Source organism: Microcoleus sp. B3-D2 (assembly GCF_036705345.1).
Lineage (GTDB): Bacteria > Cyanobacteriota > Cyanobacteriia > Cyanobacteriales > Microcoleaceae > Microcoleus.
On record NZ_JAUBUG010000014.1, the window covers coordinates 1 to 106694 of the forward strand.

Below are 106694 nucleotides of genomic sequence, written 5' to 3' on the forward strand. Positions count from 1 at the left end.
TATTGAAGGCGGTTGAAACCGCTGCCGACTTATCCCCGTGTCTAAAGCCAGGGGCTTGCGTCTCGTTCTTCGGTCAATAAACCCAAAGTACCTAAAGCAACATAACTAAGAAAAGAGCGACGGTTGAGAGGAGAAATATTTAGGTGAGTCATAACTGAGTATTTGTAGCTTGAATGTAGTTTTTAGGCGAAATCATCAATTCCGAACTCTAATTTATCAAGTTCGTTACTTCCCAATTTACTAGCAAACCTACCCTTAGCCGTAGTGGCCCACCCCAAAGCCTCTGCTTGCTCATAAATCAGATGAGCTTGTTTCTTTGGCGCCAATTTTCCTTGCGACAAAGCAAACTCACTCCATTAAATCACCGACACCCACCTTTGTCAACATGATACCCGCCGCAGCTATGACCATAACCGCTGAAGGTCATAGGCATCAAAAGCCACATCGCGACTAACCAAAACAAGGGAATGATTAATCGCCTGTGCCACCAGAATGCGATCGAAAGGATCTCGATGATGCAGGGGTAAATAACGGAATTGAACCGTATCGGCAAATGTAACAGGAAGAATCGTTATACCCGCAGCAATGAGTTGAGGTTCAATGTCTTCAAAATTGCCCTGTAAGGGGAGTTTTCCAATATTGAGCTTTATTGCCATCTCCCAAAGACTTGCAATGCTCAAGAAAACATCGTCGGCAGATTCAATCTTGTCTCTAGTTGACACTGGCAGATTTGGATCATTGGATACAAACCAGATCAAAGCATGAGTATCTAATAGTAATCTATTCATTCCATGTATTCCTTCATATCCTCAAGCGACTCATCAAAGTCATCAGGCAGCGGTAGAACAAACATTCCTTTCATTGTTCCGGCAACACGACGCTTCTGTGTCGGCTTTTCTTGGGTTGAGTTTTTAGCCTGCTTTTCAATCAAAAACTCAATGTAATGAAGCACTTCTGTCTGAAGAGACTCAGGGAGTTCTGCTAATTTTTCTAAAATGACTGGCTGTATCATGGTTTCTTCTCGCGATCGATACCCATCCACTCCATTAAAGCACCAACACCCAACGTCTGCAACAGAATACCCCCTTATCTAGTACGATCGCCCTCGCTCTACCCAAATCCCGATCGCACTCATACCATCATAATTGTGTAACTTGCCTAAAATCGCCCGATCGACTATTGTTCCTAGTAGATATGATCTTGATATAACAACTGACAAAAACATGACAGCAATATTACCGCCTTGGATTGTTTTAGACTCCCTATTGCACAACTGGCTACTAGAAGATATCGGTAGGGGCGATCGCACAACATCGGCCTTATTTCCCGCAAACAGCATCCAGGGTACAGCTAAATGGATTGTCAAAGAAGCTGGAGTCATTGCCGGATTGCCAATTGCCGATCGCACATTTAAACTTTTAGACAGCAGCCTCTGTTTCATCCCCCAAGTACCGGAAGGGAAACTGTGCGAAAAAGGAGAAGTAATTGCCGAGATTTCCGGCAATTTCGATGCGCTGCTAACGGGAGAAAGAGTAGCATTAAACTTGGCAATGCGTTTGAGCGGCATCGCTACTTTGACTCAGAAATATGTTGACAAAATTGCCGATTTGCCCGTGCAATTGGTAGATACCCGCAAGACAACGCCCGGATTGAGATTGTTGGAAAAATACGCAACTCAAGTCGGCGGTGCTTGCAATCACCGGATGGGATTAGATGACGCGGTGATGATTAAAGACAATCACATTGCGGCGGCTGGGGGAATTGCAGAGGCGATCGCCCTAATTCGCAATTCTATCCCCTATCCGCTGACGATCGAAGTCGAAACCGAAACTCTCGCCGAAGTAGAGACAGCTTTGCAGCACAAAGCCGATATTATCATGTTAGATAATATGTCCTTTGATTTGATGCGGCAGGCTGTGGCAATAATTCGCGAAAAGAGCGATCGGGTAAAAATTGAAGCTTCCGGCAATGTTACTTTAGAAACAATTAGAAGTGTAGCGGAAACCGGAGTTGACTATATTTCTACCAGTGCTCCGATTACGCGCTCGACTTGGCTCGATTTAAGCATGAAAATTCAGAATCATTAGTCATTAGTCAGCAGTCATTAGTGATAGAAAATATGGCCAATACCAAATCAATCTTTAATAGCCATTTTACTTTTTAGTCTCTCTCTGAGCCGACTTCGTTTGACTATTAAACGATTTGAATCGCCGAATAATTCCAGAGGCAACTTATCTCTTAGCTAATGACTAATGACTAATGACTCTTAACAATGATTAGAAATAAAATGAACCCAAAAATTCCCGTCAGGCATACAGAGGCTGCGGATTAAGCGGTAAGTATAGTGCAAGTAAGCACCGCTGACACTTGTATCGTAGCCACTTCGGAACCACTCGCCATACGGATCGTGAACGAAGAATCCCTCGCTGTCGTAGCCGGAGGCAACTATAATGTGACCGAAAGACGTGAAGTATCCGTGGATGACAGCGGGATTTCCACTGGCTAGCCAATCTTGAACGTCATCAATAGTTGCATTCTCGGTAAAGAAATCTTGAGCGCCGTAATCTCTAACAATCTTTGCTAAATCGTATGGGTCCCAGCGACTGTAACCTTTGGCGATCGCATATTCGTAAAGTTCGTCTTCATATTGCCCGCTTTGTTTGCGCCGTGGCACTTTCAAAAAGTCCATACACATCGCTAATGAAGTTACATTGCAAGAACCTGTAGGATTATTCAAGTTATCCAGTTGCGATTTATAAGGAATGCCGAGCCTGACAGTTGGGGGATTCGGTTTGGGAAAAAACAGAACGCTCTCTTGAGTAATTTGAGCGTGTGCTCCAAAAACATACCAAATTCCTGAACCTTTGAAAGACTCGTTGCGGAGAGCAACTCTGATGTGACCGCGAGCCGGAGCAAAAGCCAGAATCTCAAACTCTTTTCCGGCTGGTATTACTTGTTTTTCCGAGTCGTGAAGTTGAGAAGACGCCAGCGGTTTTGATTTTAAAATGGTGTCTCTGAGCGTTTTCAGGATCAGGGGATGTGTGGGAATCTCCTCTGGTTTGGTTTCAATCAGCTTTTTGGCTGTGACTGCTCCCAAAAAACCCGGTTCGCCGCACTTCATCAGAGTTTGAAATCGGTGGAGGGTGGCGGTAGAGAGAGGGCCAAAAATTCCGTCTACGGGAGGCTTCAGTAAACCCAGGTCAATGAGGCGGCTTTGAATTTGACCACTGAGTTCGTCGTCTGCAGCAATTGCTTTGGCATCGTACCTAATTTTTGAGTTGAGAAAGTTTTGTAATTTCATGCTTGCGTGCCCCTGTCAATCGATTTTAGATTCTAGATTTTAGATTTTAGATTTTAGAATTACGATGCCGATCAATCCGGTTTCCCTAGAGTGACATCCTCCTACGCCAACACAAGCTGTCACCATTGGGGTAGGCTTCTTTGCAGCCCGATGAAGGGTGTGCAAAATTTCCTTCGCGGTACTATCATCTATAGTTCCTACTACAGAAAGATTCCCGCCACGGCTTTTTATCCTGGGGAAAATGTCCAACCCCAGTTTCTTTAAATTAATCGCGGCGTTAACATCGCGATCGACCATTAAAGAATGTTGCTCGTCCCAATAGTTTCGCATACCGCAATTAGTGAAAACAATTTCATTCCGATAGCACAAAACCATTGACGTATAAGCAGGTTTTTGCGGAACGACGGCTGACCCAGCTTTTTCGGCTATGTATTCCAGCGTCTTGAAAAATTGACCAAACGCAGCATCCAACCAAGACTTGTTTAGTCCTGATTTAGCTGATTGACCGTTTGGGAGGTAAGTACCCTCATGAGCTTGCTTAACTTTATTCCGTTTCGTTAAGCCTTTTAAGTTTAAGTCCTCATGAAAAAAGAATTTAGCTCCACACCTTACAAGTCTGTGAGCTGTTTTGTAGTGGAAATATTGCCGAGAACGCGCTATTTTTTGGTGCTGTCTCGCTTCTTTTTGGGCTAATTTCCGTCGGGCTTTAGAACCGCGCTTCCGTTTGTTCCGCTTCCTTGAGATCTGGTCTAACTTAGCTTGGTTTTTGCGAAGCGGTTTTAACGAAGGTAACTTCTCGCCTGACGACGTTGCTAAATAGACATCTTCATGCAGCACCGCATCTAACCCAATTGAGTTGTCCCAGTTTGGGGTAACTTTGTCGAGCGTGAACTGGGGCACACAAGAGTCTTCAAGCATTACCTGGATAAACCAACCATCAGCCTTTCTAGTCACGCTAATTTGCTTAATGGTAAATCCATCGGGGATGGGGCGGTGCATCCGAACTTTTATGACGCCTAACTTCGGCAATCGGATATAAAACCAATTCTTGCGAACCAATTTAATCCAGTCGTTGTTAGCCGTAGAAAAAGTCATCGTTCGGTAATCCGCTTCAGTCTTGAATCGAGGTTTACCCGAGCGCCCGCCTTTGCTATCCCCTACAACAAATCGCTCAAAGGCTTTGTCTACTCGCTTAGAAACATCTTGTAGGATAGTTGAATCTACCTGTTTAAAGTCTAATAGCTCGCCACTGTGGAAGACTTTTACCAAGTCTTTTTTGAGGGCTGGCAATTGTTGTTTTTGCGAATAATAGTTGGGCTTTTCACGAGGCGCAGAGATACTAGCTATCAATGGACAAGCATTCACAGTAGTGCGGTTCCTCTCCCACCAATCAAATCGATCGCCTAGTTGTCTGTTGTACCAATAGCGACAAATTCTTAACCATTGGTTGAGGGTTGACTTTTGACTGGTGTCGGGATAGAACTGATACTGGTATGTTATTTTCATTGCGCTACGACCTTGACGCATTTGTTGAGAATAAAAATACCAGAAACTACTATACCATGTCAAGCAAATTAATAATTATACCGAACAACAATGTTGGTCTAGTAAATAAAAAACTTATTGTACTTTGATGTCGTCATCCACATCTTCATTGCTCGCCCGCTATGCTTGTGAGGGCATGAAAATGTGGAATCCTCGATTCACGCGACGAGTCATCCCACACTAATCGAAGCGATATAGTGTGGGGATTCTCGTCTGACTAGCTAAAAATCCCTGGTACCAGTGGGTTTTCTTTCTTCCGAATGCCTAACCAGCACTAGGGAATTGCTCTTGAAAGCGCGACCGGATGCAAGTTTATGCTTCGTCTGGGCGAATTACCACAACACCCATGGCGTCGGGAGAGAGATATTTAACGGCAGCTTCTCGGAGATCCTCAGCAGTCTGAGCTTGGATGCAGGCGGCATAGTTGAGGGCGGGAGCGATATCTCCTACCATCGACTGATAGTAACCGTACAAACTTGCTCGATCGCTCGGAGTTTCGTTACCAAAGATAAACCGATTTGCTACTTGAGTGCGGATGCGGGAAATTTCGGCATCTGTCACCAGTTCGGTTTGGAGAGTGCGGATGTGTTGGACGATCGCAGCTTCCACTGCTGCCAAGTTTTCTGTCGGTAGTTGAGCCGAAATTGAGAATACTCCGCCGAGTCGCTGAGTCATGTTGCTGACCGAAATTGATGAGACTAGCCCTTTTTCTTCCCGCAAATCCTGAACCAAGCGAGTTGTGCGGCCGTGACCCAAGATTGTCGCCAAAACGTCGAGGGCATAAGTTTCGGACATTTCCATGAAACCTGGCACTCGCCACATCACGATCAGTCGGGCTTGCTGAAGGGCAGAGTCTACAAATTCGCGGCGGACTGTTTCTGTAAACGGCGATTCTTGGCCGTAGTTGGGGATTTGGGATTCTGGGTGAAAGTTGCCGACAGCAGGCACATTTATTTTGTTGGTTTGTGCTGTACTTTTTGCTGCAAAACTGTCTGCGACAATTTCTATTAGTTGCTCGACTGGCAAATTGCCTACAGCTACGGCTGTCATCGCCCCTGGCTGATATCTGCTGCTGTGGAAATCCCGCATTTGTTGGGCTGTCAACTGTTCGATTACCGCAGTCGGGCCGAGTACCGGTCGCTTGTAGGGCAGGACTTCAAAGGCTAATTCCATCGATCGCTGATAGGTACGGCGGCGGGGATTGTCTTCCGATCGTCTAATTTCTTCTAAGACTACCAGCCGTTCTCGATCGAAGGCGTCGTCGGGAATGCTGGCGTTGAGCAACACATCGACTTGCAGGGGAGCTAGTTCGGCAAAATCTTTAGGAGCTGTGGTGATGTAGTAGTTAGTGTAGTCTTGGCTGGTGGCAGCATTGGTGACAGCGCCGCGTTGCTCGATCGCGCGCTCAAATTCGCCACTGGGAATGCTCGGAGTTCCCTTAAAAATCATGTGTTCTAAAAAGTGAGCCATGCCGTTAATGTCGTCTGGTTCGACGGCGGAGCCTAAATTGAGCCACACGCTGAGGTTAACAGCATCGACCGGCAAGTGTTCGGCTATAACGGTGAGGCCGTTGGGGAAATGGCGGATTGTTGGGGCGTTGAGGGGCGATCGGGCGGAGGTTTTGAGCAGAGTTGATGTCATTGTGCTTTTACATTTATCTTGTTCTCTATATCTTAAAGGGTCTTTAAGGAAGTCATCAGTCAGAAGCAGCCGATCGACTGGTGGCTGGTGGCTGCTGGAGAGGACAACTGGCGTGAGGGAAATACAAGATCGGTGAGGGCGATCGGAAATCATGGCGAATGCTCATAAATCACTTGAGTAAAAATATTTATAAAATTTCCGGTTTCGCACTATTTAGCGATGTTGATATTTATGTAGGTTGTCCATTTAATCCAGGGATGAAACCATGACCCAAAAATCTCCGAAAATCAATTACACTAAATGGGCCTTTGTTTTAGGTACTCCTATTGCTTTTATGGGATTGATTGCTACTGTTTTTACCGTGCCAGGATTTAGAGATATTATATACCCAAAATCCGCAACCTCCCCTGAAAAAACACAGGAAGTTGAACTCATTACACAAACAGAATTAGGAGAACCTTTAGATGGAGTAAGAATTCAATTCATCGCTGTAGGTGCGCCACCCGTCAAATATACTGACAGTAATGGTTATGCCAAAGTCACGATTTCCAGCAAAGGAGATGTTAGTGTTAATTTGACTAAAGCAGGTTATCCACCTCAAAATTTTACTATCAACCTAAACAACGAACAAAAAATAACACAAACTATTCGATTTAGCCCATCGGGCAAACCAATAATTGACGAATTATCTCCAGCTTTACCTACAGTAAAACCAACTCCTTCTCCTCCTTTTTCAGGGTCGGGGCCTTCAACACCTACTGCCACTGAAGTTAAATGCGAAGATGTGTCTAAAAATGGCAACCCTGACTATGACACCGACAACTTAATTAGTGTTGCTAAGCGCACTGAGCAACCGAGTAGCGCTTTTAGACTTTCGGCATCAGAATCCAAATCTTATGCCTGTAAAATTATTAACAATTCAGGTGAAATAAAATTAGCTTACGGTTTACCTGACAACTCTAGGTTGAGTCGTGTATCTATCAAGATTTATGTGGATGGTACTCTCAGAAAAGATTTGATTTTTGGTCGAGGCCAGGCTATACGTGAGTCATTAGATATTAAAGGTGCATCGGAGTATACTATCCATTTTGAAGTTGGTCCAAAAAATGCAGAGTTTTCACAAGATTCTGTGTATAATCTGTTGCCTAAGTCGTGAGTGAATCTAGCCTTTAATCTGTCTTAAATATTCCCCTTATTTCTTAGTCCGCGCAGGCGGACTTTGTTTGTATAGTAGCGGTTTCAACCGCCGAGTAATCAAGGAGGCAATGAACCCGAATCTGGTGCAAGTGCGTTTACGTTAGAATAAATTCAGCAAAAGCATTAGAGAGTTATCTATGACCGCTACTAAATTGATACACGACAAATCAGTGTCTAAAATTGCCGACAAATACCGACAACAAGGCTATACAGTATTGGTTGACCCTGAACCAGAAGACATCCCTTTCGATTTAGGTACATATCGCCCAAATTTGATTGCCAAAAAGAACGAAGCCGAAGGTTACATAATCGAATTCAAACGTTCTGCCAGACAAACATCCATAGACAGGTTGAAAGAAATTGCTGAAATAGTCTCTAAAAATACAGGCTGGCGTTTCTTGTTAATTACTGAAGATGCTTTACTGAAAGACGAAGACAATGAAGTAAATCTATTATCTTGGGAACAAGTTTTTAGTAGAAAAACACAGGGTGAACGTCTGATCTCATTAGGAGAAAATGAAGGCGCGTTTTTATCACTTTGGGGAACAATTGAAGCACTCCTGCGTAGACTAGCTGAGGAAGTTACTATTCCCATTGAAAGATTTCCAACTGTATCTCTGATTAAACATATGTATTCGCAAGGAGAACTTTCAATAGAAGAGTACGATCGAGCAATGCTACTTTTAAGCGTAAGAAACCGATTTATTCATGGATTTGAAGCGCCCGAAGTCAATGAGTCTGTATCTGAATTGCTCGCCCTTGTCAATCAATTAATCAGTTTATGGGCACCACAGGCATCTCAGTCCTAAAAGGTTTGGCAATAAGTCCTGAGTTTTTTTGGTGACAGCATTCGATGGAAAATCTAAAATTGCATAAAAACTTAATATTTCCACAGCCGGCTTTTCAACGATTTTGGCGATCGACTTCGGGGAAAATCGGCTTAATTTTGACTTTAGCGCTGATGCTCTCGGCACTGTTGGCCCCCCTACTTTCCCCTTACGATCCGGCGGTCGATCGAGATTATTTGTTGCGCTTAGTGGCTCCTAGCGCTAAACATTGGTTTGGCACCGACGGTTTGGGGCGAGATTTGTTGGTGCGGGTGTGGCACGGATTGGGGATATCTTTACTCGTTAGCCTGGTTTCTGTGGGTGCGGGTTTAATTGTGGGAGCGGTTTTGGGGCTGGTGGCCGGGTATTTTCGGGGGTTGCTGGAAATTGCGATCGGCACTTTGGCGGATATTTTGCTAGCTTTTCCTTCGATTTTACTGGCGATCGGCGTTGTCACCGTCACCGGGCCGAGCCTGCAAAGTGTAATTATCGCCGTCAGCCTCGTGCAAATTCCGATTTACATCCGTTTAACTCGCAGTATGGTGCTGTCTTTGCGGGAACAAGAATTTGTTTTGGCTGTCAAGGCCTTGGGCGCCAGCGACTTGCGGATTATTTTTCGCCACATTTTGCCGGGAAGTCTGGCGCCTCTAGTTGTACAAGCAACTCTTTCGACTGGTACGGCGACACTAGAAGCTGCCGGTTTGGGTTTTTTGGGTTTAGGCGCACAGCCGCCGGTTCCTGAGTTGGGGACGATGCTTTCTGATGCTTTTAAGGGCGGATATGCTCTTTCTTCTCCTTGGACGATCGTGTTTCCAGGTTTGCTGATTACCTTGACTGTTCTGGGTTTCAACCTTTTGGGCGACGGGTTGCGAGACGCTTTAGACCCCAGATCCAATGCTCCAGCAAGGAAATAGCAATATTCAGGACTTACGCAGCAAGCACAGTATTTGAGCCATAAGCTGTAGCGCATTTAAATTGTATATTGAGGGCGGGCGGGACGCCCACCCCACAAGACTTTAATTTTTTTTGACATACAATTTAAAGGCCCAACAGCTTACTGTGGCTTCTCTAAAAATTGTTCAGGTATGCTCAAACTTTTGGCGGGAGTTGAACCCATTTCAAAGTCGTAGCCTGGGCTGCCGACTGAGGTGATACCCGCTATGACTGGCTGCATTAAGATTGGCCCGGATAGGCGGCTGTCGCGCCCGATCGCGATCGTTAATTCTGCGACTGATTTATTGACTTTTTGCACCAGCCAACTCACAAAGGCTTGACCCAAAATTGTCGCCATTTCCGGGGTGGGGTTAACCTGTTCCTCTGGAACGCCTTCGAGGGCGATACCGCGAATGTCTGAACCATGTTGCAGCTTTTTTCAGTTATAGTTTGGCAAAATAATCAATAGTATTTTGGTAGTCCTGCATAGTAATGATAATCAAGCTTTTGGCTCTCTACATAAACTAGCGTTGGTAGTCATGCACAGTAAGGATATCGTTTTCTTATGCAAAAATTATAGTGAGATCCACAGTTAAAAATTGCCCCAATATGGTGAAAGCAGTTTTTTTGACAAAGACAAGGTTTTACGAAGCAAACGATAAATTAGCTGCCGTAAAGCATTATTAAGTCTTTCAATATGACTGGTTTTTTCCGATTCTTTACCTACAGGTCGATGTCTTTTAAAAGGTAGCACTTCTGAATAAGATTCCCAAAAATCAGTATAACAAACAGCACATTGTCTATAGACAGGAGGTAAAGATTGCCAGAGCATGGACGCAGATTTTATTGAGCGATATTCAATATAAAGTCCAACAATTTTACGGGTATTTCGATCGAAAGCTATCCAGAGCCATTGCTTTTTTCGCTTGTTTTTTACAATTGAGCGCATTTCATCTAGCTGTAAAATCAATGAACTTTCGGTTTTTTCATCACCAAAATTTTCCCAGAATTTTCGGCATACTTTTTATTTACATAATTCTTAAGCTATCGAATGGAGACCCCCGGAGCTCTAGCAATTCCGGCTCAATAATTTTTTTCTATAATCAGCAGATAAATTAAAGATTTAGTTGAGGAGTAAAAGCTGCTTATATTGAGAATTTTGAATCTTCCTGACGACTACAATTTTTACACTTAAATCGCTGCTTCCTGTAATAAATGTTTCCATTTTTAATAAAAACTCGCTTTGAAAATTAGGGCATTCTATACTTTTACTTCGGAAATTTAGGTTGATTTAATATTAAACCGTTACTGTGAATCACTACCAAAGCATTTATTTAACTACTTGCAAGATATATTAGTAGAGCAAGGATTCCTCGCCCTACTAACAGTCTTAAAGCAGAGTAATTGCAGTCGATGCCGGAGCGCCGATCGAACCTGAGCCAAAGCCCAAATTCACCACCCCACCAGTCAAACCAGGTAGATTGTTAATCGTCAGACTAACGCTAGTTTGACCGGGATTAAAGTTCACCGTGCCGGACGAAGGATTCACAGAAAATGGACTAATGTTGTAGTCTACGTTGTTCACAGGTTGACCACCACCAGGGGCAACAATCAAATAGTCCACCGAAGCCGAAACCGAAATATCGCCAGTCCGATTAATCGTAACAACTCCAGAACCACCATCAATAATAGGATCGGGAGAGGAACCGTAAGAGAAGAAAGTCGGAGACACAGCATTAGAAATCCCTTGATATTCAATGTGCCGCACTAGGTAATCGGAACCATCGCTTTTGAAGGAGGTGGCGGCGTAGGCAGCGGTGGGGCTATCGTAGGCTTTAGTGGAAAACCGCAGTTCGTCAAAAGTAGCGCCGCTCAGAGAGTCTCCTACTATCTGGAATTTGAAACTGCCATCGGTGCGATCGCCAATTACAGTCACTCCATCTGAAGACACAGTAATGGGTTTTGGAGCGCTCGGAGCGTTGAGGCGAGCGATCTTAAAATTGGTGGCTGGTACCCGAACCCCATTATTAAAGATTTGCAGGAAACCAACTTCATTGCCTTGATCGCCCAAACCAGGACTTGTTTTGGGAGTCAATCCACTCAGGTCGATCGTTGTGCTAGTGATGTCTTGGTTATCTGCCCATTTCACCTTCAGCGCCTGAGATTGATTGGTGTTGGGGTTATGGTTGATTTCCGCCCGATTTTTCTTGGCGTCGGTGAACCAACCATCATAAGAGGATGGGACACCAATACCACCGGTACTGCCGTAGCTCAACCAGCTTTTAGGGTTTTCGTTCGTTGCTAAGGTGAGGTTGCTGATGACATTCGGGTTAAGGTAGTCAGTTTCCACGCCATCAAAAGCTATCCCAGACAGTTGGATGCCTTGATTCTGTGCGGCATTCGGCCATTGTGCGATCAGGTCGCTGACGCTGCTGTAATTATTGGCTTGACCCAAAGAACCAGTAAGAGTCGGCGTAACTGTAGGGTTAAATTCGTAAGCGCCAATATCCACGATCGCACTTCCGTTATTATCACCATCTTGAGGGCGACTCGCACCGCGCTGATCCTCCGCCGGCGCGCCCGCACCAGTACCGGTATCAATTGCCGGACTTCCTGCTAGCAGCGGCAGCACAAAAGCGCCGTTAATATTTTGCAAAGAGCCGAGTAAGGGGTCTGCGATCGTAATACTTGCCGTAACATTACTATCATTAGGATCTCCCACCGTCAGTTTAGCGGGAAATTGAAGGTTGTTTCCCCCATCGATGAGCTCCCGTCCAGTGTGCTGCCTATTTTTAAAAGGATTACTTGCGGTATTCCTATCAAAAATCGAATTCTTGACAGTAATTGGCGATTTCACAGCATCGTTAAAAGTAGCAATACCTCCCGAATATTCCCCAGCGGTATTTTTAGCAAAAGTCGAATTGACGATATTAGTCGAAAAAAAATCTCTGTTGCCAGCAACCATCCCCCCGCCCAGCTTAGCAGCACTGTTGCCGGAAAAGGTACTGTTGACAATGCTGACATTTCCATTTTCTCCGAACCACAAACCGCCGCCGTTGTCTTCAGCTTTATTGTTAGCGAACGTACAGTTTGTCACGGTCAAATCGACATTGCCGTGGCGGACTCCGCCTCCAGAACCTCCAGTACCTGATGAATTCTTTACGGCTTGGTTATTAATAAAAGTGCTATTTTCCAAAACCACTTTATCTTGGAGATAACCAAACAAAAAGGCTGCGCCTCCTTCTCCTGTCCCGATATTGCCGTCGAAAACGCTGTTGCGGATAGCAATATTTCCGGCAACAGGGCCGGGGGTTGCATTGGGCCCGGAAGCATTAGCGCCATCGACGTAAACTGCCCCACCAACGCCTTTATCTGTGCGGTTGCCTGTAAATTTAGAGTTTTCGATCGTCATGCTGCCCAGCAGGTTATTAACAGCACCGCCGTAGCTGCCTTTGTTGTTGGTAAATTCGCTATCTTTGATAGTCAGAACGCCCCCGCTTTTGGTTGCGATCGCACCGCCACCGCGTTCGGTATTGTCTGCTAGCGAACCGTCATTGCCGCTAAACTTGCTGTTAATTACATTGGTCGTACTGCGAAAACCCGTGTGAATGCCGCCACCAAAACCGGCAACATTATTATTGACTTGGCAATTTTCTAAAGTTAAAGTGCTGCTACCTCCTGTTTGAATGCCACCACCGGCGCTAGTTGTCTCATTATTCGGATCGATTCCAGAAACTTTGCCGTTGGCAACAATCAGGTTTTTTAGAGTAACATTGGTCGAACCTCCTATGCGGATTACCCGCGAAGTATTGTTGCCGCTGATGGTTAAACCGGGTGCTGCGGCGCCGTCAATGGTAATGTTTTTGCCAGCGGGAATATCGAGTTGACCGCTGGTGAGGGTAATAGTTTGGGAGGCTAAACCTGGAGCGAAGGTAATGATATCGCCGGCAACAGCGGTGGCGATCGCAGCCCTTAATGAACCCGGCCCGCTATCGCTATTGTTGGCTACTACGATCGTAGCTAAATCACTTTGGTAACTTGCCATAGCCTCTGGGTGCAAGGCTGAGGGAGATTCAACTTGGCCAGAGGCAAATTCTAAATTCCAGTCGCCACCGCTGCCGGTTGTGTTGGTGGAAGCGGCAACGTCAGCCCCGGTTAATTGACTGAAGCGATCGACGAAATTAGCACCTGTATCGGCGGCTACATCGCAGCCGTACAGCATGATGTCTGCTTGTGGGGCTAGTGAAGTTTGCCACTTTTTCAACTGGCTTTTGTATTGCTCTATGTTATGTGAACCCAGAGCAGTATTGCCAAGTTGCAGGCTGCCGGAACTGCCGTGAGAAATAATGTGAACCGAGTCTATCGCCCCCTTAGTAGAGGCGTATTGTTCGATTTCAGAGCTGATTTGTTCGATGCCGTTTTTGGTGCGGTCGAGTATGACTACCTGCTGTCGGGGCAGCACTCCCGCTGCAATTGACTCGTAATCTTTCACGCCGGAGTCAATGAAGACTAAGGAGCGCCGCGGCCGTTCTTTAAAAGAAGATTGCGAGTTAACTCGAGCGAATGTAGAACTCATATTGGAGACTCCATTAAGGGCATTATTGGTAGATACGCCCCGGAGCTATCTCATCAAGCTTATTTGATAACTGTGCGATTTTGGCAGTTAACTTTTGTATGGGTCGAGGTAATCTGAACTGAGGATAACAGAGCCTAATTGAAGTTGGCCCGAGCTGCCGTCAGAAGTTGTGCGAACTTTGTCAACCTCTATAAGGATAGAGGCAGATTTTTGAAGTGCCGAGGTAATTTTCTCGATGCAGTCAGATTCCCCAGCCCAAATTCGGGAAACAAAATATCTACCTTCATTGATGCTGCAGTCCTTGAATACAAAGCTTTTGGATGGGGAATTTGCGTATTCCGAGGATCGAGCCGTTTCCCTTAAATAAGCCAACATATTGCGCCCTCCAAAAGCGAGTTTAGGGGTAGATACAGCCTTGGATTCAGAGCTTCTGAAACTGCTAGCGACCTTGTTTATTTCGCTCATTTTTATTTAACCTATCTATCAGTTTCCCCTATTTCTGCAGCGCTGCCATCCGCGATCGCACGGAATTTACAGCACTTTACCATGCTATGAGGTACAGTAGCAGCAATGAGCCAACCAATGTCTTAAACGGTTAGGATTCATCAAATTAAGGGCAACTGCTACGATCCAGGGGGTGACCAATATAGCTATAAACCTTGCGTGAGCAAAGTTCTAGTCCTGAGACCTTTTTGATAAAAGTGACGCTTATTACGAGTTAACTTCATTAACTCTTCCACAGGTTCAGCATATTTTTCAAGATAATTAACCCACTGTTGGCTATCATTGCCACTCCCGAATGTACTGCGTCTGCGATAAGTTTTTTGGGATTTGTTGATGCAAAAAAATACTTTTGTAAATGCTTCCTTTTGACTATAGTACCTTCAATAATGTCACGAATATAGGCAATCCTAATCAAGAGAATCCTTTTGATTAATCAGTCTTCTATTAACGCTGTAACCTCTAAATTATAGCCTCCTGTTTTACAATCACGGAACATTTCCTCAATTTCCATCCGTTGCTTATAAGGAGCTATAGCTTCCGGTAAACTATCTAAGTTAGTTAGAATAAACCACGCCTCGTTAACTGTCCATCCTTGATAATTCCTTTTCCATTTGCAGGCAACATCAAATCCTGCCAGTGGCTTAGTATTTCTAACTTTTACACCTTGAAAGTATAGAGATGTTCCGGGCGTGATCCCTAACTCATCTAACCGTAGCCTGCAGCATATTTTCGGTTTCGATACAATGATTTCGTTTGAGTCGTAAGCAAAAATACACATCTTGCTCTCTCAGCCAGTTGGCCAAATCTACTGAACAGAATTCAGGCATCGCCTAGTACCACGAGCTGATAATCTTTAAATAAGGGTAAAATAGTTGAGATGACGGCGATCTGCTCATTGATATTACTGCTACCTCGTTTTGGTAACAGGGACCAAGATAACGGGATTGCTCTTCGCGGACATATCAGACTAACCATAAACAGATTGATACATCCCCATTGGCTGCGATCGATCGCGATCCATAGTTTCTGTCCGGGTTGGCAATAATTTGTCAACCAATAGGTAATTAGCGGAAACCACAGACAGGTTAAGGTAAGCTGGGATAAATCTAAAAATCTTTGTAACTTGCAGCGACAACTTGAGCGTGGTAATGGGGTACGGAAATACGCGAGCAAGTCGTTCTAATCTCACCTGTTTTTCTGATGTTAAGAGATTGATCACTATTTCTAGAACTAAAAATTGAGAGGGGGTTAGTTCTCTTTGGAAGTGAGTCTGATAGAATCTAGGTAACATATTTTTGGCATAGGTCGAGTGTAACTTTAGCTTGACCTATCTTTTTTTAACACAGGTGGGTCAAATCTTTGCCCTGTCTGGCTTTTGGGCGGGGTTGTCACCCCGCCAGCAAAATTTAAAGGATTTAAAGTTAATGTCGCTTGTCAATGGAAAGGAAAATATCGCGGAGTCACAGTCAAAGAAGGATGGTTTATATTAACTAACTTGAAAACCTTAAAAGCTGCTATAAGCGCTTATAAACAAAGATTTGATATAGAAAAAATGTTTATAGATTATAAAAGCGGTAGCTATAACATTGAAGATGCCCCAGTATCATAACCCAGGTTATTGACCTTAATGTTGTTAGTAAGCATCGCTTAGACAGCGAGAATTATTGAAGGAGAATTAGTCAAAAAAAGGGGAGCGCCAAAATAGGTAACTCGTCCAAAACAAGCCAAACGTATTTATCGTTCGCACAGTACATTTCAAGTGGGTATGTGGGCGAAAATTTGGGTAATTTTTATGGATATTTGTCAAGAATAAGTTAGAGAATATAGTAGTTTACACCCCAATAAACGGTCAAATTATCAACGATGTAAAAGGGCGGGAAAGCTTATCAGAACTGTCTCGTAGCCATTTTGGTCACCCTTTCAGCTCTTCCCATTTCCCTCTTCCTTCGATATTTTGGGATTATTTCAAGGAACAAATCCGCACTCTGACGCTCGTGCCACTGCTCTTCAAAGCGCACAGAAATCAGCTTCTTTGTAAAACTCCACAGTTCATTTTTCAAACAGTAGTCTAGTTCTTTTGCCCACTTTCGTTTTAAGAAAGCCTTGGTTTGTTACCTTCCACTGAAAAATTAGACAGGGTTACGCCACGGTGAATCTCCGGTGTAAGCTAAAGCTACTCGTTTTGGATCGCGACTATTCCAGTCATCTTCTGCGATTTGAACTTTAGTTTTAGCAGTTTCCCGGGTAAAAGGTGGCAGTGGTGGTTTAGTTTCCATCGGGTTGAATGATTTTGCTCCTTTTCAAGGAGTCATCGAACTTAGCATAATAATGAACACAGCACAAGACCACTATAACCAGCAACTTGCTGCCGTTTACAGTTGGATGTCAGGAAATCCTGAAGCAGCGATCGAACGAAATCACGCTCTTTTTTGTCAATTGGCGCTCGACTCCGCACCGCGAGGATTAGCCATTGATTTAGGTGCAGGCTCAGGATTTCAATCTATTCCTTTAGCGAAATTAGGCTTTTCGGTAGTAGCTATAGATTTCTGTGATGCCCTACTTTCAGAGTTACGCGATCGCGCTAAAAATCTTTCCATCCGTACCATTCACGACGATATGCTTAATTTCTCGCAACATATTCAGGAACAGGCGCAGCTCATTGTTTGCATGGGCGACACACTTACACACCTAGAATCATTGAGTGCTGTCGATTCATTAATTTTGGACATTGAGCGCTGGCTGATTGAGAATGGGATGTTGATTTTAACTTTCCGCGATTATGTCTCAGCAGAGCTTCATGGAACTCAGCGTTTTATTCCTGTACAAAGTGATGAATTTACAATCCTCACTTGTTTCTTGGAGTATCAGGAAAACAGCGTAGCAGTCCATGACTTACTCTATCAAAAACAGGGCGAGCGGTGGTCATTCAGTGCCAGTTCTTACCAAAAACTGCGGCTCAATAAAAATTGGTTGTGCGATCGGCTATCTGAAATAGGTTTACAGGTACTTCAGAACGAGATGATTAATGGAATGGTTTGTATCACTGCCCAGAAAGTTTAACCTGAAGTTCCCTCCGGCTGGGAACTTCAGGTTATAAAAGTCAACAGACGATGCTTCACCACCACCAGAAGTTACTGAAGGCGCTTCTGATCGACTTCTGATGTTAGCGCGATCGCAACCCTTCTGTCTAAGACTTGATTTAAGCCGCATTTGCCTTTCGCTGTTGGGCGATCCCCACAATCATGGAGACAAATGTCAATCACCTTAGCTTTATGTAAGTTAAGTACCTCGGTTCCCACCGCACTTAACTTACATACCCACCCTCCGCGATCGCTCTTCCCTCCCGATCCCTCCCAAATAGCCCTTGCGAATATTCACCACTCATGTATGACTTGACTGCTGTCACGATCTACGCGAAACTTTACATACAACTGATGTATTGCTTCTACCTATTAATAAGTTCTGTTAAGTTGTGACTCAAAACCTATCAATTCGTCAAAATTGATATAGCGCTTTGTCAGTCAGCCAACTCTCAAGAAGCTACTTCAGGAGGCATCGTCCCTGGCTTGCTGGTGTCGGTGTCTGTTCTCAATATTCCTATTCAGTCAGCCCGCATTATGGAAACACTAGAGTTTGTGATCTATCCAGATGGCCGCGTACAGGAAACGGTCACCGGCATTGTCGGTGCTTCCTGTGCTGAGGTAACGGCTGCAATTGAAGCTCAGCTCGGCGTGGTGCTTCACCAAGAGTCAACATCTGAATATTTCACGCAAGCGCTGCATCAGTCAGCCGAAGCGACGGCCCAAGTGGCTTTTAGCGATTGGTAATTTTTTTGTTGAGTTCACTTAAGTTTTTTTGGAACCACCATGTCACATTTTAGCCAAATTAAGACCCAGATCCGCAATTTGAATTCTTTGGAAGCTGCTTTAACTGACTTGGGTATCGACTGGAAGTCGGGCCCGACAGAGGTGCGGGGCTATCACGGCCTAACCAGCACCGCTGAGGTCGTGATTGAGCAAAAAAACGGCTACGACGTAGGTTTTAGCTGGAACGGGACTGAGTATGAATTAGTGGCTGACTTGCAGTTTTGGCAGCAAGCTTGGTCTGTAGACCGTTTTCTGAATAAGGTGACTCAGCGCTACGCTTACCATACTGTGGTGAATGAAAGCGCTAAGCAGGGTTTCCAAATTTCTGAGCAAAAGCAAAATCAAGACGGTTCGATCCGCTTGGTGGTGCAACGCTGGTGCGCTTAATAATTTTTCGAGATTTTTGCAATCTTGTCTCATCAAAGTCCGCTTTCGCGGACTTATTTACTATTGTGGGGGTCTAAATGTCTGAGCTTTCTGGACTCGGAATAGATACAGCAAGCGATCGCTCTGGTTTAGAGCCGGAGTTGGGAGGATTTTTGCGGGATGCGCCCGATCGCTCTGGTTTGGAACCGGAATTGGGCGGCGTGTTGCGCCAAAAAGGTGTCTATGTTGATGAGATTACCTGCATTGGCTGCAAGCACTGCGCTCACGTTGCTCGCAATACTTTTTATATTGAACCGGATTACGGTCGATCGCGCGTAGTTCGACAAGACGGGGATTCTGAAGAGTTGATTGCTGAGGCGATCGACACTTGTCCGGTGAATTGCATTCACTGGGTTGATTACACCGAACTCAAGAATCTGGAAGAAGAACGCAAGGATCAGGTGATGCCTGTCGTTGGTTTTCCGGTGGATTTGGCGATGGTTCAGGCCGGTGTTCGTCAGCGACAAAAGAATAAGTTGCGCGATCGTAAGTTCAAAGGTAGCCATTGAAATCCCCAATTCCCATCCGCAGCTTGAAACCTGTGGCTCAAACAACAAAAACAGCCCGCGCGGGCTGTTTTTTGTATACATTGTATAGTCAAATTTATTTGAGAGGATGGTGCTCAGCGAGAATTTTCTCAACTCTAGCTTCGTCGATTCTGGCAGTTAATGTTGTTGCCTCGTTGTTATCGCGAATGGTTTTTGCTAAAGTAAAAGACGAGCCGATTGAAAAAGTTAAACCCATACCCATAAAAGCTTTCTGCCAGGGGTCTACCTGTAAATAAATGATACCTACAGTAGTTGCGGAAATGGCAAGAATAAAAGAAACCCAGCACTGAAGTATCCAAGCATTAGTATCTTTTTGGCGTATGATTTGTTTCTGCATAGTGCCTCTAAGTCACATATATCTTTTGGTTGATTAACTTCAAGAATAAAGAGCGTGAGTGAAGCGGTCAGGAGAGCAGGGGACAGTTTCGGTAAGTGAACAGTGCGATCGGGCTTTTTACTAAATATTTCAACGCTGTAGAGAGGGTTTGAGCCTCAAGCAAGACTCGCAGCGAGTGGACAGTTTGAAAACTCCACTAACGAAAGCTTGTTTTTTCTCAAAATAGCGTAAGGTGCGCCGAAGAGCACCTTACTTCTCCCAGTCGGCCTCCGCAGACTGCGTTTGACTCTATGCAGCGGTTTCAACCGCCGAGTCCGATCTACTTATTTTTCTGCTGAGTCTTCGCTTGTTCGATCGCAATTTCCCTCACTGCTTGCAAAGAACTCAAATTCGATGCTCCCTCAATCGCCTTCACCGCCAAATCTTGAACCTGTTTCAAAGCAGAATCTAGTTGTTTCGACAAGCTAGCAAGGCGCGCATCTTGATTTTGAATTGTCTGCAACATCCCTTGAATTTGCAGTTCATAATTTTGCTTTTGCCCTTCGATATCTTTAGCAGACAAATCCGCCTTAACTTTAGCTTGGTAATTGCCAATATTGCGGCCGTTATCTTTCCCGTTCTTGATATTAGCTTCCAGTTCTTTCGGGAAAGCTTCTACCTTCGCTTTCACCTCAGCATAAAGTTTTTCGCGTTCCGAAATAGATTTTTCGCGTTCCGCCCACTGTTTGTCCTGTTCTTGCTGAAACTCTTCGATTTCTTGATACAGCCTTTTCTGGCGCTGTTGGTATTCCTCGATGTCCAGATTTCGCTGAAGATTCAAATCATAATCATACAACTCTTCATCCCGCTCGCGAGCTTTTTGCTGATGCTCATTGCGTTCTTTAACTGCCAACTTTTGCAGTTCCTGCTCTTTTTCCCAAGCTTGCCGGCGTTCCAACAATTCCTGTTCAACAGTTTCGCGCTGTTCGCTGAGTTCCGCACTAAATGTTTTGGCGCTTTCTTCGTATTGTTGGATTAAATTGTCCAGCGTATCTTCGGCAACATCTTCTAAACTATGCAACTCTTGCAGTTGTTGGATTTCGTCGCCGACAGTTCGCTGCAATTCCCCCAGTTTAGACGCTTCTGTTGTCAGTTTTTCCGACAGTTCGCTGACAGCGGCACCGAAGCCAAATTGCAGTAAGATTAAATTGTCGATCGTCCCCTGCATTTTTTGTTTGCTTTCAGTTAAAGCCATTGCTTTTCTTGCTTCCGCTATTGCTAGTTCTTTGACTGCGGTTTCTGGTTGAGAAATATTAGCAGATTTATCGTTATTAAGCTGCTTCAGTTGCGAATCCAGTGCATTTTTTTCTTGTTCCAACTGTTTATAAGCTTCTAATATTTCAGCCTTCGTATTTTTGTCATTCATTCTCGCCATCGCTTTCATCTCCTAACTTTGTTAGTCCGCATCAGCGGACTTTGTTTGACAAGGAGCGGTTTCAACCGCCGATTATTATCAAAAATTGAGCTACAAAGCTTAAGCTTTGGTAGCAAAAGCTTTCAGTGCCAAGTCTTGCGCTTGCTTCATCGTGGCTTGCAATTGTGCAGAGATTTCGGCGATTTGTTCGGTTTGTCGCTCAATTGTCTGCTGTAGAGATTGCACTTTCAATTCATATCCCTGCTTGCTTCCTTCCCATTCTTTCTCGACTAAATCTGACTTGACTTTAGCTTCGCGGGAAACTTCTTGAATTGCTTCTTCTTTGGCTTTGACATACGCCTGTTTGAGTTCTTCTTCAAATCCGGCGACTTTTCTTTGATTCTCTTCAAACTCCGCTTGATTGTCGCTGAGGACTTTTTCCCGTTCCACCCAATTTTTTTCTTTTTCGCGGGTAGATTCTTGCAAGTCCCGTTCTAGTTTGCGCTTCGTTTCTTCGTATTCGTCAGTTTCGATTTTGCGGGTGCGTTCTAATTCGTATTGGTAATCCGCTGTTTCTTCCTGACGCTTTTTAGTTAGGAGTGCAGTTTCTTCTTGAACTGCTGCATCAAATTCTTGCTGTTCTTTTTCCCAAATTTTGCGTTTTTGGGTAGTGTCTTTTTCGAGAGTTTCGCGTTGGTTAGCAGCGTTTTGTTCCAGCAGGGTCAATTTTTCTCGGTGCTCTTGAGTTAAAATGTGGAGGGCGTCTGCTACAACTCTGATTTGCTGCAACTCTTGCAATTGTGCGGCTTCAATTTCGATGGCGCGTTTTAATTCGTCTAATTTTGAAGATTCCGCCTTCAGTTTTTCGGAAAGTCCGCTGGTGATGCTGCCGAAATCTAATTGTAAGTCTGCCAAGCCTTTGACGATGCTGTCAATTGTGTAGGTGGAGGCGACTTCGAGGAGTTGTTTGTTTTTGGCTTTTTCGGCTGACTGTTCTTTGGTTTCGACTTTAGATTCGAGCTTTTTTTTGTCTGCTAAAATCTGCTGAAAGTTTTGCAAAATTTGGGCTTTGCTATCCTTGGCAGTTGCTATTGTCATAATGTTTGCTTCTCCTGATTATAACTTTTCGACACTTGTGACTGAAACGTTTTCAGTTATTCTAAGTTGCGGAGTTGGCTGAGAAGGGAACGGTACTTTCTGGCTGCGTCGGGTTTTTCTGCTGGATTGGCAATACCTAGAGTTTTGAGAATTTTCCAGCAGCGATCGCACCGATTTCCTTCCCGGCAGCCGCACTCATCAATTATACTCAAAAGTGTGCCTTTTAGCAATTGATTTTCGGCTAACAAAGCTCGGTAATTCCGCTGGACAGATTCGGCAACTAAAGTCATGTGTTGGAAGTCTTCGGTGAGACTTTCGATGTCGTTAACTGCGTCGGCTCGAATTTGGTCGATTAGCTCAAGATTCTCTTTCAAACGGCTTTCTTGCAGGTTGGGTTGGGTTTTCAGATTCGTTAATTTCTTCATTTCACTCTGCGTTGTAACAGTTATGGTAAAGGCGCGATTTAATCGCGCCTTTACCACAGAATTAGAACAAGTCAGCAGTTGATTTGTCTTCCGCTGGCGGTAGCGACATAGCGCCGTTGGAATTCAAAGCAATAGCATCGCTTTCACCGCCAGCGTGAGCAGCCATCAAGGAGGCAACTTGCTGCGCGGGCAGGTTATCTAAACACACCATCGCCCTTGTTCCTTCTAAGTCAATCATCCGCGATTGATTGCTAGAATCTGACAAAACTGCTGCGGCTTGGTCGATAACCGCCCAATCTTTCCGCTCGTTCCAAGACCATTTCAAGCTGTAGTAGTTGATCGGTTTTACTACTCCGCTGTCGTCTGGTTTCTGACCGGAATGCTTGACAAATTCGGGAATAAAAATTCCGGTTGCAGGTTCTACGCCGCGAGATTGAACTGATGCTACCAAACGGTTAAAATCGTTCAAGCTCCGGTTTTTTATGTATGTCACCATGACAACTCCTTGCGGCAATTCGCCACTTTCTGCGACAAACCACAGTTGGCCCCACAGTGTGTGGGAAGTTTGACCGAGGGAACCGAAGAATTTGGAGAATTTGAGGATTGTCATGGAACACTTGGAACCGTAGTCGGTGTCGCCAATTGTCCACTGGCCGGCCTGGCAATTGTTACGTACTGCGATCGGGATTTCCGGTACTAGCAAAGCATTGCTCGGTTTGGCACCAAATACTGAAAATGTAGGTCTTTCTTGTGTTTTAGTCATTGTTCGTTTTTCCTTAGTTCTTTATTGTTTTACGGGGAATTGGTAATTGGTAATCCGTTAAATCTCGTACATTGCTCGTGGCCGAACTTCCATTACCTAATGAGATGTGTTGTCGCTTTTGGTTCTGGATAGGTATACTCAAGCACCGCCTCTTGTTGAGCTTTGATAATCCGCAGCGCGGCGAGCAAATGCTCTAACGTTTCTAGGTGCGCTGGGGTGAAGTGGATGCTGAACCCTTCGCCATCCCGCGCGTAGCCGGGACAAACCAGTGAGGCTGAGCTTTGTTCTTCGTGGGTGGCGATGTATAGCCAGTCATCGTCTTCGAGCTTGTAATGCGTGTCTGTCCAGGTTCTCAGCATTTGCTATCTGCTCCTCCTTATTTGCTGCGTACAAGCGTTTTGACGCCCAGCGCTTCTCACTTCTCTGAAGTTGACGACGCTATATGTAGCGTGTGAGCTAGGCTAATTTGCACCTTTAACCCTACCAGTCAGGTTCTGCGAGTTGATTAAACCGTCAACTAACCTCATGGTAGCGCGGGTTGATTTTCCCGTCAAGTATTTTGTTGAACTTTTCATCAAAACAGGCTAGAATGCTTGTCAGGAGGCGAAAAACCGTGGAACAAACATTTGGAAGACTGATCCGTCAAGCTCGCAAGGACAAAGCTTACTCACAACGTGAGCTAGCTGCTATGCTAAGTGTGGATTTTACTTATTTGTCTAAGTTGGAGAACGATCGAGCGGATTATGCGCCAAAAGAGGACGTAATCCGAGCATTAGCGCGAAATCTAGACATAAATGAAGAGGAATTGATTTTCTTGGCGGGGAGACTACCGCAGCAGTACGAAGCGCTGCTGAAGCAGAATCCGAAGGAAATGCAGGCTCTTTTCCGGCGAATGCAAGAAAATCCAGATTGGCTCAAACAGTCTTTTGAAGCGTAAGAGAGGCCCCTCATAGTGAGTATCTTTAAGCCGTATTGCTTCTATCCCAAAGAAACGATCGAGCGTTTGGCAAATGACATCTTGATGCAGATGCAGAAAACGCAAAATTTTGCTCCGAGATGGCCTTTTGATGCGACAACGGTTGCTGATTTTCTGGATTTGGGCGTAGTTTGGGAGTGCATTGAGCCGGATGAAGAGGGTGCGATCGCGGCGAGGATTTTGCCGCAGCAGCGGTTAATCGAAATCAACGAACAGATTCTCGAAAAACCGCCGGGTTTCATCGAATCGACGATCGCCCACGAAATCGGCCACTGGGTGCTACACGTCAATCAAGACGAAGCAGACGGCACTGTGGAACAGTTGGAATTAAACTTGGGCAATGAAGGAAAAAGCGCCCAGGATGTCGAGGAACCGTTTGTTTGTCGGGGTGCGAGTGCTGATAATAAGGTTTTGTCGATCGAATGGCAAGCGCAATATTTTGCAAGCTGTTTGTTGATGCCTCGGTGTATTTTGGAGGAAAAAAGACAGGGACGCGATTTAACAAAGTGGTCGCATTTATACAAAATGAGAGATGAATTGGGAGTGAGCATTTCCAATTTGACAAACCGCTTGCAAGAATTCGATTGGATTTACATTCCCAAGGGAACGCGCGAGATTTATGCCGGGAAAGATGCGGCAAACGGGCAGCAGCGGTTGTTTGGATAAAAGTGCGATCCTCTTCGAGGGCTGCGCTAACGAATTTGAGGTTTGAGATTTGGAAGCGATTCTCAAATCTCAAATCTTTAAAATGAATTTCTAATTAAGTTACATTTTATGCTAACCAATATTGAAATCCTGCTGGCAGCTTGTGAGGAATTAAATATCCCTTACGAAATCCTGCATCCTTCCCAAAACTTGATTAGACTCAAACAGGGCGGCGAAGAATATTATTTTGTCAATTACATGACGCCATTTAACAGCGCGTCAGTAGCAGAGATTTTTAAAGACAAAGAATATACCTATCAATTATTAAACGGCAAAATAAATACTCCCAGAACTCTGGGTTTTGTCTCGCCTCACTGCGAGGAGAAGTATAAAAAGTATTTGATTTTCCCAGATATTGAATCAATAGTTTTAGAAGTAAACAAAAAATTCGCTTTCCCGGTGATTCTCAAAAGAAATCGCGGTGCTGGTGGCAACAATGTTTTTTTATGTAAAACTCTAGAGCAAATTAAAGAAGCCCTAGAAATTATATTTAACGTCAACAGCAAAGATTATGACTATGTGGCGCTAGCTCAAGAATATATCGAAATTGCTCACGAATATCGGGCTGTATTCTGCAAAGAAAAGCTAGTTTTGCTGTACGAGAAAGACAAATATCAGGCTAAATTTGCGGGGAATTTAAGCCCGCTGCACTGGGAAGGTGCAAAAGCAAAACATATAATTAATCCCAATCTCATGTCTGAGATTGAATATTTTGTTAAACCTGTTTTTGCTGAAATTGCGATTAATTATGCGGGGCTTGACATAGCACTCGATAAAAACGGAGCATATTGGTTGATTGAAATTAACTCAAGTCCCAATTACGATATTTTTGTCAGAGATAACGATCGCCCAATTGTCGTAACAATGTTTAAAGGCATCTTGGAAACCTTAATTGTTAACAAAAAGCCGTAAATCCTCGATTTTAGAGAGGCGCTACAATTAAGTAAATTTAAATTTCCAAATAAGTAAAAGCAATGACATCACAACTGTGAGAACTAGAGGGAACTTGGGAAGAGATTCTCGCCCTATCCGAAAAAATTGCCGGACGCAGAGTTGGCGTTATTGTTCTTGCTAACGAAGACGAAGAAGCACTCCCATCTCCAGAAGAAAGCTTTCGGCAAGCATGGCTGGAAATAAAGACAGGAAAAACTAGACCTGTATCGGAACTGTGGGAAGGTATTGATGCAGAGTGAGTATTTTTCAATCAAGGTTTACTTTGCTGATGAATTTCAGCGCAATTATCGTTTACGGTTGTTTTTCCTTTCTCCGACGACGATGCAGCAAACGCATCACCAGAGAAACTTTGCCAAGGCGAATCCCTTCCTGAATCCCTTCGCGTCTCCCCCGCTCAATCCCTGTCTGCACCCAACTGGTAACAATCTGCATAACCTGCTCCTGTGCCTCTGGCTCAATCCTACCAAGTTCCTCCTGAAACGCTTGCTCCTCCGACTCTGTAAGCGTTATAGCAACCGCCCCAGCGGTTGGGACGCAGCGATCCTTCATCACTCTCGGATAAATTGACGATTTTTCGAGGATACAGTCCATGAAGATTCAAGGTTTCACCCCAAAGTGACAAAAGAGGGATATAAGCCGAATGCCAGTCACAAATAGGGGAGCAAGGAGACGCGCAGAAAGAAAAGCGCTGTATTGATGTTACATAGTATCATCTTAAAAATTGTGTAAAAAATTTATGCGAAAGATGAAAGCCGCCGTTTTTGTAGAAAAAGGGCGAATCGAAATTCAAGAAAAACCAATTCCTGAGATTGGGCCTACTGATGCACTGATTAAAATCACCACGACGACAATCTGTGGCACAGATGTTCATATACTCAAAGGTGAAGTACCCGTCCAGCCTGGACGGACACTAGGACATGAACCAGTTGGCGTCATTGCAGAACTTGGCGCAGGAGTTCACGGCTATGAAATAGGACAGCGTATTCTTGCTGGTGCTATAACTCCTTGTGGTCAGTGCAATTTCTGTCTTGACGGATACCAAGCGCAGTGCGGCGGTAAGCCACTGGGTGGTTGGCGCTTCGGCAATACCATTGATGGTTCTCAGGCGGAATATATGCTAGTGCCGAACGCAATCGCCAATTTGACTCCCATACCTGACGAATTAACCGACGAACAGGTGCTTATGTGTCCAGATGTTATGAGTACAGGTTTCAGTGGTGCCGAAAGCGGAAATATCAAGATTGGTGATACAGTCGCCATATTTGCCCAAGGACCAATTGGTATGAGCGCAACTGTCGGTGCCAGACTCAGAGGTGCTTCCAAAATCATTGCCGTGAGCAGCAATCCGACACGCCTGAAAATGTCCCAAATGCTTGGCTCCGACATTGTTTTAAACTATAAAGAGTGCAATCCAGTCGAAGCAATCATGGATTTGACTGATGGTCGCGGTGTAGATGTAGCAATTGAAGCACTCGGTATTCAGGAAACCTTTGAAGCCTGTTTGCGTGTGGTTAAACCCGGCGGAATTGTATCGAGTCTAGGAGTCTATTCTGGAAAACTTACCATTCCTGTAGATGCCTTTGCCGCCGGTATCGGAGATAAGAAAATTGTTACCAGTCTCTGCCCCGGTGGAAAAGAACGTATGCGGCGGCTGATAAATATCATACAGTCCGGTCGTGCCGACCTGAGACCTATGATCACGCACAGGTTTAAGCTAGATCAAATAAAAGAAGCGTATGAATTATTCGGCAATCAACGAGATGGTGTGATAAAAGTTGCCATAAACCCATAAATCCATGATTGAAGGGCACTAAGTTAAGCGCGATCGCGCTTACAGAATATTCTCCTTCAATTAAGGTTTACTTTGCCGATGAATTTCAGCGATCGGATATAATCATCGAAAACACGGCAACTCTGGACACGGCAATGCCGTTTCCCTACCCCAAAATAATCATGAGCACTCGATGAGACATGTAACCATCGCCTGATTAATTGTAGGGAAACGGCACTGCCGTGTCCAGATTTCGGGTAATATGATTTCTGGTTGCATCGGTATAGTTCAAGACTTGAGGCGGTTCGTGAGTGCAAAGGGGTTAAAAAATTACATTCTTTCCAACACCTTAATCCCCAACAACTCCAAACCCAATTTCAAAGTCCTCGCCGTCAAATCACACAAAATCAACCGCGAAGTCCGCAACGGTTCCTCAGCTTTCAAAACCGGACATTGCTCAAAAAATTGATTGAACTTTTGACTCAATTCAAACAAATACTGACAAATTCGATTAGGCAACAAATCGCCGCCCACAGCATTTACAACTTCATTCAACTGCAATAAATGCTTTGCCAATACCAACTCGGCATCGGATTGCAAAATTACTTTCGCACTAGCATCTAAATTATCAAAATTAATCTCACCTTTGCGGCGAATCCCCTGCACGCGCACGTAAGCATACAGCATATAAGGAGCAGTATTTCCTTGCAATGCGAGCATTTTGTCGTAACTAAAAATATAGTTACTGGCGCGGTTTTGACTCAAATCTGCATACTTAACCGCACTCAAACCAATTGTTCGAGATACGTTAGCAATAAATTCTTCTGTTTCCTGTCTTTCTTCGGCTTTTAATCTGTCTTCTAAATCTTGGCGCGTGCGGACGATCGCCTCATCTAACAAATCCTGCAACCGCACCGTTTCCCCAGAACGAGTTTTGAGTTTTTTGCCGTCTTCTCCCAATACTAACCCGAAGGGAATGTGGACAATTTCGACATCTTCAGGAATCCAATTGGCTTTTCTGGCTACTGCAAATACTTGGGCAAAATGGTTTGCTTGTCCTGAATCTGTGACGTAAATTATGCGCTTTGCATTATCTTTGTGGATGCGGTAGCGCACTGCTGCTAAATCTGTTGTAGCGTAATTGTAGCCGCCGTCGGTTTTTTGGACTATTAGCGGCAGCGGTTCGCCTTCTTTGTTGGTGAAACCGTCTACAAAAACGCATTTCGCGCCGTCACTTTCTACTAGCAAACCTAAGTTGGTTAAATCTTCGACTACGGCGGGCAATAATGGATTGTAAAACGATTCGCCGCGTTCGGTTAATTGGATATCGAGCAAGTCGTATATTACTTGGAATTCGCGGCGCGATTGATCGCACAGCAATTTCCAAGCGCGACGGGTGTCTTCGGCGCCTGCTTGCAGTTTTACTACTTCTTGGCGGGCGGTTTCTTTGAAGGTTTCGTCTGCGTCGAAGCGCTGTTTTGCTTGGCGGTAAAATGCGACTAAATCGCCTAAATCTAGGGCGTCAGCGGTTGTGAGCGCTTCAGGGTGAACTTCGCGCAAATATGCGATCAGCATTCCGAATTGCGTGCCCCAGTCGCCGATGTGGTTGATTCTGAGTACGTCGTGGCCTTGAAATTCGAGGATGCGGGCGATCGCATCTCCGATGATTGTCGATCGCAAATGTCCGACGTGCATTTCTTTGGCTATATTCGGACTCGAAAAGTCGATCGCGATTGTCTGAGGCGTTTTCGCGGGTTCAATCCCCAAACGCGAGTCGCCGGCGATCGCACTAATTTGCGCTTCCAAATAAGCCGGTTTCAGCTTCAAATTGATAAAACCGGGCCCGGCGATTTCTGGGGTTTCGCAGATGTCGGTAATATCTAGGTTTTCGATGATTGTTGAGGCGATCGCCCGTGGGGGCTTTCCTAACTTTTTCCCCAAACTCATCGCCGCGTTGCACTGAAAGTCCCCAAAGTTGGGATTGCTGGCGGCGGCTAGCATCGGATCTGCACCTGCATAACTTTCGCCGAATGCAGCGGTGAATGCTTTTTCAAATTTTGCTTTTAACTGTTGGGCGATCGAGTTCATCTTGAATATTTTGATTGGATGTTTATTTTAAACTCTAGATTCAGCACTTTTTGCCAATAATACTTTTACTACGTAGGTAATTTCCCTCTGGTTCTCTCCCTCTGGCCCTCTCCCCCTCTCCTCACCTACTAGGAAATTTTGTACTTAGCTTTGAGCTGCGGATGCGATAAAAATCACTGGCAGCGCTAACACATAGTACATTTTATCACAGTTGCGATCGCTACACAAATTTAAAAATGTCACATCAAGTCCATGATCTCGATCGCTAGATCGTTTAGTTAAATCCCTTACATTAAGGTATGTTAAAATTTTTTCAATGCACCCAAAAATCCTACGAAAGGAAGCAGTTATGTTATCTCAACCTATTTTTGGCGATCGCTCTCTGACCCAAGTCTTTTATCAAGCAGTAATCGATCGCTTCTACGACGGTTTCAGTCTTTCCACCCAAGCACTATTGCGAGAGTCTACCCTCGGCTTCGCCCCTTGTCCCGATGGAGTCAAAACCTTTTTCATCATCGCGCCGAGTCTGGATGCAGCAGAGCAACTAATTGACAAAATGGACAGTATTTTGGAGCGAGTTGCCGAACTCATGGCAGGAGTCGGACAGGTTGCCCTGTGCATAGTTCCCCCCGGCAGCGAGGCAGAGCAATCAGTCGATCTGCAAAACTTAGAAAAAGTTCCCCCGGATTGTCTGGCTTGCAAATTCTTTACTATTATATGTGCCGATGCTGCGGCCGATCGATAAAATTGACAGTTAGCAACCAGCAACTGTGCACGGTTCGGCCCAAGCTGTGCCTGTGCCGGCGCCGGGTATATTGTCTGTTAGTTACAGTCGCTGGAATTATCGGGCAAAGCGTGCAGGTAATTAGATCGTTTGCAAGGTTGCACTCGCAATCCTTGGCAAGTGTTAAACAAGCAGGCAACATATATATATCAAATGCCCGCTTGTCAGTCGCTCAGATTTTTACCTGCAGGCTCAAGCAGCCGTGCATCTACTTTTTAACTCCCCAATAAAGGCCACCAAAAAGCCGCATCAACTCTCCTGGGTGTCTCGCTTCAAAAGACAGCAGCAGGAATTAGGCGGTATCGCTGGAGAATAGACTTTTGGGAAATATCTGCTGATGTTCAGAATAAACAGAAATATTCTCAAAAATAGATAAGACTTGCGGACGTTGACCTTAGAAACCGGATTTCTAGCCCCGCGCTTCATATTCGCGGTTCGCGGCGAACTTGACAGAAAATAGGCTGTTTGTGAGCGAGTCACAAGCTATACACAGAGCCAACCTCTACTCAAAAAAAGATGAGTTTCCCAGCGACACGCTTGGCAGTGCAGAGCGATCGTATCACAAGCTCATAGAATTTGTTAAAAATTTCAGTTGAAAATGTGAATTATTAAATTTTATGCCTAACATTGGCGATAAAATCTAAGATTGAAATTCTCAAATCTGAAATCAAGACATAATGGTAAAACTGACACCGAACCCCAGCTTTAGTTTAACAATTCGGGTTGCTCTGCCGAACCGGCCGGGAATGCTGGCAACAGTCACCAGTGCGATCGCATCTGTCGGCGGCAACTTCGGCCAAATCGATTTGATCGAGCAAACCCGCGCCACCACAGTTCGCGATATCACCGTCGATGCTTACAGCACCGAGCACAATGAAGAAATAGTGCAAGCAGTGAAAGCGCTGCCAGATATCAGAGTGATCGACGTGTACGATCGCACTTTCAACTTGCACCGCGGCGGAAAAATCAGCGTAGTTAGCAAAATTTCCCTCAAACGCCAGTCAGATTTGGCAATGGCCTACACCCCTGGAGTCGGCCGCATCTGCACTGCGATCGCCAATGACCCCCAACAAGTTTACAACCTCACAATCAAACAAAATACTGTTGCCATTGTTACCGACGGTAGCGCAGTTTTGGGGCTGGGAAACCTCGGCCCTGCCGCCGCACTGCCAGTCATGGAAGGCAAAGCCATGCTATTTAAAGAATTTGCAGGTATTGACGCCTTTCCTATCTGTTTGAACACCCAAGATACCGAGGAAATTATTCGCACCGTGCAGAATATCGCCCCGGTTTTTGGTGGCGTTAACCTCGAAGATATTTCTTCTCCCCGCTGCTTTGAAATCGAAGCAAGATTGCGGGAAAGCTTAGATATTCCGATCTTTCACGACGACCAGCACGGCACTGCGATTGTTAGTTTGGCAGCATTAATTAATGCCTTGAAACTCGTGAAAAAAACAATAGAAGAAGTGTGTATCGTGATTAACGGAGCCGGTGCGGCCGGAGTCGCGATCGCCCGGTTGCTGCGTAAAGCAGGTGCCCAAAACATCATCATGTGCGACTCCAAAGGCGTCCTCTCCCAAGACCGCACGGATATGAACCCAGAAAAACTAGAATTTGCCGTCGCTTCGAGCGGTACTTTGGAAGATGCGATCGCCGGTGCCGATGTATTTTTAGGCGTCAGCGCCCCCGGCGTGCTCACCCGCTCGATGGTGCGTTTGATGGCCGAGAATCCCATTGTTTTTGCAATGGCAAATCCCATTCCTGAAATTCAGCCAGAATTAATTGTGGAAGATGCGGCGATCGTAGCAACCGGACGCAGCGACTACCCGAATCAAATTAACAATGTTTTGGCATTTCCGGGGATATTTCGAGGTGCTTTAGACTGCAAAGCAACCACGATTACGCCCAGTATGTATTTGGAAGCAGCTTACGCGATCGCCTCTTTAGTCAGTCCTTCCCAGCTTGACAAAGAGCACATTATACCGTCGGTTTTTGATGAAAGAGTTGCCATTGCTGTCGCCGGTGCAGTGCAGTTGGCCGCCAGATCCGAAGGTATTGCCCGCGATTAATAGAAGGAAGAAGGAAGAAGGAAGAAGGAAGAAGGAAGAAGGTTGGAGGGAAGATACCATGTATAAATTAATGGTCTTTGTACCAGTTTTGTACTTCTTCTTTTGTGATTTTTCTGGTTTCTTCTCATTCCCTCTTTCCTCCTCCCCGTTGATTCTTACTCATTTTTGTTTCCCCATCCTGTCTTTTTCCTCAACATCCATCCGTTAAATCCAGTACAGGGAGCGTTGCCGAACTTCCCTCGAACCTCCAACCTCCAACCTCTTCCTTCTTCCCTCGAACCTCAGCATCCATCCGTTACATCCGTTAAATCCCGTAGATGGCTCGTTGCCGAACTTCCTTCTTCTCTCTTCCTTAATCAAGGATAAAACTCACAACAATAAACAAGATAATAAAGATATAATTAAATAAACCAAGTCCAGCTAGGTCAGATGCAAAGCCAGTTAGGAAAAGCCAAGCGCGATCGCTCCCGCCGCCAATTGTTAGAACTGTGCCCGATCGGGCTGGCATTGTGCCGGACGGACGGGACTTTTCTCGACGTAAATCCAGCTTTTGCAAGTATTATCGGCCGCACAGTGGCAGAAACTCTTCACCTCAACTACTGGGAAATTCAGCAAACGCAGTGCGCGGATAGCTGCACGGGTCCGTGCGAAGCAGCATACAAACATAAAAACAACCATCTCGTACCCGTGCGAGTTTCTGAGCGGGCTATTGAAACAGGGGGAGAGTGCGCGATTTGGCTGAGCGCTGAAGAAATTTTTAATCCTGGGCCAGAAAATAGCAATCCGCTGGAATCAGCGCCGCCGCACCGCAGTTCACATCTGGAAAAATTGCTGGCAAAGCAGACTGCTGAACTGGAAAAAACTCAGAAACTACTCGCAGAAAAAACCGCCGAACTGGAACAGGCTCAAGAAAAATTGCGTCTCCAAAGTCAAATTATCGACCAAATTCACGAAGCGGTGATTTCTACAGATATGGACGGCTCGATCACCATTTGGAATCAAGCCTGTCAAAAGTTATACGGCTATGAAAAAACTGAGGCTATCGGACAGCACATTTCTCTAATTTACCCGCCAGAACAGCACGAATTTTTGTTAGAGCAAGTCATCAAACCGCTACAAGAAAAAGGCGAGCATGAAATAGAAGTTATAACACGCCATAAATCAGGCGAAAAAATTTCATCGCACCTGATGCTTTCGCTCTTGAAAGACAAAACGGGAGAAGTTGTGGGAATGATGGGTTCTTTAACAGATCTCAGCATTTGCAAAGCTTTAGAACAAGAATTAGCACAGAGACAAGCACTATTTGATGCCTTTTTGAAGGAGGCGCCGGCGGGACTTTGTATTTTGGACTCCCAACTGCGGTACGTGCAAATTAATCAATTTCTAGCAGAAATAAATTGCCTGAGTCCAGCAGATCACATAGGCAAAAATGTACGCGAAATATTGCCGAATATCGCTCCAATTGTAGAGCCTTTGTACGAAGAAATTTTGAGGACGAAACAACCCTTAATTAATATCGAGATGAGTGGTGACAATCCCAGAAAGCCTGGGTTTGTCCGACACCTGACAGGCTCTTATTTTCCCTTGCTAGACAAAGATGGCGAGGCTCTCGGCATCGGTGCAGTCATAATTGACATTAGCGATCGCAAACAAGCAGAAGCTGCGCTGCAAAAAAGCGAACAGCTTTACCGCACTATGGCAAGCAATTTTCCTAACGGTGCGGTGATGTTGTTCGATCGAGAAATGCGCTTCACCCTGGTAGAAGGTACAGAATTAGCAGCCGTGGGGCTTTCCAAAAAATTGATGGAAGGCAAGACAATCTGGGAAGTATTCGAGCCAGATTTTTGCGGTACTCTCGAGCAAAATTATCGGGCGGCACTGGCAGGAGAAACAGTTGTTACAGAATTTATTTACAGCGATCGCGTTTACCTCGGTTATACTTTGCCAGTCAGAAACGAACGGCAAGAAATCATCGGCGGATTGCTAATGACTCAAAACATTACGGCTCGCCAATTAGCAGAAGAAGCGCTCAGGGAAAGCGAGGAAAAATACAGGTGTATTGTCGAGACAGCAGACGAAGGAATTTGGATCGTAGATACGGAGGGCAAAACTACTTTTGTCAACCAAAAAATGGCCGATATGCTCGGCTGCACTCCAGAGGAAATGCTCGGACAGTCGCTATTTGCTTTCATGGATGCAGAAGGCAGGGCGCTCGCACAAGTCAGTCTCGAACGCCGCCGTGAAGGAATTCGCGAACAGCTCGATTTTAAGTTCCTTCGCCGAGACGGCAGCGACTTGTGGGCGATGGTTTCTACTAATTCCTTGGCAGACAAACAGGGACGCTATGTGGGCGCTTTGGCAATGGTTGCCGACATTACCGATCGCAAGCAAACAGAAGCCGCATTGCAGCAGTCGGAAGCCAAATTTCGATCCCTCTACGAATTAACCAGTTTGCCTGTTTTGATGTTATATGAGAATGGCATCACCGATGCCAACACAGCCACCCTAAAACTATTTGGCTGCACTACCGCGCCACAGTTGTACGGCAAAAACCCCGGCAAACTGTCGCCTCCTTTTCAACCCAACGGCAGAGATTCTGTGAGCTTTATTAACGAAATGATGGATCTCGCCTTTGAGCGGGGGAACCACCGTTTTGATTGGGTTCATCAGCGCTTAGACGGTACGGATTTTCCCGCAGAAGTCGTGCTGACAATCATCGAGGTTGGAAATGAAAAAATTATCCAAGCAGTGATCCAAGATTTAACAGATCGCAAACTTGCAGAAGAAACTTTAGTGCGATCGGAACAAGCGCTCAGACAGCAAGCTCAGCGAGAACTACTGCTCAATCAAATTGCCAACCAAATCCGCACTTCTTTAGATTTAGATACAATTGTAGAAACCGCCGTTCAAGAAATTCGCAATTTGATGCAGCTAGATTGGTGCATCTTCACTTGGTATCGCCCCAACAGCAATCCTCCGGTTTGGGACGTAACTTACGAAGCGAAGAATGCAGATTTGCCGAGTATACTCGGCACTTATCCTGTAGACAGCAAATCTAGTCTCGCAGTGCGACAGATTTTGCGGCGAGAAATTCTGCGAATTGATGATGTCAGCACTTTTGAAGATGTAGAATTGCGCGAACTTTTCCAGGCTTCAAAATTTCAATCCGTGCTGTCGCTGCCAATTCATACTGCTTCCGGCGATATTGGGGTGATTACCTGCTATCAGACCCTATCCATGCGAAATTGGAGCGAATCGGAAGTCGAACTGATGCAAGCGGTGGTCGCTCAAATTGCGATCGCGATCGACCACGCCGAACTCTACACCCAAACCCGCACAGCGGCCCGATTAGCTCAAGCTCAAACTCAACAGCTAGAACAAACTTTACACGAACTCCAACGCACCCAAACTCAATTAATTCAAAGTGAAAAAATGTCGAGTTTGGGCCAGTTAGTAGCAGGTGTCGCCCACGAAATTAACAACCCGGTTAATTTTATCTACGGAAATCTCAGCTACACCAGCGAATACACTCAAAACTTGCTAAAAATGCTGCAACTTTACCAGAAGGAATACCCGCAGCCTAGCGCAAGAATTGTAAATGCAAGGGAAGACTTTGAAATTGATTATCTTATTGAAGATTTACCGAAAATTTTAGCATCTATGAAAGTCGGAGCCGATCGCATCCGCGACATAGTTTTGAGCTTGCGGACTTTCTCAAGACTGGACGAAGCCGAAATGAAACAAGTTGACATTCACGAGGGCCTTGAAAGCACGCTGTTGATTTTGCAAAACCGCTTGAAACATAAAACCGATCACCCGACAATTAATGTGATTAAAGAATACGGTAATTTGCCTTTAGTCGAATGTTATCCCGGTCAGTTAAATCAAGTATTTATGAATTTGTTGAGCAATGCGCTAGACGCATTGGAAATGGAGATAAAGGAATCCAATCGCACCTCCAAAAATCTCGCAATTACGATTCGCACCCAAGTAACCGACAATAACAGCGTTGCCATATGGATAGCTGACAGCGGCCCCGGGATGAGCGAAGATGTGCAAAAGCGCTTGTTTGACCCGTTTTTCACTACTAAACCCATTGGCAAAGGAACTGGCTTAGGATTGGCGATTTCGCACTCTATTATAGTAGAAAAACACGGCGGCAAACTTTCTTGCAATTCTGTATTGGGAGAAGGTTCGGAATTTGCGCTCGAAATTCCTATGCGGCAAAAAATAAATTAAAACCCGTTGCATTGATATCATATCATCTCCGCTCGCTCCACCGGATTTGATAGGATTCAAATCCTACTCTTTACCACCAAACGCACACCACCAGCGGGTGCCATTGTCAAACCCCGGCGTACTGGCCAAACCGGACGATTTTCTGCAAGTTCTAAAGAGTATCGCGACAGCACTTTCGCCAATACTAACTTCATTTCAAACATGGCAAATGCCGCCCCAATACAGCGGCGGTTCCCTCCCCCAAACGGCAAATATTCGTAAGGCGAAAATTGACGTTCTAGAAAACGTTCTGGTTTAAAACGCTTTGGTTCCGGGTAAATATCCGGTCGGTGGTGAACCAAATAAATGCAGGTAGAAAGTATCATTCCTTGGGGAATATTATAACCCATTAACTGCATCGGAGCTTGCAGAAGGCGCGGAAATGTAAAAAATAGGATCGGATAAATCCGCAGGGTTTCGCAACAAACAGCATTCAAATACGGGAGTTTACTTATTTCCGCCGGCTCGCAATTTTCGACATTAATAGAATTGAGTTCTTGCAGCAGTTTTTCACGGACTTCTGGGATGTAGTGAATCCAATACAAAGCCCAGGCTAAAGCTGTGGCTGTAGTTTCGTGTCCTGCGAATAAGATTGTCATTAATTCATCCCGCAATTCAACGTCGCTCATCGGCTGTCCTGCTTCGTCACTAGCTGAAATTAACAAGCTCAGGATGTCTTCGCCCAATGGTTCAGACTGAGTTTTGCGATCGCGGATTTCTTGATAAAGCAGTTCATCTAAACGCTGTCTTTGTCGGATAAATCCTCCCCAAGGACTCCAAGCACCTAAATCTTTTTGCAACGACTTGATAAACAAAAAGGTAGCGCTTAATGGATTGCTAAACAGGCTGAACATATTAGTAATTAGTTGCTGAATTTGCTGGTAGCGTTCTCCTTCGCTCAGCCCGAAAACCGCGTGCAAAATTACTTCCAAGGAAATTTCCTGCATAGTTGATTGCGCGATAACCGAGTTACCAGGAGTCCAATTATTAATTACTTTTTCGGTGGTATTGCAGATGATTTGTCCGTAAGTTTTCATGCGTTCACCGTGAAAAGGTGGCATTAAAAGTTTGCGCTGCTGCAAATGTCGATCGCCATCTAACAACAATAACGAATTGGAGCCTACTAAAGGTAGCGCTATCTGGTTTCCCGTACCGGATTCAAAGAGTTTGGAATCGGCTGTAAAAATTTCTTGAATAGCTAAAGGATGGCTAATAATTACTTGCGGCGGAAAATTGCTGAATTTGCTGGTAAAAAGATCGCCGTAGCGTTGATAATTATTATCTAAATAATACAGAGGATTTAAAATTCCCCGCACTGTCTGAACAAATCTAGCGCCTTTAGGGCCGTCTAGCAATTTGTTGGTAGCCTGATTTTGAGAGTGAGAGTTTTCTGTGGGGATAGTCATTTATTTTCCTCCTAGTTTTAGGGTTTCATAGGACTAATGAAAGCATAAGTCTGATTTCAAACAACTCTCAAATCCCTCAGCTATTAAAAAATACTACGCGGTAAGCATCATAAATTAGTACGGCAATAGTAGGATACAGAGTTACTCGCTGGCCAAAAGCTCGATCGCGCCGATCTTTGAGATAGCCTATCCAAAACGCTATACTTCCGAAAACAAACAAAGTTGCCAAAATTGGAATCAGCTTGATGCTGTAAGCATCTAAAAAGGTAGAAAGAATTAAACTGCCTACAAAAAACAACACAAATTGCTCTCTTCGTGTTGGTCAGATAACGCAAATGAATCCGCATTGCTTTTGATTCGGCATTTGCTAAAGGGTTGATGGCTGCGCTGCTAAATCTACCGTTCCCAACTGCAACTATGCCAGCAAACAACATCAGTAGCGGAAAGATTTGGCAGCGAAGGGTGAAAATTAGGCGCGACTCTGGGGTATTGAAGGGCGGTAGGGGCAGCGCTATCACAAAATAACCAATCAGTACAAAGGTAAGGGAGAAGATAAAAGCAGAAATGACTCCCCGAAAAACTATTTGCTGTTGTTGATTGAAACTGAGTAAATTAATCATTGTTTACACAAACCTTATTGTAGGTTTTTTCTACCTAGAGATTTTACGTAAACCCGATCGCACCTTGGCGTCTCCACACCAGTTGTCGGTAGATATCCGCTATTTTCGTACATTCTCACAGCTTCTTTGAGAATGCTAGCAGTTTCAATCCAGATTTCATCAAAGCCGCGAGCGATAATTGTACTTTCCAATTCTTGCAGTAAAAATTTCCCCAAACCTTGTCCTCTTGCTGCGGGCAAAATATACATTTTGCGAATTTCCACAGCATTATTACCGCGCTCAATCGGATAGTAAGCCGCCGTACCGACTATTTTATCCTGCCGTTCAACTACCCAAAATTCGCCGCCTTGATTGTGATAATGTAGTTCTACATCATAGACATCTCGATCTGCCCCATGAGGTTCGCATTTTAAACCGTATTCTGCTAAAACATCCCGAATTAAATAGAACGCCTCAGCGCGATCGCGCGTTTCCCAGGAACGAATTAAAAAATCGAGATGTTGGGTTTTCATTAGTGGTTGCAACTTAATATTTATTTGTTGACTTTAGCAACTGTAAAATTATTGATTTTTTGTGTTTTACAGTCTTTAAATGCACCTAGCTTTTAACTGTGAATTCTCGGTTCAGGATGAAGTATTGCCAGCAACTCGCTCTCTACTAATGATAATTCCTCCAACCTCTGCATCACAATATCCCGATCGAAATAAGTTGTTGCCAAAATCCAATATACACCGTAATGGCGCGCTTCCGAAGCCATCAAACTGCGGTAAAACTTAGCTAATTCCGCGTCGGGACAGCGCTCGCCCAGCAGCCCCAACCGTTCGTGACTGCGCGCTTCTATCAAACCAGAAACCAACAAAGAATCCAAAAGTCTTTCGGGTTCCTGCTTGCGAATTTGGGCGGACAAACCAGCACCGTAAGGAGGTGCAGCCAAAGGGCCTAAAGCAATGCTGCGCTTTTCTAACCGCTGGTTGACTTGCTCGAAATGCTCTAATTCTTCGCGGGCGATCGCCGTTAGCATCCTCACCAATTTTTCCCGTGCTGGGTAGCGAAACATTAAATTTAACGCTACTCCCGCCGCTTTCCGCTCGCAGTGAGAATGGTCTAATAAGATTGTATCCAAATGGGCGATCGCCTGTTCTACCCAAGCTTCCGAAGTCGGCTGTTTTAAAAACTTAATAGTTGGCTGTGTTGAAGTCATTAGTCATTAGTCAGCATTTATCCTATTTTACCTAATTTTTCAAACACCGCATACATATCACCAGCCAACTTTTTCGGATTCCACAGCGGGGACAAATTGGCTGGAAGTTTAGATTTCACCAACAGTGCTTTAATTGCATTTCTCAATTCACGTTCTTTACCCAATTTTACACCAACTTCCACATATTCCGACCAAGACCAAGCCACACCAGTTTCAATTCCCAAAGTCTGCAAGAACGAATAACCCATTCTCGACAAAAATTGCTCTCCCGTGCGAGTCACCACTGGCAAATTAAACCACAAAGCCTCTAAAGTGTGAGTTCCTCCGTTGTAAGGATAAGAATCTAACAAAACATCGGCCAGCAAATAGATAGTTCTGTGTTCTTCCTCAGTAGCAAACCTTGGCAAAAACTTAATTCGGTGCTTGCTCACTTTCTCAGCTTCGCAAGCTTGGTGATATGCAGCCTCAAACACCGCAGCATCGCCTAAAGCTTTGTGAATTAAAATACTGTTTGGCACTTGTTTGAGAATCGCAACTTGGGCTTGTACCAACTCGTGATTGAATTTTCTGCCTGGTGCAACGCACAGGTAAACTATCTGATCCAAACCGATCCGATTCGACCTTCTCAAAGCAACGGGATCGACTCCATACCTCTGAAAACCGGACACCGCTACAAAGGAATCCGGCATCCTAATTAGCTGCTCGTCATAATATTTTTCCCGCCCGGCTGGGTGCGAGTGCCAGTCTGTAAGAAAGTAATTTTCCGGCGATAGGTAAGGGGCGTCAAATCCCAGCCAAGAAACACAAACTGGTGCGGGTTTTTGGTAGAGAATGTCAGCGTGAACTGGTACGCTGAGTGAATCTAAATCAACTAAAACGTCCAATTCATCTTGCTGAATTTTGTCGATAATTTCTGCGGGATTGGCAAGTCCGTTCGGGTAGGTTGTCGGAAAAGTCAGTTTGCCCCAAGTTTCAAATTGCTGAGTGCGATCGTCAGGAGTAATTCTTTCGGAAGCGTACAAATAAACATTCGGTGTGATGTCGGACAATTCGCGAATGATGTCAGCGCTGCACCAACCTACAGAATGGCGGCTGAAGTGATTGGACAAAAAGCCGATTTTTAACTTGCTGGATGGAACACTTGGTTTGAAACTGTAATTTGCGGGTTGAGAAAAATTAGGTTTAATACATTGGTCGATATACTTTTGGGCAATTAATCTGTAAAGTTGTGAGTTGGCTGCCAAGTCATCTCGCAAATAGGGCGTGCTGAATAACAAGTTTGCATAAAGCGATTTAATTTCCACCGGGCTAGCGGTTTCTAAGTTTTGCTGCAAGTACGACTCTAGCTCTAAAAATCGATCGCCCGCAATTTGATTTAATCCCGACACTTGATAGGTGCTGATCGAGTAAATCGCGGTCATAATTGGATCTGTCTCGCCACACATTTGGCTGTATTGGTGCACGGCTTGCCGCGCGGCAGCTAAATTGCTAGTATCTCTGAGGATGCCGCACAAATGTTGGTGGGCAGAAATAAAATCTGGTTTAATTTCTAGGGCTTTTTGAAGGTTGGGTATTGCGTCTTTAAATTGACCCTGGTGGCGCAAAACTCGGCCAATTTGACAGTATGCTTCGGCTAAATCGGGTTTGAATGCGATCGCCTGCTGCCATGCAGCCACCGCCTCATCTAACTTCCCTTGCCGCGCTAATTTATCTCCTAAATTTAAGTGAAAATCTACCTCAGCAAGCTGGGGATTGAGTTCGAGAGCTTTTTGCTCGTATGCTACCGCTGCATCCGGCTGCCCCTGCTGTTTCAGTGCCCCTGCCAAATTCCAGTAAGCAGCAGCCAAATTAGGTTTAAGTTCGATCGCCTTTTCGTAATTGACAATAGCCTCCACCAAATGCCCTTGTTTGTAGAGCATACTGCCCAAATTAGCATAAGCCTCAGCAAAATCGGGATTCAGAGCGATCGCCTCGGAATAAAACCGCATAGCTTCCTCAATTTGGCCGCTTGCTTGCTGCACATTGCCCATTGTCACGTAAGCCGCCGCCCAATCCGGTTGCAATTCCAGAGCTCGGCGACAAGCAGCGACGGCTGCTGCTAAATTGCCTTGAGAGTAATAGGTTTCTGCAACGACTGTCAGCGATGCAGCATCTTCAAATTGGGGTGTTTCGGATTGGTTGGGAAAATCGGAATTCATTTGGCGGCCTATCTGTGCTATCAAGTTAAAGGTTGAATCTATATTATTTTGAAGAGTAGCAGTTTTAGCGGAATTACGGGCGATCGTCACACAGAATTTATGAGCGACAAGCAAGCGACACAGCGCCAACATAACATCAAGTGGAAACCAAACCTCCTGCTGGGGATACTCTTGTTAACCTTAGCAATCCCCTTACCCTTTGCCCAAAAGACTTTCGCACAGCAGCAGCAGACAGCCAGCTTTCGGCAGAAATTATTTCAAACTGCTCTTTATTTCACCCTCTATTTTGAGGGTGGATTCAGCAATCACCCTGCCGATAAGGGCGGCAGAACTTATCGGGGCGTTTTGCAAACGGAATACAACGCCTACCGCTACAGTCGTGGGCTTCCGCCCCTCGACGTGACGCAGATGTCGGAAGCAGAGCTCCTAGAAATTTATAAACATTACTGGGATTCGAGCCTCTCGGGCACGATGCAACCGGCTTTGGCGATCGTCATGTTTGACACCGCCGTTAATTTCGGTATTAATAACTCTATTACCTTTCTCCAGCAAGCGTTAGGATTGCCGCAAACGGGAGTTTTTGACTCGCGCACCAAGGAAGCGCTGAAAGGGGCAAATAATAGAAATACCGCGCTGCAAATGATTAATGAACGAATTATTTACCGCTACAAACGGGTGCAAGAAGATCCGACTCAGATGGTTTTTTTCCGGGGTTGGCTGAGTCGAGATTATAGTTTGTGGGGCTATGTGAATAAGATAAAAAATTAATTCGGCGGTTGAAACTCGGCGGTGGAAACCGCTCTGCAAGTCAAACGAAGTCTGCCTCCGCAGACTAAGAGAGCAGAGATTATCGGGTATGAAATTCTACTTGGTTTTCGAGAATTCGCACATTATAACGAGCTAGAAAATCTTGTCCTAAAAGCCCATAGGTTATCCGATTATCACCGATCGCAATTTGAATGTTGCATACAACGGCAGTTTGCACTGCTAAAGATTGCACCCAACCTAAGTCAAACGTTACAACGCTACCATCAGCAATCATCGACTGACAGGTTCCAGACGGCACAATTTTTAGGAGAGCGGCCATTTGTTTCGTAATTAGTGTCCTGCTTGCTCCTGTATCCAAAAGCAGATCGAATGTAAAAGCACAACCATTATTTAAGACAACTTCAACTATTGGAACTCCTCCCCAACGATATTTAATCGGCACTCGAATGATGCTTGCTTCCGCCGCTTTTTTAGCTTGCGCGATCGCCCGTTTGTGAGCTTCCCAATTTCCCTGATTGAGCCACAGCGCCGCGGCTTGCTGGAAATCGGCGATCGCCCCTTCTATATCCCCCGATGCTTCGGCTACGCCCGCGCGACTGGCAAAAGCTTCTGCATCGCGATCGCACATGGCGATCGCATTCGAGTAATCTTTGAAAGCTTTTTCCAAGTCTCCCAGCAAGCGATACCCGTGTCCCCTGTGCAAAAACAGCCGAGTGCGATCGCTCTCGAACTGCATTAAGTGTGTGAAATCTGCGATCGCCCCGGCTCCATCTCCCGCAGACAAGCGCACGATGCCTCTAGCAAGCCGAAATTCGCGATTATCCGGTTCGAGTTGCAAAGCGCGGGCGATATCCTCAACTGCTGATGCGGGGTTTCCCAGCTTGGCGTGAACCTGGGCCCGCTGACAAAAAGCTTCAGCGCGATCGGGCTGCATTTGCAATACTAAATCGAGGTCGGACAAAGCTTCTGAATATTCGCCGCGATCGACCTTACCCCGCGCTTCCTCGAAGAAAAGCGGAGACGACAGGTGTTGGGCCGAATTTAGCAAGCGCGTGTCTGCGATCGCATTTTCGAGGTCGATGATCTGCGACTGAATTGAGACCCGTTCCCCAAATGACATAGCCGTCGGCTGTAAGCGCATCGCTTCCTTGTAATCGGCGATCGCACCTTTCAAATCCTGGAGTTTTGCGCGCACTTGTGCTCGGGGCCGATAAGCTTGTGCGAACTTAGGATTTTTTTTGATAATGCGATCGAGGCTTTGCAGAGCTCCTGCTAAATCTCCAGTTTCTATCTGTTTTAATGCCTTTTGATAATCTGCTTGGCTCATATATTTATCAGCACATATAAATTGCCTGATCCTTCAACAATAATAGCTTTTTAAAGGAAGCAGAAGTAGGAAAGCAAAAAAACGTAAAACGCTCTCGCGCTTTAGATACCCGACTTCTTAAAAAAGAAGTCGGGTATCTGGGTGTTCTGTTTTTTTAGGTTGGTCTACTTACTTCCCGCAATTAGCAAAAGTAGAGAACAAGTTATAACCTTGAACTTTCCACGCTTGCCATGTATTCCGGTTGCCAAAAAGAATATGCATAGTTGCATCTCCATCCACGTAGCTTTGCCAACCTAATGCAGCAACAGTTGGGTACTGAGCTGGAAAATCCCCTAGCATAGGAGTTACTTGCTGGCCTAGTTTCCATCCTACCTTTTCGCTAAATTCTTTAATTTCACCTTCGCAACTTTGACAATTTAAACCCTTGCCCGCCTTCTGCCAAATCTCTAACTGCGGGGTCAAACCGTATTTGTTATTGCTGTGTTGCATCCACAATTGGTCGATCGCGCGGAGGTTCGGACAAGACGTGGGGTTGTTGCGGAGTAAAGAGACGGTTTCGCGATCGGCGTCGTCCCATTTCTTAGCTTCTAATAAGGTTTGTAGTTGCCTGAGTTCGCTGCTGGTTTCTTGTGCGCGAGCCAGAAAAGCTGGCTGCAAAACAGCAACAGATACGGCGATTAATGCTAGGGTGGTTTTTCCAAGTTTAAACATGATGCTCCTCTGAGTAAAAGTGATTTAGCAAATGATTTGTTTTTGTTGACACCAATGCCACAGGCAAATTGCCCCGACTATAGCGGTTCTCAAGACTCGTGAGGTACGCGCTTACCAATTCCCAATTCAGGGAAGGGGAAGGAACCACCAGTGCATCGGTGGATCGGTGCATCGATGCCCAGGCGTACCTCATTTACCCGATCGATCCTATACTGTCAACCCATTTGGATTAGCTGTTGTTGTCAAAATGTACTCAACTTGAGCCGGAGTTAAAGTCGGATTAACATTCAAAACTAAAGCGGCTACACCCGCTACCTGTGGCGTTGCCATAGATGTGCCAGTTAGGGTGTCATAGGTGCTATAGGGAGTTGTAGAATAGATGTCTACTCCCGGAGCAACTACGTAATCCAAAGGTGTGGAACCCGCCCCGTTCGAGGTGTCAGCCATCCTGCCGTTTATATCAATACTGCCCACGGCAATTCCCCAGCGATCGGCATTACGAGCTGGATAATCTGGTTGGCTAAAACCCAAATTTCCGGCTGACATAACAACAACAGAGCCTTTGTTATTTGCATACTCAATTGCGTCATTCACCAGGTTGGGAGGGTAAAACTCATTTCCCAAGCTGAGGTTAATTACATTTGCTCCATTATCAGCAGCATAGCGGATTCCTGCAGCAACATTATTCCACTCGCCGCCACCAAAGACGGGCAACACTCTGACAGGCATAATCTTGGCATTGTAGGCAACTCCTGTGATCCCAAAATCATTTCGTTCCGCGGCGATCGCACCTGCTATGTGAGTCCCGTGACCGTCGAAATCCAGATCCATTGGGTTGTTGTCGTTAACCACAAAATCCCAACCCCGAATATCATCAATAAATCCGTTGCGATCGTCATCAATGCCATTTTCCGCAATTTCATCAGCGTTCTGCCAAATATTATTATCTAAGTCGGGATGGTAGTAGTCAACACCAGTATCGAGAACAGCTACAACAATCCCATTTCCTGTAATGTTCTGATCCCAAAGTTCTGGTGCATTTATAGCGTCTACCCCCCAATTATTTTCGCTCAAGTTAGGAACATCAGGGAAGAGAGTTGAGCGGTTCAGGGTGCGGGTAACTGCTGCATTTGCATTGACTAAACCATAGCCGTAATTGCGATTAAAAGCACCGTTAGGTGTAGGAATATCGGGCAATACAGGAACAGGTGTTGCAGAAAGAGTCAGGTTGTAATTGGTAGAGTTGTTTAAGAAGCTAGAGACTTGGACATAGTATGTCCCTGGAGCCAGATTGGATACATTAATGACATCGGGGACGGTGCCAATCTCAAGAGAGGAGTCAATAGTTTCCCCAAAATCAAAAACACCGTTGCGGTTTCTATCTTGAATTAACTTTACGTCAGCATCCGCCGTCAAACCGTCGAGACGCAGGCTAAAATTGCTATTAGTGTTGATATCGAATCGGTAGAAATCGTCGATATCGCCTGTCCCCACGAACTCCGTTAAGCTGATGCTACCGTTCTGAACGCCAACAACATTACGAGCTGTCAAAAGAGAGTTATCTGAATCAGAGAAATTCAACTGAGAGGCAGATATCGTTCCCGTTAGGGGATCTGTGTTTGGACTCGCTGACTGTGACTGCGGTTTGAGTTGAGCATCACTCACAGAGTAACTGAAGTCAGCCCTGGCATCAGCTACAATTAAATCCGTAGTTTGTGCCTGTGGGTCGGTGCTGAATGCTGGGAGATTAGGAAAGCTAGATTCAGCACTATAACTAGAAACATTGAATGGATACTCGATCGCTCGGTTGGACAAGTCGTTGTTAACCGGAAATGCTGATGTGGCGATCGCGTTTGGCTGTTGAATGAAAAAAGGGCGATCGGTAGGATTCGTGTTGATGCCTAACATAAGTTAAAAAAATTGTAATCTTCCCGAAATGTGACGTTGTTTGTAGTAAGGACTTTAGTCCTTAATCTCCATTGAAGAAGACTCTGCGCCCTCACTACAAACCTATGAAAAATGATGAAAATTTATGAACGGATATCCTGCGGCTTGGAAGTTGAGCCGACGTTATATCTTCCACAAAGCCTTAGATAGCGTTGGAATTCATGGCGTTGGATTGGCGATCGACCAAGTAACGCTTTCAGATCTATTGTCCCCCATTAAGCGGGGCGGTTATAACGGGTATATTTTTTAAAACATCAGAGATTTACTTACCTTAAAAATTTAATTTTTATAATAACCCAAACTCCTTATAATGTCAATTCATAAAATTCATAATTTAAAATCATAAAAGTCATATTTGTAAAAATATATTGCAATAAGTAGACAAGCTATCAAAGTAAAGTTAAATCATGTATAAGCTAAATACAGCAGTTTTCAGTTCCCCGATCGCAACCCAATGGGTACTGGGTAATTGGTGAGTGAAAATCTGTACCTTATCCGTGGCAAGTTGCTATTTTAGAAAAAAAGATGTCCAGAGCGTTTACAACTAACTTAAGCCATGAAACTATGACGGTAGAAGAAGCCATAATTTTTTTGGACAATCTGGTATACGAACAAACGGAAAAACACCTAAGTCGGTTGCAACAGTCGATAATTCGAGGCGTTGTAGGGGGTTTGACGTACCAAGAAATTCAGCAAAACGATCCGATCGCCCGCGGGTATACAGTGGGCTACCTGGGGCGGTATGTCGGCTACAACTTGTGGAAATATCTCACCAAGGTACTGAGACAAGCAGGAATTCTTGGCGAAGAAGAAAGAGTAGTCGGAGCAAATCTTTGGGACTGCATCATGAGATCTGTACAAAAAGGCACACAGCCAGCTAATTCTGTCGATCCGATATTGCAAAAGCTGCTGCGGATGCGTTACCGAATCAGAGAACATTTGGTCAGCACCGAGTACAGCGATACCTATCTGGCTGAAGATGAAAATTTGCCCGATCGACCTTTGTGCCTCGTCAAGCGCCTGAAAAGCCAGTGTGAGAGAACCAGCCACCTATTCGATCGAGAAACGCGGGTTTTATATCGATTGGGCCAACACGATCGGATACCAGAATTGTTAGCTCGTTTTGAAGAAGATGGGTATTTTTATTTAGTCTATCAATTCATCGAAGGGCAACCGCTGTATCAAGAACTAATCGAAGGTCAACCTTGGGAAGAACATCAGGTTATTGATTTGTTGAAAGATATCTTGGAAGTGCTTGTTTTTGTTCACAAACAAGATGTAATTCACCGCGACGTTCACCCTCAAAACTTAATCAGGCGGACATCAGATGGCAAGATTGTATTAATTGACTTTGGGGCCGTTAAAGAAATCAACACTTCACAAAACAGCATCGGTCAAACGAAATCGCGCGGTGGGACTCAGCAAGATTATATTCCTCCCGAACAAGCCATCGGCTCACCGAAATTGTGCAGCGACATCTATGCTGTCGGGCTCATCGGGATTCAAGCCTTGACAGGAATGCGCCCGAAACAACTCAGAGTTGATAATTTAGGCAATCTCATCTGGCAGAAAAATGCAACTGTCACCCCGGAGTTGGCTCGCGTTTTAGACCAGATGGTGCTTTACCATTTCCCCCAGCGTTACCCCTCAGCAACCGAAGCTTTGCAAGCACTTCAAAACTTGGGAGTGAGTTGTCATTTGACAGTTGACAGTTGACAGTTGACAGTTACCAAACCCGACTTTAATATCCCCTCTTTAGTCCCTCTCTGCTGGGACTTTGTTTGTGCAGTAGCGGTTTCAACCGCCGAGTCTTATCTGTTCTGCCGATCGCATTTCCCACAGCCACAGCAGCCGGTTTACAATGCGAGTGATCTTGTTGCCGATCGACTAATCCGCTACTATTACGCCTCGATGTACTGAGTAAAAACACTCGGTCTTGCCGCGCGATCGGGCCCTAATTTCCAAGGAAGAAGGCTGAAGCCTTAAGCAACAAGGCTGAAGCCTTAAGCAACAAGCAACAAGGAACAAACAACAAGCAATTTTTTGTTTTAACTTACAAGCAATAAAAATTGTTAAATTCTGCCGAATGCCTTCTACATAAGAGCCTTCAAGCTTCTGTTGACTATCTATCTACAGTTAGATAATATAATTAATATTTTATGCTTAAAAGCTTTGAAAAAATTTTAAGCAGCTTTGTATAGCGGACAACAATATCACTAGAGTGTTTATTGTTACCTTAGATACATAGAAACCCCATAATTAGAGGGATCGAGAAATTGGAAGTTTTTGAACGAGCACAACAACGGCAAACGCCCTCAACCCGAATGGCTGCTGTCGAGTCTTTTTCCAAAAAAGCGAGTATTGCAGTAATCGCGATCGGCTGTACAGTCCTTTTGGGTTGGATATTCGATCTGCAACTGTTAAAAAGCATTCTGCCCGGACTCGTGACGATGAAAGCCAATTCTGCGGTCTGCTTTATTTTGGGCGGGTTTTCTCTGTTCATCCAACAGAACCGGCGCGCCAAATTAACAGCAAGAAAGTATCAAAAAAATCATAAACTTTTAATTTTTGGATGTTCATTTTTAATTATATTAATTAGCCTATTAACCCTAGTTCAATATAGTTTTAATGTAGACTTAGGCATCGACAAATTGCTATTTAAAGAAAGTTACACCTTGACAAGCGCCGGAATACCAGGACGCATGGCTCCGAATACTGCTGGTGCTTTTTTATTGCTGGGAACAGCCCTGCTGCTGCTGTCAGAACATCGGCCTAAATACCTGCGGATTCAAATCTTAAGCTGTTGTGCATTTTTAATTGGATTTATGGGTTTGATAGGCTACATCTACGACAAAGCTTTATTTTACCAAATTGGCAATTATACAGGGATGGCTTTGCACACGTCGGCAGCATTTATGTTGCTGAGCTTCGGCATTTTATTTGCCAGTCCAGAGCGAGGATTGATAGCAGTAATGACCAGCGATCGCGCGGGCGGCATCATGGCGAGGCGCTTATTGCCACGGGCAATCATTATCCCACCTTTAGTAGGTTATTTCATCATATCGGGAGAGCGGTTACAAGCCTACACGCCGGAGGTAGGGATATCGCTGTTAAGCGTATTGAACGTGATTATTTTTACAGTTCTGATTTGGCAGAATGCCAAAACTCTCTGCAGCGCTGACCGGAAGCGGTATCGAGCGGAACAGGGACTTAGGAAAGCTAAATCAGACTTAGAAACTAAAGTTGAGAAACGAACTATCCAACTACAAATCGCCAACGAGCAATTGCAGCAGGAAATTCTCGACTCTCAAACAACAAAGCAGGCACTTCAAAAAAACTACAACCTGTTGTTTGCAGTCATCAACAGTACGCCTGCCGCCTTATTTGTCAAAGATATTCATGGCCGTTACCTGATGCTGAATGCTGCAGGAGCCAGTATAATTGGCAAGTCTGTAGACGACATTATCGGCAGAGATGACAGCGAGTTATTTCCGCCGGAAATTGCGGGTAACATTAGGAAAACCGATCGCCCAATTATGACAGCGGGAAAAACCCAAGCGATCGAAGAAGAGCTGCCAGTTAAAGGCAACTTGAGGACATTTCTTTCTACAAAAAGTGCTTACCGGGACGGGCTAGGAAAGATCAGCGGTATAGTTAGCATCGCGCGGGATATTACTGAGAGCAAACAAGCAGAAATCGCCAACAGAAGTCTGGCAGCAATTCTGGAAGCAACCCCGGATTTTGTAGGTATCTGCAACCTCGAAGGACGCGCTGTTTACATCAACAAAGCAGGCAGAAAAATGGTGGGTATAGACGAAAACGAAGATATATCCCACCGACAAGTTGCAGAATTCACGGCAGCGTCAGCCCGCAGCAATTTGAATCAAGCGATCGCCACCGCTGTTTCTGGGGGCGTTTGGAGCGGAGAAACCGCTTTCGTGTCAACATCGGGACTCGAAATTCCCATCAGCCAAGTCATCATCTCCCACTCCGCACCGGACGACAAACTCACATACATTTCCACTATCGCCCGCGACATTAGCGATCGCAAACAAGCTGAACAAGCGCTGCAAGTGTCTCAAGCTCGTTTCGCCGGCATTGTAGAAATTGCCGACGACGCGATTATTTCCGTGGATGCTGAGCAAAAAATTATCCTGTTCAACCAAGGTGCAGAACGGATTTTCGGGTGGAGTGCAGCGGAGGCGATCGGACAATCCCTGAGCCTCCTGTTGCCCGAAGCTTTTGCCACCCTTCACAGTCTCCTCGTCAGTAATTTCAGCGGCGGCGTTAAACAAGCCCGAAAAATGGGCAACCGCAAAGAAATTTTCGCCCGCCGCCGAGACGGTACGCAATTTCCCGCCGAAGCTTCTATTTCCAAACTCGAAGTTGCAGGCGAAATCATATTCACAGCTATTTTGCGCGACGTGACAGCCAGCCGAGAAGCCGAAGAATCTGTGCGTCTGAGCGAGAAAAGATATCGATCGCTGGCAATGGCCACCGCACAGATGGTTTGGATGACAGACGCTAACGGAATCGCCGAGAAACCTGAGCCTGATTGGATAGCTTATACGGGCTTGAGTTCTGAAGACAAGGACTACTGGATAAAATCAGTGCACCCAGAAGATCGCGATCGCACAATACAAGCTTGGATGCGGGCCATAGAAACAAAAAGTCTCTACGAAGTCGAGCACCGCTTGCGGGCTGCTGACGGCAGCTACAGATACTTCTGGGTGCGGGGCGTCCCCATTTTGGCCGCCGACGGCAGCGTTCGCGAGTGGGTGGGAACTCACACCGATATTAGCGATCGGGTGGAAGTTTTGGAAGCACTCAAGCAGTCCGAGGGACAGTATCGAGTGCAAGCAGCCGAGCTCGAAAAAGCTGTTTACGAGTTGCACCAAGCACAAACTAAACTCATCCAAACAGAAAAAATCTCTTCTCTCGGGCAGCTAGTCGCCGGCGTCGCCCACGAAATTAACAATCCGATTAACTTCATCTACGGCAACATCACCCACGCCAGCCAATACGCCACAGACTTACTCAGTTTGCTCCACCTTTACCAGGAAAAATACCCAAATCCCGTCCCAGAAATTGTAGAAGCAGCCGAAGATATTGAAGTTGATTTCTTAATGGAAGACTTTACGAAGATTTTGGAATCAATGAAAGTAGGAGCCGATCGCATCCGCGACTTAGTTGTATCCTTGCGTAACTTTTCCCGACTCGACGAATCGCAGATGAAGCGAGTAGACATTCACGAAGGAATCGAAAGCACTTTGCTAATTTTGCAGCACCGGATCAAAGCTAATGTACTTCGTCCCGCTATTGAGATTATCAAAGACTACGGCAACTTCCCAAAAGTTGAGTGTTATGTAGGTCAGCTCAATCAAGTATTTATGAATCTTTTAGGAAATGCGATCGACGCCCTCGAAGATTACAACAGCAATCATTCTTCAAAGGAAACATCTTCTCGCCCCAACAGAATTCGGATTAGCACCAGTGCCAATTCAGACACAGTAACAATTCGGATTGCCGACAACGGGAAGGGAATCAATCAAGAAGTTATTGGCAAGTTGTTCGACCCATTTTATACTACTAAACCCGTCGGCAAAGGCACCGGATTGGGACTGTCTATCAGCTATCAGATTATAGTTGAAAAACACCGAGGCAAAGTGCAGTGTATTTCCGCGCCCGGGAAAGGTGCAGAGTTTGTCATCGAGATTCCTCTTTGCCAGAAAGTATCAGCGCTGGCTGCCGAAAACACAAAGGAAATGGTCAGCATTCATTAGTCATTAGTCATTAGTCATTAGTCATTAGTTTCAGGGCTTACCCATCGGGCGGCAGGGCTGTTTAATTCTCAGGAAAACCAGGCTTTTGTAGGGGCGGTGCCCCCGTGCCCGCCCCACCCACAGATGATTTCATGGGCATTTCAGGCATCGGGGCAACCACGGGGGGTTTGCCCCTACAAGAAAATGAAACCGCCCTGCATGGGGGGGGCTAGTTTCTACGAGTTTTGCGTTTAGTGACGAGAAATATAGGAAGAAACCGGGTTTCTGAGGTGGCGAGTGCATCCAAGACTTGCATTTTGATCTCGTAGTCTGAAAACCTTGATTTTCACGAATGCCGATAGTCTCCTCTTCTCGATCGCCCTAAATCGAAATAATTCTTTACAATAAAAAAGTAACAATCCAATTAACTTTGACAAATTTCCTTGAAAATGCCTGTAAACCAACTTTCTCCAACCACAGCCTCGACGCAAACACCGACACTCGACTTTGATATAGCCATCGTCGGAGGCGGCATAGTGGGGGCCACCTTAGCCAGCGCGTTAAAAGATTCTGGATTAAAAATCGCTATAATTGAAACCCAACTCCCCGCCGCCGCCGCAGCCAAAAAACAAGCCTATGCAATCACCCTGCTATCAGGAATGATCTTAGAAGGTATCGGCGTGTGGCAGCAAATCTTGCCGCAAATCACCACCTTCGAGCAAATTAGCCTCTGCGACGGCGACTATCCCGGTGTCGTCGAATTCCACCGCCCGGATTTGGGAAATACTGGCAAATTGCCTGTACCAAAAACAGCTTTAGGTTACGTTGGCGAGCACGGAGTCATGCTGTCAGCTTTGCAAGAATCTTTGGCAAAAAACCCGAATTTTAGTTGGGTTTGTCCGGCGGAAGTAGTCGAGGTAAAATATTTAACCGATTGCGCGGAAATAGAAGTCAAACAAAACGGCGAAACTCGGACTATTCGCACCAAATTATTAGTCGCCGCCGACGGTTCGCGATCGCGCATCCGCACGGAAGCCAACATCAGCACTCGCGGCTGGAAATACTGGCAATCCTGCGTTGCTATCACTATTAAAGCAGAAAAACCGCACAATGATATCGCTTTTGAGCGCTTTTGGCCGAGCGGCCCGATGGGAGTCTTACCATTACCTGGGAACCGCTGTCAAGTAGTTTGGACAGCACCCCACGCGGAAGCAAAAGCTTTGCAACAAATGGATGAAACAGAGTTTTTGAGTTTGTTGGAACAGCGCACGGGCGGGCTTTTGGGGCGTTTGGAATTGGAGAGCGATCGCTTTTTGTTTCCGGTGCAGTTAATGCAGAGCGATCGCTACGTTTTGCCCAGATTAGCACTAATTGGCGACGCCGCCCACTGCTGCCATCCCGTGGGCGGCCAGGGATTAAATATGGGTATTCGAGACGCAGGGGCGATCGCCCAAATCTTGCAGCAAGCGCACCAAAAAGGCGAAGATATCGGCGACTTGCGAGTATTGAAACGGTATCACAACTGGCGGAAAAAAGAGAATTTAATCGTGTTAGGATTTACCGATTTTCTAGACAGATTATTTTCTAATACTTGGCTGCCAATTGTAGCATTTCGCCGCTTGGGATTGTGGTGTTTGCGGACAATTCCCCCAGTGAGGTTTTTAGCCTTGCGGCTTATGACAGGCTTGATGGGGCGGCCGCCGGAATTAGCACAAAATTAGAAAAAACCGGGTTTTTTCCTATGTTGCTTGCATTCTAGCGGTGTTGCCACAACCGCCAGGGGTTGAAACCCCTGGCTAATAGCGAAAGTCGGTTGAAACCGACTGAAAATCCGAGATAAAAATGAAAAACTTTTTAGTCCTCTGAAGAGGACTTTTGCTATGAGACAGGGGTTTCAACCCCTGGCGGACTATCGGGCTAATCGAGGTTTCTCGCCACTCGCACCATCAAAGAAACCGGGTTTTTTTTTCAATCTTTGCAATGTTACGAAGTTGGTCGCAAAAACGCGGTACAATGATCGACTCAGCTCGAACCCAGCCCTGACGGCAATAGAAAAACTATGCAGCCCGAACAAGAACAAGAAATTCTCAACCTGCGCGATCGCCAATTAACGCCCAAACAAATTGCCCGAAAGTTAGGATTGAAAGCATCCGAAGTCAGTACCTTTCTTCAATCTCAGGCAGAACAAACAGCCCTCGCTAGCGCCGAAAAAGGAGAGTTATTGCCCGTTGCTCAATGTCTCGTGGATGTAAATTTTGCGAAGGTATTGTTGGGGAATGAAACCTCTGAAACGAGCGGTTTGGGTTTAGTGGTGGTTACCCGTTCCAAGGGATACAATCGTTTTGTTACAGCCTCTTATTTGATCGACTACTGGTGTTTGGGAGTTAAGGATGCCATGCCGCCACGTAACTGCAACGATAGCCAATATAAAAATTTCGTTCAGCTTTCTTACTCGCAGTTTATGCAAGAATACGAGGAGATTAGTTTAGAGCAAGCACAAGCCCTGGTTTGGGGCGCGATCGCTTATGCCAAAATATTAGGCTTTGAACCGCATCGCGATTTCGAGCAGTCGAAGGCTCATTTAGGAGAATCAACCAGCGAAATTGGCTTGAAATTCGGTCGCAATGGAAAACCTTGTTATGTTGAAGGGCCTCACGATAATACAAGGAAAATTATCAATACGCTTAAAAACTCTGTGGGAGAGGGTAATTTCCATTACTTGTTCGGGATGGGGTAGAAATTGATACGGGGGAGCGTCAACCGCCAAACCACCAATCGTGATCAAATAAACATCGGTGTTATTCACAACTGCCCACAATGGATGAAACCCGCACCCAAGTTTATCTGCAATTGATTGAGACACTCCTGACTTGTCCCAAAAGTGAGGAACCGCAGATATTACACGCTAACTTAGAATTGCTAGATTCGGGGTTTCTGCAAGTTTGCGAGGTAGTAGCAGAAAACCTGGCAGAGGAAGGTCAGAAAAATCACGCGCTGCGACCTGTTAGATTGAACTTGCAAATTTTAGATAGCGGCGCACCTCATTTACCTAAAAAAGGCTATAATAGCAATCGTTCCAGCGATTAAGAACGTCCCGAATATCTTCGCGGTTGCTATACCTAAAAAGTGCTGTATGTTGAAACTTACAGATCCCAAGCTTGTAACGACATATAGACCGCTAAAAAAATCAACAACCCGGTAAATAGAAATCTGACTAATTTATCTGACAATTTTGGCAACAGCCGAGCACCAAAATTTGCGCCAAATAACGAGCCCAAACCCAGCATCAATCCTGGTACTATCAATACATTACTAGAATCGGCGATGACATAACGACTGACTGCCCATAATGAAATTAGTACAATAGCTCCGTAGCTGGTTTGTACAGCTTCTTTAATGGGCATTTTAAGAAACAGAACTTGCAGGGGAACCATCACAATCCCTCCACCTACTCCAAACAAACCAGATAAAACTCCAGCTATCAGTCCAATGCCTTGAGTTTTTAAAAGTGGCGCTGTTGAATTTGCGGGCGATTCAGAGAAATCAATTTTTGCTGCTTTTTTCTCTTCTTTTTGAAGTTGCTTTTTCAAGTTGATCAGCCAGATTGCAGTTATTTGGAGAGCAGCAAAACTCAATAAGAGCCATTTACTAGGTAAAGCATTAGCAATGGCAACTCCTATTTCGGTTGTTAGCATTGCCGGGAATGTTAATAAGGAAACCGTTTCAATTTTAAGTGAGTTCATTTTCCAATTCTGGATTGTTCCAGAAAGTGCGCCAAGGCTAATTGCAACTAAGCTCGTTGCAACAGACTGAATAGGTGACGCGCCAACGGCTGCAAGGGCTGGAACATAAAGTAAGCCGCCTCCAATACCAAGGAGAGCAGAAATAATTCCAACAATTATGCCAATCGGAAACAAATGTAATACACCTAAAATACTGCTAACACTTACTTGTGTCATGGTAAAAATTATGAAGAAAGAGGGTAGTGGGCATCTAAATTCACGCTTCATTACAGGAGTTTTGAAACGACGGCTGGAAACCAGATTCTGTCGCGGCCAATTCTGGAAACTTAGCTTAAAATGAGCGAACCGTCAGAATGAGTGCTGTGGCTGCTGTTGCATCCCAAGAATTTGGCGAGCTTGCTCAGGTGTTGCGATGGGATGCCCTAATTTTTCGCAAATACCTCTTAAATTCGCCACTAATTCTGCATTTGATTTCGCTTTTTGTCCTTTACGGACATAGGTTTCGTCCTCAAATCCTGTGCGAATATGCCCCCCAAGTAGAATAGCTTGTTCTGCTATAAAATAGTTATATCGACTGCCAGCACCCAATGCTGTCCAGTGACATTGTTCTGGCAATTGCTTAACCATGTACTCCAGATTTTGAGATGTCGCTCCAATCCCTGAATAACTTCCTAAAATGAGGAGGAAATGAAGCGCCTCTTTTAAGATACCTTTTTCCAGCAATTCTAAGGCTACTCGGATATCTCCCAGATCGTAAATATCGCATCTAGGAATCAGCCCTAAACTGTAAATACGCTCAATCTGCTCTCTTACATCATGTGGCGGGTTTAGGATGATTGTTTTTTCATCAATATTCCGTGTTGACAGGTTGAGCGCACACATCTCAGGCTGGAGTTCAGGTTTATTCCCCCACATGGCAGAAGATATTTTCACCAAATTACCCCGTTCAAATTTTTCGGGTCCTTGTGCTAACCTGTCTGTTCCACGTGGGGTGATTTCGATGAGCGGAGTAGGCACAATTTGTTTGAGCTTAGAAATAGCTTCATAATATCGATCTGGATCGAGAGATTCTTCGCCATTATCGCCACGAACATGCAGGTGTATAATCGCCGCTCCATGTTCAACTGCTTCTTGAGCAGATTTTGCTTGTTGTTCTGGCGTTAACGGGATAGGAGCTATTTCTCTAGTAGTGCGATGACCAGTTATTGCACAGGTGATAATTATCGGTTGCTTAGACATATTATTTATTTAAATAAAGGTACCCTATCTGAACTCTGCAACCGTACTGCCAACTATACCATTAGGTTAGTGACACGGGAAATAAAGAATGCTAGGTTCGATCGCCCTTCCACAACTAATTATTATACGAATGTAAAAAAATATATCGCACTTCCTGGTAAGAAGCCTCGATCGAAAAAACCACTTAATAAAAAACAACTGCCGACAGCAAAAACTGTCAACAGTTGTTTTATATATTCTTCAATGCGGATGGCGAGACTCGAACTCGCAAGGACATAATGCCACACGCACCTCAAGCGTGCGCGTATACCAATTCCGCCACATCCGCTCTTTCTAGCAATCTCCGGGATTTTTGCGTTACGAGTTAAAGATTCACAGGTTGAGGTTCCTGACATTTAACTTGTGACTTGCCCTTTGACACCGCCGATTTACAATCATAGCACCACTACCAGCCAAATGTAAAATAAATTTTTGTGAACAATTTCTGGAAAACGATTATCCAGAACATACCGAAAGGCATTATTGTACAGAATATTGAGTGAATTAAGCAGCGAAGATGGGGTTCTCGAAAATTTTAATCGCTAATCGGGGAGAAATAGCTCTCCGCATATTGCGGACCTGCGAGGAAATGGGGATTGCCACGGTCGCCGTACACTCCACCGTAGATAAACACGCCTTGCACGTCCAGTTGGCAGACGAAGCCGTTTGCATCGGCCCCCCCACCAGCAGCAAAAGCTATTTAAACATCCCCAACATCATCGCGGCTGCCCTGACGCGCAACGCAGCAGCCATTCACCCCGGTTACGGCTTCCTCGCCGAAAACGCCCGATTTGCCGAAATCTGCGCCGACCATCAAATAACCTTCATCGGCCCTTCTCCTGCCGCGATGCGGGCGATGGGCGACAAATCCACCGCCAAAGAAACGATGCAGCGGGTGAAAGTCCCCACAGTTCCCGGTAGCGACGGATTGCTGGCGGACGATCGCGAAGCTTTGTCGATCGCCCGCGACATCGGCTATCCTGTGATGATCAAAGCCACAGCCGGCGGTGGTGGCCGCGGCATGAGGCTAGTCAGAGAAGCATCCGAACTCCCCAAACTATTCTCAGCAGCCCAAGGCGAAGCCGATGCAGCCTTCGGCAATCCGGGACTTTACCTCGAAAAATTCATCGAAAAACCCCGGCACATCGAAATCCAAATCCTCGCCGACAACTACGGTAACGTCATCCACCTCGGCGAGAGAGATTGTTCGATTCAGCGCCGACACCAGAAACTCCTCGAAGAAGCCCCCAGCCCCGCCCTCACCCAGAAACTGCGAGATCAAATGGGTCACGCCGCCATTGCCGCTGCCAAATCCATCAACTACACGGGTGCGGGCACTGTCGAATTTCTGCTTGACAAATCCGGCAAATTCTACTTCATGGAAATGAACACCCGCATCCAAGTAGAACATCCCGTCACCGAGATGATTACAGGCCTCGACTTGATAGCCGAACAAATCCGCATCGCCCAAGGAGAAAAACTGCAAATCAAGCAAAACCAAGTAATTCTCAACGGCCACGCCATTGAGTGCCGCATCAATGCTGAAGACCCCGATCGCAACTTCCGCCCTCACCCCGGCATAATCAGCGGTTATTTGCCTCCCGGTGGTCCCGGCGTGCGGATGGACTCTCACGTCTACACCGATTACGAAATACCGGCTTACTACGATTCTTTAATCGGTAAGGTAATTGTATGGGGGCGCGATCGACCGACAGCCATCCGCAGGATGAAACGGGCATTGCGGGAATGTGCTATCACTGGCGTTCCTACCACCCTGGGCTTTCACCAAAAAATCCTCGATTCCCCCGAGTTTCTCAGCGGCGAAGTTTACACCAATTTCGTCGAACAATTCTTGAACCAAAACAGTCATTAGTCAATCGGTTTTGGATTTGGGATTTGGGATTTGGGATTGAACAATTGAAGAAAGCGACCCCACGGAGCAATCCGGGGGTTTTTACCAAGCCTGCTTTCAGTCAACAGTCAACAGTCAACAGTCAACAGTCAACAGTCAACAGTCAACAGTCAACCGCCAACTTCTACATCATCATCGTCAGCAGCCCTTGCTGGCCGAGAATCATTTCTCGCAGCAAGCTACAGATACCCACCCAAATAATCGGCGTAATGTCCACCCCGCCGATCGGCGGTACGATCTTTCTAGTTACGGCTAAAAAAGGTTCCGTCGGCCAAGCAATCAGACTCAACGGCAACTTGCTCAGGTTCACCTCGGGATACCAAGTCAGAACGATCCGAAAAATAAACAGCAAAGTCATCACGACTAGGACAGAGCCCAGAATCCAACTTGCAACGGTAATACCAGTCATGGGTCTTATCTCGAAATCTTAAGTTTTGTTAAGTCTGCTCTTCATAATTTTAACCGTTTGACAGGTGCGATCGAAAGTATAAAATTAATAAAAATCAAATTGTTGTAACAAAGGCTTTGAATCTATGACTCCTTCTCTCGCGAACTTTTTGTACAGCCTGCTGGTGGGCGTGGTGGTAGTAGTGCTTCCAGCAACGATCGGCCTGATCTTCATCAGCCAAAAAGACAAAATCAAGCGCACCTAAAAAGTCAGCGGGTTTGTAAGTCCGGCGCTGCAAGTCAATTGTGGGGTGCAAGTCGGGCATTTCCCCGATCCGAGAAACCTCGGCTGCCAGCAACTGTCAAGGCAAAACCTTCAGTTGACTGCCAAGCTGAGGTTTTTTCCCGTTAAACTCATTATTATATGGTTCACTTCCCAAGCTGAAACCCTGACCGGACGCTGCCCCAGAAAGCACAGTCGGGCTGACAGACTTAATGATAGATGTAAAATCTAACTCGCTAACATAGGAAAGACATAGGAGATAGGCTAATGGTCAATTTAGGATTGAACTGGAGCAGCCTGCTAGGGATTATCCTAGCAGTAGCAGGGGCAGGACTGTATTTTCTGCGATCGTGGCGTCCCAAACTAGCCCGAGACCACGATATTTTTTTTGCAGCAGTCGGCCTGCTGTGCGGCGGTATTCTGTTATTTCAAGGATGGCGGCTTGACCCTATTCTGGCATTCGGTCAATTTCTGCTCAGCGGTACCGCGATATTTTTTGCAACAGAAAGCATCAAGCTGCGAGGAGCGACCACAGCCCAAGCCAAAACTCGCGCCCAATACGTAGATGAAGAGCGACCGGTCAGCAACGCCTACGGTTACGAGGGCTACGATGGCGAAATGGAACAGCTAGAACCAGAGGAAGACTATCCGCAGCGTCCCCGGATTAGAGGCAGCCAAGACTACCGTTCCTCTCGGGAAGCCTACGACGACGAACCCCGCCGCCGCCCCTCGAATCGCAACGGCAGCGTTAACACCTCCAGGCCCGACTCGCCCGAGCGATCGTCGCGCAAACGTCCCTCTCGCCCAGAAGCCCCCCCTGCCCAAGAGTCTGACAACTGGGACGTTTCAGACAACCCCGAAGAAAGACCGACCCGCAGCCGCAGCAGTCGCCCCCCTGCTTCGGAAAACCGCAGTTCCGATACGCCGCCGAGAACCAAAAAACCCCGTCCTACGGAATCATCCAGGTCTCGCCCCAGCAACCGCGACGTGGAAGCACCGCCGTCAGACTACGTGGAGTATCGACCTGTAGAATACCCGGAAGACCAACCGGATAATTCCCCCAGTTTCGACAAATAGGCAAACACTAAGTAGATGGGTGAAACTAAACATTTCTGGTGCCCGCAGGCAAAAAAATAAGTTGCGTTTATTGATCCCCATCTACTTATTCTCAGATATTAAAGTGATTAAAAAGACTGTAAATTGTGACAGTGGAACCCTAGACCAACACATATATACATAAATAAAAGCTAATTTTTTTTAAAATTATTTTGACCTGCCGAACCTGTGGAACTAATCGACAGCATAACAATCTTAATATAAAATCCCAATTCTTAAATCAGCAAGATGCCATTACTCGAAATAGGAGATCCGGCTCCCTGGTTTTCCATTCCTTCTACAAATAACCCCTTATTTCATTTCTCCACTGTTGCCGGTCGGCGAATCGTGCTGTTTTTCTTTGCCAGCGCAGCTTTTCAACAAATCCAAGTTATCCTCAAAAGCTTTCAAGAGCTTTCAGAAGAATTCCAAAGCTTGCAAGTAGCGCGGTTCGGAGTGAGCGTTGACCCAGCAGACAAAGAACAAAACAGACCGACAACAATTGCTCCGTCATTCCTCTTTTTCTGGGACTTGGATAAAACAGTCAGTCAGCAGTACGGTGTTTTCCGAGAGGTCGAAGACAATGGATTTGCCGGAGTTCACTATGCACCCCAAACTTTTGTACTCAACGAAAACCTTCAAATAATTAATATTTTGCCGATGGGCGAACCGCACCAACACGCCCAACAAGTATTAGATTTTCTCAAAACTTTGCCCCCTATTGAGGAAGCCCGAGCAGCCACTCGCCACGCCCCGGTGTTGGTAATTCCTAACGTTTTGGACAAAGCTTTGTGCCGCAGTTTGATCGATATGTACAAAGCTAATGGTGGCAGTCCCTCGGGCTTTATGAGGCAAATAGGCGGGAAAACAGTTGGCTTGCACGACGACACTTTTAAGAAGCGCCGAGATTTCTTTATTCAAGACGAGGATTTCCAGCAACAATTGAATGCGATTATTCTACGCCGGGTGCGGCCGGAAGTAGAGAAAGCTTTTCAGTTTACAATCACTAGGTTTGAACGGTATTTGATAGGTTGTTACGATGCTGACAGCGGCGGTTATTTTCGGGCGCACCGCGACAACACTAGCAAAGCTACGCTGCACCGCAGGTTTGCGATGACGCTAAACTTGAATGTGGGAGAGTACACGGGGGGATTTTTACGGTTTCCAGAGTACGCGCCGCACGGTTATAAAGGCGATTCTGGCACGGCGATTATTTTTTCGTGTTCTTTGCTGCATGAAGCCACCACCGTGATTAGTGGTCAGCGCTTTGCTTTGCTGTCTTTTTTCTACGGCAATGAGGACGCTGCGGTACGAGAAGCTAATTTTAAGTATTTAGCTGCTGATTCAGATTCCCAAATTGGAGAACCGGCGTGAGGAAGGTCACTACCGTGGTGCAAGTCCTAAAATAATTACAGAAGGTAGTTAGCGGTTAGCCACAAAACCTAATTCCTAGCTACCGATCGCTAAATAATAATCGATCGCCATGAATTTCAAACTTCTAACTTTAGCAGTATCGGGAATTTTAACGGTTGGGGTTGCAACCAGCGCTACTGCGGTTGTTACGACATCCCCTGTGCGGCAATCAACAGATTTAACGGAATTTAACTCGGTGCATTCCCAGGGTGCGATCGCCCAAAATCTCGAAGAACAAACCAATATTCGAGTCTACGAAAAGGCTAGTCCGGCGGTTGTTACCGTCGATACAGATAAATCTAACGGCAGCGGCACAATTATCAGCCCCGACGGCATGGTGTTAACTAACGCCCACGTTGTTTCGGCAGGCGGTACCGTCAATATCATTTTGTCAGACGGCAGAAAACTTGTCGCCGATGTCATCGGATTCGGCGAAGACGGTCTAGACTTAGCCGTGGTGAAGATTCGCGGTCAAAACAATTTGCCCACCATTCCTTTAGCCCGTCCCGGTTCGGTGAAAGTCGGGCAACAAGCATTTGCGATCGGCAATCCGTTCGGTCAATTTCAAGGTACTTTTACAGTCGGAATCGTCAGCCGCATCGACCAGCAGCGGGGCTTAATTCAAACCGACGCCGCCATCAATCCCGGCAATTCTGGAGGGCCCTTGCTCAACAGTTCAGGAGAATTAATCGGCGTCAATACTTCTATTTTTACTCGCGGTCGGGGCGGTGGCAGTATCGGTATCGGTTTTGCAATTTCAGCAGACAAAATACCCGCTTTCCTGACAGCGGTACGAGAAGGGCGAGCTCCCCGCGCGGCTCAAGCCCGATCGCCCTTTGGCGGCAACAAATCACCTCAAAAAGTTGCGTTAAACGGGCCCGCCGTCAGCGGCATCCTCACGGACAAGTCTAGCGTTCTGCCCACCGACAACAGCTTTTTTGACCTCTACTCATTTGAGGGAAAAGCGGGCCAGCAAATCACAATAGAAATGAAAAGTCAAGAAATTGACCCTTATTTAATTTTGCTCGGGCCCAACCAGCGCGAAATCGCGCAAGACGATGACGGGGCAGGCCGTAAAGACGCCAGAATTACAGTCAGGCTGCCTGCAGACGGGACTTACACGTTAGTGGCAAATTCCTACCAAGCTAAGCAGTCAGGGGCTTATACGTTAGAACTGAAAGCGAGTGCTCCTACCGCGCCTTCTCGGGCGATTTTACAAGAAGAAGGCGCTTTAGTCGCAGGCGGCCCAGTATTGCCCTCTGACAACAGTCTGTATCGCGAGTATACTTTTGAAGGTCGATCGGGTCAGTCTGTAACCATTTCCCTCGAAAGTACAGATTTCGATCCCTATGTGGCTATCTTTGGCCCTAACGGTCGATTAGTGGCAGAAAATGACGATGGGAGCGATTCGACTAAAAATGCGTTTCTGACCGTTACTTTGCCCGCTACGGGTCGCTATCGCGTAATTGTCAATGCTTACGATGCTTCTGGCCGGGGTCGTTACACTCTAACTGTCCGATGAAAATGGGGAAAAAGGTAATGGGTAATCGGGAATTGGTAATTGGTCGAATTATTCTGCTTCCTGCTTCCGTCCATCCATTAAATCTTGTACAGTGCTCGTTGCCGAACTTCCTTCTTCCATCCGTTAAATCCGTTACAGAATCCGTTGCCGAACTTCCTTCTTCGTTGCAAACCGAGGTAATTCATGCGTCAAGTTAGATTTTGGGCGATCGCGCCAATTGCTCTACTAGCTACTTTTTCTGGTAAGCCGACTGTCTCCCTACCAGTTTCAACTTTAGGTGGAGTTGCTAACAGTAGTTCCACCCTCCTTTCAGCAAAACTTCCTCAAAATTTAACTGATGCAAAGCCTGCTGAAAAGGCGGTTTTAGCTCAAGCCAGCCCCAACCCCTCGCCATCACCACAGAGTTCGCCAACTCAGAGTCCAACTGTAGAACCTCGGTCGAGTCCTGATGCGGGTTCATCTAAGGTCATTTTAGAGCAAAACGGAGAACTCACCCCGGCTAAGTCTTCTGTACTGCCCTCGGACAGCAGTTTGTACGACGAGTATACCTTTGAAGGCACTCAGGGTCAGAAAGTGGTTGTTACCGTAGAAAGTACCGAGTTTGATACTTATCTCGCTATTTTCAACTCCCAGGGCGAGTTACTTGCAGAAAATGATGATGCGACGCAGCAGAATTCCAATTCTGAGCTTACTGTTACCTTGTCTGCGAACGGTCGCTACCGCGTCATTGTCAATGCTTACGATCCGCCTCCAAAAGGTAGAGGCAAGTACAGTTTGACCGTCCGCGAAACAACTGGAAATTAGTTTGAACGAAACTTAGGAGTCAGGGCACGGCATTGCCGTGTCCCTATAATTCAAGGACGATCGCACTACAAGCAACTACTATCCACTTTGGTAAATTCATATGTTTCTCTGCAACTATAAATGTTAGAGTCTTGCACTTATTATTTTATAATCAGTATTTCCAATAAATCTTAAAAATAGAATGGAAGCTGAAATATAGATATTTTTTCAGCTTCCATTTTTAATTGATTTTGATTAATTTAACGCAGCCCCAGCCAGGTAAAAAAATCCTGGCGGGTGAAGAATTCTAGCAGCAAAAGTCCCACAAATCCCACCATCGCAAATCGTCCGTTGATTTGTTCTGCATAGGCATTCCACCCAAAGGCTGGTTCTGGTTTTGGGGTATTTGAGGTTGTCGGTTTTGGGGAGGGAGGAGTTTGAGCAGTCATTTAAAAGTTTTGAGTTTTGAGTTTTGAGTGATGAATTTTCGGAAGCTTGGGGATCGCACAACTTGTAATTTACCAGGAAAATGACAGCCCATGGCTAATCTGCTGACTTTTCTAAACTTTGAACCGATTCGATCAGATTTCGCACGGTTTCGGTACCTTCAGAAGGCTCAAAAAACAGCGGGAACTTGCCCCGAGCGATCATTCTCAAACCCAACGGGCCCAGACTCAGCAAACCTTTAACGTCGCGGAAGTAGTTTCCTACTACTTCGATCCCAAATTTGCGCTCGTCTATCCAGCCACCTTCTTTGACGAGATCGATTAAAACTTTGCGGTGGCGGATCGATCGACTGGCTTGGTCGTCTTTGCGATCGAGAATCTCTTGTTTAATCTTACCAATTTGATCCATCGGCGCCACTTCCATCGGGCAAACCGAGTTGCAGTAGTAACAGCGGGTGCATCCCCAGACGCCTGCGGTGCCTTCGTTGTATTTTTCGAGCCGATTTTCCGTTTCGCTGTCGCGGGAGTCGGCGATCGTGCGGTAAGCTTTGGCGAGGGCGTGGGGGCCGACAAATTCCGGGTTGACTTCGCGGGCGTTGCACTCAGAATAGCACGCGCCGCAGAGGATGCAGTTGCCGGTTTGGTCGAGTTTCGATCGCTCTTCTGGTGTTTGCAGAAATTCGCGTTCTGGAATTGCTCGCGAGGCGGTGCTGACATAGGGTTCAACTGCTTCTAGGTTGTCCCAAAAACTGGTCATGTCAACAACCAAATCTTTAATAACCGGCATATTTCCCATTGGGGCGACGGTGATTTCTGGGATGAAATCGGTAGGTATTTCTGCTGAGCTGGAATCGGCTATTTTTTGCAGTCTTGCGAGTTCGCTGGCTACATTTTCTTTGCAAGCTAATGCTGAGCGACCGTTAATTCGCATAGAACAACTGCCGCAAATTGTATTGCGACAATTTTTGCGAAAAGCTAAAGTGCCGTCGTGTTCCCACTTAATACTGTTGAGGCAGTCTAGGATGGTATTGCTCTCTTCCACATCTAGGGTGTAAGTGTGAACCCGGGGAGCCTCGTTTTGATTTTGGCGCACTACATTAAAGCGGACTTTCATATTTTGAGTAAGGAATTTAGTTTCTATTTTAAGCTAAATTTTTGAACTCTTTAGAAAGCTCTTATTTTTTTACCACTACCTAAAGTAAGAGATTTAAAAAAAATTATTATTGTTTGATAAACATGAATAATTCTCAAGTTATAAATCCTAAATTACCACTTTTTTAAGCGGATTGGTGAGCTATTAATTGGAGAGAAAAGTAATTAATCGCTGCAATTCGGTAGTCGGAGGTGCGTGATGTCCAGCTTGTTTGTATTAACTTTCATGTTTTCCACACCGGCTTTTTGTCTGGGTCTGCTAAATCCTCAATGGGTGGGACTGGCAACTCGCAAGCGATCGAGTGCCTTGTACGGCGGCTTGATGGCAGTTTCGTTCGTTTTGCTTGGGGTTACAGCACCCAAGGCGCCACAACCAGTTTCATCGGGGCTGCTGGCCTCAACTGAATCGCTAGAATTTAGGGTAAGCGCACCTTTGCGCTGAAGGTAGCTGGGTATGCATTTCACTTTTTTGGCAGCATTACAAGAAATTTTACCAGGACTTACGGCCGGTTGGGGCCAGAAACGTAGTTTTTTAAGAAAAATACTTGGTTCTACTCATTTACTGCAATTAAAAACCCCGGTTTATAGGCGTCGGAGTGCGATCGCGAACTGTAGGGAAAAATCGGGGCTTTAGTAAGGAGAAATACCCTAACAGGAGTTATGCAAAAAAACAGGTTTTTTCCACAACTCCTCGCTTTTTGAATAAATATTGGCGCAGAAATCGGGTTTTTGCGTCTTTGAGTGCGTTCAGGACTGACTCAGAAACTGGGTTGCACTAGGGTCTGGTGTCCAACGTTCTAGTTTACTTCTTGACACTCCCCTGCCTAAAGGCGAGGGGATTCTTTGTTCACAGACTCAACTTGCTCAGACAGGATTTCTCCAGCCAAAGTAGTGGTCGAATCTCCCACAGCGTTCGGGTCTAAGACCCAAGTTCCGGTATGCCCTACCGTACTCAAGGCTAATTTCAGAATGTTAATCGCGGCGTTCCAATCCCTATCCATAACAAATCCGCATTCACAAGCGTGAGTTCTTACGGATAGGGATTTTTTGACGATTGCAGCGCAGTTAGAACATTTCTGCGAAGTATAAGCAGGATTGACAGCAACCGTTACCCTGCCAAACTTTACTCCAAAATATTCCAACCACTTCCTGAATTGATACCAACCAGCATCGTTAATAGATTTAGCCAGACAGTGATTCTTTGCAAGATTCTTAACCCTCAAATCTTCGTAGGCGACCAAATCGTTAGATTGGGTTACGCAACGCGCCAGTCTCTTAGCGTGTTCTTCACGTTGCCTGCTTATTTTGAGGTGTACTCGACCTAATCGATTAATTGCTTTCTTTCGGTTGGTAGAGCCTTTCTTTTTGCGAGAAACACGGCGTTGCCGAAACTTCAACCGTTTCTCGCTTGTTCGATAAAACTTGGGATTTGGTTCAGTGTGACCATCGGAGTCTGTATAAAACTCTTTCAAGCCCACGTCCAATCCAACTGTTTTACCTGCTGGCGTTGTATCTACATTGTTATCAGCACTGATTGCAAACTGAACGTAGTAGCCGTCAGCGCGACATATTAAGCGAACTCGCTTGATCTGATCGATTTGGTAGAAGTTAAGATCCCACGTCCCTTTTAGTTTGAGCTTGCCAATTCCCTTTTTGTCAGTGAATGTGATTTGCTTCCGAGTTTCTGAAAGTTTCCAACCGCTGACTTTGTACTCAACAGACCGACTGTTTTTCTTGAAAGTCGGATAACCTTTCTTTCCGGGAACGGCTTTCTTGCAGTTGTCGTAGAACCGAGCAATCGCAGAATAAGCCCTTTCCACAGAAGCTTGGCAAGCACTAGAATTCAAGTCTTTGACAAAGGCAAACTCTTCTCTGAGCGCAGTGCTATGACGGTACAAGTCTTTTTGCCCTACTCCTCGGTTGTCGAGCCAAAATCGGATGCACTTATTCCGAACGAATTGAGCAGTTCTGATTGCCTCGTCTATTGCTGCGTACTGATTTGGTTTGCCTTTAGCCTTGAATTCTAAAACGAACATCTTACGTGAGAACTCGCTACGTTAAAAGTCTAACACAAAGCCGTCCTATAAGGACGGGGCTTTAAACCCAAGTTTTTGGTAAATCATAGGGATTTTTGAGTTGATCGGTAGATAAATAAGCAAGTTAACTTCTCAGGACTTACGCACAGGGATTAAAGAACTCAGGTGGTTTAAACAGATATCCTTCGTGCTTCACCTCGGATTTGGGTAAAAGAAACCCGGTTTCTGCGTCCTGGATGACTTCTCTTTTTTACTGCTAAAAATCGCTATGTTTAATTTTTTCGTCTTAAGCTTTCTCTTGTCTATCCCTGCCTTGTTTCTGGGTATTGTTAATCCGAAATGGGTGGGCGCACCAACCCGCAAGCGATCGATCGCGATGTACGGCGGGTTGATGGCGGCTTCGTTTGTGCTTGTTGGCGTCACCGCACCCCCTCCGTCTCAGGAAGTTTCAGTGGCGCTTACGGCCCCAAGCGATCGGCTAGAATCACCTCAAACCGCTAAGCCGTCACTGCTTTCGGCAGTGCCGACACCCAAGCCGGAGACTGTGAAAACGCTATTACCAACACCGAAACCTGCCATTTCTGCTCCTGCACCTGCACTTGCCAAACCAGAGTCCGATCGCAAATTGCCATCTTCAGTCAAATCTGTTGAGCGAACCGCAGAGATTGCTATTGATGCAAAGCAGCCAAAGGAAGATACCAAGAAAGTTATTTATGAGTCTTCTACACAGAAGGTTAAAAGTGCCGATTTTCCGAGTTGCGTTAACTCGGATTGCGACTGTTCTGACTTTGGGAGTCAAGCCGAAGCGCAGCGAGTGTTAGAGGCATATCCGGGCGATCCGTTTAAGCTCGATCGAGATCGAGACTCGATCGCTTGCGAAACGCTAGGTTAGATTTACTCTGCCAACAGCCTCGGTTAAAGATCGAGGCTTTTTTGGGTGATTGTACGAATTGAAGAACGCAAATCGATCGGCTAAAATTGTTTAATTGTTGAGCTTGCGGTGCGGGTGCAGCTATGACTTACAGCTTGAGAATTGTCGATTTGCCAACGAGTGAACGACCACGGGAACGGTTGATGGCGGGTGGCCCGAAAAGTTTGGCGACTGCAGAATTGATTGCGATTCTCCTGGGTACTGGTCAGGGACAAGGCAAACTTTCCGCCGTCGGGCTCGGACAGTATATTTTAAATCAGTTGAGTTTGCACCACCGCGATCCTCTGGCTGTGCTACGCACTATTAGCGTTCAGGAGTTGACGCAGATTCACGGGATTGGCCCTGCCAAGGCAACTTCGATTTTGGCTGCGGTGGAGTTGGGGAAGCGGGTGTTTCAGTCGCGACCACCGGAAATGGCTGTGGTTGACTCTCCCCAAGCGGCGGCGGACGCCCTGAGTCAGGATTTGATGTGGCAGTCTCAGGAACGTTTTGCTGTAGTGCTGCTGGATGTGAAAAATCGGCTGCTGGGTACTCAGGTAATTACGATCGGCACAGCAACGGAAACTTTGGCTCACCCACGGGATATTTTTCGCGAGGTGATCCGCCAGGGGGCGACGCGGGCGATTATCTCGCACAATCACCCCTCGGGGATTGTGGAGCCAAGCCCGGAGGATATTGCTTTGACGCGACAGTTGCTGGCGGGAGCGCAGTTTTTGTCGATTCCGCTGCTGGATCACTTGATTTTGGGGAATGGCGATTTTCGGAGCTTGCGGCAGACGACGACGCTTTGGGACGAGTATCCCCAAGGCGATTGAACTCTTATGCTTAACTAATTTCATCACTATCATTAGTTATTTGTATCTTTGGGTTCTCCGACGGCTGAATCAGCCCTGACAGCAGGCAAATTTTCCGGCTGGAGTCCCCCGCGAGAGCCTGTTTTGGCTGAATGTCGCTGCTGATACTTCGTTTCGACCACAACTCGGTTAATCTAGTATAGGTAGGCTGAAGAGGTCGCTAATCCGATTTTTTTTGAGCATACTAAACGTATACTGAACCAGCACCTAAATACCCATTTATTAAGAAATTATTAAATGGGATGTAAAATACACGGTGTGGTGATAGGAGGAGAACTGTGTTTCTGAGACTTGCAGAACAACACCGTAAATTCGTTCAAGATCTGGTAATGAACCTCCAAGCTTTAGCGATCGTGCTAGAGCATCGGGGTTATCTGGCATCCTGCTACACTTGCGGGGGTCAGATGAACAGTGCCTCATTTATGGTCAGTTTGACGGACAACCATCTGATTCGATTCTTAGTATCAGATTACGGTATCACTTGGACTGAGATGCGGGACGACCGCGAACTCATGAAACTAGAAGGTGCAGAAGCGATTAATCAGTTACAAGAACTGGCAAATCTCGTAAAGTATCAAATCCAACCTTCGGAAGCTACTTTAGCGACGGCTCAGTGAGTGTAGCGATTGCACGGTTCCGAGGAAGGCGACAACGAAAGTGGCTGCTTGTCTGCTAAAACCGAATCCCCAGCGAGTTAGTTGAGAGGGTTCATTTAGGTGCACAGCGATGGCTGCTCAACAGACAAGGGTGCTATCAGGGTACCTTCAGACGGTTTAGCGCTCAGTCGATCGAAGTGAGCCTGGGCAGACGGCATACTTTATGCCAGAAGTCTCAAACTTGGAACCTCTAGTTTTTTTTCAGTAGTTGATTCTCCCTTGAGAACGATTAGCAAAATGTAGAAGTGTGAGTGATCGTCGGCTGCGATGTTAATTTCTCACTTTGCCATTGAAAAGTCAAGGAATTGAAATTAACTTTGAGCAGACAGGTAAAATTTAACATCCAGAGTGAGGATGAGGCTGTGAAGATTGGGCAAAAGGCAGCCCACGGGGTGTGACGTGCGGGCGAATTGCATTTATTTTAGCATTTCGATTTAGCCGATAAAGCTAACAATTAACTTGAAACAGCATCATTGCTGTAAAAATCTCACAGCCGGCTTCAGCCGGCTAAGTTTTGCGTAGATCTAAGCTTCTGGCCAATGTTTGGCGGTTAGGTTAAACGGCTCTCTGAAGTGCACGCTCGCGCTTGCTAAACTAATTTTATAATACTTTAATGATTAGTCCTCAAATATTTATCGCCAAGTTAGGAATCTCAAGCAAATGATCAATCTCAGCGAACTACTAGAACCCATCGCCAGTCAATTTCGCAGTCTGGGAATTCCCGAACCAATTACCCACTGGGGACACCCTGTAATGATGGGGATCGTGGTGGTGGCGATGGGCAGTTTTGTGGGGTATACGGGATGGCAGGGACGTTTGGCCACCGATAAAGATGTCGCACTCAAAAGTCGCTCGGATCACCGCAAGCTTGCACCGTGGATGTTTCTGTTTCTAGCTTTGGGCTATACAGGCGGCTTGCTGTCGCTGGTGATGCAGCACCAGCCAGTCATGGAAAGTCCACATTTTTGGACGGGTTCGGCAGTGCTGGTTTTGCTGGCTGTTGGCAGCTTGATTTCGCTAACGGGTTTTGGGGGTAATAAGCTGGCACTGCGCGCGGTTCACGCTTATTTAGGCACGACAGCCCTTGCACTTATGGTGCTGCACGCGGCTTTCGGTTTAAAATTGGGGCTGTCTATTTAGAAGAGGAAGAGGAAGGGGAACGGGAAGGGAAAGAATGTAAGGAAAGAAATTTTGCCATAACTTACGCATCGGTAGCCAAAAACCAGGTTTTTTATCGAAATACACGGCTTTTAGCCATTTATCCCGGTTGAAAAACCCGCTTTCTTTGGTAAGGAGTGCCTAAGTTCCGCATAGTTTTCCCTGAAATATTCCCCCTCTAAATTGATAATTAATTAATGAATCAAGCAACCGGTGTCATCTTCTGTCTTGCATACATTTTGGGATTGATTTCTACAGCGGTTCCTTGGGGTAGATACGCGATACTTGCTTTGGGAATAGCGGTGGCGATCGCCCTGCCGAAATTGTTGCGAAATTTTACTAAAACTTCTGTCAAAATTACTAAGAAAAGACGAAGCCGACAAAAAGAAAATGCTCTTGAAGAACCCTTAGATGCGAGGGAAGAATTGAGTTTGTTGGAGATGCTGCCGAGAGCGAAATGGGTGTGGGCAGTTGCGGGTTTGCTGGCATTTCTAGCTAGTGTTTATTTGGCAGTTCGATCGCCCCAACCGACAATAGATGACATCAGCAAACTGATTCCGGCTGGAGGAAACACTCAAGAAGTCGCAGTGACAGTTCGCGGTAAAGTTGTCAGTACGCCTCGATTGACTCGATCGGGACGATCGCAATTTTGGCTAGAAACTGATTTAGTTAGCGAAATCAACGGCGGCGTGGGAGGAGCAATCGTCAACCGCCCAGTATCCGGTAAACTCTACGTTACAGTGCCCCTACTGCAAGCAACGGGTTTGTACGCCGACAATACGATCGCAGTTGTGGGCTCCTTGTATAAACCGCAGCCACCGTCGAATCCAGGGGCTTTTGATTTTCAAGCATATTTAGCCAGAGAAGGGGCTTTTGTCGGACTCAAAGGTCGTCAAATTGACTGGACGAGAGAAAAGGCGATTGCGGATGTAAATCGAGTTAACAGCCAAACGGCTGCTTTCTTGGAGCCCAGCGGGATGCAGCCATCGAAAATTCAAGCGATGCGGCAACGGATCGTGCGATCGCAACTATCGCAGTTAAATGTTCCCGAAGGGCCGCTGATCAGTGCGATCGCCCTCGGCAAACAAGCAGTAGATTTACCTTACAATATCCGCGACTATTTTGTGCAGGCTGGATTGGCCCACGCGATCGCAGCTTCCGGCACTCAAGTTTCGATGGTTTTGGCTTTAGTTCTAGCTTTAACCAGGCGTTTTTCCAAACAATTACAATTTAGCTTTGGCGTCGGTGCTTTATTTTTGCTCGTGGGATTAACTGGCTTTGAACCTTCAGTATGCCGCGCCGCTTTGATGGGATTTGGAACACTATTTGCTTTGGTGCTGAGCCGCCAAGTTAAGCCGTTGGGATTGCTGTTAATTGCTGCTACTATTTTACTGCTGGTTAACCCTTTGTGGATTTGGGATTTAGGTTTCCAACTGAGTTTTTTGGCAACTTTGGGGTTAATCGTGACAACGCCGCCGCTGATGGCAAAGTTGGACTGGATGCCTCCCGCGATCGCTTCGATTGTTGTGGTTCCGATTGCCGCTTCACTTTGGGTGCTGCCGCTGTTACTTTATGTTTTTAGTGTGGTATCACCTTACAGCATTTTAGTTAATATTATTGCGGCTCCTTTGCTGTGGATTTTGAGTATTGGGGGGATGGTTAGCGCTTTAGCTGGATTGATTTTTCCGCCGGCTGGCAGTGTTTTAGCGCAACTGCTCGATTATCCGGCAAAGGGGTTAATTGCGATCGCCCAATATTTCTCGCAATTACCCGGTAATTCGGTAGCTGTCGGTCAAGTATCGGTGTTTCAGCTAATAGCGCTTTACAGTTTAATTTGCTGGGTTTGGATCGGGGAAAGAAGGAAGAAGGAAGAGGGAAGAAGGAAGAAGGAAGAGGGAAGAAGGAAGAAGGAAGAAGGAAGAAAAAAGAAGGGGAAAAGTAGAGTTATTTCGCTGCCGATTTTTTCATCGGCTTGGATTTTACCGCTGGCGCTTGTGGCGGGAATAAGTATCATAGTTTTGCCAGCTTGGCAGGTTCAATCATCTTTATTTCAAGTTACTTTGCTGGCGACATCTGGCGAGCCAGTTTTAGTAATTCAAGATAGGGGAAAAGTGGCGCTAATTAATAGCGGTGATGAAAATACCGTAAGGTTTACAGTGTTGCCTTTTTTGCAGCAGCAAGGAATTAATTCTGTGAATTTTGCGATCGCCACTCACGGTCATTTAGGTTTGAGCAGCGGTTGGGGAAAATTACTACAACGCTTGCCAATTAAAACATTTTATGATAATAAGGCTCCGAAACAAATTCACAGCGACAACAATCAGGAATTTATGACGGCTGTGCAATCTCGCCTTGGCGTTTACTTTCCTTTAGAAACTAACAGTACAGTTGATCTGGGTTCGACGCGGTTGCAGTTGGTGAATGCGGAGATTCCGGTGGTAGAATTCCTGGTGGGAAATCGAACTTGGTTGCTCCTCGGTGAAATGACACCGGAAGCGCAAAAAAAATTGGTCGCAACGGGAACCTTGAAGCCGGCTCAAGTGCTGTGGTGGTCAGGAAAAGCCCTGACGGCTGAGTTATTGGGCGCAGTGGGGCCGCAAGTGGCGATCGCATCTGCTGACGAAATCGACCCAGAAACCGCAGCCCAACTGCGCCAAAGCAAAACTCAGATATTCTGGACAGGGCGCGACGGAGCCCTCCAGTGGACTCCAGCAGGGGGATTTAAGACCACTTTGGAATCTGAAGAAAATCAAACTTCTTTTTTATAAAGATTTACAATCTGGCGCACTGTGCGGTAAAATACTTTTAGCTCACATCTCAAATCAATTGGAGAGGTGGCAGAGCGGTTGAATGCGGTAGACTCGAAATCTACTTTAGGGGTAACTCTAACGTGGGTTCAAATCCCACCCTCTCCGTACATCTCAGCGTCAAGCGTCAAGCGCGCACCTTATTAACCTAGGGTGCGCGGCTTATCATATTATGAAATTTAACTCCACAATCTCAGTAGCATGATAGCTGCTTTCATTTCGGTAAGGTAGAGGCTTAAAATCTCCAGGAAACTCTTAACTCAAAACAGGGCACAAAAAAAGGGAAGAGTGTTGGTAAAGCGGGCGGTTCCAAACCGCTGTCTCAATCACGAATAAAATGCGGGCGGAGGATGGGGGAATTAGTCTAGATTCTTTCTTTCCTTAGTCCGTAGGTCGCTAGTTCCTAGCAAAAGCACCCTTAGCCTGTTGTTCGTTCCCCGCTCTCCCTTCCCTCTTTCTTCTAATAACGGGGCTTGATAATTGCGAGGCGGCGCTGCTAATTGCGCTAAAGACCTACTACGAACTGCTCACACCGGAATAGAAATCACAAACTCCGAACCCTGACCGAGGGAGGAATTCACCACTAATGTACCTCCATGTTTTTCCACAACAATTTGGTGGGCTATAGACAACCCTAATCCAGTTCCTTGACCCACAGACTTAGTTGTGAATAAGTGGTTAAAGATGTTTTCCTGGACTTCGTTCGACATCCCCACTCCATTATCCTTAATGCGAATCAAAACGTGATTTTTGGATTCGCTCAGAGCAGTTTCAACCGTTATTTGATTAGGTCTGGCTTTAATTTCCTTAAAAGTGCGCTCCTTATTTGACTCCTCCAGAGCGTCAATGGCATTTGCCAGTACGTTCATAAATACCTGGTTTAACTGTCCGGGAAAGCATTTCACTAGGGGCAAGTTACCATACTCTTTCACAACTTCAATGGCAGGGCGGAACTCGCTGGCTTTTAAACGGTGCTTGAGAATTAGCAGAGTGCTTTCGATCCCATCGTGAATATTGAAAGAAACTGGTCGATCGCTATCTGCCCTGGAAAACGTTCTCAAACTCGTACTGATATTGCGAATGCGCTCAACTCCCTCCTTCATCGAGCCAATCAATTTGGGCAAATCTTCTCGCAAATACTCCAAGTCTATATCCTCAATTTCTGTTTCAATTTCCCCTCCCGGATTGGGAAATCTTTCTTGATACAAATCAATCAAGTTGAATAAATCCCCGACGTATTCTTGAGCGGGTTGCAAGTTGCCGGCGATAAAGCCTACGGGATTGTTAATTTCGTGGGCTACCCCTGCGACTAAATTGCCGAGAGCAGACATTTTCTCACCCTGTACCAATTGCAACTGCATCTGTTTGAGATCGTGGATAGACTGCTCTAATTTTTGGGCATATTCCTGGGATTGCTGATACAGTCGGGCGTTCTGTAAGGAAATTGCTGCTTGCGAGCACAGGATATTGAGGATGGCGACGCGATCGCGCGTAAACGCCCCCGTTGTGAGATTATTCTCTAAACACAAAATGCCCATTACTTTACCATGATGGAGAATCGGAGTGCATAAAACGCTCTTGGGTTGCTGCTCAATGATGTAAGGATCTGCCGCGAAGGCGGTTTGAGTGCTGGCACTATCGAATACCAAAATTTCTTTTGTACGTTTGACGTAGTTAATTATGCTCAGAGGAATTGCTTTGCTTTCTTCAACTAGAAGTGATTCCAAATTACAATTTTGGCGATTTGTACAGTGTACGGCAACTCTCCACTTTCCACCTTCATCCAAAATTAATGCTCCGCTTTGTGCTCCGGCATTTTGAACTACTACTTGCATTAAAGTAGTCAGCAATTGCTCTAATTCTATTTCACTGGAAAGAGCTTGAGAAGCTTTGATAATTGTCGGCAAATCTACTAACTCCGAACTGCTGGTGCTACCGATAAGTGTTCTATTATTGTTAGATAGGGAGCATTCACTCTTGCTATAGGAGTGAATCATTTCGCTGGGATTCTGGCAAGTTCGCTCATTTTGCAGGATAGAAGCAATGAGTTGGGGATAGCGCTGTTCTAGATGGTCAATCTTTGCTTTTGCTCCCCAACGAGCGTAGGCATAATAAGCATCAATTAAATAGGGTTTGGCAAGTTTTTCTTTCCCCCATTCCAAATAGAATTTGGCAGCGAGTTCGTGAGCTAGTGCTTCTTCGTTAATGTATTCGTTTTCTTTGGCGAGGGCAATAGCCTTGTCGTACATCTCGATCGCCTCTATTTTTTTCCCTAAAACCCGATGCCGTTCAGCCTCCACTAGATAGAATTTATGCAGATGATTCATGGGGGCATGATGTGCCCATTTCTGCATTTTTTCTTGATTAGCTTGTACTCGGTCAAGAAGTTCCTTTTGCTCTGAAAAGGGAGTATTCAAGTATACCGACAGCCACACCAGAGAATCATAGAAATAGAAGATAGCAAAAGTTATCTGTCCTGTAGCTGCACCCAAATAACTTTCTACTCGCTCGATGTTTTCCAGTGCTTCCGAGTAATGCTCAAATAAATAACAAAGTACAATCTTGTTCAAGTAGAGGTAATGAAGTGCTACTCCATTATTAGTTTGCTGGTGTAGTGGCAGCATTTTATCTTCGTCGTAAACTTCACCCTTTAACTGACAGGGATTTTCCACCCGTCCCATCATGTTTAAGGCAGCTTGCCAAAATACTTCTACAAAATGAAGCGGTGTTTCTTGCTTAATTTTCAGCACGGCTTCCCAGTATGTTGCCATTTTTCGTTCCAATTGCGTTAATGGCTTACCACTAAAATACGAGTGATTAATATATACGCTAATAGTATAGCCAGCAAATTCTAACTCTCCGGTTTCCAGGCCAATAAAGTATGCTGAAAGCAAAAGTTCTACTGTATTCTTGAGATGTTCTTTCCAATGTTGAACGCCACCAGCAACTATGTACTGCGCCTTGGCAGCGATTGCTTTAGCATTTGACTTCGACACCAAAGATAAAGCTAATTGACCGAACTGATAGCCTGTATCTATATCTCCCATCGCACAGAGCAGATAAGCATACTGAGCATAAGCTGCGGGAGATACAGAAGCATTGCCATATAAGACAGATAAATCGACCTGTTTGCAAATTACTAAAGGCACTAGGGACGGCAGCGCTATGTAAGCAGAGGAAAATAGAGTTGACAGAATCCTCATAGTTGCTAGCTGATGCGGATCTGTCATTTGAGGGAGATCGATTAAATTCTCAATTTGCTTTCCGCTCAAAATTGAAGTGGTTTGGGTCAGCGCGTGTCCGATATCAGATTGGTTTGGCGAGTTGTGAAACTCTATTCCGAGCAGCTTTAACACTTGGAGCCCCATACCTAGTGCTTCTTGTAGCTTATTCTGCCCCATATAAGCTTGCATTTGCACTTCGTACACCCTCACTTTGTCCAGCAGCGATATAGCTTTTTCCAACACTCTTATAGCTAATATCTCCATTTCTTCAAAATCGCCGTTCAGATAAGCCGCTTCTGCTGCTTCCTCATGCAGAGTCAAAGTTAGTTTATACTGACTCTCCCAGCTATTTGCTGTCAGTAATTCCCTTCCCGCGTTCAAATATTCAACCGCAGCAGAATAGGCTGTAGCAGCTTTCGCTTTCTTTCCAGCAACCAGATTCAATTGTGCTAATTGCTCTTGTTCTGCTTCCTGAGTAATTAGCTCAACTCCCACATTCAAGTGGTTGACAATATCAAAAATTCTTTCTTCTCGCTCGGCTTCTGGTGTATTCTGTAATAACAGTTGACCGATTTTTAAATGAGTCGATCGCTTTTGGTCTTCTGGAATCAGAGAATAAGCAGCTTGTTGGACGCGATCGTGTAAAAAATTATATTTGGGTAATTGATCCGGGGTAATTAGTAATTGCTCAGATTGCTTTCCCTTACTGATTACCGATTCGCTATTTCCCTCTGCTTGATAAAACTTATAAACTTCGCTAATGGGTAAAATTAGGCCGTCTTGTAGTGCCTTCCATAAAGCCGATGCGGTTTCTTCTGGCGAATTTTCATCAACAATTGCTAACGTCGCCAAATCGAACTGATTGCCAATACAAGCCGCTAACTTTAAAACTTCCTGTGTCTGGGCCGGCAACTTTCGCAACTGAACTGCCATAAATTCTACAACATCATCTGTTAGTGCCAAAGTTCGCACTCGGGCAATATCGCACTGCCAATAACGAAGATCAAAATTAAATTCAATTAGCCCATCTTCATGCAAAGATTTGAGGAATTGTGTGCTGAAAAATGGATTGCCTTGCGTTTTCTGATAAACGAGTTGTGTCAAAGGCTGAGCCAACGCTGTAGAACAAGCTAGAGTATTGGCAACTAAACAATTTACATCGGCTCGATCAAGTGGTGCTAAGGTAATAGTATTCACCTTGGCTTCAGTTTTTTGAATCTCTGCTAACGTCAGCATCAATGGATGTGAGGGAAAAACTTCGTTATCCCGATAAGCTCCAATTAAAAAGAGATAGCAGTTATCAACGTCGCTCATCAGCAGTTGAATTAATTTTAACGATGCTGAGTCTGCCCATTGCAAATCGTCCAAGAAAATCACTAAAGGATGGTCTTTTGTTGTGAAGACTTGAATGAATTTTTCAAACAACAAATTGAAGCGATTTTGACCAGCACTTCCAGAAAGTTCGGGGACTGGCGCTTGCTGTCCGATAATACGTTCTAGTTCAGGAATGACTTCAACGATTACCTGAGCATTCTCGCCCAAAGCTGCCAAAATTTCCCCCTTCCACTGTTCAACTTTCGCATCTGTTTCCGATAGCAGTTGTCCCATTAAATCGCGAAAAGCTTGGACAAATACTGTAAAGGGAAGGGTGCGTTGAAATTGGTCAAATTTTCCTTTAATAAAGTAGCCACGCTGCCGGACAATAGGTTTGTGAACTTCGTTGACGACAGCGGTTTTACCAATACCAGAAAAACCCGAAACGAGCATCATTTCAGTGCTACCTGCACTCACCCGGTCAAAGGCGGCTAGCAACGAAAATACTTCGCTTTCTCGACCGTACAATTTTTCGGGGATAGTAAAGCGATCGCACAAATCTCGCTCCCCTATGGTAAAGTTAGTCAGCGCCCCTGTCTCTTGCCACTGGGATAAACAAGTTTCCAAATCAAACTTGAGTCCTAGTGCACTTTGATAGCGAGCTTCAGCATTCTTCGCCATCAGTTTGCTGACAATCTCCGACAGCACCAATGGAACGCTTTTGTTGACACTTGAGGCTGGGATAGGTTGCTTAGCGAGGTGGCAGTGTACCAAATCCATTGGGTCATCCGTTTGGAATGGTAACTTTCCTGTTAGTAATTCGTAGAATGTTACTCCTAGCGAATAGAAATCTGTGCGGTAATCAATGCCTCGGTTCATTCGCCCCGTTTGTTCGGGAGATATATAAGGTAAAGTGCCTTCAAGGACGTTGGGATTTTGAATTTCTTGGGTTTCGCGCGGCAGCATGGAAGCGATGCTGAAGTCAATCACCTTCACTTCTTTGCTGGTGGCATTAATTAGAATATTGGCGGGCTTGAGGTCTTTATGGATGACGTGGTGGCGATGAAGTCCGTCCAGGGCGTTGGCAATTTGAATCGCCATAGGAAGAAAGTCGTTAACGGGCAAGCCTTCTAGGGTTTCGTTGCTAGCTTTTGCTAGACTAGCGAGGTAACTACTTAAGGAAATTCCGCCAAAGTCTTCCATCACCAGAGCATAGCGGTTATGATAGCTCTCCAGGCTGTAGACCTTGACAGTGCCGGGGATATTTAAGTTTTTAGCAATGACTTATTGGTTGCGGAAGTGAACGAGTTCGTTGAAGCTGGGAAACTCATTTCGCAGCAGTTTGATCGCGACGGGTTGCCCATTTGAAGAGCGAATGCCGCGATAAACTAGAGTTCGATTGCCTGCGTAAATTTCCTCGTTAATGTGATATCCTAGGAAAAGTTTTGTGATATTAGTCATATCTACGTATTCCTACTACTTCTGACAAGCCAGAAGCTTCTGAGAGTTACTATCTACTATTTTCGCTCGCTCTGCTGTGGTATTCGGTGAATAACATTTTTCTTAATATACTTTTTGGCTTAAATTATCAAGGCGCGAGTTGAAAACAATACTTAAAGATTTTATGTAAGAGCTGTTTATGCTTGAGTTAAGACTAAGTAGAAAATGAAGAAGGCTAAGGCTGATTGAACGACAGCAGTTGATAGAAGAGGAATTTAAGAGGCTAATCAGGTACTTAAGAGTATTTTTGAAACCGATACTTGAATGCGATCGCCTATTCAATCTAATGTCTAGTTTAGCTCATAATTTAATCTCATCATTACAATGGGGGCGACTCTGCATTTAAAGCAGGAAGCAGAGGAAATCGAGTTTGTGCGCCAGAAGATTGCGGATCACTTGGGAGTCATCGGCTCGCAAGCTGAATTATTTGTCCAGATGCAACAACAAGCTGCCCAACTCTCAGAAGTGAATCAGGTATTAAATGCCAAAGTTCCGAAGCGGAGAATGAAACTAGCCCAAGTCAATCAGGCACTCCAAGCAGAGATTAGCGCCCGTCAGCGATGCTTGCCGGCTCTGGCAATTGAGGCAGCGCCACAGGCAGTCGGCTAAGTTTTTTTTACAAGTTTTTTTTACTTTTATCGTAACGCCCACCGACGATCGTCCCGACGCTTTCCGAGATCGGTTTTCATTCCGGTGGGCTAAAAAACTCGGTTTCTGAGCGCCCCAGTGCGCTCAGGATGGGCAGAAATCTCTCAGAAAACCGCTTTCTGAGCTTTTGCGTATCCTGTCTCTTTCTGCGGAACATCCATCCTCCTTGCTCTCGAAAGGCGTAAACTTGATGCTCGATCGACCTAGAATGAGAATTGTTATCATTCGCAAATTTCACTTCTCATGCAAGCGAACTCAGAAGCCACGCCGCCCAAAATTGATTTAGCTGTAATCGGCGCTGGGCCGCACGCCCTGACTGTAATACCACACATTTTGAAAAAACGCAACAACCTACGGGATAAAGTTTTAGCATTCGATCCGAGCGGCGAATGGCTGACCCAGTGGCGGAGGCAATTTGCAGCTTTAGAAATTGGGCATTTGCGATCGCCCGCAGTGCACCACCCAGATCCCAACCCTTACGAATTGCGGAGGTTTGCCCAAAATCGCTCCTGCGAATTGTTTCCCCCCTACGATTTGCCTGGAAGTCGGTTATTTGAGGAATTTTGCGGGGACACAATAAAAAGGTGGGAATTGGGCGATCGAGTTATCAAAGCAAAAGTTACCCGCATTCAGCCGAAATCCGGCCGTTTCCGCCTGTGGTTTGAAGACGGAAAAAGTGCGATCGCCCGCCGAGTAATTGTCGCCGCCGGAAGTGGAAAACCGCATTTACCAGCGTGGGCAAATCAAATTCAAACACAGCATCCCGCCGAAAGAATTCGCCACTCCCATCAAATAGATTTGCGAAATTTGCAATTGCAAGGAGAACAAATATTAATTGTCGGCGGCGGACTAACCAGCGGACATTTAGCAGTAGGAGCAACCGTCAGAGGAGCAAAAGTCCTGTTAATGACTAGGCGCTATTTCCAAGAAAAACTATTTGATGCCGAACCCGGTTGGTTGGGGCCAAAATACCTCAAAGGATTCGCCGCCGAACCAGATTGGCATTCGCGGTGGGAAATCATTCAACAAGCCCGCAACGGCGGCTCGATGACACCGGAAATTATGACACAGTTGCGGAGGTTCTCTCGCAGCGAAAAACTGACATTTCACGAACAGTGCGAAGTTGTTGGCGTTCGGTGGGAAAATAACAGATGGACTGTTGATTGCAGCAGTGGGGAGACGTTATTAGTCGATCGAATTTGGCTAGCAACCGGCACCAAACTAGACATTGCAGCCGAGCCCATGTTCAAAGAAATGCTAGAAACGCATCCCATTGAAATAGTTAAAGGTTTGCCAGTCTTAGACAAACACCTGCGTTGGCCCGGATGCGAATTATTTTTGACCGGTGGTTTAGCAGCGCTGCAAGTGGGGCCAGTCGCAAGAAACCTTTCTGGGGCGAGAATGGCTTGCGATCGCATTGTACCGGCGATCGTCAAATCCAGCATTGCACTCTCGCCAGCAATAATTAGTCAGCAGTCATTAGTTATCAGTGAGTAGTCATCAGTTATTAGTTAAGTTGTGGTACATTAAAATTGCATATTTCGGGCGGCGTCGGAGCAACTACCCACTTATGATTTGATTATTTATTGACACACAATTTTAATGCTGAGTGAGATTATTAGCAAGTTACTTTTTAACTCTGCGCTAATCATAAAAAATTCAAAAAATCCTACTACAAGCATTTGATTTCTTTACTTATTCCAATACCGGCGCCAGTGAAACAAATTCTCCCACAAATTCTGGATAAAAGTATTGCGACCCAAGCGCTGCGACTCCCAAGCAGCAGCAGTTTGACCGTTAATTGCCGAAAAACTCGACCAAATATAAGGAAGTTGGGCGAGATCCTCAACCTTCATCCCGTGACGCACAGCCAGGGCGATCGCGTGAATCAACTCAGCAGCTTGTGGCCCCACAATACTCGCTCCCAAAATCTCCCCGTTGCGACGCCCGACAATCTTACAAAAACCAGTTGTATCCCCGGACATTTGAGCTCTTTCAACATTCTTGAAATATTCCCGACAAACAATGAGATCGTCTCCAAAACGTCGCCTTGCTTGCGCTTCAGTCAAGCCAACCCTCGCCAACTGCGGGTCAGAAAAAATCGCCCACGGAATCCCACGATAATCTATTTGAAACCGCGCCCAAAACAAAGCATTTTTCACAGCAACCGCAGCTTCGTAATTAGCGATGTGAGGGAACGGATAACCCCCAGCAACATCGCCGATCGCGTAAATGCGGCGATTAGTTGTTTGCAGCTTTTCATTTAAAATCACCCCCCGAGCGCTGAATTTAACCCCAGCCGCTTCGAGATTTAACGATGAAAAATCGTGCCCTCTACCCGCGGCTAGAAAAATCTCCTCAGCTTCGATCGCCCTTGGCCCAGCTTGAATCCACTTTTTACCCTCAATCACCCTCGCTTGAGTCACCTCAGTAGCAGTCAGAATTCGCACTCCTTCAGCTTCCATTGCAGCTTGAACCAACCCAGCAGCCTCCCGGTCTTCTTTAGCCAAAATGTGCGAACTTTTCACCACCAAAGTGACAGCAACCCCCAGCCGAGCAAAAGTCTGAGCCACTTCGACACCGCTGGGATCGGCGCCGATTACAGCTAAACTTTTAGGCAACTGTGGAAGTTTTGCTAATTCCCCGACAGTTTCCGAAGTAAAAAAGCCAGCAGATGAAAGTCCTTCAATATTGGGAATCGTCGGCAGAGTAGGACAAGCCAGCAAATAACAGAGCGATCGCAATTTCCTACCGCCCGCGACAAAAGCCAAATCCGGTTTCGCCACAAACTCGCCGCTGCCAAAAATAACATCGACCCCGCGAGCAGCCAAAACGCCGAGATCATCAATTTCTGACAAATTAGAAACAACACCCTCGGCCCACTTTAGAACCCCGTCAAACCCCAATTTTATCGGCATAGAGGAGTTAGCGACTTCCCAGCGAACCCCCAACTGCTGGCGGGTTATCTGCTGGGCAAAACGAGCAGCCTCCCTCAAAGTTTGGCTGTATCTCAAACCAAGGTCGATCGACTCTTTACCCCTTGTCGGCAAATCTTGCGAATTACTTAGCGGTTCCACCAAAGCAACGCGAGCCGGGAAATTAGTTGCAGTCAAAGCAGCATAACGTCCGGCCGGAGTTCCACCAATAATCACTAAATCATAGTCAAGCATAAATAAAAAAGTCAGTAGTCATTAGTCATTAGTCATTAGTTTAGGACGATCCGCGCGCCCGGTCAGAAACCCGGTTTCTTCCTAGATACTTCGCTGCAAAACCCAATATTTATCAGAGAAACCGGGTTTCTTGGGGATGTCCGCTCAAACGACCAATAAAATCGGTTTGTCAACTTTTATTGGTTGTTAACAGTCAACAGTCAACTGACAACCCTCAACTGACGAATAACTTCGGAAAGTCCAGCAATTAGCTGCAGATTGTCCGCCCTTGAGCGCACAGCCACCCGAAAAAATCGATCGCCCAACTCAGGAAAACTTAAACAATCCCGAATCAAAATCCGGTGTCGTTCCAACAGACTTTTTTGAATAGAAGAAACCGACATAGACGACTCAACCAATAAGAAATTAGCCGCCCCTGCAAAAGGCTGCAAACCCGGTAAATTAGCCAAACCCTCAAATAGCTCTCGGCGAGCAACAGGCAGCCAATCCCAAGTTTGCCGCTCAAACACAGTATCTCGCACCACAGCAGCAGCAGCAGCAGCAGCCAAAGCATTCACAGGCCAAGGATCGCGCTGCAACTGCCACCGGCGCAGAATATCGGGATGGGCGATCGCACAGCCCAAGCGCAGTCCCGGCAGAGAATAGAATTTAGTGAGCGATCGTAAAATCACCAAATTCGGAAACTCCTCAACAGCATCGATCAAAGTTTCCTGCTCAGAAGGCGGTAGAAAGTCCATAAAGGCCTCATCCACCACCACCATACCTAACTGCTTCACATAAGGCAAAATCGCCTCTCTACCAAACAGCAAACCCGTAGGATTGTGCGGATTGTTCAGCAGCAAACCTCGTCGATGGGCATCGATAGCAAGAGGAACTGGGAGACAGAGAGAAGGAGAGACAAGGGAACGGTTAGAAACCGACAAATCATCCGTTACTAACCGGCTTCCAGCCTCCGCGTCCAACGATTCGAGTTCCAAAGGGCATTCCAGCACCTGCGCGCCGAAAGCCGAAAGAGCCCGCGAGTAATCGCCAAAAGCCGGAGTCACCAAATAAGTCGCCTCCAGCTTCGACAAATCCCAAGCCGCCCAAGTCAACAATTCCGCCGAACCATTCCCCGGCAAAATCCAATCCCGGTCAACATTCAAAGCCTCACCCAAAGCAGTCCTGAGCTCCCCATAATCCGGATCGGGGTAAGCCGTCAGACTGCTCAAGTGTGCTTGAATCGCAGCCAGGGCCGACTCAGGAGGGCCCAAAGGACTGATACTCGCAGAAAAATCGAGAATAGCAGAGGCAGGGCAGCCTGCCAGTGCGGCTGCCCAAGCTAAATTCCCACCGTGTACAGGTCTAATCAAGACTCAGTTCGCCAGCTATTCCGCGTTTTTCGGGGGTGCAACTCTGTCCTTAAACAACTTCCCTGCGGAAAATGCAGGAACTCTGGTTGCCGGGATTTCCATCTTGTCGCCAGTTTTGGGATTGCGACCCTCGCGGGCTTTGCGTTCCCGCGACTCAAACGAGCCAAAACCGACCAGCGTCACTTTGTCGCCATCGGAGACAGCTTCCATGATTGCTTCAAGGGCGGCACTCAAAACAGCATCTGCCTGTTTTTTCGTCACGCTAGCCTTTTCCGCGACTGCATCAACCAATTCACCTTTGTTCATTGCGAACTCCTTCTGGATTTGCAAAATTACGTTAAACAGAGTTAGTTCAACTATTAGCCGTGAGTTATCAACTGGATTGAGGTGTGGCTTGGGAGGTTTGGGTGGTTCCCGATTGCTCCCGTCCGCTTCCCCGAATCACAACTCCTGCTGAATACCAATTACCCTAGGGTAATTGGTCAGAAAAGGAATTTTTGTTTCTAATTGCTGAAAACCCCACAGCATCTAATTTTCACTGCATTATTCTAAAGTCTTGCCGACCGTTATGGATCGGTGGAACCTTTAATTTATATGGATTTGGACAATTTTTTTAATTAATCCCAAAATTTAGGTAAAAAAATACCACCTTGGAGACAAGATTTCTCGCCTCGGTGGATTTCTGAGCAGAAAAAAAGGAGAAATAGAAGGAATAAAATGTCATTTGTCAAGGGCTAAAGGAAAAGTTTTTTCCTTCTACCTTCTTTCTTTCCCCTCTTTCTTTCTCCCGTGGGGGAGGGCTGTTTCATTCTCCCGAAACCCGCCAGGGACTGAAGTCCCTGTCTCATAGCTGAAGTCGGTTAAAACCGACTCAAATACTAATTTTTAGTCTTCTTTTAGAGGACTTTAGCTGTGAGGCAGGGGTTTCAACCCCTTTCGGACTGTCGGACTCAGGGTAAAGAGCGTGGAAAGTTGACAGCAAGGAATTTTTCCTTACTTCCTACTGTCTCGGCTGGACTGGCTGACTGCGCTGCAACAGTTGGCGCGCGTCGGGACTGATGCTGTTTTGGTAGCCAAAGTTCGATCGATCGCTATCATCCAAAATCTGCGGAGTCAGCAATACAATCAACTCCGCCCGCTGGTTGGTCTTATCGGTGCGCCTGAACAGCGAACCGATAATCGGCAAATCTCCCAAAATCGGAATCTTGTTCGCTGTAATCCGTTCTTCGTCGCGGATAATCCCCGAAACAATCAAAGTCTGACCGTCCCGCAGGCGAATTAACCCCGATTGCAACGATCGCTCGCCCAGCAGCCTGATCTGATTGGTGTTCGGGCCTGTGGCCAGGTTTTGAACGCCGCCGGGTGTCCTGATAATCGGGTTCACCCGCAGAGAGACAAAGCCATTATCGTCAACCCGGTCGATCGCCACCCCCAACTGCAAACCCGCCCTGTCCTTGACGGCCGTCACCGTTTGGGTACTTGTATTTCCGGTACTCTGGGTTTGGGACGTGATGTTAGTGATCACCTCATCAGTAATATTCACATTCGCCGTTTCTCCTTCTTGAACCACCAGAGTCGGATCGGTCAGGATTTTGGCATTCTGGCTCAGAATAGTGGCCTGCAACGCCGACAGGAACCTCCTCGGATACTGGAACAGCGGGAACAGGCCGAAAGTTGCACTTCCTGAGCCAGTCGTCGAGCCTGGTTCGTAATCCGTAATTCCAAGTCGCGTGGGGTCATTAGTAACTGGGGCTGTCGGCTGGAGGAACACACCTTTGGCGGGGCCTTCGAGACCTTGACCTGTAAACGGCACGATACGCCGGCCGTTCGCATCGTAGAAAGGCGAGTCCCTGTATACTTCGGGAATGTCTCGGTTCTCAATAATCGGCCGATTAGCTATGCCACTACTTACATCCTGGCCACTGGGCGGATTGATGCCACCAAAATTGAGACTTGCAGCCCCATTGTCATTGACGAAGAAATTGTTATTAATTCCGAAAGAGAAACTGCTGCTACTTTGGTTGTTTCCCAACAAGTTGATATCGATCACCTTGACGTTGACAGCTACTTGACGGCGACGCAAATCTAGCTGTGTCAAGAAAGCCACAGCCATGTCCACTTTGCGCGGGTCTCCCACCAAAGTGATGGAATTGAGCCTCGCATCCGCCAGCACCGACAGTCCCCTCAGCAAGAGCGGCCCGGTGCCTTGGGTAGCGCCGATCGCCTTAATGTCCGGTTCCCTAATTTCCACATCCCGCGCCGCATTTCCCTGGCCCACACTTTGAATAGTCACCCGAGTAATCGGCAGTTGACTTTCCGCACCTTGAGCGCTCAAAAAGTTAGCCGCATCCGTAGACCGAACTTGATTGAGCCGCAAAGTCCGAATGATAATATTGCGCGAGTCGATCGGCAAGTTAGTCCCTACAAAAATCGTCCGCCCCTGGCGGTTAGCTTGCAGTCCGCTGAGCCGCAGCACGTAATTAAAGACATCTTGCACCGACTCATTTTCGATGTCCAAAGAAATCTTCGGTCCTTCATCTGAACCAGAGGCTCCCGGCTGACCAGGCACTGCGGGCTGACCCGGTTGACCAGGGGCCCCACCGCCTGTAAAAGCGATGTTCAAACCCGCAGCGCGGGCTAGCAGAGCCAAAACGTCCCGGACTGGGGCATCCCGCAGCACCAAGCGGGGGATGCGTTCTCCCGAACTCAGTTCAATATTTCCAGCGCCGGGGGCGATGTTAGACACCGCGATATCTCCCAAGGGCGGCGCCACGGCCCGCGGCTGGAAAGGCGCTGCCTGATTGCTCTGGGATTGAATTTCGCTGGGGAGGGGCGGGCGATCGTTCCTGGTAACAGTAACTTCGGGATTTGGCAGCAGCACGCCTGGGTTTTGCGAGGTGCGGACTTGGGGAGCCGGCGGGGGAGCTGTTTGGCTCAGTGGCAGCCCTGGAGGCGGCGGAGGTGCTGTTTGGGCAGACTGTGCTGTACCACCCTGTCCGGCAACGCTGAGGACGATGCTTTGGCCTTGTCCCGGCACAATTTGTCCGTTGGGAACTCCGTTGGTGCCGGCTACCACAACGCGGATGCTGTTAGCCTCTACCTGGCTGATTTCTACTGAAGAAATTCCCGGAGCGGGGTTATCTTGACGGAAGCTGTTGCCTTGTGGCAAGCGAAGCTGGGTGTTAACAATTGTGGCTTGGTAAGTATTGCCGTTATTGATGGCGAAAACTTGCGGGCGATCGCCCTTTTCGGTCGCCAGCACAATATTTACGCCATTATTGCCTTGACTTACTTGCACTCCTGTGACTTGAGTGGGCGCTGCCCAGACGGGGGCTTGGGCGATCAGAACTCCTGCAGCGCTGCATAAGAGTCCTCCACTTAACCGTAGATGCTGTTTCACGTTCTCTCCTCCACTACACTTTGTTATTTGTTGTTCGCAGTCTTTTGTCGCTAGCTGCTAAACTGACTAAAATATTCTCGCTTCGAGCCTTTTTTAAGGAAGAAGTTATGCCCTTTTCGATTTTCTATTTTCGATTGGGAATAACAGATGACATAGGGGTTAGAAGCTATCCTACAGCAATCCTCGCATCATTTGTGAATTTCTTACTCCCTCCCCTTTGTAAGCGGAGGGTTGGGGTGGGGTAAAAAATTTACGACTCCTGCAAGGATTGCTATACAGTTCCATTACTTTTTGAAACTGGTATTAGAAGAAATTAGGTTTTAGAGCAAATTGTTGATTGCCATATAAAAATAATTTTGTGGCATTCATATTTTTTTGACTTCTACCTTCAATCATCCAATTTCAACCTTCTGCCTTCTCCCTTCTTGTGAAAGAGCGAGTTTGGAACAATAGCTAATCTCCGCCCAACTACAGCTACTTAGCACCAGGACTTGGAGCCGGAGTTGGCGGTTTTTCTTCTTGCTTTAACGGTAGCAGCGCGTGCAAGTCAAAAGCCGTTTTAATTTTAGTTGGTGGCTGCTCCACAGGAACTATTTTCCCTTTCAAAAAATCAACTTCTATTGGCTGATTTGATGCTAGCAATTCAGATTTCAAATTCCTAACTACCAACAGCGACTGCATCAACTCTAAGTTACGCATAAAATTGCGGGTTTGAGCGAAAGTGCCTTCAAACTCTACCTTAAATTTTTTGCGTCTGAGCTTGCCAGCCAGGGACGGCCCGAAGGAGGTATCCGCCAGAATATCAGGGTCTGGAGCTCCGGGCGCGGCGGTTGCTGCCGCTGGGGGCATATCCGGCTCAAATTTGGTAATTTTAGCCTTGAGGTCATCTCCTTGCACGCCGGCGTTGATTCTATTAACCAGTTGCGTCATGTCAAGCAAAAGCGTGTTGGCGCTGGCGTCGCTGGCAAACATTGCCGTCACGTTTGCCCGACGCTGTTTTGCTTCTTCTTGCTTTGCTTCTGCTTCTGCCTTTTTTTGAATTTGAGTTTGCAATTGCAGTTGCGTTTGCTGGCTTTCGCTAAGTTTTTGCTTGAATTCGCCGCTTTTTTGGAATTCGGGAAGTACGAACTGGTAGCCGAGGCCACCGGCAATGAGGAGGCCGAGAACGGCGATGCCGATTGCTTGGACTTGGGGTGTCAGCTTAATGCCGAATATTTCCTGAGCCCCTGTCTCTTCGGCTTGTGCGCCGCTGGGAATAAACTGATTTGCTGTCATTGTTTTTTCACCTCTGGTTTTTGTGGTTCTAGCACTCCTTTTTCTTGAAGTGTTTCTATCCGTATTGCTAGCCCGTCTGCTTGCTTGCTGCGGAGCTCGGGGAGCAACTCGGAGGCCCCCGTCGGGCTGAGCGTCGTTTCAATTTTATATTCCACCACCGGTCGCAGTTTAGGAAGTTCTGGTGGTGCTGCGTTTTGGTTGCGTACTTGTAATTGTGCGGGGTTGTTCTTTAATGTGGCCGCTACCAGTTTGGTATCGGTGTTGAGGAAGAAAGGAGAGCGCTGGACTAGCAGCATAAAGTCGTTAACTTGGGCAAAGGTACTGGCTATCCCTGAAATTTGTACTTTTGCTGCCTGCTGCGGGACGACGGGGGGGGGAGCTGCTGCCGGGGGGGGGCTGGCTGGGGACGGACTCGCCCCTGGGGACGGGCTAGCTGCGGGGGTGGCTGCGGGGGGTGGGGGTGCTGCTGCAACGGGGGAGGGACTCGGGTCTATTTGCTCGATTTTGCCAATTTGCACTCCCGCCGGAGTACGGGCACTTAGGTCTTGCAGCATCGCCGACCAAGGTTTAATTTGGTCGAATACTCCGGCTAATGCTTTGTATTCGGCGGTAACTTGGTCGGTTTCGGCATTGATGGCTTTGATGACGTTGGCTTGAGTGTTTAACGTTGCCAGTTCTTGGTCGATGGTGGCTTGTTGTGCGGCCAAGTTGGTATTTTCGTTAGTCGCCCACCACCAGGCGCCCATGACTGCGGCGTTGATCCCAAAGGCAAACAGTACCGCCCCATATATGGGCAGTTGGTCTTTGGCTCCACCGGAACTTTTTTTAGTTGAGCTTTTGGCTGCTGCAACGGGTTTGTAGTCCGGACGGTCGTTGAGAAAATTAATATCTAGGCTGTACATGGCTTCACTCGATTTTATAGCAGAAGGAAGAAGGTAGAAGGCACAAGGTAGAAGGCACGAGGTAGAAGGTAGAAGGTAGAAGGAAAAAGTGATCTAGCGCTTATGTTTCAGCAATTAAGAAGGTCCTAACAGTCTTGGCTGTTGCTATAGATTTAAATTTGAAATTTTAGATTTTAGACAGAACCCAAGATTGCTGGTACAAGTGAAGGATTTATTTAGGGAAGAAAGAAACAACTTTCTGCCTTCTACTGAAGGAAGGGGCTGCTTCTACCTCAGATATATTCTACCTTTTACCTTCTACCTTCTACCTCCAATATTCTACCTTCTGCTTTCTGCCTTCTTCTTTTGGAAGGGGTTTTTACCTAAAATTCTCAAATCGGTTTTTCTCTCATCTAAAACTGTTAGTTCACATAACCTCCCTCAGTCCTAAACCTAGGGCGACTCCTAAACCTGCTCGCTGTTCTGGGGTAATTTCTTGGCTGATTTCGAGTCCTAGGGTTTCGATGGGATCGACTTGAGATGCGGGCAAGCTTAATCTTTGCATAAAAAATTCGTCGAGTTTGCCGATCGCAGCCCCTGGACCCGCTAGCAACAGTTGCGCTACTTCGAGTTCTTCGCTCTGGTTGAGGTAAAAGTCTACTGAACGGCGCAGTTCGTCTGCTAGTTCTCCCAATACTTTTATCATCGCATTTGTGCCCGGATTGGCGTCTCCCGATGCCCCCATTGTATCTGTGACTGGCAGGGTCATGCCTTGCAGTTCGCTGGTGTCTCTGGTTGGCGGCAGGTTCATGGCTTGGTTGAGGGCGGTCTGGATTTGGTAGGTGCCGATCGGGATGGTACGGTTGAACTGAGGTATACCGTCCACTACTATAGCTAACTCGGTACTGTCAAATTCTATGGCGGTCAGGACGGCGGCTTCTTGGGAGGAAAATTGTTGCAGTTGGTCTTTGAGGGTACGGATCAGGGCAAAGCTGGTTACTTCTAGTACGTCTATAATCAGTCCGGCTTCTTTGAAGGTTTCGATGTATGTGTCGGTAACTTCTCTGCGGGTTGCTACTAACACGACTTGCACTTTTTCTACGCCGTCGTCATCTACAAAAAGGCCTATTTTTTGATAGTCTACGTCGGCGTCTTCTCTGGGAAACGGCAAGTACAGTCCTGCTTCTGCGTTCATGTAATCCCGCAGTTCTTCTTCGTTGAGTTCTGCGGGAACAGGGATTAAGCGGATGACAGCTTCGCGGCCGGGAATGGCTGTGGCTACTCGCTTGGCTTTGATTTTGTTTTCGGCGAGGACGGCGCGTATGAGTTCTGCCATTCCAGGCGGATCGACTATTTGTCCTTCTTGTACTATGTCTTCTGGAACTTCTATTGAGGCTAGGGTGGCTAATTTTAATGTCTGAGCTTTCTTTTCGAGCTGAATGATGTTGATGCGGTCTGGGGCTATTTCGATCCCGATTCCTGGCTGGCGTTGGGAAAGTAGACCTTTGAAAAAGTTAACCATGTGATTGGGTCGCTGGTAATTGCTGTTTTTTTATTTTGTAGTTGGCCAGCCTGATTCAGCGCGCCCGGTGTTGGAGGGTTGGTTTCCAACTGCCGAAAGAGTGCTGTAATCTGGGTATCCCGCCGTAGCTGCGCAGATCCGTCTGTGTTGCGCGATAGCTAGTTCCGATTTTATGCTATCCAATTTACTTGACAATAGCTATTCTGCTGCGAATGTCAATAAATTCCAGCTCGATCGACCGAAAACCTGCCGATTCTGCACAAAAACCGACTCTCTCGCTCCTGGGCCCAGGTACAAAACTCTCTTACTGACTCGATCGCGCTTGATTCGGGCGATCGCTTTTTTGTCTGACGGTTCCCATAACTCTCAAATTTTATTCTATGAAACGTAAATCTTGGCAACTGTTTGCTGTTTTTGGACTGGTGGGGCTGCTGCTGGCTGCGGTGGTGAGTTGCAGCAAGCCGGCTGTTAATTCCCAGGCAAATAATACGCAGGCAATCGAGTTCTGGACTATGCAGCTTCAACCTCAGTTTACTGAGTATTTCAACAAGACGATCGCCGGTTTTGAAGCGGAAAATCCGGGCGTGAAGGTGCGTTGGGTGGACGTTCCTTGGTCGGCGATGGAAAGCAAGATTTTGGGGGCGGTTTCGGCGAAAACTGCGCCGGATGTGGTGAACCTAAATCCCGATTTTGCTTCGCTGTTGGCGGGACGCAATGCTTGGCTGGATTTGGATTCTCGGATTCCGCAGCAAGTTCGATCGACCTATCTCCCAAATATCTGGAAAGCTAGTATGCTCGACGGCAAGAGTTTTGGCATTCCTTGGTATCTCACAACTGGGGTGACAATTTACAATACGGAGTTGTTGAAGAAGGCTGGAATTGCTAAGCCTCCTGCTACTTATGCCGAGTTGGCAACTGTTGCCAAGCAGGTGAAGGAAAAGACTGGTAAGTTTGCTTTTTTTGTGACTTTTGTGCCGGAAGATTCGGCGGAAGTTTTGCAATCTTTCGTGCAGATGGGTGTGCCTTTGGTTGACGCTAAAGGCAAGGCGGCTTTTAATACTGCTAAGGGCAAAGCTGTTTTTCAGTATTGGGTGGATTTGTACAAGGGCGGACTTTTGCCGCAGGATGTTTTGGTGCAGGGACATCGCAGGGCGATCGAGCTTTATCAAGCTGGAGAAACAACTTTTTTAGCTTCGGGGCCTCAGTTTTTGAAGGCGATTGCTGAGAATGCGCCGAGTATTGGTGCTGTTTCGGCTGCTGCGCCTCAAATTACGGGGGAAACAGGCAAGAAGACTGTGGCGGTGATGAATTTGGTTGTGCCCCGCGACAGCAAGCGCCCTGATGATGCTGTCAAGTTTGCTCTATACGTCACTAATTCTCAAAATCAGTTGGCTTTTGCTAAGGCTGCTAATGTTTTGCCTTCTACGGTTGAGGCTTTGCAGGACGATTATTTTAAGAACGTTGCGACTGATGCTCCTGCAGCCGATCGAGCTCGGGTTGTTAGTGCTTCTGGGTTGAGTTCCGCCGAGCTATTGATTCCGCCTCTCAAGGATGTTAAGAAGCTGCAAAAGGCGATTTATGACAATTTGCAGGCGGCAATGTTGGATGAGAAGTCGGTAGACCAAGCTGTTTCTGATGCGGCTAAGGCTTGGGATCAAAGGTAGTTTTTTATTGAAGCTGGGGCGGGATTTTTTTTGATCTCGCCCCTTGCTTTTTTTTGCTACTTGACGTATTCTTAAATAATGGGAATCTGTGCCGCCATATATAAGCAGATATCAGCTTTTAACTTCTTATCGAATGATGAAATTACCGCGTCTTCACAAGGCGGAGTCGGAGGAGAACTCTGGATAAGTAAATCTCGACTATTTTAGAGGTAAATGTTTGTTGATAAGAAAGCTCGCTCATCTCAGAAACCGAGTTTCTTTATCCCGTGCGATCGCCTTTCTCAATTCAGCTTGATGGATGATTTGTAGAAATATAGCCTGAATTAATAAAATATTCATAAATTTGACTCGTGTTAAAATCAAAGCTCAGATCGGAATAGGAGAAAATTCTTATGCCAGCGATGACACTCAAAGATTTAAACCAAGTTCAAACCCTCTTTTCCGAAGCGGGTTTAGATTACAAAATTGAACTAGAAGACGGGAGACTTTCAATTGTGGGGCCATCAGACATCGTATCCAGTGAAATCAGTAGCCGTCTCATCGCCTTTCTTTTCGCTTGGATAAATCCCCGTCGCTTGGGGAGAGTCTTTGACTCCGCAGGCGGTTTCATCATGCCGGATACGAATGTCAAAGCACCGGATGTTTCTTTTGTGCGAGCCGCCCGCTTGCGCCAAAGTCCGCGTTATTTTGGAGAACTTGTCCCCGATTTGGTGGTTGAGATTAAATCTCAGAGCGATCGCATTAAGCTTATAGAAACCAAGGTTTTGAAGTTTATAGAACTGGGTGCCATCGTCGGAATTATGATCGATCCTGATGAAGAAACAGTGACTATTTATCGCTCTACAGGTGAACCGACTGTTTTAGGAAATGGCGATATCTTAACAGTAGCAGAACTTTTTCCCGGTTGGGAATTGCCCGTTTCGGAATTGTGGCCTCCTATCTTTACTGAGGAAGAAACACAATTCTGATGCGTTTAAGCTTGGGATTGTTGTTGTTGCAGAAAATAGCCGACGAGATAAAGCGAACCGCAAAGGATTGTTAGGTTGTCACCTGTAACAGCAGCATCTAAGGCCGTTGTTAAGTCGGGGAAAGCTTGACAGAGAGTTAATTCGGGGCAGATAATTTGAGCGATGGCGGCTAATTCTGCGGGGGATGATGAGTTTTGATCGGGTACGGGAACTAGGTAAAGTCGATCGCCATTTTTGAGTAATGCTTTCAAAATATCGTCGCAGTCTTTAGTCGCAAGAATGCCGATTACCCAGTTAATCGGTGACGGGTGATTGTTCAGGCGATCGACATATTCACGCAGGGCGATAGCGGCGGCGGGGTTGTGGGCGCCGTCAATTAATATATTGCGGTTTTTCCAAGTTGTCTGCTGGAGTCTTCCGGGCCATTGGGTTTTGGCGATACCGTTTTCGATGGCGGTTGGGGAAATTTGCCATCCTTGGTTTTGGAGAGTTTGCAAAGTTGCGATCGCAATTGCTGAATTCATTAGTTGAATTTTTCCCAGCAGCGGCAATTGATATTTTATTTTAACCGCATTTTGATTTAACTGATATTCTGCGAATCCTTGTCCTAAATCTATTGCTGGTTTTACCCAAGTTGCCGGACAGTCTAATTCTTGAATGCGTTTTTCTACTACTATTCTAGCTGATTCTGGCAATTCTCCGATAACTGCCGGACATTTTGCTTTAAGAATTCCCGCTTTTTCCCCAGCAATATCTGCCACGGTGGGGCCGAGTATTTGCCAGTGTTCAAGACTGATAGAAGTAATGACGCTAGCGAGAGGTTTTTCGCAAACGTTAGTCGCGTCTAATCTACCGCCCAATCCAGTTTCTATGACTGCAATATCTATTTCTTGTTCAGCAAAATACAGCCAAGCTGCGGCGGTGATTATTTCAAATTGAGTGGGAGTTTCGGTGTTGTTTTCGGTGGCGGCGACAACTCGTTCTAGACACTGTTGCAATTCTGTTGGGGAAATCGGTTTTTGGTTGATGCAAATTCTTTCTGTCCAATCGATTAGGTGCGGGGATGTGTAGCGCCCGACTCGATAGCCTGCTTCTGTTAGTACGGAAGAGAGATAAGCGCAAACGGAACCTTTGCCATTGGTGCCGGCAATGTGGATAATGGGTACTTGTTGGTGGGGGTTGTCTAGTTTTTGGAGAAGTTGGTGAATTCTTTCTAAGCCGAGATGGACGCCGAAATGTTGGTAAGATTGAAGGATGGATTCTGCATTCATTGAGGATTATTGGATTTTTTTACGAACCGCGAAGGCGCGAAGGGCGCGAAGGAAGAGAGGAGGTAGATGTCGATTGGTATGAATATTATTTCTCTGTTTTCGGGTTGTGGCGGGTTAGATTTGGGTTTTCGCTTAGCTGGCTTTAATCCGGTTTGGGCGAATGAATATGATAAGTCTATTTGGGATACGTATAATTTCAATCATCCTGAAACTATTTTAGATCGCAGAGATATCAGAACAATCAAATCTGATGAAATTCCCAACTGTATTGGGATAATCGGCGGCCCTCCTTGTCAAAGTTGGAGTGCGGCCGGCGCTAAACGGGGGATTGATGACAGTCGGGGTCAACTTTTCTGGGAGTATATCAGAATTGTCCGCGACAAGCAGCCTTTGTTCTTTTTAGCTGAGAATGTCAGCGGAATCTTAGCTCCCAGAAACAAGGATGCTTTCGCTTATATATTATCGCAGTTTGAGGACATCGGATATCGGATTTCGTACAAGCTGTTGAATGCTAAAAATTTTGGTGTTCCGCAAGATAGGCAAAGGGTGATTGTTGTTGGTTATCGTGAAAATCTGGGTTTGGGTTTTGAGTTTCCCGAACCTGGAACCGATGTTTTCACGCTGAAAGATGCAATTTTTGATTTGCAGGCCGCGCCACTGTCAGTTAAGGCTAAATTAGATAATTCTCACGATTCTGTCCCAAATCACGAATGTGCGGATTTGGGGTTTTCCAGCCTTTATATGTCGCGGAATCGAGTTAGAAGTTGGTCAGAACCTTCGTTTACAATTCAGGCAAGCGGCAGACACGCACCTCTCCATCCTCAAGCTAGTAAAATGATTTTGGTTGGCAAAGATAAGCGCATTTTTGACCCCAATTCGCCTCAGCCTTACCGTCGGCTTTCTGTGCGAGAGTGCGCGAGAGTTCAGACTTTCCCGGATGAGTTTATTTTTAAGTATAAGTATATTGCTGATGGATACAAAATGGTCGGCAATGCTGTTCCTGTGAATTTAGCAAGAGTTTTGGCAAGTAAAATTTTTGCCGATATTTCGACCTTATGAAATTAACATCCTTTTTAGTTTTACCCTTGAGAATCTTTGGTAAAGTTGTAACGATTGTCGATTTTAGCTGTAATTCTAATCGCGGGGCTCAAATGCGACCATTAGTGTCAACCTAAGACTAAAATCTTTGATAAATATCGACATCCCTATCGCGGCCAAACTTGGATTGCTATGTCGGCTAGCTTCTGAGCACGTTCTTTGATTGCCTGAGCATTCCAAATTGTTATCTGCTGGAAGTATTTATTCAGGGAAACATTAGATTCTAGGTAAAGGGATTTCTTTTCATCAAAGGGTTTGTTTCCAATTTCTGTATTGTACCCTGTTAAGGTAAGATTTCCCAAAGTATGTAAAAACTGCTTGTGTACCTCAGCAGAATTTGCACCTAGCATGGATTTCCAATGGGAGTTTAATGTTTGGGGCATAATGTGTTCTATGCTTAGATTTTGCTTATTTAGCTGCTCCTTGCTAAGTGAATCAGTTAAACTTTCCAGGATAAGTTTAACTCGGTCGTTAGAACCCTTCGAGGCATAGACAGGAGTATTGAGAATGCCTTTGCGAAACTCTTCATCTGAAGGCCAGATTTGGGTTTTTTCGTATCCACCCAGAACTTGTCGCAGTTTCTCCGCCAAATCATCAGGATTGTCTTTCGTGACTTCACGGTACAAATTATTAAATACATTGCCTAAACTTCTTGTGGAAACCTTAGCAAACCAACGACGCACAAAATAAGATTCTAAGTAACGTAGAATTTTTTCAAAGTTTTCCAGAGAAAGTTTCTTCTGCTCATAGTCATAATAAACGTTGAGGAGAAAAATATGACAAGTAGTGAAGTCTAAACGGCGCAATCGCTTGAACCAACTTTCCAGACTCACTTGAGGCTCATTGTTATCAAACTTTAAGCATTGGTAGTAATTAGCAAATTGGACAACTTCTTCCAACTTAAGTTCACTGTCATTTTTGGCACGATCAAAACGATCTTTAATTTCTTTATAAACTTCTTTTTCGCCAACAGATTTCCCGTCTTTACGCAAATAAAACCAAAATGCAGTAGTCAGCTCACTCGCATATTCTTTTGAGGCCATATTAGCCTTGAACTTATCTTGAAGAGGCAACCATGTATTCTTGTATATCTCTTCTCGTCTCTCATGAGGCAATTGCATGAAAATATAGTTGCGAACTAAGTCAGCTTGGGTTAATTCTTGTCCCTTATAGTTTAAGCTTTCAAAAATAAGATAAGGGTTGTCTTTATCATCAGAAGTGATATTGACTAGAATTAAGCGCTCTAAAATAACAGCCTTAAATTTGGCTATATCGAGTGTAAAATCTTCATCTTTATTAGGCTTTTTAAGTTGCTTTTTAAAAAACGTATAAGAGGCATATATCTGATCTTTTTTTGTTGAGCCTTCTTTTTTTTGTTTTTTATCTTGGAGAATACTTTGGTAAGCTTCTCTATCTTCTTGAGTAGGCAAAATTTTATAAAACTCTTCGTTTTTTTTATATTGGTTGGTTAAATAGAGAGTGTATAATTATTGAGCAGGTTCTTTCTTTTTTTCTGTTATTAAATGATCCCGCATAGCAGCTAATAGAATAGTGAGAGTAATCAGACGTTGCTGCCCATCAATTACCAGATAAGGAGATATGCCATCTGCTGTTCCAGCTATTGATTGAGTGACAATAGCTCCTAAAAAATACGAACCTTCTACTTCATCATTATAAAGTTTCATCAAATCTTCCCAGAGAGTCTCCCATTTCTCTTCTGTCCAGGAATAAGGTCGTTGAAAAAGGGGGATTTGAAATTGCTTAGTACCTTCTAATAAATTGCGTAGACTGGTTTCTGATGCTTTCATGTTTATACTGAATATAAGTACACATTTAGTTTACAACTTCTAGTGTATCAGTATAAACATAGAAAATGTTAATTATTGTTAATAGAAGCAGGGTAAGCTGGGTGATACTAAATTCGGTTTACAAACCTGAAGCAGACTGGGCTTTTAATCCGCGACTAAACAAGTGAGATACACGTTGGTAATGGGTAATTGGTAATGGTAAAAGGGTCTTTTAACGCAGATTTTGCATAAATCCTGTTAATTAATTTCCAATTATCATAAAAATTTTGTTAACTGACCTAGATTGTGCTGAATAGCATTTGTCCCGCGAATATGAGACAAGGGAGAACCTCCGTACAAAAAGCTGTTTAAGCTAACTTGATAATTTTGTTGAACTGCTAAATCTAGCCACAAATTGTTAATCGCATCTCCGGGCTTGTAGTCGGGAATGTTGTGCTGATAGTAAGGAAAACTGTCTATACAAGTATTGAAAAAGTTCTTGCGCCCGCAATGCTTTAAATACTGATATCGCGGTTTGAATTCTGTTTGATTTTCCAATACTGTATAAATAGTATCTGCGAGAGATTCCGGGTCAAATTTGGAGTAAAGACCCGCACCTTCGGGGAAAACGGGCGAGTTTCCTCTGGCGTATTGGTTGAATTCTTCAAAACAAATTACTGGTAGGTTGCAACTCATGGCTTCGGTAATTCCCCGGTTTTTTCCTTCTAGGAGGGAACCCAGGACGAATGCTTGTGCTCGCGAATAATATGTGGGGATTTCGCTGTAGTAGTCAACTCTCGGCACTAAGTTAATGTAGTCGGAGGGATTGGTTAAAATTGTCTCGACTTCTTGCCATTCTTTTAATGCGTACTGGTCGAGAGTTTTCAGGTTGCTAGCATCAAATTCGTGGCCGGTGACTACTGTTAATTTTATCGGTTTTTGCGGATATTTTTGGCGGTAAACTTTTAAGGCTTTGGCTATGATTGGCAAATTTTTTTCTTCGGAAATTCGGGCCACAGCTAGCAAGTCGATGTCTTTGGCGGGGACGTTGCGCGGGGAAATTAAGTATTCGTTGATGAAGTCGGTGTCTTGTAGGGGTATAATTGGTTTGTGGGCGCGATCGGGATAAGTTTCGCGAAACCATTTATCCCGCTGCGGGTTTTTGTATAAACTGGAGTAGGCGTCAGCTATGGGGGCCCAGGAGTAGGAGATTCCGGGGGAATAGGCGAAGGATAAAAATACTGAGGAAAGTTGGGGAAATAGTTTGTTGATGAGTTCGACTGCTTCGCTGAAGTAAATTCCTTTGATGAAACGCCCTTCGTAAAACAGCGGGGGAAGTAAGACGTAGAAACTGACGGTATCAAAGCGGTGAGGTTGGTCTTCAAATATCTCCCAGCTAAAGGCGTCTAAGTCTGCATAAATTTCGGCGATTGGTTTGTTGATGTGGGGGTTGCGTAAATATGGTTTTTGTCGATCGTAGTTTCCGCGTACCATATAATTCTGAGTGTGAGTATCTAGCTTTTTTTATTTAACCGCAGAGGCCGCAGAGGGCGCAGAGGAGAAGAGAAGAGAGATATTCACAAGTCATCTAAGGGTGGTTCTAGTGATTCATTGTCGCCAATTGTGAGGGCTAGTTGGTAGATTTGGCGGCGGGGGAGGGATGTTTGTTGCGCTAGCTGGCGACTGGCTTGGGAACGACTTATGCCTTCGGCAATTAATGTTTGCAATTCTGCTTTGATGGCGTCTTCGGAAAATATTGGGGCTGCTGTTTGGATGCCGGCAATTACGAGGGTAAATTCTCCATGGGGTTCGCGATTGGTGTAAAGCTCGATCGCACTTTCCATACTACCACGCCAAAACTCTTCGTGCATTTTAGTTAACTCTCTCGCCAGCACAATCTGTCTGTCGCTTCCCAAAGTATTTGCTAAATCTTGTAAAGTTTGCCGCAATCGGTGCGGAGATTCGTATAATATTATAGTGCGGGATTCTATTTGCAAAGCTTCTAAACTTTGTTGTCGTTCTTGACCTTTCACGGGTAAGAAACCTTCAAATACAAATCTTTCTGTGGGTAATCCTGATGCAGTTATGCCAACAATGCAGGCGGTCGGGCCGGGAATCGGAATAATGTTAATATTAGCATCGGCGCAAGCTTTGACCAACTCGTATCCGGGGTCAGAAATTCCCGGCATTCCGGCATCGGTGACGAGGGCGATATCTTTGCCTAAATGCAGTTTGTCGATGAGTTCGGGAAGTCGCTGGTGTTGGTTGTGTTCGTGATAGCTGATTTGGGACGTTTGGATTTGAAAGTGGTGCAAAAGTTTGCCGGTATGGCGGGTATCTTCGGCGGCGATGAAGTCTACTGTTTGCAAGATTCGGATGCCGCGAAATGTCATGTCTTCGAGGTTGCCGATCGGGGTTCCTACGATGTAAAGTGTTCCTGTATTGGGATTTGGCTGCATTTTGATATTTTGAAGTTTTTAACCGCAGATGGGACACGGGCGGGACGCCCATGCCACACGCCCATGCCACATATTTAAGAAGATATGAAAACCGGATTGTTTTTGGGATTGGCAACTTTAGATTTAGTTTATTTGGCCGATAAGCCTCCGCGTGAAAATCAGAAAGTTGTTGCTTCTGATTCTACCATTGCTGCGGGCGGGCCGGCGGCGAATGCGGCGGTGACTTTTAGCTATTTGGGGAATGCGGCGGTATGGGCTGGCGTTTTGGGCACTCACGCGATCGCCCAATTAATTCGTGCAGACTTAGCGGAGTATAATGTCAGGATAATTGATTTGGAACCCGGGCGATCGCACTCGCCGCCAGTTTCCTCGATTATTGTAACTGAAGCAACGGGCGATCGATCGGTAATTTCCATCAATGCTACGAAATCGCAAGTTGACAGTCAAACAATTAACCAGGATATTTTAACATCCGTTAATATTGTACTGGTGGACGGACATCAAATCGCAGCCAGCAAAGAAATTGCTCAACTTGCCAAGTCAAAAAACATTCCCATTGTCCTCGACGGTGGCAGTTGGAAACCCGGATTAGAAGAAATCTTACCTTTTATTGAATGGGCGGTATGTTCGGATAACTTTCATCCGCCAGACTGCGACAATTCAGAACAAGTCTTTGCTTACCTCTCAGCAGCCGGAATTTCCCATATTGCCATCACTCGCGGCGAAAAATCAATTTTATACCTCAGCAATGGCATTTACGGCACTATAGAATTACCTCAAATTCAAGCCACAGACACTTTAGGCGCTGGCGACATTTTTCACGGGGCTTTCTGTCACTACATTTTGCAAAATAACTTTACCGATACTCTCACCGCAGCGGCTAAAATCGCTTCCCATTCCTGCAAAAACTTCGGAACCCGCGCCTGGATGAATAAGGGTTAATTTAAATTTAAAATTAACCAAACTATCCGGTTAAAACCCCTCAAAGCTAGAAAACTTGAACTAACAACACTTGTTGAGTTAAAATCCTGACAGCAACCTCGACAAAATTTGTGAACTTCCCTCTTCTCTTTCTTCGCGCCCTTAGCGCCTTCGCGGTTCGTTAACAAAATTGCTATATTAGTAAGACAAGTTAAAGTCACACAAAACACTTCCAAAACAACATACCCGAATCATGCCTGACGCCCAACCCCTAACTATCACCCTTCCCCCTTTGCGGATTACCCTAACAGAACAACAGCAAGTTAACCTAGAATGGCTGACACAAAACTTGCCCAATCTACTCACCCCAAGCAAACAAGAACTTCCCGACAATATGAAACAGTGGGTGGCGGCTAACAAATTATTAAATCAACCCGATGCAGAAATCATTCAAGCACTAATAAATACCGGCATAGATGCGGAAACAGCCACCGCAGAAGTTAGGGAAATATCATCTCATCCCTACTTTCAAGCAGGTAGTCAGTACGTGCAGTTATTGCAGAAATTAGAATCGCATCTCAGGATTAGCAATCAATTAGCTGCATTGTCTTCCAAGTTTGGCACAATCGAACGCAAAAGCAGCCTTTCTAGAGAGTATTTTCTCGAAAATTACTACGCCAAAAATACTCCCGTAATTATTACCAATATTATGCACAACTGGAAAGCGTTGCAGTTGTGGACGCCGGAGTATTTGCAGCAAAAATATGGCGATGCAGAGGTACAAATTCAAGCTAACCGCAATTCCGACCCGAATTACGAAATTAAGATAGAAAATCACAAAAAAATTGTTTTGTTCCGCAAATATGTAGAGATGGTGGTCAAGGGCGGGCCTAGCAACGACTACTACATGGTTGCTAACAACCAAACTCTGGAAAGAGAGGAATTTAAACCCCTATTCGATGACATTGAAATTTTCCCAGAATACCTAAATCCAACGGACACAAAAGGCAGAGTTTTCTTTTGGTTCGGCCCGAAAGGCACGATTACACCGCTGCACCATGACCCAGTTAATTTAATTTTAGCTCAAGTGTCTGGTCGCAAACTAATTAAATTGATTTCTCCGCAACAAACACCTCTGCTTTACAATCATGTCGGAGTTTTCAGTAAGGTGGACGGCGAAAATCCCGATTATGACAAATACCCGCTTTACAGAGATGCAAAAATTATTGAAGTGATTTTGGAACCGGGAGAAGCTATCTTTATTCCTGTCGGTTGGTGGCACCATGTAAAATCATTGGAGGTTAGTATTTCGGTTTCGTTTACTAATTTTGTGTTTCCCAATTATTATGAATGGAAATATCCTCATATTAATTGGTAATTGCTAATGTATTGTTCCCAGGGGCGGGCACAGGGACACCGCCCCTACAGAAATCTGCGTTAATCGGCGTTCATCTGCGGTTCACAAAAAAGAAATTCATGAAAACTCTCGAAGAAATCAGCGAAATTGCCCGATCGATCGCCTGGAGTGCATCAGATATCCTACAATCCTATTATCGCCAGGATTCCAACACTCCTAACCTCGACATCCAAGAAAAAAAAGATGGCCCCGTCACCGCCGCCGATGTCGCTGTCAATTCTTACATTCTCGACGAATTGCAGTCGGCTTTAGGGAATGCAGAATTTGGCTATCTCAGCGAAGAAACTTACAAATCTTATTTAGAAACTTATGGTAAAGTTCCCTTACCTCAAAGTTGGGTTTGGATTATTGACCCTTTGGATGGAACGCGAGATTTTATTGACAGGACAGGTGAATTTGCCGTTCACATTGCTTTAGCATTCGAGGGGAGACCAGTATTGGCAGTTGTGGCTTGGCCCCAACAGCAAAAGATTTATTACGCGGTGCAAAATGCTGGTGCTTTTATGGAAAGTCGGGACGGTTTTGCGGTAAAGTTGCAAGTTTCGGCGCGAAATATAGTGGCAGATTTATCTATAGTAACTAGCCGCAGTCACCGGGGCGATCGCTTTAATCAATTGTTACAAAAACTGCCTTGTCAAAATCAACTAGCTGTCGGCAGTATTGGCTGTAAAATTGCGACAATTGTCGAACAAAAGGCTGATGTTTATATTGCGCTTTCGGGAAAGTCTGCACCGAAAGATTGGGATTTAGCGGCACCGGAATTAATTTTGACTGAAGCGGGCGGTCAATTTACTCGTTTTGACGGTTCTACTTTGCAATATAACCGGGGAGATGTGAGTCAGTGGGGGGGATTGTTGGCGAGTAACGGTTGCTGTCACGCTGCTTTATGCGGGCAAGCCGAGCAGATTTTAGCGGGGATAGATGGGGGTTTGAAGTAATCAAAAGTTTAGTAGGGTGCGTTAGAAGACGGTATTTTTTGCACGACTAATTGCTTACGCACCCTAAAGTATGTATCAAAATTGCTGACTTTGAAATTTCTGTACAATTGCACTTACGTTTCACAAATATTTGTAGTAAATTAATCTCGCATTCGTTGCAGTAATAATACTTAAGTATTTTCCCCATTTTTACCAAAAATTTAATTAACTAAGTATTTTTTAAGAAAAATTTACATATTTTCTGTAAAAAAACTGTTATTTTTAGGACACAAGATGACCCCTCACCGGGTTTTTACGGAGAAAGGGTGTGTCTGTATAAATAAAAATTGATAGATGGTTTCGGACGCCCGTCACGAAATAGCGGAATTTTTGTATTTTTTTGAAACCCCAGTCAGGTGGATTATGCCCCAATACGGTTCAGTTAAGGGCTATGCAGTGCTTAAAACAATAAATACAGGAGGATTCATTATGATTCCAGTACCTC

The 106694-nt window shown here is 45.7% G+C and carries 87 protein-coding genes, 2 tRNA genes and 4 pseudogenes; 45 read left to right on the forward strand and 48 right to left on the reverse strand.

Annotated elements, in window-relative coordinates; all coding sequences use genetic code 11:
- Positions 1-182: 182 nt before the first annotated feature.
- The 3 genes from QUB14_RS07765 to vapB form a co-directional block, all read right to left on the reverse strand.
- Positions 183-326, reverse strand: coding sequence for a hypothetical protein (locus QUB14_RS07765; RefSeq protein ID WP_333216461.1), 144 nt, complete (start codon positions 324-326; stop codon positions 183-185).
- A gap of 75 nt (positions 327-401) precedes the next feature.
- The gene (locus QUB14_RS07770) at positions 402-788 is read right to left on the reverse strand and encodes a type II toxin-antitoxin system VapC family toxin (protein WP_333216459.1); all 387 of its coding nucleotides are present in this window, start codon (positions 786-788) and stop codon (positions 402-404) included.
- A complete protein-coding gene (gene vapB, locus QUB14_RS07775; protein ID WP_333216457.1) occupies positions 785-1012 on the reverse strand; it encodes a type II toxin-antitoxin system VapB family antitoxin in 228 nt (75 codons plus the stop codon). The genes QUB14_RS07770 and vapB overlap by 4 nt, the downstream gene beginning before the upstream one ends.
- A gap of 211 nt (positions 1013-1223) precedes the next feature.
- Here vapB and nadC point away from each other — a divergent pair, with 211 nt between their 5' ends.
- Entirely contained in the window at positions 1224-2087 is an 864-nt protein-coding gene (nadC, locus tag QUB14_RS07780; protein ID WP_333216455.1) for a carboxylating nicotinate-nucleotide diphosphorylase, read from the forward strand.
- A gap of 179 nt (positions 2088-2266) precedes the next feature.
- On the opposite strand, the gene QUB14_RS07785 is transcribed toward nadC, so the two are convergent.
- The 3 genes from QUB14_RS07785 to QUB14_RS07795 form a co-directional block, all read right to left on the reverse strand.
- The gene (locus QUB14_RS07785; RefSeq protein ID WP_333216453.1) at positions 2267-3301 is read right to left on the reverse strand and encodes a C39 family peptidase; all 1035 of its coding nucleotides are present in this window, start codon (positions 3299-3301) and stop codon (positions 2267-2269) included.
- 39 nt (positions 3302-3340) lie between these two features.
- A complete protein-coding gene (locus QUB14_RS07790) occupies positions 3341-4807 on the reverse strand; it encodes a transposase (RefSeq protein WP_333216451.1) in 1467 nt (488 codons plus the stop codon).
- A 351-nt stretch (positions 4808-5158) separates the two neighbouring features.
- Positions 5159-6487, reverse strand: a complete 1329-nt coding sequence (locus tag QUB14_RS07795; protein ID WP_333216465.1) for a pitrilysin family protein — start codon at positions 6485-6487, stop codon at positions 5159-5161.
- A 265-nt stretch (positions 6488-6752) separates the two neighbouring features.
- On the opposite strand from QUB14_RS07795, the gene QUB14_RS07800 reads away from it, so the two are divergent.
- The 3 genes from QUB14_RS07800 to QUB14_RS07810 all read left to right on the forward strand — a co-directional run bounded on the left by QUB14_RS07800 (position 6753) and on the right by QUB14_RS07810 (position 9425).
- Positions 6753-7643, forward strand: a complete 891-nt coding sequence (locus QUB14_RS07800; protein ID WP_333216449.1) for a hypothetical protein — start codon at positions 6753-6755, stop codon at positions 7641-7643.
- A 178-nt stretch (positions 7644-7821) separates the two neighbouring features.
- Positions 7822-8493 carry a hypothetical protein gene (locus QUB14_RS07805; RefSeq protein WP_333216447.1) on the forward strand — a complete coding sequence of 224 codons (672 nt, stop codon included), beginning with the start codon at positions 7822-7824 and terminating at the stop codon, positions 8491-8493.
- A 44-nt stretch (positions 8494-8537) separates the two neighbouring features.
- Positions 8538-9425, forward strand: coding sequence for an ABC transporter permease (locus tag QUB14_RS07810; RefSeq protein ID WP_333216445.1), 888 nt, complete (start codon positions 8538-8540; stop codon positions 9423-9425).
- Positions 9426-9565: 140 nt separating this feature from the next.
- On the opposite strand, the gene QUB14_RS07815 is transcribed toward QUB14_RS07810, so the two are convergent.
- From QUB14_RS07815 to QUB14_RS07835, 5 genes and pseudogenes are all read right to left on the reverse strand, one after another.
- On the reverse strand, positions 9566-9877 hold the full coding sequence (locus QUB14_RS07815) for a hypothetical protein (RefSeq protein WP_333216463.1): 312 nt from the start codon (positions 9875-9877) through the stop codon (positions 9566-9568).
- Positions 9878-9981: 104 nt separating this feature from the next.
- Positions 9982-10708: pseudogene (locus QUB14_RS07820) on the reverse strand (IS1 family transposase).
- A gap of 126 nt (positions 10709-10834) precedes the next feature.
- Complete coding sequence (locus tag QUB14_RS07825) at positions 10835-14020, reverse strand: DUF4347 domain-containing protein (protein WP_333216443.1); 3186 nt, start codon at positions 14018-14020, stop codon at positions 10835-10837.
- Positions 14021-14957: 937 nt separating this feature from the next.
- Positions 14958-15302 carry a hypothetical protein gene (locus QUB14_RS07830; RefSeq protein WP_333216441.1) on the reverse strand — a complete coding sequence of 115 codons (345 nt, stop codon included), beginning with the start codon at positions 15300-15302 and terminating at the stop codon, positions 14958-14960.
- A gap of 189 nt (positions 15303-15491) precedes the next feature.
- The gene (locus QUB14_RS07835) at positions 15492-15815 is read right to left on the reverse strand and encodes a hypothetical protein (protein WP_333216439.1); all 324 of its coding nucleotides are present in this window, start codon (positions 15813-15815) and stop codon (positions 15492-15494) included.
- An 84-nt stretch (positions 15816-15899) separates the two neighbouring features.
- Between QUB14_RS07835 and QUB14_RS07840 the strand changes: the two genes are divergently transcribed.
- Positions 15900-16133: a hypothetical protein gene (locus QUB14_RS07840; protein ID WP_333216437.1), complete on the forward strand. Its 234-nt coding sequence runs from the start codon at positions 15900-15902 to the stop codon at positions 16131-16133.
- Positions 16134-16410: 277 nt separating this feature from the next.
- On the opposite strand, the pseudogene QUB14_RS07845 reads toward QUB14_RS07840, so the two are convergent.
- Positions 16411-16800 (reverse strand): annotated as a pseudogene (locus QUB14_RS07845) (DUF1348 family protein).
- 52 nt (positions 16801-16852) lie between these two features.
- On the opposite strand from QUB14_RS07845, the gene QUB14_RS07850 reads away from it, so the two are divergent.
- From QUB14_RS07850 to QUB14_RS07865, 4 genes are all read left to right on the forward strand, one after another.
- Complete coding sequence (locus QUB14_RS07850; protein WP_333216435.1) at positions 16853-17584, forward strand: class I SAM-dependent methyltransferase; 732 nt, start codon at positions 16853-16855, stop codon at positions 17582-17584.
- A gap of 557 nt (positions 17585-18141) precedes the next feature.
- A complete protein-coding gene (locus tag QUB14_RS07855) occupies positions 18142-18351 on the forward strand; it encodes a DUF2997 domain-containing protein (protein ID WP_015176940.1) in 210 nt (69 codons plus the stop codon).
- A 39-nt stretch (positions 18352-18390) separates the two neighbouring features.
- Entirely contained in the window at positions 18391-18777 is a 387-nt protein-coding gene (locus QUB14_RS07860; RefSeq protein WP_333216433.1) for a DUF1257 domain-containing protein, read from the forward strand.
- A gap of 77 nt (positions 18778-18854) precedes the next feature.
- Positions 18855-19325 (forward strand): ferredoxin, encoded by a 471-nt coding sequence (locus tag QUB14_RS07865; RefSeq protein WP_333216431.1) that lies wholly within the window; start codon positions 18855-18857, stop codon positions 19323-19325.
- Positions 19326-19419: 94 nt separating this feature from the next.
- Here QUB14_RS07865 and QUB14_RS07870 read toward each other — a convergent pair whose 3' ends face one another.
- The 6 genes from QUB14_RS07870 to QUB14_RS07895 form a co-directional block, all read right to left on the reverse strand.
- The gene (locus QUB14_RS07870) at positions 19420-19701 is read right to left on the reverse strand and encodes a YiaA/YiaB family inner membrane protein (protein WP_190739554.1); all 282 of its coding nucleotides are present in this window, start codon (positions 19699-19701) and stop codon (positions 19420-19422) included.
- A gap of 319 nt (positions 19702-20020) precedes the next feature.
- Positions 20021-21115: a hypothetical protein gene (locus QUB14_RS07875; RefSeq protein ID WP_333216428.1), complete on the reverse strand. Its 1095-nt coding sequence runs from the start codon at positions 21113-21115 to the stop codon at positions 20021-20023.
- Positions 21116-21214: 99 nt separating this feature from the next.
- Positions 21215-22192 carry a hypothetical protein gene (locus QUB14_RS07880; protein WP_333216426.1) on the reverse strand — a complete coding sequence of 326 codons (978 nt, stop codon included), beginning with the start codon at positions 22190-22192 and terminating at the stop codon, positions 21215-21217.
- A 56-nt stretch (positions 22193-22248) separates the two neighbouring features.
- Positions 22249-22617: a hypothetical protein gene (locus QUB14_RS07885; RefSeq protein WP_333216424.1), complete on the reverse strand. Its 369-nt coding sequence runs from the start codon at positions 22615-22617 to the stop codon at positions 22249-22251.
- 61 nt (positions 22618-22678) lie between these two features.
- Complete coding sequence (locus tag QUB14_RS07890) at positions 22679-23380, reverse strand: hypothetical protein (RefSeq protein ID WP_333216422.1); 702 nt, start codon at positions 23378-23380, stop codon at positions 22679-22681.
- A gap of 92 nt (positions 23381-23472) precedes the next feature.
- Positions 23473-23739, reverse strand: coding sequence for a hypothetical protein (locus tag QUB14_RS07895; RefSeq protein ID WP_190662273.1), 267 nt, complete (start codon positions 23737-23739; stop codon positions 23473-23475).
- A gap of 254 nt (positions 23740-23993) precedes the next feature.
- On the opposite strand from QUB14_RS07895, the gene QUB14_RS07900 reads away from it, so the two are divergent.
- The 3 genes from QUB14_RS07900 to QUB14_RS07910 all read left to right on the forward strand — a co-directional run bounded on the left by QUB14_RS07900 (position 23994) and on the right by QUB14_RS07910 (position 25973).
- On the forward strand, positions 23994-24317 hold the full coding sequence (locus QUB14_RS07900) for a helix-turn-helix domain-containing protein (RefSeq protein ID WP_172189318.1): 324 nt from the start codon (positions 23994-23996) through the stop codon (positions 24315-24317).
- Positions 24318-24332: 15 nt separating this feature from the next.
- Entirely contained in the window at positions 24333-25022 is a 690-nt protein-coding gene (locus tag QUB14_RS07905; RefSeq protein ID WP_333216420.1) for an ImmA/IrrE family metallo-endopeptidase, read from the forward strand.
- Between the two features lie 108 nt (positions 25023-25130).
- Positions 25131-25973, forward strand: a complete 843-nt coding sequence (locus QUB14_RS07910) for a YheC/YheD family protein (RefSeq protein WP_333216418.1) — start codon at positions 25131-25133, stop codon at positions 25971-25973.
- A gap of 333 nt (positions 25974-26306) precedes the next feature.
- Here QUB14_RS07910 and QUB14_RS07915 read toward each other — a convergent pair whose 3' ends face one another.
- Positions 26307-26606 (reverse strand): hypothetical protein, encoded by a 300-nt coding sequence (locus QUB14_RS07915; protein WP_333216416.1) that lies wholly within the window; start codon positions 26604-26606, stop codon positions 26307-26309.
- 145 nt (positions 26607-26751) lie between these two features.
- On the opposite strand from QUB14_RS07915, the gene QUB14_RS07920 reads away from it, so the two are divergent.
- On the forward strand, positions 26752-27807 hold the full coding sequence (locus tag QUB14_RS07920; RefSeq protein ID WP_333297142.1) for an NAD(P)-dependent alcohol dehydrogenase: 1056 nt from the start codon (positions 26752-26754) through the stop codon (positions 27805-27807).
- 309 nt (positions 27808-28116) lie between these two features.
- Here the strand turns inward: QUB14_RS07920 and argS are convergent, their stop codons facing one another.
- Positions 28117-29874 (reverse strand): arginine--tRNA ligase, encoded by a 1758-nt coding sequence (argS, locus tag QUB14_RS07925; RefSeq protein WP_333216412.1) that lies wholly within the window; start codon positions 29872-29874, stop codon positions 28117-28119.
- A gap of 349 nt (positions 29875-30223) precedes the next feature.
- On the opposite strand from argS, the gene QUB14_RS07930 reads away from it, so the two are divergent.
- The 3 genes from QUB14_RS07930 to QUB14_RS07940 all read left to right on the forward strand — a co-directional run bounded on the left by QUB14_RS07930 (position 30224) and on the right by QUB14_RS07940 (position 36966).
- Positions 30224-30619, forward strand: coding sequence for a hypothetical protein (locus QUB14_RS07930; RefSeq protein ID WP_333216411.1), 396 nt, complete (start codon positions 30224-30226; stop codon positions 30617-30619).
- 716 nt (positions 30620-31335) lie between these two features.
- Entirely contained in the window at positions 31336-32727 is a 1392-nt protein-coding gene (locus tag QUB14_RS07935; RefSeq protein ID WP_333216409.1) for a malic enzyme-like NAD(P)-binding protein, read from the forward strand.
- A gap of 429 nt (positions 32728-33156) precedes the next feature.
- Positions 33157-36966 carry a PAS domain S-box protein gene (locus QUB14_RS07940; RefSeq protein WP_333216407.1) on the forward strand — a complete coding sequence of 1270 codons (3810 nt, stop codon included), beginning with the start codon at positions 33157-33159 and terminating at the stop codon, positions 36964-36966.
- A gap of 56 nt (positions 36967-37022) precedes the next feature.
- On the opposite strand, the gene QUB14_RS07945 is transcribed toward QUB14_RS07940, so the two are convergent.
- The 5 genes from QUB14_RS07945 to QUB14_RS07965 form a co-directional block, all read right to left on the reverse strand.
- Positions 37023-38411 carry a cytochrome P450 gene (locus tag QUB14_RS07945; protein ID WP_333216405.1) on the reverse strand — a complete coding sequence of 463 codons (1389 nt, stop codon included), beginning with the start codon at positions 38409-38411 and terminating at the stop codon, positions 37023-37025.
- Between the two features lie 76 nt (positions 38412-38487).
- Positions 38488-38712 carry a hypothetical protein gene (locus tag QUB14_RS07950; RefSeq protein ID WP_333216403.1) on the reverse strand — a complete coding sequence of 75 codons (225 nt, stop codon included), beginning with the start codon at positions 38710-38712 and terminating at the stop codon, positions 38488-38490.
- Between the two features lie 333 nt (positions 38713-39045).
- On the reverse strand, positions 39046-39543 hold the full coding sequence (locus QUB14_RS07955) for a GNAT family N-acetyltransferase (RefSeq protein WP_333216402.1): 498 nt from the start codon (positions 39541-39543) through the stop codon (positions 39046-39048).
- A 92-nt stretch (positions 39544-39635) separates the two neighbouring features.
- Positions 39636-40232: a tRNA isopentenyl-2-thiomethyl-A-37 hydroxylase MiaE gene (locus QUB14_RS07960; RefSeq protein ID WP_333216400.1), complete on the reverse strand. Its 597-nt coding sequence runs from the start codon at positions 40230-40232 to the stop codon at positions 39636-39638.
- Positions 40233-40249: 17 nt separating this feature from the next.
- Positions 40250-42430, reverse strand: coding sequence for a tetratricopeptide repeat protein (locus tag QUB14_RS07965; protein ID WP_333216398.1), 2181 nt, complete (start codon positions 42428-42430; stop codon positions 40250-40252).
- A gap of 99 nt (positions 42431-42529) precedes the next feature.
- Here QUB14_RS07965 and QUB14_RS07970 point away from each other — a divergent pair, with 99 nt between their 5' ends.
- Positions 42530-43198 (forward strand): glycosyl hydrolase 108 family protein, encoded by a 669-nt coding sequence (locus tag QUB14_RS07970; protein ID WP_333216397.1) that lies wholly within the window; start codon positions 42530-42532, stop codon positions 43196-43198.
- Between the two features lie 79 nt (positions 43199-43277).
- Here QUB14_RS07970 and QUB14_RS07975 read toward each other — a convergent pair whose 3' ends face one another.
- From QUB14_RS07975 to QUB14_RS07985, 3 genes are all read right to left on the reverse strand, one after another.
- Complete coding sequence (locus QUB14_RS07975; protein WP_333216395.1) at positions 43278-44525, reverse strand: tetratricopeptide repeat protein; 1248 nt, start codon at positions 44523-44525, stop codon at positions 43278-43280.
- Positions 44526-44693: 168 nt separating this feature from the next.
- Entirely contained in the window at positions 44694-45236 is a 543-nt protein-coding gene (locus tag QUB14_RS07980) for a GUN4 domain-containing protein (RefSeq protein ID WP_333216393.1), read from the reverse strand.
- A 207-nt stretch (positions 45237-45443) separates the two neighbouring features.
- Positions 45444-47144: a S8 family serine peptidase gene (locus tag QUB14_RS07985; RefSeq protein ID WP_333216391.1), complete on the reverse strand. Its 1701-nt coding sequence runs from the start codon at positions 47142-47144 to the stop codon at positions 45444-45446.
- Between the two features lie 124 nt (positions 47145-47268).
- Between QUB14_RS07985 and QUB14_RS07990 the strand changes: the two genes are divergently transcribed.
- From QUB14_RS07990 to QUB14_RS08015, 6 genes are all read left to right on the forward strand, one after another.
- A complete protein-coding gene (locus tag QUB14_RS07990) occupies positions 47269-47433 on the forward strand; it encodes a hypothetical protein (protein WP_333216389.1) in 165 nt (54 codons plus the stop codon).
- Between the two features lie 275 nt (positions 47434-47708).
- Entirely contained in the window at positions 47709-48899 is a 1191-nt protein-coding gene (locus tag QUB14_RS07995) for a serine/threonine-protein kinase (protein ID WP_333216387.1), read from the forward strand.
- 560 nt (positions 48900-49459) lie between these two features.
- Positions 49460-52966 (forward strand): PAS domain S-box protein, encoded by a 3507-nt coding sequence (locus QUB14_RS08000; RefSeq protein WP_333216385.1) that lies wholly within the window; start codon positions 49460-49462, stop codon positions 52964-52966.
- Between the two features lie 428 nt (positions 52967-53394).
- On the forward strand, positions 53395-54666 hold the full coding sequence (locus QUB14_RS08005; RefSeq protein ID WP_333216383.1) for an FAD-dependent hydroxylase: 1272 nt from the start codon (positions 53395-53397) through the stop codon (positions 54664-54666).
- A gap of 338 nt (positions 54667-55004) precedes the next feature.
- Entirely contained in the window at positions 55005-55682 is a 678-nt protein-coding gene (locus QUB14_RS08010) for a DNA-binding response regulator (RefSeq protein WP_333216381.1), read from the forward strand.
- Positions 55683-55762: 80 nt separating this feature from the next.
- Positions 55763-56032, forward strand: a complete 270-nt coding sequence (locus QUB14_RS08015; RefSeq protein WP_333216379.1) for a hypothetical protein — start codon at positions 55763-55765, stop codon at positions 56030-56032.
- Between the two features lie 56 nt (positions 56033-56088).
- On the opposite strand, the gene QUB14_RS08020 is transcribed toward QUB14_RS08015, so the two are convergent.
- From QUB14_RS08020 to QUB14_RS08030, 3 genes are all read right to left on the reverse strand, one after another.
- Positions 56089-56904 (reverse strand): sulfite exporter TauE/SafE family protein, encoded by an 816-nt coding sequence (locus QUB14_RS08020; RefSeq protein WP_333216377.1) that lies wholly within the window; start codon positions 56902-56904, stop codon positions 56089-56091.
- 132 nt (positions 56905-57036) lie between these two features.
- Entirely contained in the window at positions 57037-57927 is an 891-nt protein-coding gene (locus QUB14_RS08025) for a 3-keto-5-aminohexanoate cleavage protein (protein WP_333216375.1), read from the reverse strand.
- Between the two features lie 244 nt (positions 57928-58171).
- Positions 58172-58255, reverse strand: a tRNA-Leu gene (locus tag QUB14_RS08030).
- 228 nt (positions 58256-58483) lie between these two features.
- Here QUB14_RS08030 and accC point away from each other — a divergent pair.
- Entirely contained in the window at positions 58484-59839 is a 1356-nt protein-coding gene (accC, locus tag QUB14_RS08035; RefSeq protein WP_333216373.1) for an acetyl-CoA carboxylase biotin carboxylase subunit, read from the forward strand.
- Between the two features lie 163 nt (positions 59840-60002).
- Here the strand turns inward: accC and QUB14_RS08040 are convergent, their stop codons facing one another.
- Positions 60003-60287: a YggT family protein gene (locus QUB14_RS08040; protein WP_006634856.1), complete on the reverse strand. Its 285-nt coding sequence runs from the start codon at positions 60285-60287 to the stop codon at positions 60003-60005.
- A 124-nt stretch (positions 60288-60411) separates the two neighbouring features.
- Here QUB14_RS08040 and psbX point away from each other — a divergent pair, with 124 nt between their 5' ends.
- The 5 genes from psbX (at position 60412) to QUB14_RS08065 (ending at position 65382) form a co-directional block, all read left to right on the forward strand.
- Complete coding sequence (psbX, locus tag QUB14_RS08045) at positions 60412-60531, forward strand: photosystem II reaction center X protein (protein ID WP_006634855.1); 120 nt, start codon at positions 60412-60414, stop codon at positions 60529-60531.
- Positions 60532-60815: 284 nt separating this feature from the next.
- Positions 60816-61625: a Ycf66 family protein gene (locus QUB14_RS08050; protein ID WP_333216371.1), complete on the forward strand. Its 810-nt coding sequence runs from the start codon at positions 60816-60818 to the stop codon at positions 61623-61625.
- Positions 61626-61892: 267 nt separating this feature from the next.
- On the forward strand, positions 61893-63017 hold the full coding sequence (locus tag QUB14_RS08055; RefSeq protein WP_333216369.1) for a redoxin domain-containing protein: 1125 nt from the start codon (positions 61893-61895) through the stop codon (positions 63015-63017).
- A 109-nt stretch (positions 63018-63126) separates the two neighbouring features.
- On the forward strand, positions 63127-64578 hold the full coding sequence (locus tag QUB14_RS08060) for a trypsin-like peptidase domain-containing protein (RefSeq protein ID WP_333216367.1): 1452 nt from the start codon (positions 63127-63129) through the stop codon (positions 64576-64578).
- 183 nt (positions 64579-64761) lie between these two features.
- Positions 64762-65382, forward strand: a complete 621-nt coding sequence (locus tag QUB14_RS08065) for a pre-peptidase C-terminal domain-containing protein (RefSeq protein WP_190655730.1) — start codon at positions 64762-64764, stop codon at positions 65380-65382.
- A gap of 239 nt (positions 65383-65621) precedes the next feature.
- On the opposite strand, the gene QUB14_RS08070 is transcribed toward QUB14_RS08065, so the two are convergent.
- Together QUB14_RS08070 and QUB14_RS08075 are read right to left on the reverse strand one after the other, a co-directional pair.
- Positions 65622-65810, reverse strand: coding sequence for a chlorophyll a/b-binding protein (locus QUB14_RS08070; protein WP_190655732.1), 189 nt, complete (start codon positions 65808-65810; stop codon positions 65622-65624).
- Positions 65811-65904: 94 nt separating this feature from the next.
- Positions 65905-66921 (reverse strand): succinate dehydrogenase/fumarate reductase iron-sulfur subunit, encoded by a 1017-nt coding sequence (locus QUB14_RS08075; protein WP_190655734.1) that lies wholly within the window; start codon positions 66919-66921, stop codon positions 65905-65907.
- Between the two features lie 237 nt (positions 66922-67158).
- Between QUB14_RS08075 and QUB14_RS08080 the strand changes: the two genes are divergently transcribed.
- A complete protein-coding gene (locus QUB14_RS08080) occupies positions 67159-67401 on the forward strand; it encodes a hypothetical protein (RefSeq protein WP_190736146.1) in 243 nt (80 codons plus the stop codon).
- Between the two features lie 382 nt (positions 67402-67783).
- Here the strand turns inward: QUB14_RS08080 and QUB14_RS08085 are convergent, their stop codons facing one another.
- Positions 67784-68995 carry a transposase gene (locus tag QUB14_RS08085; protein WP_333216363.1) on the reverse strand — a complete coding sequence of 404 codons (1212 nt, stop codon included), beginning with the start codon at positions 68993-68995 and terminating at the stop codon, positions 67784-67786.
- 268 nt (positions 68996-69263) lie between these two features.
- Here QUB14_RS08085 and QUB14_RS08090 point away from each other — a divergent pair, with 268 nt between their 5' ends.
- From QUB14_RS08090 to QUB14_RS08115, 6 genes are all read left to right on the forward strand, one after another.
- A complete protein-coding gene (locus QUB14_RS08090) occupies positions 69264-69887 on the forward strand; it encodes a hypothetical protein (RefSeq protein ID WP_333216361.1) in 624 nt (207 codons plus the stop codon).
- Positions 69888-70009: 122 nt separating this feature from the next.
- Positions 70010-70741 carry a RadC family protein gene (radC, locus tag QUB14_RS08095; protein WP_006634845.1) on the forward strand — a complete coding sequence of 244 codons (732 nt, stop codon included), beginning with the start codon at positions 70010-70012 and terminating at the stop codon, positions 70739-70741.
- A gap of 317 nt (positions 70742-71058) precedes the next feature.
- Positions 71059-71397, forward strand: a complete 339-nt coding sequence (locus tag QUB14_RS08100; RefSeq protein ID WP_015176985.1) for a DUF1815 family protein — start codon at positions 71059-71061, stop codon at positions 71395-71397.
- 699 nt (positions 71398-72096) lie between these two features.
- The gene (locus QUB14_RS08105) at positions 72097-72576 is read left to right on the forward strand and encodes a DUF4079 domain-containing protein (protein ID WP_006634842.1); all 480 of its coding nucleotides are present in this window, start codon (positions 72097-72099) and stop codon (positions 72574-72576) included.
- 215 nt (positions 72577-72791) lie between these two features.
- A complete protein-coding gene (locus QUB14_RS08110) occupies positions 72792-75362 on the forward strand; it encodes a ComEC/Rec2 family competence protein (RefSeq protein WP_333216357.1) in 2571 nt (856 codons plus the stop codon).
- 60 nt (positions 75363-75422) lie between these two features.
- Positions 75423-75509 (forward strand) — tRNA-Ser (locus QUB14_RS08115).
- 419 nt (positions 75510-75928) lie between these two features.
- On the opposite strand, the pseudogene QUB14_RS08120 reads toward QUB14_RS08115, so the two are convergent.
- Positions 75929-81400 (reverse strand): annotated as a pseudogene (locus tag QUB14_RS08120) (trifunctional serine/threonine-protein kinase/ATP-binding protein/sensor histidine kinase).
- A 363-nt stretch (positions 81401-81763) separates the two neighbouring features.
- On the opposite strand from QUB14_RS08120, the gene QUB14_RS08125 reads away from it, so the two are divergent.
- Positions 81764-82048, forward strand: a complete 285-nt coding sequence (locus QUB14_RS08125) for a hypothetical protein (RefSeq protein WP_333216355.1) — start codon at positions 81764-81766, stop codon at positions 82046-82048.
- A gap of 282 nt (positions 82049-82330) precedes the next feature.
- Positions 82331-83584 carry an FAD/NAD(P)-binding protein gene (locus QUB14_RS08130; protein WP_333216353.1) on the forward strand — a complete coding sequence of 418 codons (1254 nt, stop codon included), beginning with the start codon at positions 82331-82333 and terminating at the stop codon, positions 83582-83584.
- 194 nt (positions 83585-83778) lie between these two features.
- On the opposite strand, the gene QUB14_RS08135 is transcribed toward QUB14_RS08130, so the two are convergent.
- The 7 genes from QUB14_RS08135 to pilM all read right to left on the reverse strand — a co-directional run bounded on the left by QUB14_RS08135 (position 83779) and on the right by pilM (position 93687).
- On the reverse strand, positions 83779-85257 hold the full coding sequence (locus QUB14_RS08135) for an NAD(P)/FAD-dependent oxidoreductase (protein WP_333216352.1): 1479 nt from the start codon (positions 85255-85257) through the stop codon (positions 83779-83781).
- A gap of 200 nt (positions 85258-85457) precedes the next feature.
- Positions 85458-86609 (reverse strand): threonine-phosphate decarboxylase CobD, encoded by a 1152-nt coding sequence (cobD, locus tag QUB14_RS08140; RefSeq protein WP_333216350.1) that lies wholly within the window; start codon positions 86607-86609, stop codon positions 85458-85460.
- Between the two features lie 15 nt (positions 86610-86624).
- Positions 86625-86933, reverse strand: a complete 309-nt coding sequence (locus tag QUB14_RS08145) for an HU family DNA-binding protein (RefSeq protein WP_278187376.1) — start codon at positions 86931-86933, stop codon at positions 86625-86627.
- A 676-nt stretch (positions 86934-87609) separates the two neighbouring features.
- On the reverse strand, positions 87610-90009 hold the full coding sequence (locus QUB14_RS08150) for an AMIN domain-containing protein (protein WP_333216348.1): 2400 nt from the start codon (positions 90007-90009) through the stop codon (positions 87610-87612).
- A 474-nt stretch (positions 90010-90483) separates the two neighbouring features.
- Positions 90484-91284: a pilus assembly protein PilO gene (locus QUB14_RS08155; RefSeq protein ID WP_333216346.1), complete on the reverse strand. Its 801-nt coding sequence runs from the start codon at positions 91282-91284 to the stop codon at positions 90484-90486.
- Entirely contained in the window at positions 91281-92186 is a 906-nt protein-coding gene (locus tag QUB14_RS08160) for a PilN domain-containing protein (protein ID WP_190655758.1), read from the reverse strand. The genes QUB14_RS08155 and QUB14_RS08160 overlap by 4 nt, the downstream gene beginning before the upstream one ends.
- 406 nt (positions 92187-92592) lie before the next feature.
- Entirely contained in the window at positions 92593-93687 is a 1095-nt protein-coding gene (gene pilM, locus QUB14_RS08165) for a type IV pilus assembly protein PilM (RefSeq protein WP_333041255.1), read from the reverse strand.
- A gap of 172 nt (positions 93688-93859) precedes the next feature.
- Between pilM and QUB14_RS08170 the strand changes: the two genes are divergently transcribed.
- The 3 genes from QUB14_RS08170 (at position 93860) to QUB14_RS08180 (ending at position 96319) form a co-directional block, all read left to right on the forward strand.
- Entirely contained in the window at positions 93860-94078 is a 219-nt protein-coding gene (locus QUB14_RS08170) for a hypothetical protein (protein ID WP_333220943.1), read from the forward strand.
- Positions 94068-95351, forward strand: coding sequence for a sugar ABC transporter substrate-binding protein (locus QUB14_RS08175; RefSeq protein WP_333220945.1), 1284 nt, complete (start codon positions 94068-94070; stop codon positions 95349-95351). The genes QUB14_RS08170 and QUB14_RS08175 overlap by 11 nt, the downstream gene beginning before the upstream one ends.
- Before the next feature lie 392 nt (positions 95352-95743).
- Positions 95744-96319, forward strand: coding sequence for a Uma2 family endonuclease (locus QUB14_RS08180; protein ID WP_333220947.1), 576 nt, complete (start codon positions 95744-95746; stop codon positions 96317-96319).
- Between the two features lie 5 nt (positions 96320-96324).
- Here QUB14_RS08180 and QUB14_RS08185 read toward each other — a convergent pair whose 3' ends face one another.
- On the reverse strand, positions 96325-97590 hold the full coding sequence (locus QUB14_RS08185; protein WP_333220949.1) for a folylpolyglutamate synthase/dihydrofolate synthase family protein: 1266 nt from the start codon (positions 97588-97590) through the stop codon (positions 96325-96327).
- Between the two features lie 78 nt (positions 97591-97668).
- Here QUB14_RS08185 and QUB14_RS08190 point away from each other — a divergent pair, with 78 nt between their 5' ends.
- A complete protein-coding gene (locus QUB14_RS08190; RefSeq protein WP_333220951.1) occupies positions 97669-98649 on the forward strand; it encodes a DNA cytosine methyltransferase in 981 nt (326 codons plus the stop codon).
- 146 nt (positions 98650-98795) lie between these two features.
- Here the strand turns inward: QUB14_RS08190 and QUB14_RS08195 are convergent, their stop codons facing one another.
- The 4 genes and pseudogenes from QUB14_RS08195 to rsmI all read right to left on the reverse strand — a co-directional run bounded on the left by QUB14_RS08195 (position 98796) and on the right by rsmI (position 102934).
- A complete protein-coding gene (locus QUB14_RS08195; protein ID WP_333220965.1) occupies positions 98796-99809 on the reverse strand; it encodes an HNH endonuclease family protein in 1014 nt (337 codons plus the stop codon).
- 12 nt (positions 99810-99821) lie between these two features.
- Positions 99822-100496: pseudogene (locus tag QUB14_RS28725) on the reverse strand (DUF262 domain-containing protein); the annotation flags it as partial.
- Between the two features lie 255 nt (positions 100497-100751).
- Positions 100752-101969 (reverse strand): glycosyltransferase, encoded by a 1218-nt coding sequence (locus QUB14_RS08210; protein WP_333220955.1) that lies wholly within the window; start codon positions 101967-101969, stop codon positions 100752-100754.
- An 83-nt stretch (positions 101970-102052) separates the two neighbouring features.
- The gene (gene rsmI / locus QUB14_RS08215; RefSeq protein ID WP_333220957.1) at positions 102053-102934 is read right to left on the reverse strand and encodes a 16S rRNA (cytidine(1402)-2'-O)-methyltransferase; all 882 of its coding nucleotides are present in this window, start codon (positions 102932-102934) and stop codon (positions 102053-102055) included.
- Positions 102935-103018: 84 nt separating this feature from the next.
- Between rsmI and QUB14_RS08220 the strand changes: the two genes are divergently transcribed.
- The 3 genes from QUB14_RS08220 to QUB14_RS08230 all read left to right on the forward strand — a co-directional run bounded on the left by QUB14_RS08220 (position 103019) and on the right by QUB14_RS08230 (position 106210).
- Positions 103019-103876 carry a PfkB family carbohydrate kinase gene (locus QUB14_RS08220; RefSeq protein WP_333220959.1) on the forward strand — a complete coding sequence of 286 codons (858 nt, stop codon included), beginning with the start codon at positions 103019-103021 and terminating at the stop codon, positions 103874-103876.
- Between the two features lie 232 nt (positions 103877-104108).
- Positions 104109-105233: a cupin-like domain-containing protein gene (locus QUB14_RS08225; RefSeq protein WP_333220961.1), complete on the forward strand. Its 1125-nt coding sequence runs from the start codon at positions 104109-104111 to the stop codon at positions 105231-105233.
- Between the two features lie 98 nt (positions 105234-105331).
- Complete coding sequence (locus QUB14_RS08230) at positions 105332-106210, forward strand: inositol monophosphatase family protein (RefSeq protein ID WP_333220963.1); 879 nt, start codon at positions 105332-105334, stop codon at positions 106208-106210.
- Positions 106211-106694: the final 484 nt, after the last annotated feature.

Coding starts and splice junctions, on each gene's coding strand:
- QUB14_RS07770 (WP_333216459.1), bottom strand. CDS start 788: ATGAATAGATTACTATTAGATACTCATGCTTTGATCTGGTTTGTATCC.
- vapB (WP_333216457.1), bottom strand. CDS start 1,012: ATGATACAGCCAGTCATTTTAGAAAAATTAGCAGAACTCCCTGAGTCT.
- nadC (WP_333216455.1), top strand. CDS start 1,224: ATGACAGCAATATTACCGCCTTGGATTGTTTTAGACTCCCTATTGCAC.
- QUB14_RS07785 (WP_333216453.1), bottom strand. CDS start 3,301: ATGAAATTACAAAACTTTCTCAACTCAAAAATTAGGTACGATGCCAAA.
- QUB14_RS07790 (WP_333216451.1), bottom strand. CDS start 4,807: ATGAAAATAACATACCAGTATCAGTTCTATCCCGACACCAGTCAAAAG.
- QUB14_RS07795 (WP_333216465.1), bottom strand. CDS start 6,487: ATGACATCAACTCTGCTCAAAACCTCCGCCCGATCGCCCCTCAACGCC.
- QUB14_RS07800 (WP_333216449.1), top strand. CDS start 6,753: ATGACCCAAAAATCTCCGAAAATCAATTACACTAAATGGGCCTTTGTT.
- QUB14_RS07805 (WP_333216447.1), top strand. CDS start 7,822: ATGACCGCTACTAAATTGATACACGACAAATCAGTGTCTAAAATTGCC.
- QUB14_RS07810 (WP_333216445.1), top strand. CDS start 8,538: ATGGAAAATCTAAAATTGCATAAAAACTTAATATTTCCACAGCCGGCT.
- QUB14_RS07825 (WP_333216443.1), bottom strand. CDS start 14,020: ATGAGTTCTACATTCGCTCGAGTTAACTCGCAATCTTCTTTTAAAGAA.
- QUB14_RS07830 (WP_333216441.1), bottom strand. CDS start 15,302: ATGTGTATTTTTGCTTACGACTCAAACGAAATCATTGTATCGAAACCG.
- QUB14_RS07835 (WP_333216439.1), bottom strand. CDS start 15,815: ATGTTACCTAGATTCTATCAGACTCACTTCCAAAGAGAACTAACCCCC.
- QUB14_RS07850 (WP_333216435.1), top strand. CDS start 16,853: ATGAACACAGCACAAGACCACTATAACCAGCAACTTGCTGCCGTTTAC.
- QUB14_RS07855 (WP_015176940.1), top strand. CDS start 18,142: ATGGAAACACTAGAGTTTGTGATCTATCCAGATGGCCGCGTACAGGAA.
- QUB14_RS07860 (WP_333216433.1), top strand. CDS start 18,391: ATGTCACATTTTAGCCAAATTAAGACCCAGATCCGCAATTTGAATTCT.
- QUB14_RS07865 (WP_333216431.1), top strand. CDS start 18,855: ATGTCTGAGCTTTCTGGACTCGGAATAGATACAGCAAGCGATCGCTCT.
- QUB14_RS07870 (WP_190739554.1), bottom strand. CDS start 19,701: ATGCAGAAACAAATCATACGCCAAAAAGATACTAATGCTTGGATACTT.
- QUB14_RS07875 (WP_333216428.1), bottom strand. CDS start 21,115: ATGGCGAGAATGAATGACAAAAATACGAAGGCTGAAATATTAGAAGCT.
- QUB14_RS07880 (WP_333216426.1), bottom strand. CDS start 22,192: ATGACAATAGCAACTGCCAAGGATAGCAAAGCCCAAATTTTGCAAAAC.
- QUB14_RS07885 (WP_333216424.1), bottom strand. CDS start 22,617: ATGAAGAAATTAACGAATCTGAAAACCCAACCCAACCTGCAAGAAAGC.
- QUB14_RS07890 (WP_333216422.1), bottom strand. CDS start 23,380: ATGACTAAAACACAAGAAAGACCTACATTTTCAGTATTTGGTGCCAAA.
- QUB14_RS07895 (WP_190662273.1), bottom strand. CDS start 23,739: ATGCTGAGAACCTGGACAGACACGCATTACAAGCTCGAAGACGATGAC.
- QUB14_RS07910 (WP_333216418.1), top strand. CDS start 25,131: ATGCTAACCAATATTGAAATCCTGCTGGCAGCTTGTGAGGAATTAAAT.
- QUB14_RS07915 (WP_333216416.1), bottom strand. CDS start 26,606: ATGGACTGTATCCTCGAAAAATCGTCAATTTATCCGAGAGTGATGAAG.
- QUB14_RS07920 (WP_333297142.1), top strand. CDS start 26,752: ATGCGAAAGATGAAAGCCGCCGTTTTTGTAGAAAAAGGGCGAATCGAA.
- argS (WP_333216412.1), bottom strand. CDS start 29,874: ATGAACTCGATCGCCCAACAGTTAAAAGCAAAATTTGAAAAAGCATTC.
- QUB14_RS07930 (WP_333216411.1), top strand. CDS start 30,224: ATGTTATCTCAACCTATTTTTGGCGATCGCTCTCTGACCCAAGTCTTT.
- QUB14_RS07935 (WP_333216409.1), top strand. CDS start 31,336: ATGGTAAAACTGACACCGAACCCCAGCTTTAGTTTAACAATTCGGGTT.
- QUB14_RS07940 (WP_333216407.1), top strand. CDS start 33,157: ATGCAAAGCCAGTTAGGAAAAGCCAAGCGCGATCGCTCCCGCCGCCAA.
- QUB14_RS07945 (WP_333216405.1), bottom strand. CDS start 38,411: ATGACTATCCCCACAGAAAACTCTCACTCTCAAAATCAGGCTACCAAC.
- QUB14_RS07955 (WP_333216402.1), bottom strand. CDS start 39,543: ATGAAAACCCAACATCTCGATTTTTTAATTCGTTCCTGGGAAACGCGC.
- QUB14_RS07960 (WP_333216400.1), bottom strand. CDS start 40,232: ATGACTTCAACACAGCCAACTATTAAGTTTTTAAAACAGCCGACTTCG.
- QUB14_RS07965 (WP_333216398.1), bottom strand. CDS start 42,430: ATGAATTCCGATTTTCCCAACCAATCCGAAACACCCCAATTTGAAGAT.
- QUB14_RS07970 (WP_333216397.1), top strand. CDS start 42,530: ATGAGCGACAAGCAAGCGACACAGCGCCAACATAACATCAAGTGGAAA.
- QUB14_RS07975 (WP_333216395.1), bottom strand. CDS start 44,525: ATGAGCCAAGCAGATTATCAAAAGGCATTAAAACAGATAGAAACTGGA.
- QUB14_RS07980 (WP_333216393.1), bottom strand. CDS start 45,236: ATGTTTAAACTTGGAAAAACCACCCTAGCATTAATCGCCGTATCTGTT.
- QUB14_RS07985 (WP_333216391.1), bottom strand. CDS start 47,144: ATGTTAGGCATCAACACGAATCCTACCGATCGCCCTTTTTTCATTCAA.
- QUB14_RS07990 (WP_333216389.1), top strand. CDS start 47,269: ATGAACGGATATCCTGCGGCTTGGAAGTTGAGCCGACGTTATATCTTC.
- QUB14_RS07995 (WP_333216387.1), top strand. CDS start 47,709: ATGTCCAGAGCGTTTACAACTAACTTAAGCCATGAAACTATGACGGTA.
- QUB14_RS08005 (WP_333216383.1), top strand. CDS start 53,395: ATGCCTGTAAACCAACTTTCTCCAACCACAGCCTCGACGCAAACACCG.
- QUB14_RS08010 (WP_333216381.1), top strand. CDS start 55,005: ATGCAGCCCGAACAAGAACAAGAAATTCTCAACCTGCGCGATCGCCAA.
- QUB14_RS08015 (WP_333216379.1), top strand. CDS start 55,763: ATGGATGAAACCCGCACCCAAGTTTATCTGCAATTGATTGAGACACTC.
- QUB14_RS08020 (WP_333216377.1), bottom strand. CDS start 56,904: ATGACACAAGTAAGTGTTAGCAGTATTTTAGGTGTATTACATTTGTTT.
- QUB14_RS08025 (WP_333216375.1), bottom strand. CDS start 57,927: ATGTCTAAGCAACCGATAATTATCACCTGTGCAATAACTGGTCATCGC.
- accC (WP_333216373.1), top strand. CDS start 58,484: ATGGGGTTCTCGAAAATTTTAATCGCTAATCGGGGAGAAATAGCTCTC.
- QUB14_RS08040 (WP_006634856.1), bottom strand. CDS start 60,287: ATGACTGGTATTACCGTTGCAAGTTGGATTCTGGGCTCTGTCCTAGTC.
- psbX (WP_006634855.1), top strand. CDS start 60,412: ATGACTCCTTCTCTCGCGAACTTTTTGTACAGCCTGCTGGTGGGCGTG.
- QUB14_RS08050 (WP_333216371.1), top strand. CDS start 60,816: ATGGTCAATTTAGGATTGAACTGGAGCAGCCTGCTAGGGATTATCCTA.
- QUB14_RS08055 (WP_333216369.1), top strand. CDS start 61,893: ATGCCATTACTCGAAATAGGAGATCCGGCTCCCTGGTTTTCCATTCCT.
- QUB14_RS08060 (WP_333216367.1), top strand. CDS start 63,127: ATGAATTTCAAACTTCTAACTTTAGCAGTATCGGGAATTTTAACGGTT.
- QUB14_RS08065 (WP_190655730.1), top strand. CDS start 64,762: ATGCGTCAAGTTAGATTTTGGGCGATCGCGCCAATTGCTCTACTAGCT.
- QUB14_RS08070 (WP_190655732.1), bottom strand. CDS start 65,810: ATGACTGCTCAAACTCCTCCCTCCCCAAAACCGACAACCTCAAATACC.
- QUB14_RS08075 (WP_190655734.1), bottom strand. CDS start 66,921: ATGAAAGTCCGCTTTAATGTAGTGCGCCAAAATCAAAACGAGGCTCCC.
- QUB14_RS08080 (WP_190736146.1), top strand. CDS start 67,159: ATGTCCAGCTTGTTTGTATTAACTTTCATGTTTTCCACACCGGCTTTT.
- QUB14_RS08085 (WP_333216363.1), bottom strand. CDS start 68,995: ATGTTCGTTTTAGAATTCAAGGCTAAAGGCAAACCAAATCAGTACGCA.
- QUB14_RS08090 (WP_333216361.1), top strand. CDS start 69,264: ATGTTTAATTTTTTCGTCTTAAGCTTTCTCTTGTCTATCCCTGCCTTG.
- radC (WP_006634845.1), top strand. CDS start 70,010: ATGACTTACAGCTTGAGAATTGTCGATTTGCCAACGAGTGAACGACCA.
- QUB14_RS08105 (WP_006634842.1), top strand. CDS start 72,097: ATGATCAATCTCAGCGAACTACTAGAACCCATCGCCAGTCAATTTCGC.
- QUB14_RS08110 (WP_333216357.1), top strand. CDS start 72,792: ATGAATCAAGCAACCGGTGTCATCTTCTGTCTTGCATACATTTTGGGA.
- QUB14_RS08125 (WP_333216355.1), top strand. CDS start 81,764: ATGGGGGCGACTCTGCATTTAAAGCAGGAAGCAGAGGAAATCGAGTTT.
- QUB14_RS08130 (WP_333216353.1), top strand. CDS start 82,331: ATGCAAGCGAACTCAGAAGCCACGCCGCCCAAAATTGATTTAGCTGTA.
- QUB14_RS08135 (WP_333216352.1), bottom strand. CDS start 85,257: ATGCTTGACTATGATTTAGTGATTATTGGTGGAACTCCGGCCGGACGT.
- QUB14_RS08155 (WP_333216346.1), bottom strand. CDS start 91,284: ATGACAGCAAATCAGTTTATTCCCAGCGGCGCACAAGCCGAAGAGACA.
- QUB14_RS08160 (WP_190655758.1), bottom strand. CDS start 92,186: ATGTACAGCCTAGATATTAATTTTCTCAACGACCGTCCGGACTACAAA.
- pilM (WP_333041255.1), bottom strand. CDS start 93,687: ATGGTTAACTTTTTCAAAGGTCTACTTTCCCAACGCCAGCCAGGAATC.
- QUB14_RS08170 (WP_333220943.1), top strand. CDS start 93,860: ATGCTATCCAATTTACTTGACAATAGCTATTCTGCTGCGAATGTCAAT.
- QUB14_RS08175 (WP_333220945.1), top strand. CDS start 94,068: ATGAAACGTAAATCTTGGCAACTGTTTGCTGTTTTTGGACTGGTGGGG.
- QUB14_RS08180 (WP_333220947.1), top strand. CDS start 95,744: ATGCCAGCGATGACACTCAAAGATTTAAACCAAGTTCAAACCCTCTTT.
- QUB14_RS08185 (WP_333220949.1), bottom strand. CDS start 97,590: ATGAATGCAGAATCCATCCTTCAATCTTACCAACATTTCGGCGTCCAT.
- QUB14_RS08190 (WP_333220951.1), top strand. CDS start 97,669: ATGAATATTATTTCTCTGTTTTCGGGTTGTGGCGGGTTAGATTTGGGT.
- QUB14_RS08195 (WP_333220965.1), bottom strand. CDS start 99,809: ATGCAATTGCCTCATGAGAGACGAGAAGAGATATACAAGAATACATGG.
- QUB14_RS08210 (WP_333220955.1), bottom strand. CDS start 101,969: ATGGTACGCGGAAACTACGATCGACAAAAACCATATTTACGCAACCCC.
- rsmI (WP_333220957.1), bottom strand. CDS start 102,934: ATGCAGCCAAATCCCAATACAGGAACACTTTACATCGTAGGAACCCCG.
- QUB14_RS08220 (WP_333220959.1), top strand. CDS start 103,019: ATGAAAACCGGATTGTTTTTGGGATTGGCAACTTTAGATTTAGTTTAT.
- QUB14_RS08225 (WP_333220961.1), top strand. CDS start 104,109: ATGCCTGACGCCCAACCCCTAACTATCACCCTTCCCCCTTTGCGGATT.
- QUB14_RS08230 (WP_333220963.1), top strand. CDS start 105,332: ATGAAAACTCTCGAAGAAATCAGCGAAATTGCCCGATCGATCGCCTGG.